The organism is Jeotgalicoccus halotolerans (assembly GCF_003387165.1).
Taxonomy (GTDB): Bacteria; Bacillota; Bacilli; order Staphylococcales; family Salinicoccaceae; genus Jeotgalicoccus; species Jeotgalicoccus halotolerans.
In genome coordinates this window covers 1-115,343 of sequence record NZ_QUMW01000014.1, presented here as the reverse complement: position 1 = coordinate 115,343, position 115,343 = coordinate 1, and the positions used below count along the sequence as shown (strand labels likewise).

The following is a 115,343-nucleotide window of genomic DNA, read 5'->3' as shown; positions in this document are numbered from 1 at the left end:
TTTTTTGGCTTCCTGGTTTTTAGGAGCTTTGTTTTTCGAATTTTTCTGGTTTTGCTTATTTCTTTGATTTTTATTGTTATTATTTTTCTGCTGGTTCTGTTTGCTGTTTTGTTTAGCAGCAGGTTTATTACCGGCCGGTTTTTGAGCTGCATCTTTGGCATTCTTATTAAACTCGGCATCGAGAACTTTCAGCACGTCATCTTCCAGTGAAGACATATGGCTTTTAACCTCGATATTTTTCGATTCCAGAAAATCGATAATTTCCTTGCTTGTTAAACCTTTTTCTTTGGCGTATTCATGAATTCTTATTTTACTCATTGAACCAATCCCTTCTATAGGAGCTCTTTTATCTTTCTGGCGAATCCCTTGTCGGCAATTGCCAGTACGACCCTGTTATATGTGCCGGTCGCCTGAGACAGCTCTTCGTTTGTGTACTTGTCAATGACAGTGACATCATAGCTTGCACATTTGTCTTTAATTCTCTTTGCAGTACTTTTACCCGCATTTGCAGCCAGCAACACAACTTTTGTTCTGCCGCTTTTTATAGCTTCAAGGGTTTTCTCTTCACCGGTAACAGTTTTGCCTGCGCCGGTGGCGAGGCCGATATAATTTAAAATTTTATCGTTCATCGTTTTGGAATATCCTCTCTGTAAATAAGACGGATAATTTCATCGTAGACCGGGTCCAGTGTTTCGGTCGTTTTACCGAGTACTTTTTCAAGCACTTTTTTACCGCGGGCGTTATTGACCTTGTCGAGATCTTTTACGACGTAGCTGCCGCGGCCGTTTTTCTTGCCGGTTGCGTCAGCAGCAACTTCGCCTTCCTTGTTTACAACGACGCGGATTAAATCTGCTTTCGGATGCATTTCATTCGTCAGGATGCATTTGCGCATCGGAATTTTCCGTGCCATATTTTCACCTCTAGTCGTTACTGATGCCCTCATTCAGAGCATCTGATTCGCTTTTAATATCGATCTTCCAGCCAGTGAGTTTTGCAGCAAGACGTGCATTTTGTCCTTTTTTACCAATTGCCAGAGAAAGCTGATGGTCGGGAACGACTACGACTGTAGACTTGTTCTCTTCATCGACGTTTACACTGACAACCTGTGACGGGCTGAGTGCGTTTTTGACGAATACTTTCGGATCTTCATCCCAGAGGACGATATCGATTTTTTCACCGTTCAGCTCATCGACGATGGCTTCCACACGTGCACCTCTTGCACCGACACATGAACCGACAGCATCGACATCTGTATTTTTAGCGTAGACGCTGATTTTAGAACGTTCGCCCGCTTCACGCGCTACGCTCATTACTTCAACTGTTCCGTCAAAAATTTCCGGCACTTCTTCTTCAAATAAACGTTTCAAGAGATTCGGGTGCGTTCTCGAGACGAAAATCTGCGGTCCTTTAGTCGTCTGTTCAACCTTGTTGACATATACTTTAATGCGCTCGTTCGGAATATAAGATTCATTCGGCATACGTTCCGATTCAGCAAGCACCGCGTCTGTTTTGCCGAGCTGGATATACACGAAACGGTGGTCGACACGGTCGATTAAACCTGTCAGCACTTCGTCTTCTTTGTTGATAAATTCATCGTATAAAATGCCGCGTTCAGCATCGCGGATACGTTGCATTACTGCTTGTTTTGCAGCCTGTGCACCGACGCGGTTAAAGTCCTGAGGTGTTACATCCTCATCAAACGGATCACCGATTTCATAGGCCGGATTATAGTTCTGCGCTGTTAAGAGATCGATTTCTGCAGTCGGATCTTCCACTTCTGCAACAACATCTTTACGCGAAATTACATGGTAGGCACCTGTCTCCATATTTAAATCGATTGAAACGTTTTTGTGGTCTGTATAGTTTTTCTTATATGCAGTAATCAGTGCTGCTTCAATTGCGTCGGTCAGCACTTCCATAGGAATATTTTTTTCTTTATGAATAAATTCAACTGCATTAATTAGTTCCTGATTCACTCAATTTTCCTCCATTCTAGAATAAGACGGCTTTTCTTATTGTTGCAATTTTGTCCCGTTCAATTGTAATTGTTTTTGTTCGTGTTTTTACTTTGTAATCAATCGTTACAGAGTTTTCATCGTAAGCGGTCAGTACACCTGTCCACTCTTTTTCACCGGCAATCTGCTGATACGTTTTAACGTAAATACCTTTGTTCAGCGTAAGCTCGAGATCTTCCTCATCTTTAATCGGACGTTCTGCTCCGGGAGATGACACATCTAAATAATACGCGCCCCCGATAATATCCCATTCGTCAAGCTGCGCACTGATTATTTCCGAGAACGCTGCACAATCATCGAGTGAAATACCGCCTTTTTTATCCAGGAAAATTCTAAGGAAAAAGTCAGGTCCTTCTTTAACGTAATTAACTTCAACCAGTTTTAAATCGTTGTCTTTTGCAATTGGCTCGACATGAGTAAATACTTTCTGTTCGGTTGCATTCATGTCAAAGTCCCCCTTTCAAAACTAAGAGAAGAACGGGGCGAACCCGCTCTTCTCCTGCAGACTGAGTATTTTTAATCACTAATATTATACCATAAGCAATTACACCGTGCAAGAAGACTAGATGTCAAAGATTGACAGCTGAGCTTTGTCCGGCAGATGATCAAGACTCCCGAGTTCGGTCAGGTAATCGATCAGTTTCTGTGAGACGCCGGCTTTTTTATTTAAATCTTCTTTAGAGATAAAACCCTCGTCCTCGCGTGTTTCCACTATTCTTCTTGCAACTGAAGCACCGAGGCCCGGCACCGCTATAAACGGCGGAATCAGCGTATCGCCTTCAATAATAAAGTCGAAGGCATCCGACTTGTCGACGCTGACAGGCTGCATTTTAAATCCGCGCTGCGCCATTTCATTGACCAGTTCCAGCACGACGAGTGTATCTTTTTCTTTCTTCGACAGCTCCTGGAAGTTCTGGTTCAGTTCATTGACACGGTGGCGGATAGTATCTTTATCTTTGACCATCGTCAGAAGATCAAAGTCCGTTGCCCGCACTGTAAAGTAGCTCGCATAGTAAAAGAGCGGGTGATGCACTTTAAAGTAGGCAATTCTGACCGAGTTCAGCACGTAGGCTGCGGCGTGAGCTTTAGGGAACATGTATTTAATTTTTTTGCACGATTCAATGTACCATTTCTCAACACCGTTATCTTTCATCGCCTGCTCGTGCTCTTCAGTCAGACCTTTCCCTTTACGCACTTTTTCCATAATGTTAAACGCAAGACTCGGTTCCAGCCCTTTGTACATCAGGGTTACCATAATGTCATCCCGGCAGCCGATAACGTTTGACAGGTCGCACGTCCCTTTCCGGATTAAATCCTGGGCGTTGCCAAGCCAGACATCCGTTCCGTGGGACAGTCCTGAAATCTGAACGAGTTCACTGAAGGTCGACGGTTTCGTATCTTCCAGCATCTGGCGGACAAAGCCCGTTCCGAATTCCGGAATGCCGAGCGTTCCCGTTTTACATAAAATCTGATCCGGTGTTACACCGAGAGATTCAGGGCCGCTGAACAATTTCATCGTTTCCTTGTCGTCGGTCGGCACTGTGGTCGGATCGATGCCGGATAAATCCTGCAGCATGCGGATCATCGTCGGGTCATCGTGTCCGAGTATATCGAGTTTTAATAAGTTGTTATCGATTGAGTGGAAGTCAAAGTGCGTCGTCTTCCATTCGGCTTCGACATCATCAGCCGGATACTGAATAGGAGTAAAGTCGTATATATCCATGTTGTCCGGCACAACGATAATACCGCCCGGGTGCTGGCCCGTCGTCCGTTTAACGCCGGAACAGCCGAGTACGAGGCGGTCGATCTCAGCCCCCCGCTTATGAAGTCCGTTATCATTGAGATAACCCTTAACGTAACCGAAGGCCGTTTTTTCTGCGACCGTGCCGATAGTCCCTGCGCGGTAAACATAGTCCTCCCCAAACAAATCTTTCGTATAGTTATGCGCTTTAGGCTGATAGACACCGCTGAAGTTTAAGTCGATATCAGGCACCTTATCCCCTTTAAATCCGAGGAAGGTTTCAAAGGGAATATCCTGGCCTTCTTTAATTAAATCAACATCGCACTTACTGCATTTTTTATCGGGCAGGTCATAACCGCTCGATACCGAACCGTCGGTAAAGAACTCTGACTCTTTACACTCGGGGCAGACATAATGCGGCGGCAGCGGATTGACTTCGGTAATTTCAGTCATCGTTGCGACTAAACTCGACCCGACGGAACCCCGTGAACCTACCAGATAGCCGTCATCAAGCGAGCGCTTAACGAGCTTGTGCGAAATCAGGTAAATAACCGCAAAACCGTTTCCGATAATACTCTCGAGCTCTTTTTCAAGGCGGTCCACTACAATTTGCGGCACCTCTTCGCCGTACAGTGCTCTTGCGTTGTCGTAGCTCATCTGTCTGATTTCTTCTTCCGCACCGTCAATTTTTGGCGGATACAGATCTTTCTTAATCACTTCAACTTTATCGATCATGTTCGCTATTTTCTGCGTATTCTCGACGACGATTTCAAAGGCAGTATCTTCATCGAGAAAATCAAACAGTTCGAGCATTTCTTCTGTGGAACGGAAATGCGCTTCCGGTAAATTACCGCGGGACAGCGGGTTACCCGGATTCGATTTCACTAAAATGTCCCGGGACAGTTTATCGGATTCTTCAAGGTAATGGACATTGCCGGTTGCAACGACCGGTTTACCCAGCTCCTTGCCGAGCTTAATAATATTTTCAATAATTTCTTCAAGGGTCGCCTCATCGCGTACCACTTCCCGGTCTAAAAGACGCTGGTAAAGGGGTTTTGGAAATACTTCGAGATAATCGTAAAAGTGCGCTTTATTTCTCGCTTCTTCATAGGATTTCTGCATCATGGCTGTGAAAACTTCACCGTTGTCGCAGGCGCTGCCGATTAAGAGTCCTTCGCGGTGTTCTTCCAGCACCTGGCGTTTAATCCGTGCAGACCGGTAAAAGTGATCGGTCAGCGACAGGCTGACAATTTTAAATAAGTTTTTTAAGCCCGTATTGTTCTGAACCAGTATAGAGACATGTGTCGGCATGGCCCTTTTATAAGAATCGCTGTTTGACAGACTCGAATTTATATCTTTGTGGTTCGTAATCCCGTAATCAGCTTTCAGCTGCGCCATCATTTTAATGAAAATATAAGCGGTGGCTTCCGCATCGTAAATCGCTCTGTGATGCTGAGTTAAATCAACGTTGTACTGCTTCGCCAAAATATTCAGGCCGTGTTTTTTCATATTGGTATTAATTGTGCGGGACAGCTCGAGCGTATCGATAACACCGTTCGTCGATTTGCCTAAACCTTCTTTTTCATATGCTTCATCGATAAAGCCCATGTCAAAGCTCGCATTGTGCGCAACGAATATAGCATCGCCGACCCACTCTTTAAAGTCTGTAATAACAGTACTGATATCCGGCGCGCCGACCAGCATATCATCGGTAATCCCGGTTAGTTCTTTAATCAGTTCCGACAGCTTTTCTCCGGGGTTGCTGAAACGTTCAAATTTATCGATGACTTCGCCGTTTTTCACTTTAACCCCGGCAAGCTCGATGATTGAATCATACTTCGATGACAGTCCCGTCGTCTCCACGTCAAAGACCACAAATTCGTGATCTTCAAGAGAGTAATCCTGGGGCTTGTAAGCAATTGGGGCGCCGTCGTCGACAAGCATGCCCTCCATGCCGAAAATCATCTTAAAGTCATCGTCGCCGCTCGTTGCGTTAAAGGCATCCGGAAAAGCCTGGACGTTGTTGTGGTCCGTTACCGCAAGGGCTGAATGACCGTACTGTTTCGCACGTTTAATATATTCTGTAATACTCGTCATGCCGTCCATCTGGCTCATCGTTGAGTGCAGGTGAAGCTCCACGCGTTTTTTATCGGCATTATCGCGCTTCGGCTTCTTATTAACCGCCGTTAAATTTCGGATATTTAAGACCATATCTTTCGTAAATTCATCGTATTCCACCCGGCCTTCGATAATGACCCAGTCGCCTTCTTCCAGCACTTCGAAAACTTCGTCATCATTTTTACCGTGACGGGAAAACATTTTCGCCATAATGGAATCCGTGTAGTCGGTTAATTTCAGCTGCAGGATTTTACGCCCGCTCCGGAGATCGCGTACTTCTTTTGAAAAAATATGCCCTTCAATTTTGACACTGTATTCTTCATCAAAAATATTTTCTAAAGGACGCACACCGTCAAAGGTTTGCGGTTTGCCGATTTGTTTTGGCACATTGCCTTTGCGCTCAGTCTCCTCCGCCTGTTTTTCCCTGTCGGAAATAAACTGGGTAATGAGTGCCTCCCGTTCATCGCTGATTCTATTTTCAAGCGCTTCTGACAGCGATGACTGCAGATCATCGTCAATTGTTACTTCAAGTCCTTTTAAATAAATGCCGAAATACTTATATGCATTCAGCAGGTTGCCGTTGATATGCCTGTTGAAATGCGACTGTTCAATTGAATTCTTAACCGCGATATAAAGCACACCGTTATCGAGTTTTTTAGCTGTTCTTTCCAGCTGGTGCTTTATATTGTCATTGATAGAAAGACTGTGTACTGCGAGCGGGAAGTAGTCTGTTACGAGCTGTTCATCGAACTCTGCAGCCGACATGATCAGTTCCGTTTTTGCAATGTCTTTAAATGCTTTATTTATGTTAGCACTCATCATTTGGTACAGCGCGCTCGGTATAATGCGCGATGTTGTCAGATGAAACTGCCAGATCCGTGCATCATCATCAACAACGACACGCGACAGCTCAGCGTCTTCCAAATAATTATTCTGAGTGATATTTGCCTGTTCAAGTAAAATCTTTAATTTATCATGGCTTTCCAATTAGAAAACACTCCCAGTTAAAAATTCCACATCCTGCGCCTGTCTTCCTAGAAAAACGCGTAAATCTAAGATTTACGCGTAGTCATTGTCTGCAAGATATGATGTTAAGTCTGTAATCCGCACTTCTGCAGATTCTTCGTCAAGACGACCTTTTACTTCGACTATGCCGTCTTTCGCGCCGCGTCCGACGACGATTCTTACAGGCAGGCCGATCAGTTCCGAATCAGCAAATTTAACGCCTGCGCGCTCGTTGCGGTCATCGTACAGCACGCGGTGGTTTTTAGATAAAATATCGTAAATTTCCGCAGCCGTGCCGGTAATCGTTTCATCCTTCGTATTCGCTGTAATAAGGTGAATATCAAAAGGTGTGACTGATTTCGGCCAGTAGATACCTTTGTCATCGTGATGGCTTTCGACGATTGCCGACAGCACACGTGAAATCCCGATACCGTAACAGCCCATTAAAACCGGTTTTGCACGGCCGTTCTGGTCGAGTACGTTGAAATCCATAGCTTCGGAATACTTAGTGCCGAGTTTAAATACCTGGCCGACTTCAATACCGCGCATGAATTTAGCAGGACCTGAACCATCAGCAACCGTTTCACCTTCGTTAATAAATCTGAAGTCCCCCGTACCGGCTGCTTCGAAGTCGCGTTCATGGTTCACATTTAATAAGTGATAACCCGTTTCATTGGCCCCGACCGGATAATTTCTCATCGCTTCGACCTGGTAATCAAGATAGACGGGAATTGGCGAACCGACAGGACCGAGAGAACCGGGTGCTGCATTCAATTCTGCTGTAATTTCTTCATCCGCTGCCATATCGATCATTTCAGTATCAAAGTAAGCTTTCACTTTAACATCATTCAGCTCCTGGTCACCGCGGATGACAATCATTTTCAGACCGTCATCCGTTTTAACAACCATCGTTTTAGTCGTTAAAGTCAAATCGGTATCGAGGAAATCAGCAAGTTCTTTTACCGTGCCGATGTCAGGTGTTGAGATTTTTTCGGTTTCAAGCATTTCTTCAGTACTGCGTTCTTTCGGCGGTGTACATTCTGCTTTTTCAATGTTTGCAGCATAGCTGCTTTCATCTGTGTACACGATAGTATCTTCACCAATATCTGCAAGCGCCATAAATTCATGTGTGTGGCTGCCTCCGATAGAGCCGCCGTCTGCCTCGACTGCTCTGTAGTTTAAGTCGAGACGCGTAAAGATGCGGCTGTAGGCATCGTACATATCTCTGTACGTTTTATCCAGCGAATCTTCATCGATATGGAAAGAGTATGCATCTTTCATTATAAATTCACGTCCGCGGAGCAGGCCGAATCTCGGTCTTAATTCATCTCGGAATTTCGTTTGGATCTGGAATAAGGTAAGCGGCAGCTTTTTATAGCTTTTCAGTTCATCGCGGACGAGCGAAGTAATTACTTCTTCGTGTGTCGGCCCGAGAGCAAACTCCCTGTCATGACGGTCGCGAATTCGCATCAGCTCTTTGCCGTATGCTTCCCATCTGCCTGATTCTTCCCATAATTCGCGCGGGTGCAGCACCGGCAGGTGCACTTCGGCACCGCCGATATTCATCATTTCCTCACGCACAATATCCTGAATATTGTTCAGCACCAGCTGCGTGATCGGCAAATATGCATATATACCGCGTGCGAGCTGTTTAATCATACCTGACTTCAGCATCAGGCGGTGGCTTAAACTTTCGGCTTCTGTAGGTGTTTCCCTAAGTGTAGGGATAAACATTTGTGATTGCCTCATATTATTTCACTCCTATAAGAAAAATGTTTTAATGTCGTTCCAGGTGACGAGCACCATAATGACTAAGACGAATAATACGCCGATTAACTGTATGTTCAATTCCACTTTGCGGTTCAGCGGACGTCTGAAAATTCCTTCGTAGAGCACGAATAAAATTCTTCCGCCGTCGAGTGCTGGAATCGGCAGTAAGTTCATTATACCTAAATTCACACTGAGCAGCGCAGTAAAGTTCATCAGCACTAAAATGCCCTGTGATGCGACTGTTTCCGTTACTTTATAAATGCCGACCGGGCCGTTCAGCATATCAAAACTGAAGGTGCCGGCAAAAATCGTGCCGATCATATTGACGACGAGTTCAAAGATGAGTGACATGCTGGACACAGTTTCTTCGATACCCCACCATACGGGAGCAATTACGCCGTCTTCAAAGTCTCTGCCGACACCGATGATAAGACGTTCCTGCACAGTGCCGTCAGGCAATTCCGTAGATTCAACCGTCGGTTCGAGCGTTGCCGTCCGCGATTCTTCTCCGGATTCAATCATCAGCTCCTGAGGATTGCCTTCGCCTTCCTGAATCAGCTGGGTCATATGACTCCAGCTGTCGACTTCTGTACCGTCGATGGAAAGGATGCGGTCGCCTTCTTCCAGATTAATTTCCGCTGCAGGCGTATCTTCCATAACCGTACCGACAATCGGTTCATCAACCGGTTTCCCCTGGATGTAAAACAGGATAGTAAATAAAACAAAAGCGAGCAGGAAATTAAAAAGCGGTCCGGCAAACAGCGTTAAGAAACGCTGCCAGACACTCTTCGTTTCAAATCTGCCGGACAAAGGTGCGATACGTTCGAGCTCCGAGTTTTCAACGAAGTAGCATTCATCGCTGAAATAATAAGTCGCTTCACTGTTGTCATTCAGTTTTAATCCAGTTACGTACATCCGTTCAGAGATGTCGCTGTCGACGACTTCAATCTCTTCGACATGCTGGAAATTGTGTTTATCATCTAGCAGGATGTGTGTAATTTCATCGTTCTGATTTAATTTAATATTGATGCGCATACCGGCATTCAGCGGATTAACTTCCATATCTTTTGAAGCCATCCTTACGTAGCCGCCGATTGGCAACAGACGCACCGTGTACTGCGTGTCGTTGTATTTATATGAAAAGATTTTCGGCCCCATACCGATGGCAAACTCCGGACACATAATTCCTGCACGTTTTGCAAAGAACATATGGCCGAATTCATGCACGGTAACAAGCACACCGAAAACGACTATAAATGCTAAAATTCCTGTCACTTACTTCACCTCATATTTGATTTATAGCGCGCGTCAAGGCTCAGTATCGTTTCAAGGTCGGGATTTTGAATATTCTCGTGCTGCAACATGCGGGCTTCAACGATTTCTTCAATTTCCAAAAACTTAATTCTGCCCTGTAAAAATTCTCCGACTGCGTATTCATTCGCAGCGTTCATTACCGTCGGCAGTGTACCGCCTGCTTCGAGCGCATCATAAGCGAATTTTAACATTTTAAAGCGGTCAAAATCCATTGGTTTGAAGTTAAGCTGTGACAATTCATTGAGAGACAGCGGATTATCTTTATAGAGCCGCTCCGGATGCGTAAAGGCGTATTGGATAGCCGTTCTCATATCGGAGTTGCCGAGCTGGGCCATAATACTGTTATCGATAAATTCCACCATCGAATGAATGATGCTTTCCTTATGCAGCAATGTTTTAATCTCTGAAACTTCGACGTCGAATAAATGTTTTGCTTCGATAACTTCAAAACCTTTATTCATCATGGTGGCAGAATCGATTGTAATCTTCTGTCCCATCGACCAGTTCGGGTGATTTAAGGCATCTTTTAAAGTGACGCTGCCGAGCTCATCGCGCGAAAGATCTCTGAAGGAACCGCCGCTTGCCGTAATAATCAAGCTGCTGATTTCCTTTTCATTTTCGCCTTTTAAGCATTGAAACAGAGCCGAATGCTCTGAATCGACAGGAATAATCTGCACGTTCTTTTCACGTGCACGTTCCATCACAAGATCGCCAGCTGCAACTAGGGTTTCCTTGTTTGCAAGAGCAATATCAGTTCCTGCATCGATAGCAGCAAGTGTCGGCCTTAAGCCCACACTTCCAAGTATTGCTGTTAAGAGCAGATCGCTGTTAAATTCAGCAACTGCAAGAAGACCTTCTTCTCCGGAAGTAAATTCTATATGCGGATATTTACTTTGCAGTTCTTTAAGAGTGTCTCTGTCCTGCACCGATACTAAAGGCGGCTGAAAGTCTGTTAAAATTTCGTTCAGCTTAGCTAAATTGCGTCCGGCAGAAATTGCACCGAGTTTAAAATGTTCCGGATTTTTTTTAATGATGTCCAGGCTTTGAGTCCCGATAGAACCTGTAACACCTAGTATAGAAATGGTTTTTATCATAGTATTCACCTGTTATTATGAAATAATCGGTAAGATGTTCATCAGGGGCAGTACGAAGATGAAACTGTCAAAGCGGTCTAGTATACCGCCGTGTCCCGGTAAAAATGTGCCAGAGTCTTTGACGTCAAAGTGACGTTTCAAAGCGGATTCCACGAGGTCTCCCATCTGCCCGAAGATGCTGAGAACAATAGTAAACGGAATTAAGAGCCACAGCGAACCTTCCATCAGGCCTGTGAAGACGAAAACTACCGGTATAAGCACCGATACGAGGGTGCCGCCGAGCGACCCTTCTATCGTCTTGTTCGGACTAATCTGCGGCCACAATTTTCTTCTGCCGAATGCTTTTCCGAACAGATAAGCTCCCGTATCCGTCAGCCAAACGATGAGAAGTGCATATAAAATATAAATCAGGCCGGATTCCCGCGTCTCAAAAAAGTACATGAAGCCGATGCCGATATAAGCAACTGCAAGGACACAGAAACCCATATCAACAAAAGTAAATCTGTTTTTTGACACTACTGTCGTCGACAGCATAATAAGTGCCAGCGCCACGATAATTTCCAGCTGGAAATCAGCGATTGCCGGTGAAAAGGATTCCTGCGGTATTAATACCATGCAGAGAGCAATTAAAGATAAAATACCCGGCAGTGAAACGATATGAATCCGGTTCATCTTTAAAATTTCGTAAAGCCCCGTAATTGCCATGAGGTAGACTAAGATTAACAGCGGCCATGAGCCGATTATTACAATCGGCAAAAATAACAGCAGTGCAATGACTGCAGTTATCGTTCTAGTCTTCATCTATTACATCCTCCTCATTTAAGCCTCCAAAACGCCGGTCTCTCTTTTGATACTGAAGTATCAGATCATCCATTTCTTCAGTTGAGAATTCCGGCCACAGCGTATGTGAAAAGAACAGTTCACTGTAGGAGGCCTGCCATAATAAGAAATTACTCAGCCGGTATTCGCCTGAAGTTCTAATAATCATTTCAGGGTCCGGCATATCTTTAGTCATTAAATAATCATCGAAAGTCTTACTGTCGAGCGCTTCAGCATCAAGTGTGCCTGCGAGAACATCACTCATCATTTCTTTTACTGCCCCGATCAGTTCGTCGCGTCCGCCGTAGTTCAGAGCAAAGACGAGTGTGAGTCCGGTGTTATCCGCTGTTTTATCAATTGCGGTCTGGACTGCTTTACGCGTGTGTTTCGGCAGTGCCTCGAAATCTCCAATTGTTTTCACAACCACATTTTTTTCAATCAGTTCCGGTAAAAACGTGCTGAGAAAATCGGTCGGAAGCTTTAGCAGATAGTTCACTTCGCTCTTTGGACGGGACCAGTTTTCTGTTGAAAACGCATAGAGCGTTAAATACTTAAGTTTTATATCTGCAGCATGTCTCACGATGCGTTTTACATTCTGCATTCCTTCGTAATGACCTTTTATACGGGGCATACTGCGCATTTTCGCGTATCTGCCGTTGCCATCCATAATAATCGCAATATGTTCCGGTAGTGGTCTCTCAGTCAGAGATTTATCTTTAGTCGCTTTAAACATGACGATCCTCCGTGCCAAATATGTATCTGTAATAAATTTTAATATACTTCTTCAATTATTTTATTTTAACATAGTTATATAATAAAAAAACAGGTAAGTCCCCTTACCTGTTTCTAAGATTAAACTTCGAGAATATCTTTTTCTTTAGCGTCGCACATTGCATCCACTTCTGCGATGTACTTATCTGTCAGTTTCTGAACGTCGTCCGTCATGTTTCTCAGTTCGTCTTCTGAAATATCTCCGGACTTTTCTGATGCTTTCAATTCGTCATTTGAATCACGGCGCACGTTACGGATTGCGACTTTAGCAGTTTCGCCTTCTTTGCGTGCATCTTTAACGAATTCCTTCCGGCGTTCTTCAGTCAGCTGAGGAACGGTAATACGAATCAGGGTACCGTCACTTGTCGGATTGACCCCGAGGTCCGCTTTTTGAATTGCTTTCAGAACATCGTCAACAGAGCTTTTATCGTAAGGCTGAACAACCAGCATACGCGCTTCAGGCACGCTGATGCTTGCCAGCTGATTCAGCGGTGTCGGTGCACCGTAATAGTCAACATGAACACGGTCCAGCATACTTGAGTTTGCAGCACCTGTCCGGATTGAAGCGAGTTCACGGCTCAGGCTGTCGATTGATTTCTTCATTTTGTCTTCAGTTGTTTTCAAAACGGATTCACTCATATTAATATCTTCTCCTATTGCTTTGTAATAGTCGTACCGATATTTTCTCCGGAAACGGCACGCTTAATATTACCTTCTTCTGTAATTGAAAATACCACAAGCGGGATGTCATTGTCCATACAGAACGATGATGCTGTAGCATCCATTACCTGCAGATTTTCCTGCAGCATTTCAATATAAGTCAGCTTTTCATACTTAACAGCTGACGAATCGTGTTTCGGATCTGCAGAATAAACACCGTCTACGTTATTTTTGCCCATCAGAATAACATCTGCTTCAATTTCTGCTGCGCGGAGTGCTGCTGTTGTATCTGTTGAGAAGTACGGGTTGCCGATACCTGCTGCAAAGATAACAATACGCCCTTTTTCAAGGTGGCGGATTGCACGTCTTCTTATATAAGGTTCAGCGACCTGTTTCATTTCAATAGATGTCAGCACTCTCGTTTCATGACCGAGCTGCTCTAAACTGTCCTGCAGTGCCAGTGAGTTCATAACTGTTGCAAGCATTCCCATGTAATCTGCAGTGCCGCGGTCCATCCCGAGGTCGCTGCCGATCTTGCCGCGCCAGATATTGCCGCCGCCGACGATAATCGCCATTTCAACGCCTAATTTTTGCGCTTCCGAAACTTGGGAAGCAATATTTTTAATGACAACCGGATTAATTCCGAAACCATCGTCGCCAGCAAGTGCTTCTCCGCTGAGCTTTAACACGATGCGTGTAAATTTAGAAGATTCAGCCATGTTTTTCAATCCTTTTCCTTCGAATTTATTACTTAGAAAAAAAGACACCGAAGTGTCTTTTTAAGCAATTTATTTTTTAACTTGTCCTAATACTTCGTCAGCAAAGTTTTCTTCGCGTTTTTCAATACCTTCACCAAGTTCGTAACGGACGAAAGTGCGGATTGATGCATTTTTAGACTCTAAGTACTGCTGTACTGTCTGATCAGAGTCTTTAACAAACGGCTGATCCACGATGCAGATTTCTTCTAAATACTTGCGGATTCTTCCTTCAACCATCTTGTCGACGATTTTTTCAGGCTTACCTTCATTTAATGCCTGCTGACGCAGAACATCGCGCTCGTGATCAAGTTCAGCCTGATCTACTTCGTCGCGTGAAACGTATTTAGGGTTTAATGCCGCAGCGTGCATAGCAACATCTTTCGCAACTGTTTCGTCAGTAGTACCTTCTACAACTGTTAATACGCCGATGCGTCCGCCCATGTGCATGTACTGGCCGAAAGCGTCATTGTCAGTTTTAGTTTCAACTGCAAAACGTCTGATGTTTAATTTCTCTCCGATAGTTGCAACTGCGTTGTTCATAATTGAAGTTACAGTTTCACCATCAAGTTCAGAGCTGTATAAAGCTTCTACATCTGCAGGTTTAGTTGCAAGGATGTGTGAAGCGATTCTTTTAACAAGTGTCTGGAATGCTTCGTTACGTGCAACGAAGTCTGTTTCAGAGTTGATTTCAACGATTACTGCTTCGTTTCCTTCAGAAGTGATGTAAACAGCACCTTCTGCAGCGATACGGTCAGCTTTTTTAGCTGCTTTTGCAATACCGTTTTCACGGAGGTAATCGACTGCTTTGTCGATGTCTCCATCAGTTTCGATAAGCGCTTTTTTACAGTCCATCATGCCTGCGCCTGTTTTTTCACGTAGTTCTTTAACTAATTTTGCTGAAATAGCCATTGTTCAGTCCTCCATATAATTGTTGTAAAAAAGGTGATAAGTATTACGCTTATCACCTGAATTCTCAATTAATTATTGCGCGTTTTCTTCTGTAGTTTCAGCTGAAGCATCTTCTTCTTTTAAGTCGATATTTTGTTCCGCTGCTACTTCTTCGTCTGAAATACCGCGCTGACCTTCTAAAACAGCATCCGCCATTTTGCTTGTCATCAGTCTGACTGCGCGGATAGCGTCGTCGTTAGCCGGAATTACGTAGTCGATTTCGTCAGGGTCACAGTTAGTGTCGACCATTGCTACGATAGGAATTCCTAATTTTTTAGCTTCTGCAATCGCGTTGCGCTCTTTACGAGGGTCAACGATGAAAATAGCGCTAGGCATTTTCTTCATGTCGCGGATACCGCCTAAGAATTTGTTTAAGCGTGCGTATTCTTTACGCAGTTCAACAACTTCTTTTTTAGGAAGAACGTCAAAAGTTCCGTCAGCTTCCATTTTTTCGATTTCAGAAATTCTCTTGATGCGTTTGTTAATAGTCTGGTAGTTAGTTAAGATACCGCCTAACCAGCGCTGGTTAACGTAAAGCTGTCCAGCACGTTCCGCTTCTTCTTTGATAGCGTCCTGAGCTTGTTTTTTAGTACCGACAAACAGAACCTGTCCGCCTTCTTCAGATATTGACTTAACGAAGTCGTAAGCCTCTGCAACTTTTTTAACTGTTTTTTGCAGGTCGATAATGTAGATGCCATTACGTTCCGTGAAGATGTATTTGCTCATCTTAGGGTTCCAGCGGCGTGTCTGGTGTCCGAAATGCACACCTGCTTCAAGCAATTGTTTCATAGTAATTACTGCCATGATTTGTTTCCTCCTAATTGGTTTATACCTCCAGCATCGTGCTGAATAACCACCTGTAAACAGGCACCGGTTAATCCCTTACTCTGCTGTGCGTATTTGGTCTTTTGACCGATTAATACTATATCATATATATTCTTTCTCCGCAAGCTTAGCTTTCTTTGCGGAGCTCTGGAAGGAAGTCTTCTTTTTTAACTTTGATAAACGTTCCTTTCATGCCGAGTGAACGGGATTCGATTACGCCTGCACTTTCAAGTTTACGGAGTGCGTTAACGATAACCGAACGCGTAATGCCGACACGGTCTGCAACTTTAGAAGCAACGAGCAGTCCTTCATCTGCATCAAGTTCATCAAAAATGTGTTCGATTGCTTCGCGCTCTGAATACGACAGAGAACGGATTGCCATGGCAATGCTCGCTTTATCGCGTGCTTTCTGTTCAACTTCTTCATTTTTCTCGCGGAGAATTTCCATGCCGACCACTGTACCAGCATATTCTGCAAGAACGAGATCGTCTTCTGAGAATTTATTTTCTCTTCGTCCAAGAACCAGTGTTCCTAAACGGTTGCCTCCGCCGTAAATCGGCACGATGCATGTTTCTGAATCCTGGTAAGGATCTTCAGCCGGGAAGATTGTTAAGTCATCTTCAAAAGCAATGTTTTCGCGGGTTTCTGTAATTCGCATAATCTGGTTAACGTAATAGTCCGGGAATTGTCTGTTATCCAGCATATCGACGATGCGTTCGTTTTCGATTGTCTGAACGACACCGATACCGAGCAGCTTACCTCTCTTTGATACGATAAAAGTATTACACTCCAGAATACGGCTTAATTTATCCGCAACTTCTTCGAAGTCTACTTTAATGTTTGAACTTCCTTGAATTAAATTGTTAATCTCACGTGTTTTCTGTAATAAACTTGGCATGGTTATTCACTCCTGTTAAATTATAAAATAAATTCGCTTAAATCTTTGTCTGTAGAAATATGGTCCAATTTTGAATCGACATACTGCTTCGTAATTTCAACGTGCGCGCCCTGCATATTGCTCGCTTCGAACAAGAGTTCCTCAAGCAGCGTTTCTAAAATCGTATGCAGTCTCCGCGCACCGATATCGTCTGTCTCGGAGTTTACTTTGTAGGCAATTTCAGCAAGCCCCTGGACCGCTTCATCCGTAAATGATACGGATACGTCTTCTGTCTTAAGCAGCGCTTCGTACTGTTCGAGCAGGGAGTTCTTCGGTTCTTTTAAAATACGTTCGAAATCGTCCGCCGTTAATTTGTTCAGCTCGACGCGGAGCGGGAAACGCCCCTGCAGCTCAGGTATTAAATCACTTGGTTTCGCCACGTGGAAGGCGCCCGCCCCGATGAATAAAATGTAGTCTGTTTTTATCGAACCGTATTTAGTCTGCACCGTTGACCCTTCGACAATTGGTAAAATATCGCGCTGCACGCCTTCTCTAGAAACATCTCCAGAGTTTTGGCTGCTCTTCGCTATCTTATCAATTTCGTCGATAAAAATAATACCTGTTGTTTCCGCGAGCTCTATCGCTTCGTCGTTTACATTATCGATATCGATCAGCTTTTCAGCTTCTTCATCAATTAAATACTGACGGGCTTTTTTAACGGTCATCGTCCGCTTGTGTTTTTTCTTCGGCATTAAGTTCTGCAGCATGTCGCCCATGCCGTTGTTATCCATACCCGGCATCATCATGCCAAGCTGATTTGAACTTTCCGCAACTTCAATCGTTACTTTCTCGTCCTCGAGTTTGCCCGTGAGCAGCTGGCTTTTAATATCGCGGCGTTTCAGGCGGACAGAGTCATCGACTTCTTCAATTTCTTCTTCCTCGCCCTGCTGGTTCATAAACATTTCAAACGGATTTGAGCCCGTCTGTTTCTGTTTTTTACGTCCCGGAGCGAGCAGGCCTGTCAGACGTTCGTTAGCCAGGTTTTCCGCATCTTCAGCAACTTCTTTTTTCTTCGCTTCTTTGACCATGCGGACGGCGCTGTCGACGAGATCCCGGACCATCGACTCAACGTCGCGGCCGACATAGCCGACTTCCGTGTACTTCGTCGCTTCGACTTTCGTATACGGACTGCCTGTAATTTTCGCTATGCGTCTCGCAATCTCTGTTTTACCGACACCAGTCGGCCCGATCATCAGAATATTTTTCGGAATAACTTCCTCTTTTAATTCATCGTCGAGCAGCATTCTTCTGTAACGGTTGCGCATAGCAATCGCAACTTTCCGCTTCGCTTCATTCTGTCCAATAATACTTTCGTCGAGACGTGCTGTAATTTCTCTTGGAGAAAGATTAGTGTTTGGCATTTATCTCACGCTTCCTTAATCGATTGTTTCTACTATTATATTGTCGTTTGTAAATACGCAAATTTCACTTGCCAGTTTAAGACTGTCATAAGCAATCGTTTCGGCACTTAAATCGGCACCGTATTTTTTCATGGCGCGTCCTGCTGCCAGGGCATAGTTGCCGCCGGAGCCGATTGCGAGAATGCCGTCATCCGGTTCGATGACTTCACCGGTGCCGGACACGAGCAGCAGATTACTTTTATCCATTACAATCAGCATGGCTTCCAGCTGCCGGAGCATTTTATCGCCCCGCCACTCTTTAGCCAGTTCAACTGCAGCACGCTGCAGATTGCCGTTGTACTCGTGCAGATTTGCTTCAAATTTCTCAAACAGCGTAAAAGCATCTGCCACACTGCCCGCAAAACCTGCTACAACCTGGTCGTTGAAGAGCCGGCGGACTTTTTTAGCTGTATGCTTCATCACAACCTGATTGCCGAGTGTTACCTGGCCGTCGCCTGCAATCGCCATTTTGTCATTGTGTCTGATCGCGAATATCGTCGTCATTCATGTCACCTCTTCTTATTACTGGGGTGTGCATTTAAATAAGTCTTTTTAAGCTGTTCTGTCGTCACATGCGTATACCGCTGTGTCGTCGATAAAGACTCGTGGCCGAGCAAATCCTGCACCGCCCGTAAATCTGCTCCGTTGTTCAGTAAATGCGTTGCAAATGTATGCCTGAAAGTATGCGGGTGAATGTCTAAATGAAGTGCGCTCCGCTTGACCGTCATATCGATAATATGCCGGAGTCCGCGGACTGTGAGCGGTCCCCCTCTATGGTTTACCCACATTGCATCATTCTTAAGTATATCTTCGCTGTATATTTCCGCATAGTTTCGAAGCGCCACCGCTGCGCGGTCATGAAACGGGACGACCCGCCATTTGCGTCCTTTGCCGAGTACCCGGACAATCTGCACAGTGAAATCAATATCCTGCAGCCGGAGGCCGATCATTTCGCCTGCCCGCATACCGGTAGCATACAGAAGTTCCAGTATTGCGAGATCCCGTTCGTACATTTTATGATTCTCATCCAGGCTGCCAAACAGCGCTTCGATTTCGTTCGGATACATGAAATCCGGAAGTACAGCTTCCTTCTTCGGAAAAGGCAGTGCCGTAAACGGATTTATATCGACGCATTCCCTGTCAGCCAAATAATTATAGTAGCTTCGGAGCGTCGATATTTTCCTCGATACGGTTGATTTTTTTAAATTGCGTTCATACAACATTGCCAGATAGTTTCTTGCATCCATATATTTAAACGATGGAACCGATAAACTTTCTCTCTTTAAAAAAGTTATGAATTCATGAATATCATGATCATAACTTTTTATAGAATGATCTGAAAAATTACGCTGATACTTGAGCATACGCAGGAAATCATTAACGTAAATTTCAACCACCTCATTCTTTGTCTGAATTTTATCATAATTTAAATTATTTATCCAAGCAATACAATAGTCACCTGTCCATAAATAAACAACATTAGCTATTTTAAACCATTTTTCAAGAAATTGCACTTAATTGTACAAATATTTATAATTCTGTCGAAATGGAAGACAATAAAGGCGCTTACATTAGCGCCAACAGCAAAAAACCGCCCACGCGGGCGGTTCATTCTTAGCTTGCGTCTTCTGTGTAATCGCAATGCGTACATTTAACCTGCGCTTTTTTGCCTTTCTTTGTTTCGACCAGATAGTGTTCGCATTTCGGACAGTCACGTCCAATTGGACGGTCCCATGAGACGAAGTCACATTCAGGGTAGCGTTCGCAGCCGTAGAAGATCCTGTTTCTCTTCGATTTGCGTTCGACAACTTCTCCCTCTTTACAAGTTGGGCATTTAACGCCGATTTCCTTAACGATTGCTTTTGTATTGCGGCAGTCGGGGAAATTCGAGCATGCCATGAATTTGCCGTAGCGCCCCATTTTATAAACCATCGGAGATCCGCATTTTTCACAGTCTTCTCCTACCGGTTCATCCTTAATTTCGATTTTTTCCATTTCTTCTTCCGCGCGTTCGACCTGCGGACTGAATCCTTTATAGAACTCGTCGATTACTTCGCGCCATTCTTTATCGCCATCAGCGACCGAGTCGAGACTTTCCTCCATATTGCGGGTAAACGCAATATCGATAATATCCGGGAAGTATTCCACGACCTGCTCGTTTACAATTTCACCGATTTCTGTCGGGATAAAACGCTTCTGGTCCATGCGGACATAGTTGCGTTTTTGAATCGTATCGATTGTCGGTGCGTATGTTGACGGACGTCCGATTCCCGATTCTTCAAGAGTTTTAACGAGACGCGCTTCGGTAAATCTCGGCGGCGGCTGCGTAAAATGCTGAGCTGGCTCAATTTTTTCAGATGTTACTGTCTCGCCTTCGTTCATTTCGGGAAGTTTGTTGTTTAAATCATCTTCTTCGTCATCCGAACCTTCAATATAAATTTGCATAAACCCTTTAAATTTAATCGTCTGGCCCGTGCTTCTAAAGAGCACGCCATTGTTGCTCAGATCAATTTTAACAGTATCCAGTATTGCCGGTGCCATCTGGCTCGCTATAAATCGATCCCAGATCAGTTTATACAGACGGTGCTGGTCGCGGCTTAAGTACTGTTTCATATTATCCGGTGTGCGGTTTGCCGATGTCGGGCGCACTGCTTCGTGTGCATCCTGGGCTGCCGCTTTGTTCGATGATTTCTGTGTCCCGGTAAATTCTTTGCCGTAAGCTGATTCAATTAAATCGTAAGCTTCATCTTTGGCAGTATTCGAAATACGTGTCGAGTCCGTTCTCATATAAGTAATCAGACCGACCGTACCTTCTTTTTTAATATCGATACCTTCATAGAGCTGCTGGGCAAGCATCATCGTTTTACGCGCTTTAAAATTCAGTTTGCGCGCCGCTTCCTGCTGGAGAGAAGATGTTGTAAACGGCTGTGCCGGATAGCGTTTCTTCTCTTTTTTCTCTACGGAATCGATATGGAAGTCGTTGCCTTTCAGCTGATTTAATACTTTATCGACATCGTCTTTAGTTTTTAGTTTGGTCTTCTGCTTGTCTTTCACAAGCTTATTGAATTTACCCGTAAATTTCGAACGCCCTGTTTTAAATGTTCCTTCGATAGACCAGTATTCTTCCGGAACGAATTTACGGATTTCATTTTCACGGTCGATAATCAGCTTCAGTGCCACTGACTGCACACGTCCCGCCGATAATCCTTTTTTCACTTTCTTCCATAGTACAGGCGAAATATTGTAACCTACCAGGCGGTCGAGTATGCGGCGGGCCTGCTGGGCATCTACCAGCTGCATATCGATTTCTGCTGGTGTTTTAAAACTTTCTTTAACCGCATCCTTTGTAATTTCATTGAAGACTACGCGGTAATAATCATTATCCGGTCCGAGCGCATGGCTTAAATGCCAGGCAATTGCTTCCCCTTCTCTGTCGGGGTCACTCGCGAGAAATACTTTCTTCGCTTTTTTTGCTTCTTTTTTCAATTCTTTCAATAATGGGCCTTTACCCCGTATCGTAATATATTTAGGTTCGTAATTATTTTCTGTATCAATTCCAATCTGACTGCGTGGAAGATCTCTCACGTGTCCCATGGAAGCAATTACTTTATAACGTTTACCGAGGTACTTTTCAATCGTCTTTGCTTTCGCAGGTGATTCTACGATAACTAAATTGTCTGCCACTCTGCTGCCTCCTAATTTGCTTTTAATCTATACAAGTCCAAATGATACACAGTTAAATTTTACTTTGTCAATAAAAATCCATTTATTATAATATTCAGCGTTCCGGAATTCAGACGAAATCACTCTGTATATCCTCTGCTTCCGTGACGATAGTTGCACCTTCTTTCAGGCGCAAGTTGGTGCCTTTAGACAGTGCTGAAGTAATGCTCCCTGGCAGGCAGTATGCGTTCCGGTTCTCATCGAGCGCCATTTCGAGCGTAATAAGACTGCCGCTTTTTTCTTCCGCTTCAGTCACCAGCACACCGCGGGCGCACCCGGCAATAATTCTGTTCCTGGCCACGAACTGCCATTTCTGAATTGGAGTATCCGGCGGATATTCGCTGATGGTCAGATGCTTTTTCTCCATTTCAGTGCGGATGTCCGCCGTCGTTTTCGGATAATGCGTATTATGACCGAAGGCGAGCACACCGATTGTCTTTATGTTATAGAGAAGTGCTGTCCGGTGAGCCGCTTCATCCGCTCCGTAGGCAAGTCCTGATATAATAGCAATGTTTTTTAAAGACGGCAAGAGGAGCTCGAGAGATTTTCTGGTATAGGCGGTCGCCTTTCTGCTCCCGACGACCCCTAGCATCTCTTCCTTTAAAAGAGCAGCGTTCCCCCGGTAATATAATATGTAGGGAAAATCATAAATTTCTTTCAGCAATGCCGGATAAAGCCCGTGTTCATGCGTAAGATAACCGATGTTATCCCTGTCGAGACTGGCTATAATTTTCTTCCTGTCGAGTGTCCCTGCGTAGTTAATTTTCTTTTTTAATTCAGGCGAAATCCAGCTCTTATTTAAGATCGCCAAATATTCTTTAGCAGTGACTCCTGCAAAACTCAGCAATAGTAAATCCATAAACATCCCCCTGTTATTCCGATACTTATATTATAGTTGGTTTCTCAGGAGTTTCAGATTTCATTTTGCCGACAAAAACTTCCAGAAAAAGACAAAAAAAGACGATAATCCATGCGGATTACCGTCTGATTCACTCACTTAGCTGAGTTATATTTCATTTATTTTACAGTCAGGCATTTTTCGTAAAGCCCGTCTTCTTTTTTGATGCGCTCGATAAGCGTTTCACCAATTTCAGAAGGCGTTGCAGCTGTTTCAATTCCGCATTCGTTCATAATACGGATTTTTTCATCAGCTGTCCCTTTACCGCCTGAAATAATCGCACCGGCATGGCCCATGCGTTTCCCTGGAGGTGCAGTCTGTCCGCCGATGAAGCCGACAACAGGTTTAGTCATGTTATCGCGAACCCACTCTGCCGCTTCTTCTTCAGCAGTACCGCCGATTTCCCCAATCATTACTACAGCGTAAGTTTCAGGATCTTCGTTGAATTCTTTTAATACATCGATAAAGTTCGTTCCGTTAACAGGGTCTCCGCCGATACCGACAGCAGATGTCTGGCCGACACCTTCCTGTGTTAACTGGTGAACTGCTTCATAAGTTAACGTACCTGAGCGTGATACAACACCAACGTGTCCTTTTTTGTGGATATAGCCGGGCATAATACCGATCTTAGTTTCATCGGCAGTAATAACACCCGGACAGTTCGGTCCGATAAGACGCGTGTTTTTATCTTCTAAATAACGTACAACTTTAACCATGTCGAGTACCGGGATGTGCTCGGTAATACAAATTACGAGGTCAAGCTCAGCATCTGCAGCTTCCATGATTGAATCCGCTGCGAATGGAGCCGGCACGTAAACTACCGATACAGTTGCGCCAGTTTCTTTTTTAGCTTCTTCTACAGTGTTGAATACAGGAACACCTTCAACATCTTGTCCGCCTTTACCAGGTGTCACACCAGCAACAATCTGAGTACCGTACTCAAGCATCTGCTTCGTGTGGAATAGTGCTGTTGAACCGGTAATACCCTGTACAATTACTTTAGTATTTTTATCTACAAATACAGCCACAATATATTCCTCCGTTATTATTTATTTTCGTTTACAGCAGCGATGATCTTCTGAGCACCTTCAGCCATTGTGCCTGCCGGTGTGATTGCAAGACCTGAATCTGCAAGAATTTGTTTACCTTCTTTAACGTTTGTACCTTCTAAACGCACTACAAGAGGTATTTCAAGACCGACATTATTGACAGCCTCAACGACACCTTCAGCGATAACGTCACACTTCATAATGCCGCCGAAAATGTTTACAAAGATTCCTTCTACTGCCTTATCGCTTAAAATAAGTTTGAACGCTTCAGTAACTTTCTCAGCAGTCGCGCCGCCCCCTACGTCGAGGAAGTTGGCAGGTTTTCCGCCGAAGTGGTTAATCGTATCCATCGTTGCCATAGCAAGTCCGGCACCGTTAACCATACAGCCGATGTTACCTTCTAAGGCGATGTATGCTAAATCGTGTTTTGAAGCTTCGATTTCTTTTTCATCTTCTTCATCGAAGTCGCGTAATTCAACGATATCTTTGTTTCTGTATAAAGCGTTCGCATCGAAATTAACTTTCGCATCAAGCGCAATAACTTCGCCGTCGCCTGTCGTAACAAGCGGGTTGATTTCCATAATTGCTGCATCTTTTTCGATAAACACATCGTATAAAGAGAGCATTAATTTAGCTGCTTTGTTTACTGATGCTGTTGGAATATTAATATTGAAAGCAAGTCTCTTAGCCTGGAAAGGCAGAAGACCTACTGCAGGGTCAATCACTTCTTTAAAAATCTTTTCAGGAGTTGCTTCTGCCACTTCTTCGATTTCAGTTCCGCCTTCTTCAGAACCCATTAATGTTACGCGGTTCGTCGCGCGGTCAATTACGAAACCTAAGTAGTATTCGCTGTCGATATCGCAGCCTTCTTCAATAAGAAGACGTTTGATTTCAGTCCCGTCCGGACCGTTCTGATGAGTAACTAAGACTTTGCCTAACAGTTCTTCGGCATATTCTTTAACTTCATCGACAGATTTTGCTATCTTAACGCCGCCTGCTTTACCACGGCCACCTGCGTGGATTTGAGCTTTGACAACGTAGACATCTGAATCAAGTGTTTTTGCAACTTCAACTGCTTCTTCTGGTGTAAGAGCAACGTCACCTTTAGGTACGTTTACACCCATTGAGCGAAAAATTTCTTTTCCTTGATACTCATGGATATTCATGATTTTCCTCCTAAGACTTTTTAATAAAGCTTACATATTCAATTATAGGAAACCCATCGTTGAATGTAAACGTGTAAGTGATAACTAATGAAACAAATTATTGTTATTTTAAGAAATTTTGAGAAATAAATCACAAGTTGCAGTAAATATGATTCGAAACCGCAAGAATATGGATTTTGCTGTTAAAAGTTTGTGAATTTTCATACTTAAATTTGTCCGCTGGTCATACTTTTTACCGGTTCAAAAGTTTTTCTGTGGATAGGTGTTGCCCCGTATTTATGCAAAGCTTCAAGATGCGCTTTTGTGCCGTAGCCCTTATGTTTCAAAAAGCCGTACTCCGGATATTCAGCCTCGTATTCTGCCATCATTAAGTCACGAGTTGTCTTCGCGATTATCGAAGCGGCTGCAATTGAATTGGAGACCGCATCACCTTTTATAAGCGCGGTCTGCGGAATATTATTGCCGAGCGTCATCGCATCGATCAGTAAATGATCAGGCGTCCGCGGAAGATTATCAATCGCGCGCTGCATGGCAATTTTCGTCGCCTCATAAATATTGTGCTTATCGATTTCCGCCGCTGTCGCAATGCCGATACCGTACTCAGCGTGCTCCATAATTTCTTCGCGCAGAGCAAGCCTCTTTGACTCAGGTACTTTTTTAGAGTCATCGAGGCCGATTATTTTATAGTCATCCGGCAGAATCACAGCCGCAGCTACCACGTCGCCCGCAAGCGGTCCGCGCCCTGCTTCATCGACACCCGCAAGACTGGCAGCCGGATGCTCGTTTTCATGGCGCATCATCGTGTCGTAATGCTCCAGGAGCGCCCTTTCTTTTTGGAGGAGGCGCGCCCTTCTGATAAGCGCGTTCTGTACACCTTTTCGTTCGTCTTCGTGAAAAGGCGAGGCAGTTAAATCTGCCAGGGTTTTTATCTTGTCAATTTCGAGTTTAATATCGCTTATCTTCATATAATTATTCCGCACCCTCTGCGAGGTCGAAGGTAAAACGCCCGATTTTAGCATCGCGTGTATCGTAGATAACTCTTTCTGTCACGCGCTCGTAGTCGATTTCATTGCCGCTCATTTTAAAGCCGCGCGACTGGCCGATTGCATCAAAAATTTCCACGATTTCGGTGTTTTCATCGATATTAATATTGTAAAACTGTTTGAGCGCATCAAGGTGATGCTCCTGCATGAATTTCAGGGCAAAGATTGCAATATCGTCGAGGTTCACGACGTTATCCTTAATTGCACCCGTCAGCGATAGTTTCTGTCCGATTGACTCATCTTCGAATTTCGGCCAAAGCACACCCGGAGTGTCGAGCAGTTCCATTTTAGTTCCTGCTTTAATCCACTGCTGCGCTTTCGTCACGCCTGGCGTGTTGCCGGTTTTCGCCACTTTTCGTTTCGCTATGTTATTAATAATCGTGGATTTGCCGACGTTTGGAATTCCGACAATCATTGCTCTAATCGCACGCGGATTAATGCCTTTACGCTCCATGCGTTCAAAAATTTCCTTCGTCGCCTCAACGACTGTGTTTTCAATTTTCTTCAGCACGTTCGGCTCCTTGCCGTTCAGCGCTATAGGATAAACCCCTTCAGCTTTCAGACGGTTAATCCAGCGATCCGTTTCCTTGTTATTTGCCATATCTTTCTTATTCAGTACAACCACTCTCGGCTTATCACCGATTACGTGATCGAGCATCGGATTTTTGGAAGCATACGGAATGCGCGCGTCCAGTATTTCTATAACGACGTCCACCTTCTTCAAACTCTCTTCAATCTGGCGGCGGGCCTTCGCCATATGCCCCGGGAACCAGTTAATTGACATCTTCGGTTGCCCCTTTCTGTATTGTTATTTTTAAAATTTGATTTTCTTGTGTTTTGTTTATTCCTCTTGTATTTTATCATGATTTTGGGCTGGGATGTGAGGAGGATTGGGTTTTGTCGGACACTGTCAAAGCCGCGGTGTCCGACAAATCCAATAAATATCTTATTAGTTAAGATAATCTTTATATTTACGGGTATTTTGTTCTTTTTTCATCGCTTCAGTAAAATCATAGTACTTAAATATATAATTACTTGATTTATATCTGCCTGCAGCATCACAGTACTTATTCAAAATCTTCTGGTGGGTGCGCACGTTAACAGCATTCCCCGTAAACTCCATCATCCACCGGCTGGTCATCTTCAAATTTCCAAATCAATATTTAAAGTCGCTGATAGCCCGAACTAGATGAGTTTCGTTACTTTCCCGGGAGCCGCATTAGTTAACATTAAAACTAAGCAAAAAAATACCCGGACCAAAACTGGTCCGGGTATGATAAAGTGCCTTATCGGATTTCTCTGATGCGGGCAGCTTTACCGCGCAGGTTGCGCAGGTAGTAAAGTTTAGCACGACGTACACGTCCACGGCGGACAACGTCGATTTTCTCGATTTTAGGCGTGTGTACAGGGAATGTACGCTCAACACCAACACCGTAAGAAATTTTACGTACAGTGAAAGTTTCTGAAATTCCGCCTCCGCGGCGTTTGATTACAACACCTTCGAAAAGCTGGATTCTTTCGCGGTCTCCCTCTACGATACGAACGTGAACTTTAACTGTATCTCCTGCTTTAAATTCAGGGATATCAGTTTTCAACTGGTCTTTAACGATAGAATTTAATAATTCCTGTGACATAATATATCTTCTCCTTCTTCCAATTATCTTGCCCGAATTGCTTTGGCAGCGGATGATTGTGATATTTACGTGTATTTACACTCGTATAATATTACCATACAAACTATGGTCATTCAATAAGTTTTAAAATAAAACTGAACTTTATCCGTCCAGGAGATCCGGACGGCGTTCCTTTGTGCGTTTCAGACTTTCTTCATGGCGCCATTCTTCAATCAGTTTATGATTTCCGGACAAGAGCACATCCGGCACTTTCATGCCGCGGTATTCTCTCGGGCGGGTGTAATGCGGATGTTCAAGCATACCCGTCGAGAATGAATCTTCCTGATGGCTTGCTTCATTGCTCAGCACATCCGGAATCAGACGGACAATTGCATCAGTCATTGTCATCGATGCGAGCTCGCCGCCTGTTAAAACATAATCACCGATGGATACTTCATCGGTAACGAGCGAACGTATCCGCTCATCGTAACCTTCATAGTGGCCGTTGATAAAGACAATGTTGTCTTCTTCAGCCAGCTCTTCAGCGAGTTTCTGGTCAAACGGCCTGCCCTGCGGGCACATTAAAATAACGCGCTTGTTATCGCCGATATCCAGACTGTCCATAGCGTTAAAGACAGGTTCCGGTTTTAAAACCATGCCTGCCCCGCCGCCATATGGATAATCATCGACTTTGTTATGTTTATCGTTTGAAAAATCACGGAAGTTAACCATATGATAATCAACGATGCCTTTGTCTTTGGCGCGTTTTAAAATAGATGCTCCGAGGACACCTTCGTACATGTCCGGAAACAATGTTAAATAATATATATTCATTAATCCAACAATCCTTCGAGTGGTGTAATTTCAACAAGCCCGCGGTCGAGATCGACCGTTTTAACGACCTGTTCGATGTACGGAATTAAATATTCGCGTTCGCCTTCTATGACCCAGACGTCGTTTGCTCCGGTGAACATCACTTCAGAAATTTTACCGAGCTCGGTATTATTATCGAGATTAATAACCGTCAGACCGACAATGTCACGAACGTGATACTCGTTCTCTTCAAGCTTGAGATCTTCTTCGTTTTCTTCGATAAAAACATCCTTGCCTTTTAAGTCGAGAATGTCGTTCATGTTCGACACCCCTTCAAACTTCAGCAGATGGAAGTTCTTATGCGTGCGGTAGCTTGCAATCGTCAGTACTTTACCGCCGATTTCCACCGTCTTGCCCGCTTGAAAACGTTCATCCAGAAAGTCGGAGTCGCTCAATATTTTAACTTCGCCGCGCACACCGTGGAAATTTACCAGTTTACCAATTTTAATTCGCAAGATGAACACCTCTTATAAAGAATAAAAAGACACACTGTTAAAGTGTGTCTTAATGCAAATCAACAAACACTTTCTTTGACGCGTCTCTGTCAGCGTTTGAAACAACGATGCGGAGCGCTTTAATAAAACGGCCGCCGCGGCCGATTATTCGCCCGACATCTGATTCGTGCACGCTTATTTTATACGAAACTTTATGCGGCGTCTCGTCACGGTTAATAACGAGTTCTTCCGGATAATCCAGCATCGGTTCAAGAATTGTTTGAAGTAATTTGTCCATCGGAATTATTTCCCGAATTTAGCATTGTGGAACTGTTCCATGATACCTTTGTCACTGAAGATGTTACGTACAGTGTCGCTTGGTTTAGCACCATTCTGCAACCACTCTAACGCTTTTTCGCTGTCTAGGACAACGTTATCTTCAGATTTAGAAACCGGGTTATATGAACCGATTTGTTCGATGATTCTACCATCTCTCGGGCTGCGTGCATCTGCAACTACGATACGGTAGTAAGGATTTCTTTTAGAACCCATACGAGTTAATCTAATTTTTACTGCCATGTGTGAAAACTCCTCTCTCTACTTCTTTTCGACTTACTTATCATAACAAACAAGAATACACATGTAAAGAGTTTTTTCTTTACATGTGTATTTTACTTTTAAAATGGCAGACCCATGCCGCCGAACGGGTTCCGGCCTTTCTTTTTGCCGCTCGTCATCTGTTTCATCATTTTCTTCATGTCGTTAAACTGTTTTAAGAGACGGTTGATTTCCTGCAGTGAACGGCCGGAACCTTTAGCGATACGCTTTTTGCGGCTGGCGTTCAGTTTTTCAGGGTTTTCGCGCTCATCGAGTGTCATCGAACGGATAATCGCCTGGACATGGTCGATTTCCTTGCCTGAGAACTGCATTTTATCGAGTCCTTTAATTTTGTTTGCACCTGGCATCATTTTTAAGAGATCATCCAGCGGTCCCAAAGTTTTCACCTGGTCCATCTGGCTCAAAAAGTCGTCGAGTGTAAAACTCGAATTCTTCAGTTTTTTCTCAAGCGCCTTCTGCTCATCTTCATTAACGTTGTCCTGTGCTTTTTCAATAATGGACAATACATCGCCCATGCCGAGTATGCGGGAGGCCATACGTTCCGGGTGGAAGGCTTCGAGTCCATCCATTTTCTCGGACACCCCGACAAACTTAATCGGTTTCTCAGTAACAGAGCGGATAGACAGTGCTGCCCCGCCGCGCGTATCGCCGTCGAGCTTCGTCAGCGTCACGCCTGTAATATCGAGCAGCTCGTTAAAACTTTCTGCGACGTTTACCGCGTCCTGCCCGGTCATCGCATCGACGACGAGCATAATTTCATCCGGCTTCGACAATTCTTTAACATTTTTCAGCTCGTTCATCAGTGCTTCATCGATGTGCAGACGGCCTGCCGTATCGATAATCACCGTGTCGAGATGTTCTTCTTTCGCGTGCTGCAGCGCTTTTTCTGTAATTTCCTCAGGTTTTACCTGATCGCCGAGAGAGAAGACCGGAATATCGATTTGTTTTCCGACCGTCTCCAGCTGATCAATCGCAGCCGGACGATAAATATCTCCCGCTACTAAGAGCGGACGCTTATTATGTTTTTTACGCAGGTGCAAAGCAAGCTTCCCTGCTGTTGTCGTTTTACCTGCACCCTGCAGGCCGACCATCATAATAACTGTCGGCGGTTTCTGCGCGAGATTAATCTTCTGATTTTCTCCGCCCATGAGCGATGTTAATTCTTCCTGAACGATTTTAATGACCTGCTGGCCGGGTGTTAAGCTCTGCATAACAGCCGAGCCGAGCGCGCGTTCTTTAACATCGTTCACGAACTGCTTCACGACTTTAAAGTTAACGTCCGCTTCAAGCAGTGCAAGGCGCACTTCGCGCATCATTAATTTAACGTCGGATTCCGTTACTTTACCTTTCCCTTTAATGCGGTCCATCGTGGACTGCAGACGTTCTCCAAGACCTTCAAAAGCCATAGTGCCGTCCTCCTTAATCCAATTTCTCTAATCTTTCGATTATCTTTTTGGCGTCCTCGCTGATATTATCGCCGAGCTTATTTTTCAGCTCCGCATACAGTTCGAGACGTTTATTAAAATTTTTATACATACCGAGTGTGTCCTCGTATTGTTCCAGCATATCGCGTGAGCGCTTAAGGTTATCATAGACAGCCTGCCGTGTCACGTTCATCTCTTCTGCGATTTCACTGAACTGAAAATCTTCCAGATAATACAGTTCAATGTATTTCTGCTGTTTGTCAGTTAACAGAGACTGATAAAAATCATACAGATAATTCATCCGCATCGTGCGTTCTAAATCATTCGTCATCTTTATCTTCCTCTAATTTTTCTTCGAGCGTTTCCGACTCCTGAATCATATCAGCAAATAAGCCGTACACATAGTTTTCCGCATCGAACGGCTGCAGATCATCGAGCTGCTCGCCGAGTCCGACAAATTTGACCGGGATGCCGAGTTCGTTTTTAATAGCCAGCACAATACCGCCTTTAGCAGTACCGTCCAGTTTGGATAAAATAATGCCTGATACATCAGTGACTTCTTTAAACGCTTTCGCCTGGCTGAGTGCGTTCTGCCCGGTTGTTGCGTCGAGCACGAGCAGCACTTCATGAGGCGCTTCAGGCACGACCTTCTGAATGACTTTTTTAATTTTAGACAGTTCATTCATCAGGTTGCCTTTATTTTGCAGACGGCCTGCTGTATCACAGAATAAAATATCCGCCCCGCGTTTTTTTGCTGCGCTGACTGCATCGAACATTACTGCAGCAGGATCCGAACCTTCCGCTTGTTTAATGACATCGGCCCCGACGCGGTCGCCCCAGACCTGGAGCTGGTTAATTGCACCGGCGCGGAAAGTATCTCCCGCAGCGAGCATAACCTTTTTGCCTTCCTGCGTATACTTGTGTGCGAGCTTGCCGATTGATGTCGTTTTGCCGACACCATTAACACCGACCATTAAGACGACAGTCAGCCCGTCTTCATTAATATTCATTTCATCTGAAGCATCGCCGTTCTGCTCGTAAATTTCAACCATTTTTTCAACGATGGTTTCCCTGAGTTCAGATGTCTCCGTAATATTCTTAAGCTGGGCTTCGCGGCGCAGCTCTTCAGTTAATTCCATTACTGTATTAAAGCCGACATCGGCTGAAATCAGCACTTCTTCCAGTGCTTCGAAGAAATCTTCATCTACCGTACGGTAGCGTGCCATCAGCGCGTTGATATCCTGCTGGAATTTGTCGCGGCTCTTTTTAAGACCGACTTCAAATTTATAGCTGAGCTGTTCCTGCTCCCATTCTTCAAACTCATCGAGCGAGATCAGGCCGTCATCGAGCTTATCTGTTTGTACTTCAAGCGATGCTGGTTCTTGTTCCTGTTTTTTCTTCTTGCGTTTAAAACGGTCAAAAATCCCCATTAAATTCCTTCCTTTCCTGCCGGTTCTGGTTCTTCATAATTTTTTAAATCCACGCTGATCAATTTCGTGACACCTTGTTCCTGCATAGTGACACCGAACAGCCGGTCCGCTTCTTCCATCGTACCCTTACGGTGAGTAATAACGATAAACTGCGTATCAGCTGACAGCTTTTTCAAATATTTTGCATATCTCGTGACATTCGCTTCGTCGAGTGCTGCTTCAACTTCATCGAGAATAATAAACGGACTCACTTTTACCCGGAGTACACTGAACAGAAGACTGATTGCTGTCAGGGCACGTTCGCCGCCTGACAGAAGCGACAGCGATGACAGTTTTTTACCCGGCGGTTCGGCAAATATTTCTATGCCGGAATCCAAATAATTACCTTCTTCAAGAAGGCGCAGTTCCGCCCGGCCTCCGCCGAACATATCGGTAAATACTTCCTGGAAGTAATCGTTCACCTGATAGAATGTTTCTTTGAAACGCGCTGCGACTGCTTCATCCATTTCACTGATGACGTCGAGGAGGGTCTGGCGTGCTTCGATTAAGTCGTCTTCCTGTTCTTTTAAGAACGTATAACGTTCATTAACAACACCGAACTCTTCAATGGCACCGATATTAACGGGGCCGAGTTCTTCAATACTCTTCTTATTCAGTGTAATTTTCTTACGTTTCGCTTCAATGTTTTCAAAACTCTCAAATTGCCCGAGAGCAAGTTCATAAGTCATTTTATAATTGTCGCTTAAGTATGTCATTTTATTTTCAATTTGTGTATCTAAACCTTCGCGGGCAGCGGAATCAGTTCTCAGCTGTTCCTGGCTGCTGTCTGCGGACTTCCGCAGTTCACTTTCGGTTACGGTTTTCTTCTCGTGCTCTTCTTTAATTGCCCCGAGTTTGCCGGTAATCGTCCCGAACCTCGTGTTCAGTTCATCGAGGGCAGCTGATAACTGCACTTTGCTGTCTTTCAGTTCAGCAATGTTCATCGTCGAAAGATCATCGTTGATCATCTCCGCTTCGCTTTTCGTGTTATCAATATTATGCTTTAAGTTATCGATATTATCGCGGAGACGTTCAAGTGCCGCCTCGGTAAAACGGATTTCGCCATCTATTGATATTTTATCATTATTCAGCTGCTGCAGTTCACTTTGAAGCTGTGAAATTTGAGTTTCTTTCTCGCTCTTCGACCGGCTCATCATATCGATGCGCGTATTAATATCACCCATCTGCTGAGTATAAATTTCAATTTTCTCATCGTAGTCGCCTGTCCCGTTGCCCGGAGAGAGGCTGGCTACTTCACTCTTAAGTTCAGCCGCAGCAGCAGTTTTATTCGAGAGCTTAAAATCAAGCTGTGTGACTTCAGACTGGAGCGCGTCGTGGCTTTCACTGAGTTTCGTGCCCGCTTCCTCGAGCTGCTTCAGTTCTACAGTCGCCGCGGCAATCTGATCTGCCGTCTTGTCGACTGCCTCTTTCAGCACTGCTGTCTGTTTTGTATACTCTTCAATTTTTTCTGTTATTCCTGCAATTTCCTTCTTCGTTTCCATAATGGAGCCTTTGCGGTTTTTTGAACCGCCGCTCATTGCCCCGCCCGGCATAATCGTTTCACCGTCCATCGTAATGATGCGGACACGCTGGCCGGTTGCTCTTGCCATGGCAGAAGCATCGCTCAAATCCTTAACAACAACTGTCGTATTTAAGAGGTGCAGGAGCACTTTCCGGTATTCGCGTTTAATATCTGCAACTTCTGATAAAACCTGGTAGTCGATATTTGACGCTTCAAGCGATTTTTCAACGTCGACTGAAAGATAACGTTCGCGGATCGTATCCAGCGGCAGGAAGGTCGCAAAACCAAAGTTTTTCTGCTTTAAAAAGGCAATTGCAGTACGCGCGTTATGTTCGACATCCATAACGATATTCTGACTGGCCTGGCCAAGCGCCGTATCGAGAGCCGTCATATATTCAGACGGTGCCGATATCAGTTCGCCGACGGCGCCGATAACACCGGGAATGCTGTCTTTATTTTTGAGTACAGCCCGGACGCCGGGATAATATCCCTGATAGTTCTCCGACATATTTTTCAGCATATCGAGTTTCGACTGCTGGTTCTGAATAAAATTTTCAGCCCGGCTGTAATCACTTTTAGCCTTGTCGTACTGATCGTTCAGATCATTCAGTCTGAGACGGGTATCTTTATAATCCGTGCGCGCAGCGGTTAACTCACGCTCCGCTTCAGCCAGCATCTGTTTTTTATCATCAAGAATACTTTTTAATTCCTCAACTTCAGCATCTAGCGCTTCCAGGCGTTCATTTTTATACTGGATACTGTCAGCTATTTTTGACTGTTCATCGCGGCTCCGGCGTTTATCGTTTTCGAGGGTGGTTTTTTTAACCATCAGCTCGTAATATTCATCTTTCAGCTTTTCAATATCGCTGTCACCTGTCGACTCTACTACAGCGAGCTCGCGTTTTTTGTCTTTGGCAGCTTTTATCAATTCAGTCTGCCTGGACCTTAACTCAGCCTGCTTCTTTTCTTCTTGTAACAGCTCTTTAGTTAAACCATTTAAATCTTCTTCATAATTTTTAAGACGGGTGTTCAAATCCTGCTTCAGCGTTTCTTTGTTCGTTTCCCGTTCTGCATAGAGTGCGATGCGCCCTTCGATTTTTTCGAGTTCCCGCGTCGTCTGAAGAAGTTCCTGATTTAAGCTGCGCTCTTCCTGCTGCAGTCTTTCCCGCTCTTCTTCAAGAGAATTAAGCTCGGTGAGCACTTCTTTCAGCGTAGTGCGGGCATGCTCTAAGCGCGACTCCTCTTTTTGAATCTTTGCGGTAATTTCATCGAGTTCTGTAAGAAGCAGTTTCGTATCGTAGACATTGACCTCGATGTCGCTTTGTGTCATTTCTTCTTTCAGCGCAAGGTACTCTTCTGCGATGGCACTTTCTTTTTCCAGACGGTGTACCCGGGAACTGATTTCTTCGATAATATCGTGAACACGCGACAGGTTCTGCTTCGTGTCGTCGAGACGTTTTTCCGACTCATGCTTGCGGTTTTTATACTTCATTACACCCGCAGCTTCCTCGATAATCTTCCGGCGTTCAAGCGGTTTCGCCTTTAAAATTTCATCGACCTGCCCCTGGCTGATAATATTATATGCATTCTTTCCGAGACCGGAGTCTAAAAACAGCTCTGTAATATCTTTCAGTTTAGCTTTTTCACTATTGATAAAATATTCGCTGTCCCCGCTTCGGTACAGTTTTCTTGAAATAACTACTTCATTGCTTGAACCGAGTACATGGTCGTCATTGTTTAAAATCAGACTGACCGAGGCGCTGTTCATCGGTGTCCGGCTGTCCGTGCCGTCAAAAATAATATCTTCCATTTTCGAACCGCGCATCACGCGGGCCGACTGTTCACCGAGTACCCATCTGATTGCATCGGTAATATTGCTTTTGCCGCTCCCGTTCGGGCCGACGACAGCAGTGACCCCGCTGTCAAACTTTATATTGACCTTATCTGCAAATGATTTAAAACCATGTGCATCGATTTGCCTTAAAAATACCATATGTCCCTACACCTCTTGGCCAAGTGCCCTAAGTGCACTTTTAGCTGCTTGTTGTTCTGATTCTTTTTTCGATAAACCGGCACCCGTGCCGTGCACTTCGCCGCCAATTGATACTTCTGTTTCAAAACGGCGGTGGTGACTCGGGCCTGTCGAGCTCACGAGTTCATAAGTGACACTCAGTGAGAATGCCTGATGCGAATATTCCTGCAGCATCGTTTTATAGTCGATAATTGCATTGTAATCTTCAGACGAAATATGCGGAAAAACGAAGTCGCTTAAAAATTTCCATACTCCCCCTTGTCCCTGATCTAAATACAGGGCGCCGAGAAAGGCTTCAAAAGCATCACTGACGATTGAGGGCCGGCTTCTGCCGCCGGTTTTTTCCTCGCCGCGTCCGAGCAGAATTAAGTCCGGCATATCGAGTTTCGAGGCAAATACTACAAGTGAAGGTTCACACACGATATTCGCACGAAGTTTTGTCAGCCTGCCTTCAGGCAGCTCTTCGTATTTGTTAAAAATATGATCTGATACCATCAATTCTAGTACTGCATCGCCGAGAAATTCGAGCCGCTCATTGTTATATCTTTTATCAAGCCCGAGATCGTTAATATACGAACTGTGCATGAAGGCCTGCTGATAAAGACCCGGTCTGTCCGCTTTAATATTAATTTTCTCCGCGAATTTCTTAAACATTACATTAAATTTATCCAGTTTATTTTGTGCTGATGAGTCCGTTTTAACTTTGTCCAGCACGATTTCGAAATCCATATATCCACCTCTTTTATTTTACTATTTCCTGTATTTATTCACAAAGAAAAATCCACTTCATCATAAGTGGATTTTTCAAGTGTTTTATTGTTCTTTTTCTATTTTATCAATGAAATCCAGTGCGTCGCCTACTGTGTTGATTTTTTCAGCTTCCTCATCCGGAATTTCCATATCAAACTCATCTTCAAGTTCCATCACCAATTCAGCGATATCAAGTGAGTCTGCACCAAGGTCATCTTTAAAAGATGCTTCTCTTGTTACTTTTTCTTCATCGATGCCGAGTTTGTCAACGATGATGTCTTTAATTTTGTCAATATTAGCCATTGTTTCTTCACCTCCCTTAAATAATAGCACAGCTTTTAACCCATGTACATACCGCCATTGACGTGTATAATCTGGCCTGTAATATACGATGCTTTATCACTTGCAAGAAAACTGACTGCGTTTGCAATATCCTTCGTTTCTCCGAAGTGCTTCAGCGGAATCTGCTGCAGCATGCCCTCTTTAATATCATCTCCGAGCACATCTGTCATGTCGCTCTTAATGAATCCCGGAGCGACACCATTGACAGTAATATTCTTCGAGGCCAGTTCGCGTGCCACTGATTTTGTCATACCGTCGATTGCTGCTTTCGTTGCCACATAGTTCGTCTGTCCGGCATTGCCGAGCGAGCCGACGATGCTTGAAATATTAATGATGCGTCCTGACTTCTGGCGAATCATCGGCCGCGATACGCTCTTAATAACGTTAAAGGCGCCTTTAATATTCACGTCGACAACATCGTCAAACTCACTCTCCTTCATGCGCATTAACAGATTGTCGCGTGTAATCCCCGCGTTATTAACAACGATATCGATGGAGCCGTACGTATCCGTAATATGCTTAATCATTGCTTTCACGTCATCGGCATTCTGCACGTGGCACTGATAGCTCTCAGCAGTACCGCCGTTTGACTTAATCTCTTCGACGACCGCATCCGCTTTATCTTTTGAACCTGAATAGTTCACGATAACCGTGTGTCCTTCCGCTCCGAGTGTCAGGGCAATTTCGCGGCCGATACCGCGCGAAGCGCCTGTGACTAATGCTGTTTTACTCATTTAAAAACACCTCTGCCTGTTCGAATGTATCGATATTTGAAGTAGCTATTTCTTTCGTAATTTTGCGTACCAGTCCCGACTGGACTTTCTTCGGCCCAACTTCAACTGCTTCAGTCACACCGAGTTCTGCTGCTGTTTCCACGCATTCCACAAATCGCACCGGGTGCGTAATCTGTTCAACGAACTGATGTTTAATCACGCCGGCTTCAGTTTCAGCCTTGGCACTGACATTTTGGATGACCGGAATTTTGGCATCTTGAAAAGTAATCTGCTCAGTAAATTCTCTAAACTGAAGACGCGCAGGCTCCATTAAGTGAGAGTGGAAAGCACCCGATACTTTTAATGGAATGATCCGGCGTGCGCCGCGTTCTTTCGCCAGTTCCTTAAAGCGGTCAACCGCTTCTTTATCTCCTGACACAACCACCTGATCCGGTGCGTTAATGTTGGCAGGCACAACTTTTGTCTTGCCGTCTGATGCGCTGATGCATGCTTCTTCAAGATCTTTAAAGCCCATGCCGATTACAGCCGCCATTGCGCCTGAGTCCGCGCGGCTCATTAATTCACCGCGCGTTACAACAAGTCTCACACCGTCTTTTAAAGTTACAACTCCTGCATGAACAAGCGCCGGCAGTTCGCCGAGCGAGTGGCCGAGCAGATAGTCGCCTTTTAATCCAGTCGCAGCAAGTACTGCCAGACTGTGGGCAAATAAGGCAGGCTGCGTGTATTTAGTATCATTTAGTCTTGCGTCATCTTCAGAGAACATTATTTCTTTTAAGTCAAAATCAACATATGAAAAAATTTCGTCGAGTACAGCGCAGGCTTTATCGTTTTGTTCATATAAATCTTTTGCCATCCCGCCGTACTGGGCACCCTGCCCAGGAAAAATAATTAATCTACTCATCATTTTCACCTATTAATTCTTTTATTTTGTCAATCGTACCTGAGTCTGCCATGATTTTCGCCTGTTTTACCGCATTGACGATGGCAGTCGCATCTGAAGAACCGTGAGCTTTAATTACATTGCCCTGCAGCCCCATGAGCGGTGCACCGCCGAATTGTCTGTAATCGAGCATGTTTTTAAGTTCCTGGAAATCATTTTTCAAAGCGAGAGCCGCAAGTTTGTTCACCGGATTTTTCAACATGATTTTCTTCACTTCGCCGAGCAGGCTTGAAGATGTGCCTTCAATTGTCTTTAAGACAACATTGCCGGTAAAACCGTCGGTTACCGCGATATCTATATCGCCTGATAAAATATCGCGTGTTTCAAAGAAGCCTGTAAAATTCAGCCCGCTGTTTTTTAAAAGCTGATAGGTTTCTTTTGTCAGTTCAGTCCCTTTAATCTCTTCGCTGCCGTTGTTAATCAAACCGATTGAAGGATTTTTGCGGCCTTCAATATTTTCCATATACACGCTTGCCATTTGTGCAAACTGCAGCAGGTGGTTCGGTTTGTTTTCCGAATTAGCGCCCATATCCAGCATCAGCATGCCTTTGTCAGAAGTTGTCGGCAGCATCGTTGTAATCGCAGGACGTTCAATCCCTTTAATACGCTTCACGCCGAACAGACCGGCACTCATAATTGCACCTGTGTTGCCAGCTGACACAACCGCATCCGCTTCACCGTCGGCTACAGCTTTCACTGCTCTTACCAGGGAACTGTCTTTTTTTCTTCTGACAGATTTTACCGGGTCATCTTCCGACTCGATTTTTTCTGTTACTTCAATGAAAGTTACCCGCGGGTGGTTCCCGCTGTAGCTGCCCGGCATGCCAAACGCCAGAATCTCTACATCATCAAAAGTATCTGCTGCCTGCAGAACACCTTCTTCTATCACTTTCGGGGCATTGTCTCCACCCATTAAATCTACAGCAATTCTAGCCATCGTCTATTCACCTTCATTTTTATAATACATCTCAAATTTTCCTGTAAAAATCACTTTGCCATCGACTTTTGATTCCACTTCGATGTGCGCTTTATTATTGTCCATAGTCGTTACTTTCGCTTTTGCGACAACTTTATCGTTTAATTTCGCCGGACGCTTAAAATCCACCGCCGCATGCTGTGTCAGCGCGAGCGGCTCATCGATTAAAGCAACGCAGAGCGAATTCGCCTGTGCGAACAGAAAATGCCCCCGTGCAATTTGATTCTTTTCAAACACGTGACTTTCCTCAACGATAAAAAGCGACAGCGCGCTCTTATTCAGTTCAATATCGATAATTTCCCCGACTACTTCCTGAATTGACAGTGAGCGGATTTTATCAACACCCTCACGCGCCACATTTTTAATGCGTGCACGCAGCTCAGGAATGTTCAGTTCCAGTCGGTCCAGACGTATCGTTTGAATCGATACACCGAAAATATTCGCCAGCTGCTCATCCGTCAAAAACGGATCATCGGAAATATGAGACTCCAAACTCGATTGACGCTCCTGTTTTTTTAGCTTCACCATTCTGATTCCTCTTTTAGTAGTTGGTATTAATATCTATATATAACACTAGACTCAGTATATAAAACCTGTCTCATGATTTCAATTATTTTAAAGAATTTTTTAAATTTGGAGAGCATGTCTGGTGATTGTCAGACACTGTGCCTCCTTTTCATACAAAAAAACATCCGAATCCATACGATAAAGGACTCAGATGCTGTTAAGTTTACATAACTCCCATCAAAAATCAAAACAATCCGCGTAATTCTCATCATTCAACCAATTCAGCCTTAACAATCAGCCGCTTATCAAACAGCAGTGTTTCCGGGTTATACTCTTCGCATGTGATGAGGGTGAGTTCCTGTACCGCACCTTCAGTCTGGTCGAGGACGCCGACTTCCGACGGTGCGACTTCGAACATCTCGGTGATTTTATAGACGCGCGTTTCATCGCGCGTGATGAAGTTTATCGTATCGCCGACTGAAGCACGGTCGATATAGTTGAAACGGATACCTGCACCTTCGACACGGTGGCCGGCAATCGGGATGTTCTGCATATCCAGGTGATCGCTTTCTTCCAGAAAGCTCACGCCGTTCCGCAATTTCTCTTCTGTCAGCGGCCCTTTGTAGACGGGTTCGAGAATATCTGCACTCTCAATTTCAAGCACCCCTGCCATATCATCACCGATATTAATACCTGCAGCTTCCTGTTCTGCACCGGTGACGAACGTTTCAAGCGGGTTCAGTTTTACATCATCGTCACCGTCCTGATACGCGGTAATCAGCCGGTCGTTGACCTGGTCTGTAAAATATTCACGGATATCCTGCCAGAAAAACAGCATAACAGCTGCGATAATCATTAAAATACCGACAGTTCTGATGAATATTCTCAAAAAATCCCCTCCACTCGCCGCAATTTTTTATAAATTATTGTTTTCATACACCTGAACCGCTTCGTCTCTCGCCACTTCAAGGATTCTGTAATCTTCTGTAATATCCGCAATTTTAAATTGCGGCAAACCGCTCTGACGGACACCGAAGTAATCCCCGGGCCCGCGCATTTCAAGGTCGCGCTCACTTAAAACAAAGCCGTCAGAAGTGCTCGTCATAATATCCATGCGCTGCTTGGCGTTTTCCGTTGCCGGGTCGCTCACTAAAACGCAGTAGCTCTTCTTGCTGCTTCTGCCGACCCGGCCGCGCAGCTGGTGCAGCGTGGACAGACCGAATCGCTCGGCGTTAAAAATAACAATTGCTGTCGCGTTCGGCACGTTGATGCCGACTTCGATAACCGTCGTCGATACGAGCAGCGGTTTCTCCAGCGTTTCAAACGAGCGCATCGCTGCATTTTTCTCTTCAGCTTTCATTCTGCCGTGTACCAGCACCACATCATCCGGGCTGAAATACTCTTCAAAAATCTCATATATTTCATAGACGTTTTTTAAATCGAGTGTTTCCGATTCTTCGATTAAAGGTGCCACGATATAGGCGCTGTGCCCTTTATCGATTTCCGATTTCACGAAACTGAGCACGTAATCGATCTCCTTGAAGCGGCGCCATTCCGTTTCAATTGGAATGCGGCCTTTTGGCATTTCGCGTATAACTGACACGTCCATATCGCCGTAGGATGTAATCGATAAAGTTCTCGGAATCGGTGTCGCCGTCATATAAAGCACGTTTTTGCGGTAAGCCTTATTGTTCAGCTTTTCGCGCTGGTTCACACCGAAGCGGTGCTGTTCATCGATAATGATAAACGACAGGCGGCTGAAGATTACATCATCTTCAATCAGCGAATGCGTGCCGACGAGAAGATCGATTTCACCTGTTGCGAGCCGGGCGAGTATATCGCGTTTCTCGACCGGTTTTGTCGTACCTGTTAATTTAGCAATCGTCAGTTCCTCGCCGTAAGTGTCTTTAAAACTCTCGTAATGCTGATTCGCCAGCACTTCCGTCGGCACCATAACAGCGCTTTGTTCACCGATGGTCTTAACCGCGTAAACGCAAATCCCTGCCACAATCGTTTTACCGCTACCCACATCTCCCTGCAGGAGGCGGTGCATTGAAATATTCTGCTTAAAGTCGCGGCATATATCATTGACGCTTTTCTTCTGGTCACCTGTCAATTCAAAAGGCAGCGTATCGATAAAAGTTTTAAGTTCATCAATCTTATAATCGACGACAAAACGGTCGCTCCTGACGCGTTCTTTCTGACGTCGTTCCATAATTTTAAGCTGGTAATGGTACAGCTCATAAAATTTTATCGTGCGTCTTGCAGCAGCAACCGTTTCATGACTGTCAGGAAAGTGGAGCGCATACAGCGCATCTCGAACCGGCATCAGTTTGTACTTAGCTCTCAGCGCTTCCGGCAGGTCGACGTTAAAGTTTGTCATATCAAAGGCGGAGCGGACGATTTTCTGGAATGTTTTCGACTGCATTACACCGCCGAGCGGATATTTTACCTGGTAGCCGCCGCCTGCTTCAAAGATTAGTTTCGTTCCGTTAATTTCAAGCTTGTTGCGGTTGAACTTGCCGTAGAGCCGGGCGAATTCACCGTTGATAATCTTACTTTTTAAATAAGGCTGATTAAAAAATGTGATTTTTACATAAATGCCGTCGACATCCATAAAAAATGTCAGACGGCTCTTGCCCCTGCGGAAAAAGGCGACCTGGGGTTCTGTTTTTACAGTGCCTTCAATCGTAATATTCGCCCCGTCCGGCGCTTCATTCAAATTGACGACGCTGTGGTCTATGTAGCCCGCCGGCAGGTGAAAAAGCACATCATTCATGCCTGTAATGCCAAGTCCGAACAATTTCTCTGCCACCTTGTCGCCAACGCCTTTTAATTCTTTAATATTTCTGTCCGGGCTCTGTACGACATGAATGCCGCTCATTATTTCGCACCGAAAAGTTCAGCTTTTAAGCGTTCTCCTGTCGGAGTCGCAGCCAGTCCGCCGCGTCCTGTTTCACGCAGTGCCGACGGCATGGTTAAGCCGATCTTGTACATCGCTTCGATAACTTCGTCTGCCGGAATGCGCGATTCAATTCCTGCAAGCGCCATATCCGTTGCTGTCAGCGCATTCGTTGCGCCTGCTGCATTCCGTTTAACGCACGGCACTTCAACAAGGCCGGCAACAGGGTCGCACACTAAACCGAGCATATTTTTCATGGCGATCGCAAATGCGTGTGCGCTCATGTCCGGCGTACCGCCTGCGAGTTCAACGAGGGCGGCTGCTGCCATAGCGCTCGCACTGCCGACTTCCGCCTGGCAGCCGCCGGCAGCACCTGAAATACTTGCGTTATTTGCAACCACAAAACCGAAAGCGCCCGAAGTAAACAGAAAACGGATTTTCTGTTCTTCTGTAATCGACGGATCTTTTTTAACCATGGCAAATAAAACACCTGGCACGACACCTGCTGATCCTGCTGTCGGTGTCGCACAGATTTTGCCCATCGCTGCATTCACTTCATTGGTGCTGACTGCATTCGCAATCGCAAGCAGATTAAGTTCACCGCTTAAGCCCTTGCCGGAATCGATATATTTCTGCATCTTCACAGCGTCCATACCCGTCAGGCCGGTTGTTGAATGAACACCTTCAAGGCCTTCAGCTACAGCACCTTCCATCGTCGTTAAATTAGTTTTCATTAAATTATATATATCGAGGTAGCTGTGCCCTGTCGCTTCCATTTCCTGCCTGATCATAACTTCGGACAAGGAAATTTCTTCTGACAGCGCACGTTCCACAAGCTGATTTATACTGTTAAACATAAGTTAGCCTCCCGTCATTTCAATTACGCGGTCAACGCCTTTAACCGCTCTTATTTCTTCTAAAGCTTCGGGTGAAATTGAATCGTCAAGTTCGACAGTCATTAAAGCGACCTGCCCCTTTTCTTTTCGGGAGACACTCATCTGAGAAATATTCAGCTGTTCATCGCCGAGTTTCGTCGTGACACGTGCAATCGTCCCGAATTCATCTTTATGGAAGACCAGCAGCGCATGATAGTTGCCTGAAATATTAATATTATAGCCGTTAATACTTACGAGCTCTATCTTGCCGCCGCCGATCGACACTCCTTCGATTACGAGTTCTTCTTCGTCTTTATAAAGCTGCAGCACCGCTGTGTTCGGGTGAGAGCGTTCTTCCTGCATTTCGATAAAATTATACGTTAAGTTGTTGTTTTCAGCTTCTTGTTTAGCATTGATAATTCTTTCATCGTCGGTATCATAGCCGAGAATGCCCCCGAGCAGCGCAACATCTGTTGCATGGCCCTGGTAAGTATCTCGGAAGGAGCCGTACAAGTAGATATCCACCTTATCCGGCTGGCCGCCGAATAAGTTTCTTGCGAGCAGCCCGATGCGCGCAGCACCTGCTGTATGCGATGATGACGGCCCGACCATCACAGGTCCGATTATATCAAAAACGCTTTTAAACTTCATAGTTTCCCCTCCTAAAGTGCAAAAAGCCACATCGGAATAACCGATGCGGCTGATATTGTTATTCCACAGATATTAAATAGCTGTAGACTGGCTGTGCACCATTATGAATTTCAAATTCAACATCTTCATGCGTGCCTTCAATATCTTCAATTACTGCTTCCACTTCTTCTTCAGTACCGCCTTCGCCAATCAGTATCGTAATGATTTCTGTATCTTCATCAATCATCTTCTTGATAAGCGTGTTAAGCGTATCTACTCTAGAATCGCTGGCAGTAATAATCTTACCTTCGGCAATACCCATATGCTGATCTTTCTTAATGTCCACACCATCTATTTTAGTGTCGCGGACCGAGTAAGTCACCTGTCCTGTCTGGACATGTTCGAGCGATTCGCTCATCGCTTTCTTGTTATCTTCAAGCGATGCTTCCGGATTAAAGCTGAGCATGCTCGCAAGGCCCTCCGGAATTGACGTGGAAGCAACTACGGCTGCCGGAATCTCAAGTACTTCCGCCGCCTGTTCAGCTGCCATGATAATATTTTTATTGTTCGGAAGAATAATGACCTGTTTGACATCTTCGCCTTTAATTACGTTAACTATATCCTCAGTTGCCGGATTCATCGTCTGGCCGCCGTTAATGACGTGCGTCACGCCGATGCTCTTGAACAGTTCGTTAATTCCTTCACCTGAAGAAACCGTAATAATTGCTGTGTCGTAAGCCTGCTTTTCAGCAGCATGATTAGTATCTCCGTGAACAGTTCTGAATTGTTCACGCATGTTTTCAACTTTCATCTTAATGAGCTCGCCGTAAGTCGCAGCATAAGTGAATGCTTCGCCCGGTGTTTCCGTGTGGACGTGTACTTTAACGATTTCATCATCGTTTATAACGAGAAGCGAGTCGCCGAATCCGCTCATTTCATTACGGAATTCATCTTCCTTAAACTCGCGTTTTCCGTCTTCAAAACGCACCATGAATTCAGTACAGTAGCCGAATTCAATATCGTCGACGCTCATAAAGTCGTTAAAGTCGTTTTCGTGGTCATGGTCATCGATTACAGGTGAATCGGTTTCGGCAGCATCTTCGGCAATTTCTTCGCCCGTCAGTGCACTTAAGAACCCTTCATAAACATAAACGAGACCCTGGCCGCCTGAATCGACAACGCCGACTTCTTTCAGTACAGGAAGAAGGTCCGGTGTGCGTTTAAGCGAAGCTTTTGCTTCTTCAAGCGTTGCGGTCATGACATCAATTACCGACGCATTGCTTTCATTAAATTCTTCCGCTTTTTTCCCTGCATCTTTTGCCACAGTTAAAATTGTACCTTCTACAGGTTTCATTACTGCTTTATAAGCAGTATTCACACCCTGTTTTAAGGCTTCGATAAATTCATCTGCACTGATTTCATCTTTTGTTTCAATCGCTTTAGAGAATCCTCTAAATAATTGCGAGAGAATAACGCCCGAGTTTCCGCGTGCCCCCATCAGGAGCCCTTTGGAGAAATGTTTCCCCACGTTTCCGATATGCATGTCATCAAGCGGTTCAACTTCAGCTGCGCCTGAAGACATCGAAAGATTCATATTTGTGCCCGTATCACCGTCAGGAACGGGGAAAACGTTTAATGAATCCACATAATCAGCATTTTTCTTCAGATTACGCGCCCCGCTCAAAATCATCCGGCGGAACATCAAGCCATCTATCTTATCCATTGTATTGTAAATCCTCCCCGACTATTCGTCTCCGCCGATAATGCGTACACCTTGTACGTGTATATTTACAGCTTCAATACTTAATCCTAATGTTTTTTCAAGTTTATATTTTACAGTTGTCTGTACGTTAGCTGCCACTTCTGAAATTTTCACGCCGTAGCCGACAATAATATACAGTTCAATCGCCAGTCTGTCTTCGTTATGTTCGACAATTACACCGCGTGAATAATTTTCTTTACCGAGCAGTTCCGCAAATCCGTCACGGACCTGATTTTTAGAAGCCATACCGACTACGCCATATGATTCGACAACGGTACTGCCGGCAATATTTGCTATTACGTCTGTAGAAATTTCAATTTTACCTAAGTCATTTTCAATTTCCAGAGCCATTTATTTCGCCTCCCAATACATCATTTAATTATAAGCAAATTCCCTTGGGAAATACAAGTGTTATTATAGTATTTTCCAGGTCTCAATATTTACTTTTCCGAATGTTTGTTATCGATAATATTATATCATACCGCATTTTCTATAAACACATATATGTGGATACTGAAAAAAATATCCGCACAGAAGCTTTTTTCGAAGCCCCGGTACGGATATATCTTTATCATCTGTGCTATTCTTCTTCTGCTTCTTCAGGCTGCGCCTGAGGGAGATCAATCATGACACCTTCGCCGCCGATAGAAATCGGCTGGGCACCGCTCCATTTTTCAATCATCTGCTGCATCAGTACTTCTTCGCTCAGCGATTCCTGAACGATTCTGTTAGCCTCCGCTTCCCCTTCAGCTTCAATGCGCTTCCGTTCAGCTTCTTCTGTCGCAATCAGTTTATCCGTCTTTTTACGCTCAAGTTCCTGGGTTGCTTTAACGCGGTCATCTATCGCTTTTTGAGTTTCAGCATCAGGCTGGGGCGCGCTGAGCATAATATCCTCAATAATAATTCCGTCTTTTTCAAGATCTTCTTTAGCAATTTCAATCGTCTCGAGTTTAATATCACCGATACGCTCACCGAACGCTTCGATTACCGTATATTCAGACACCGTCTGACGGAGAGCATCGTTAATCCGTGTTTTAATATAGCCTTCTTCCAGATCTTCAATTGTAATATTGCCGAATTTCTTATACACTGCTGATGCTTTTTCGCTGTCGACGTGGTAATTCAGTGCCACCGGCATGTTGATGGTCTTGCCGTCAATGGTTGCGACTGCAAGCGATTCGTAGTTTTTATTCTGAGTACGAACCGGATATTCAATCACGCGTTCTGTCGGATAAACGAGATGCCATCCCTGACCAAGTACTTCATCCTGCACTCCGCCGTTAATGCTGTATATAACCCCAACGTGCCCATTTTCAACTTTCGAAACCATTAAAATCAGTCCGACAATCAGACCCGCAAGGACTATTGCCCCTACTCCTATCGCTGCATAAATTTTTTTCATTTTCTGTGCTCCATTTCCGTAATAAGATTTTCAAGTTCTTTAATTTCTACTTCAAGCATTTTTACTTCCACTGTATAGCCGTACTTTTTCAGATGCGCGTCGTATGTAATATTTTTTCGTTTAATTTCATGCTTCAGCTTTTTTATCTCATCATATTCATCGTACTTATGTCCGAGCGTTCTGAGCTCATGCCGGAATATATAAGCCAGCGCAATAATTAAAATAGCGAGCATTATTCCTGCAAACAGCAGTAATTTAAACATGTACTCTTCCTCCTCCCGGCATTTTCACTTGAAAAATGAATTTATCTTCTGCATCTTAATTTCCCGTGTTGTTATCGTACCACGTACAACCCGTGCGTAAATGTTTTTTTGAAATTATTATTGAAAAATTTCCTGATATATAAAGCAGTGAGAGGATTTTGATGCTCTTGCAAAATTCATTTTTAAACATTCAAAAACAATCGATTTTGTGCGAAATATATAGACAATAAACGTGAATTAATGTATCATATTGGAGTATGCATAAAGAAGAGATGAACATGATTATGTAAATTAAATTAAAGGAGTGGGATAAATGGTGAAAGAATGTTATGTAACAGGACGCAGATCAAGATCTGGTAACAACCGTTCTCACGCGCTTAACTCAAGCAAAAGAACTTTCGGTGCTAACTTGCAAAAAGTTAGAATCATGGTTGACGGCAGACCTAAAAAAGTTTGGGTTTCTGCTCGCGCGCTAAAATCAGGTAAAGTTGAACGTGTCTAATACTTCAATTTAAAAACTGGTATCACTTTATTTAAGTGGTACCAGTTTTTTTATCTTTTTGCGGAAGGGTTGGTATGATGGCAGCTCATATGTATCTGCAGACGCTTGGGTTGGCATGAGCGGGTTTCATATATATCCCAGCTCAACAGGGTTGATATGACAGACAATCATATTTATCCCAGCATCAGAGTGTTGATGTCCTCTCCTCTACACACAGCAAACCCCTCCTGAAATTTTAATTTCAGGAGGGGTTTATTTTAAAAGAAAGACAGCAGCCAGACGATAAACATACCGATGAATATCGCAGGTATCATGTTGCCGACACGCATGTGCGTGACGTTAAGCATGTTCAGTCCGATAGCTAGGAGGATGACTCCGCCTGTCGCACTGACCTGGTCAACCATGGTATCGAGTACGTCTGCCGGTATAAAGTTCGCAATCTGCCGGGCACTGATAATTATCGCAGCGATGTAAAAGAAGGTCGGAATACTGGACAAGATAACACCTCGTCCGTAAGCCGTTGTCATCACGAGCGCGATAAAGAAATCCATTGTCGCTTTCGTGTACAGTACGTCGTTGCTGCCCTGGAGGCCGGCATCGAGACCGCCGACAATACCCATCGCTCCGACGATAAAGATCAGCATTCCGGAAATCAAACCTTGAGAAATGTTACCCCCGTGCTTATCGCCGAGCCGGACTTCCATTAAGTGGCCGAAACGGTTGAGCAGTTCTTCGAGTTTGACTACTTCCCCGATAACCACCCCGATGATGAGTGATATAAGCGTCGTCAAAATATCAGTGGCCCCGACGACCATCTGTATTCCCATCGTAATAATAAATAATCCCTGTATTTTCATAATCGCATCTTTGATATGTTCGGGAATAAAAGTAAATATCATTCCGAGCGCGCCGCCGATAATAATCGCCAGCGAGTTGGCGAGAGCCCCTGCAAATATCATTCAATCACCTCTAGTCTGCTGATTTAATCATTAATATATCTTTATCCGTCTTAACAGTTACAGTCTTTTCTTTAAATTCATTGCTGACAGTTAAAGTTCTGCCGATACTTACGTATGTATCCTGAATATCATATTTGAAACCTTCGAGAGTAAGCAGCGTCTTATCGTAGAGCGGAATAAGAGAAACGTATCTTTTATCATTATCAGCCTCAATTGTGTGAACGCCCTGAGGCAGCAGACGGATATCGTTCGTCTCATTAAGAAGACGGATATCGAGTTTCCGGAGATCCTCGTGCGCAAGCAGCTGAATGTTCATGAGCTCGTGATCTTTTCTGCCGCCGAGCGCACCGTATACATCTATCGCTGTATAACCGAGCTCTGCAAGAGACAAGAGCGCAAGCTCACTGTCCGTAAAATTTTTAGCACTCGGCACAATATCGAGTTCAAGACTCTCTTTAAATAAGTTTAAATCTTCGGCTGTGACACTGTCGAAGTCGCCGTATGCCCGGTCTATTTTAATTCCCGCTTCAAAGAGCCCTTTCACACCGGCATCGACACCCGCCCAAGGTGCATCGCGTTCGGCGGTAAAGGGAATATTGCGGAGCAGCACGTTAATGCGTTTCATAGCATCATTCCTTTAAGGCACTGATTGCGGCAGCTTTATCGTCTGCTTTAAATAAATAAGAACCGCTGACGAGTAAATTCGCACCGTGCACCTTAACAATTTCGGCAGTTTCGCCGTTAATGCCGCCGTCGACTTCTATATCAAATTTATTAGTTAAAGTTTCACGGATGGAAACAAGCTCATCCAGTTTTTCAACACACGAATCGATAAAGCCCTGGCCGCCGAAGCCCGGATTCACCGTCATAATTAAAACAAAATCAACGTCCGAAAGCAGATGGCGCACCGCTTCGACAGAAGTTTGAGGATTGAGTGCGATGCCTGCTTTCATGCCTTTACTTTTAATCAGCTGGACCGCGCGGTGAGCATGCGGTGTCGCTTCAATATGAAATGACAGCATGTCGACCCCCATATTTTTAAAGTCATCGACAAACTGTGTCGGATCGTATGTCATTAAATGGACATCAAGAGGAATCGATGCTTCTTTCGCAATCGCTTCGCATACAGGAATACCATAGGAAATGTTCGGTACAAACTGGCCGTCCATTATATCAAGATGAAAAATATCTGCCCCTGCCGCTTCCATTTCTTTAATATCCACACCGAGTTTTAAAAAATCGCCTGCGAGTAATGACGGTAATACTTTAACCATGTCTAATACCTCTCTTTTCTGTGATCAATTTCATTATAAATTTTTACATAGCTGTCGTATCGCGACTGCGCGAGCTCTCCCGATTCAACAGCCGCTTTAACGCCGCACTTCGGCTCCTTAATATGCAGACACTCTCTGAATTTGCAGCTGTACTGATTAAAATCGATAAAACAGAATTTAATATTGTATTTATCGATATTTAAAAAGTCTATCGTTGCAAAGCCGGGAGTATCCGCTATAAAACCGCCGTCGATACTGATCAGTTCAACGTGGCGCGTCGTATGTTTACCGCGGTTTAACGCATTTGAGATTTCGTCTGTTTTTAAATCAAGATGCGGCAGCAGCGTATTTAGCAAGGTCGATTTTCCTGCGCCCGACTGGCCTGCGAGTACGCTCAGCTTCCCATCAAAAACATCTTTTAAATCGTCGTTAATGTGGTCTTTATCGGTAAAATATACTTCGTACATCGGTGTATACACACTTTTTATTTCTTCGATGAGTATATCATTGTCGTTCAGGTCATTTTTCGTCACGATCAGCACCGGATTTATATCATTCGCTTCGCTGTGGGCAATAAAACGATCGAGCAGGTAAAAACTGAAATCCGGAGATTTTAAGCTCGCCGTTAAAAGCAGCTGGTCAATATTTGCGACCGGCGGTCTGTTAAGCGAGTTTTTGCGAGGCAGAATCGCTGTAATATAACCTTCGTCAACATTTTCTATTTGGAATTCAACATAGTCTCCGACAAGCGGGCTTTCCGCTGTTTTTCTGAAACGGCCGCGTGCACGTGTCTCGTACACCTTATTATTCGACTCTACGTAATAAAAGCCGCTCAGCGCTTTAATAATTTTTCCTGTCTGCATATAACACCTCGGAATTATTTAAATACAATTTTATTATAACAACAAATTAACTGTGATAATATTGAATTTGTTAAATAGAACTGGGAGGATATAAAAATGGATATAAATATTTCACAAATCGATACCGTTCAGCGAGATGACAACAGTGTCATTATCGATGTCAGGGAAACTGATGAACTTGAATTATCAGGATTTTTACCTGGTGCAGTGCACTATCCGATGAGCACATTTGATGTCGATGAAACTTCGCTCGATAAAGATAAAAGCTACTACATCGTCTGTAAATCAGGCGGACGCTCGAAACGCGTACAGGATTATATGACATCCCGAGGCTACGACGCGCACAACGTCGAAGGTGGCATGAGCGAGTATACAGGACCGCGAAACTATATGCACTAATTAACAATAAACGCGCAGCTCATAGTTTGTGAACTGCTCCCCCTAAAGCAGTTTACTTTTTTAAGTGTCTACTTTAGGGGAGCATATCATTTTGAGCTGCGCGTTCTTTATATACTTTTTTATTTTCTGTCTACTACTTCGTGAACGTTCTTGATGATAAATCCGCTCTTAATGTATCCCGGGATACTGTTAAGATCGACTGTCAGATCCTGTTCAGGTACATCGTAAGTCACTTTTTCAGCGAAGTATTTCATCGTTTCTTCCATAATGATTACCGTGATCCACTCACCGGCACAACGGTGGTTAGTCCAGTAGTCTCCGCCGCCCTGAGGAATAAGGTCGAACGGCGAGCCGTCCCAGTCTTCAAATCTTTCCGGACGGAATTCATTCGGGTCATCCCATAATGTTTCATCATGCATGGTACCGTAGACGTCTAGTGCGAGACCATGGCCTGCAGGAATTGTTACCCCCTGGAAGTCGATATCTACTTTAGCTTTACCAGGCAGGAATGGTACAAACGGGTAGTAGCGGCGGACTTCCTGAGAAAACTTGTATGCATAGTCCGGTTCGCTCTTAATTTTTTCACGCGTAATCGGATTTTCATGCATAGCAAGCAGACCGAAAGATACAAATCTGTTGATTGCGATTAATGGACGGAATGTATTCATTAAATCGATTGCACAATTTCGTGAGTCCATCGGGTTGCCGAGGTAATCCTCCCAGTGTGCGAATTCGTAAAGCGCCGTGCCTTCCGGCGGATGAATGTTGCCTTTACGCGTTTCGATAATCTGCTCTTCAAGCCAGTCTTCTACGCGTCGTCGAGCGTTTTTAGATTCTTTATATCCTTTAAATACGCCTCCGAGACCTTTGAATGAATCGATCATGATATCCATATCTGTTGCGATTCTTTCGATTTCTTCCGGCGGTGCCTGCACTCCGGCCCAGCGTGTACCAACTTTAGTCAGAAGAACGATAGATTCGCGGTAAATATTTACCTCGTCCATACTTTCCATACGCTGAGTGTTTGCACGCCATAAAGTACGTGTTAATTCACGCACGTAGTTCAGGTTGCCTTCAGTCATTAAACTCATAAATAATGCTTTTCTGTCGATATGTTTTTTACCATCAATCGTATGGATTGCACCTTTACCGAAAAGCGTATTAACGATACGTTTTGGCAGCATACCCTCACGCTGCACGATATCGTTGTTGTAGAACATTTCCGCGCCTTCTTTACCTGTAACGGCAACGAACGGTTTTCCGCCTAATGCTTTCGTTTCAAATACTGTAGTATTTAAGCGATTTCGCTGATTTGTTGTGTAAAGATATCCCTGTTTCATTACTTTCAAAGTATTATCCAGGCCTTTATCCCTCTTAAGTGATGCCATAATTTTATTCCTCCAATTCGAATGTACTTCACCATTATATATAAACAATAAAGCCAATGCCAATATTTACTGTTTATCCACAGTTTCGCTTATAACTTCTTCTCCGTCAACCTCAACACGGTACTGTCCGGATTCTCCTTCGGTCAGAATCAGCGAAATTGTATGGTTGGTATCCTCGGTAATTTCAAGAGTTTCCGAGACTTCCTTAATATCGCTGTCTTTATCACCGATAAAGATTTCCACTTCGACGGGCTCCATTTCAGAATCTTCTTTATCTTCGTCTTCGTCGCTGTCACTGTTTTTTTCTTCCGATTCAGGATAAGGGATGTTCAGCGAAATCTGATAAGTCGTTTCATCGGGAGGCTCTTCTCCGAGCGAGACAATAACGTTAATCTGAGAGCCCGGAAGGAAATCCCCGTAACTCGGATCCTGCGAGACTATCGCCCCTTCCGGCACTTCGCTGCTGTACACTTCTGTCGTCACGTTAACGATAAAGCCCCGGCTTTCCAGCTCTTCTCTTGCAGCTTCAAGGGAAGTCCCGACGTAGTTCGTAATCGGCACCGGTTCGATCCCGTCCGATACTGTAAATCTGACCGGTGTGCCGTCAGGATAAAGTTCTTCGCCTTCAGGCACCGACTGATCGAGAATTGTACCCGGCGGTTCATCGCTGTACTCGTTCTCCGCACCGACGTTAGTAAAGCCCGCCGCTTCAAGTTCTTCTGACGCGTCTTCATACATTTCGCCGACATAGTTTTCCATCGTATACGGCTCTTCTCCGAGCGAGACAAGCATATCAACCGTCCCGCCGCGTTCGACTTCCGTTCCGGATACCGGCGTCGTTTCAATGATCATGCCTTCTTCAAAATTATCATCGTACGTTTCTGAAATATTGCCTGCCTCAAGATCTTCTGACATCAGGTACTCCTCTGCCTCTTCAACTGTCCTATTCTGAAGATTTTCGAGGCTGACTGTCGGCGACTGTCTCGGCCACAGCAAGTAGATGACTGCTGCAGCTGCAGCGAGCAGAAATAACAGGATAAACAGAACCCACGGCCATTTACGGCGCTTTTTCGGAGGCTCTTTGTCAGCTTCCTGCTCTCCTTTAGACTCATGCACAGGGATCGGAGCCGCCTGGTTTTTTTCTTCGGGCACCGGTGTTTTCTCCACGGGCGCCGCTGTAATCATCGTTTTCTCCTGTTCTTCCTTCTTAACCGGAGTGTAAGGATCCGTAATATCTTTATAGTAGACGAGTGCCGACAGTACATCATCTGCATGCCTGTATCTGTTAACCGGTTCTTTTTCGGTACACTTCATAATGATGTTTTTTAAGCCGACCGGAATATCCCGGTAGTCGGAAATGTCCGGAAAAGGTTCCGAGATATGTTTTAAAGCTACTGATACGGCAGTTTCAGCTTCGTAAGGCAGACGCCCGGTCAAGAGTTCAAACAGCATAACACCAAATGAATATATATCGGTCCGTTCGTCTGTATTTTGTCCCTTTGCCTGTTCGGGAGAAATATACTGGACAGAACCGATGACCTGATTTGTTTCAGTCATGCGTGTTTCGCTCAGTGCTTTTGCAATACCGAAATCGGTAATTTTTACTCTGCCGTCTTTATCCAGCAAAATATTCTGAGGTTTGATATCCCGGTGAATAATTCCCCGGTCATGAGCATGTTCGATGCCGCGGAGCGTCATCATGGCAATGCTGATAACCTCGTCTATTTCAAGCGGGCTGTTTTTTAAAATATATTCTTTTAAGTCGGGTCCGTGAACAACTTCAGTGACGAGTATGTGATACTCATCTGTTTCATCCACATCGAGGACGCTGACAATGTTCGGATGTGACAGCTGGATTGTACTTTCGACTTCCCGCTGGAAGCGGCGCACCGATTTTTCTTTATCCAGCGGATCTGCCTTAATCATCTTCACGACTACTTCACGGTTTAAAATAATGTCTGTCGCCAGATAGACGGAACTCATGCCGCCGCCTAAGTATTTCGCAATCTTGTAACGTTCGGATACAACTTTACCGATCACTCTTCCCCACCTGCTTTCAGGTCGGCTAAAACAACACTGATATTATCCCGCGACTTATTATGTTCTGCAGTTTTTGTCAGCTGATCCGCTTTTTGCTGAAGTGTCATTTTCCTGCTGTACATCATATGATGAATTTCGTCCGGTCGTACAGTATCTGTGAGACCGTCCGTAGCCAGCACGACATAGTCATACTGCCTGCTTCGGAGACGAAACACATCAGCCTGGATAATTTTTTCAGTACCCATCGCTTTCGTTATTAAATTCCGGCGCGGGTGTGTCAGCGCTTCTTCTTCGGTAATTTCCCCGCTCGACACAAGCACGTTTACAAAAGTATGATCTTCAGTGACCTGTTCAATTTTACGGTTATTCATGACATAAGCACGGGAATCACCGACATTTAATACGAGAATCGAGGACTCGATAACTGCTACGAGCACGAGCGTTGTACCCATGCCTCTGTATTCGGCATGCTCTTCCTGATAATCGTATAATTCATGATTCGTTCTCATGACAAGATCACGCAGAAAGCGTTCTGCTTCATCTATATTAAACAGGTTATTATTTTCCCAGGCGGTTTTTACTTTATCGTAAACGAACCTGCTTGCCACTTCACCGTATTGGTGACCGCCCATGCCGTCAGCGATAAGGAGCAGCGGCTGGCGCGTGCGGTTATAAAAATGCCCTGTTAAGTCTTCATTGGTTTCTCTGTAATTACCGCAAATACTTTTCTCTGTTACTTTCAAGATTAAGCCTCCTATCCGTCACTTGCTGTCAGATTTTTTAAATCTTGCAATGAAAAAGCCGTCGGTTTGATGTTCATACGGAAGGATCTGTCTGTATGGTCCCGTAAAGTTAAAGGCCGGAATATTAAAATCGTCGAATTCAATATCTTCATGACGCTTTTTAAATGTATATGCAACATTTTCATTTTCCAGCTGATGAATCGTGCAGGTCGAGTAAATTAAGACGCCGCCCGGTTTTAAAAATTTTTTAACATTATCTAAAATCTCAAGCTGTAATTCAACTAATCCGCTGATGCTTTCTTCATTTCGTTCGTATTTAATTTCAGGTTTTCTTTTCACTACCCCGAGGCCCGAACACGGGGCGTCGACGATAATACGGTCAAACTGCTGTCCGTAGTCATGGCGCGCTGCATCTGCAACAAAGGCCTCGTAATTCGCATGCTTTAAGCGTGATGCTTCATTATCAATCAGTGTAATTTTATGTTCATGTACGTCACCGAGCGAGACAAAACCGTCTTCCATTGATTCAAGCGCATGCAGTCCCTTGCCGCCCGGCGCACTGCAGGCATCGAGAATATTATCATCATCATCCGGTTCCAGCGCCAGATTGACAAACATCGATGAAACGTCCTGAATTGCAAAAAAACCGTCCTTATAACTGCGGCTGTGTGTAATATTCTGTCCGTTAAATTCAATCGCATCCGGATGCAGGCCTGATTCTCTGACATCGTATCCTTCTGTCTTCAGCATTTCTATTAAGTTATCTCTGTCGACGAGTTTTTTATTGACTCTGAGATACATCTGGGGCTTTTCATTAAGCGATGAAAGAATACGCTCTGTTTCTTCAAGGCTGTAATGTTTAAACCAGTGTTTAACCAGCCATTTCGGCATACTGTATTTTAAAGACAGACGCGCTGCATCATTTTGAATATCATTGATAACAGGTTTTTCACCGCGGAGATATCCGCGGAGGATACCGTTAATCTGTTTGCCCGCCTGCAGTCCGCCGCGTTCTTTGGCAATTTCCACCGCTTCATTAATGACCGCAAAGTCCGGCACGCGGTCGAGATATTCCAGCTGATAAACAGACAGGAGCAGCAGATACCGCTGCCAGCGGCGCAGTTTCGTTTTAATAAATGGTCTGATGTAGTACTCCAAGGTCAGTTTGTGCTGCAGTGTCCCGTAGAGAATTTCTGTCAGCAGTCCCTTATCTTCGGGCTTCAGTTCTTCAAATCTTAAGGCATCGTTCAGCACGATATTGCTGTATGCTTTGTTGTCGATGACTTCTTCATATAATTCAAGTGCCAGTGCTCTTACTGTCATATATCTTCACCCAGTTTCCTGCCGATTAAATCACTGTTATTGTTAATAAAATCAAGCGCCTTGTTTTTCTTCTTGCCGGCGAGCTGAACTTCTGTAATATTCACGAGTTCATCGGCGGCTGCAACCAGAAAACCTGAGTCGCTCTTACCGGTAATCGTGCCCGGTTCTTTGTCCGTCCGCTGATCCGTCAGCTCCGCTGAAAATAATTTGAGGCGTTTGTCACCGAGCATCGTATGTCCTACCGGCCACGGGGCTAGACCGCGGATATGATTAAAGACTTCGCGTGCGGGTCTATTAAAGCTGATAACTTCATCGCTTTTTAAAATATTCGGGCTGAAGGTCGCATCAAGGTCATTTTGAGGTGTACGCTCGTTCGTTTCATCGAGAACTGCAGGCAATGTATCCATGAGGAGCGAAGCGCCGACTCTGCTCAGTTTGTCGAACATAGTTCCCGTATTGTCGGAGTCCTCGATTTTAATGCTCCTCGAGGCGATAATATCCCCTGCATCAAGTTTTTCCGCCATATACATAAGCGTCACACCTGTTTCAGTATCCCCGTTAATGACCGCACGGTGAATTGGTGCGCCGCCGCGGTGTTTCGGCAGCAGTGAGGCGTGAACGTTCAGCGCACCGAGCACCGGTATATTTAAAATATTTTCAGGCAGCAGCTGGCCGAAAGCCGCTGTAATAATCAGATCGGGCTTAAGATCTGAAACAATTTTGAATGCTGCTTCGCTCTTCATCGTTTCGGGCTGATAAAGTTCGATGCCGAGCAGTTTTGCTGCAAGTGCCACCGGCGGGTCCGTCATGACTTTTTTTCGTCCGACGGGTCTTGACGGCTGTGAAATTACCAGGTCGACACCGAATTCTTTATGAAGTTCTTTTAGTATTGGTACAGAAAAATCCGGAGTACCCATAAAGATAATTTTAGTCATATTAAATCTCCTACATAATATATTGTGGATCGACATCAATTTTTAAAGATAAACCTGTCTTTTTGTAAATCTGTGTATATTTCTCATCAAGTGCATCGAGTACTGCCTTAAGCTCCGGTTCACGTTTATATTTCAGCAGAATCTGGAATCTGTTTTTATTTTTAATTCTTTCAATAGGACTCGGTGACGGACCGATAATAATACAGCTTTCACTGACATTTTCAACCAGTATTTTGTGAATATCCGTCGTCGCCTGAAGGCAATCCTGAATGCGTTCTGCTGAAATGGTAAACAGAATGTGGAAATAGTAAGGCGAATAACGAGCAAATTTTCGAAATTGCATTTCTTTTTCATAAAAGCCGCGGTAGTCATTATCCTTGGCGAGTGTAATCGCGTAATGCTCCGGATTATAAGTCTGAAATATCACTTCGCCCGGCAGTTCGTGCCGGCCGGTACGTCCCGCCACCTGGGTCAGGAGCTGAAAGGTCCGTTCATTTGCCCGGAAGTCAGGGAGATTTAACATGGTATCAGCGTTCAGCACACCGACCAGGGTCACGTTCGGATAGTCGAGACCTTTGGCAATCATCTGCGTTCCGAGAAGTATCGGCACCTTGTCCGCTTCAAAACGGTTAAGCAGCTGTTCATGGGCACCTTTACGCTGAGTCGTATCAACATCCATCCTGATAATATCAACGTTAAAGGTATCCCGTAAAATTTCTTCAACTTTTTGAGTGCCTGTCCCTCTGAAAGTGACATCATTGGAACCGCAGTCTGCACACTTACGCGTAACCTGCTCTTCATAACTGCAGTAATGGCAGAGCAGACTGCTGTTGTTTTTATGATATGTGAGTGAAATATCACAGTTCGGACAATTCGGCACATGGCCGCAGTTCTGGCAGATCTGAAAGTTTGCAAACCCTCTCCGGTTTAACAGCAGCACGGTCTGCTCGCCTTTTTCTATCCTGTCCTGTATAGCCGCTTCAAGCTTCCTCGATAAAATTCCCGAGTTGCCGTCTTTGTGTTCATCGCTCATATCGACAATCTGTGCTCTCGGCATAGGCTGCATACCCGGCCGGTGCGTCAGTTCAAAGCGTTTGTACACTCCCTTTGAACTCCGTGCGTAGGATTCAAGTGACGGGGTGGCAGAACCGAGGACGACGGGGCAATTATGAAATGCCGCACGCAGTTTCGCCACTTCCGATGCATGATACATCGGCCGTTCCGACTGCTTGTACGTCGTTTCATGTTCTTCATCGATAATAATGATGCCGATATTTTTAAAGGGTGCAAATACAGATGAACGTGCTCCGACTGAGACGCGGGCACGGCCGCTTTGAATTTTACGCCATTCATCGTATTTTTCACCGTGCGACAAAGCCGAGTGAAGCACGGCAACATCATTGCCGAAACGCGCTTTAAATCTGTTGACCATTTGCGGGGTCAGCGCGATTTCCGGCACCAGCATAACAGCATCCCGGTGGTTATCAAGCGCCGTCTGAATAAGCTGCAGATACACTTCTGTTTTTCCGCTGCCTGTAATGCCGTGGAGCAGAAAGGTCTCATTATTCTCATTGTTAAGGGCCTCATTAATACTGTTAAAGGCAGCTGCCTGTTCGCTGGTCAATTCCTTTTCATAATCAGCTTCAAATACCGCTGATTCATACGGATCCCGTTCGACAACCATATCGAGTTTTTCAACATAACCTTTTTTCTCGAGTTCGCGGACGACTGCCTCTGAGTAGCCCTGCGCCTTCAGCTCTCTAAGCAGGACCGGTTCCTTGTAATCCTCAATAATCTGCAGTGCTTCTAGCTGTTTTGGTGCACGTTCAAGCGGTGCTTTATTTAAAAATAAGGAGCGCACTCCTTTTTGAACTTTTTTCTTCGTATGCTGTTTAATCTGAATATCTTCGTAAATTTCACCTGTTTCAATATAAGGCATGAGTTCTGCAAGATCCCTTGCCGGCAGACTCTTCGTTTCGAGTTCGCCGTTCACCGCATAGCTGTCATAAATAAATTTCGCTTCACCTGAAGCTGTATCATCAATCAGCAGCACTTTTTTTGATTTTGTTTTCAAAGCGACCGGCAGGATGGTTTCGATAACAGAAATATACGGTTCGATATAATAATTTGCCAGCTGTTTTGAAAGTTCGATCAGTTCATCTGTCAAAACAGGCTCGAGGTCCATGACCTTAACGATTTCTTTAACTTTGTCCGCCGGCACATCGCTGTCCTCGTGAATGCTCATCACGTAAGCCTGCACATGTCTCGGGCCGAACGGAACGAATACACGGTGTCCCGGCTTAATTACATCCGTGAGGCGGTCCGGTATTTTATAGTCGAAGAGCCGGTTGACATCCTTCGAGTTTACTCCGACGATTACTGCTGCAAACATCAGTGCATCACCTTGTCAAGAACGGCATCTGTTATCTTTTCGGCAAGTGCGGTTTTGGCCATTTTAGCGAGCGGCACTTTGCTGCCGTCTTTAAAAATAATAGTTACTTCGTTGTCATCGCTGTTCATGCCTATTGACGTATCCGACACATCATTCATAATAATCGCATCCGCATTTTTTGTTTTGAGCTTCGATTCTGCATAAGCTTCGACATTTTCCGTCTCCGCTGCAAAGCCGACAATATACATACCTTCACTGTTATGACCAGCATATTTTAAAATGTCCTGTGTTTCCGTCAATTCTATAACCGGCGCTTTGTCCGCTTGTTTTTTAATTTTCTGGCTGCTTTTATCTTTAACTGTAAAGTCCGAAACCGCTGCAGTAAAGATCCCGATATCTGCAGTCAAATGTGCTTTAACCGCTTCAAACATTTCTGCCGTCGATTCCACATCGATGCGTGTTACACCCGCTGGAGCCGGCAGATTTGTCGGTCCGCTGACAAGGATTACTTCAGCGCCGCGGCGTTTAAAGCTGTCCGCTATACTGTAGCCCATTTTCCCGCTTGAAAAATTGGACAGGTAACGGATCGGGTCAAGACGCTCCCTCGTCGGCCCCGCTGTAACGAGCACGCGTTTACCTTCCAGCTCGCGGTTTTCGTTCAGCATGTCATTAATTTTCTCCATAATATCCGGCACTGATGCAAGGCGTCCTTTTGCATTGTAGCCGCAGGCGAGAAAACCAGTTTCCGAGTCGATAAACTCTATACCCTGGCTTCGGAGCCTGTCGATGTTTTCCTGGACAGACGGCTGGTGCAGCATATGAACATTCATGGCAGGCGCCATTAAGACTGGTTTCGTATTGGCTGCGAGAATATTTAACAGCATATTATCGTAGATGCCGTTCGCAAATTTGCCGATGGTATTGGCTGTGACCGGCACCACTGCGATAAGGTCTGCCCACTCCCCGATATTAATATGTGCAATATGACTTGGGTTTTCTTCTAAAAAAGTATTAGTATAAACGTGATTTCTGCTGATAGCCTGAAAAGCAAGCGGCGTCACGAACTCGAGTGTGTTATCTGTCAAAACAACGCGGACTTCGTGGCACGACTGAATGAGTTTGCTCGTTAAATCAATTGCTTTATAACTTGCAATGCCTCCTGTAACTCCGAGGACAATATTTGCCAAATTAATCACCTCTTTAAAAAAAGCTGACAATTTCTTGTCAGCATCATTATATCTCTTTTATTTTTGTACAGTAACTTTGCCGGCTGCAATCTCTTCAAGAGAATAACCGACATTTTTTTTTGATTTGTATGAATCAAGGAGTGCCTCTTCCGGATGTTCCTGTAATTGTCTTGCGCGTTTTGCCGCCATCGTAACTACCAGATACTTTGAATCGACATGTTTTTTAAGTTCATGACCAGCTGGGTATAACATTAATTATTTGCCTCCAGTAAAAGTTTTCTTAACTTGTTTTCTACGCGGGAACGCTCGAGATGACTCGCTTCAACGATGCACTGTATTTTCTGGCGCGCCGTATCGACATCATCATTGATTACAACATAGTCGTATAAGTTCATCAAGCTGAGTTCGCGTCTCGCTTCTTTAATACGGTGATCAATCACTTCTTGTGAATCCGTACCGCGGCCAATTAGACGCTCTTCCAGCTGTGCCAGTGTCGGCGGAGCCAGAAAGATAAATAAAGCATCCGGGAATTTTTCCCTGACTTGTTTCGCACCTTCGACTTCAATTTCGAGAAAGACATCGTGTCCATCTGCAATTGTATCTTTAACGTAATCTACCGGCGTGCCATAGTAATTTCCTACGTATTCAGCGTACTCGATGAATTTATCCTGTTCAATCAGCGTTTTAAATTCTTCGTGCGACTTGAAAAAGTAATCTATGCCATCACGTTCGCCTTCTCGTTTCTGTCTTGTTGTCATAGAAATTGAATATTTAAAATTCGTCTCTGGGTGATCGAAAACAGCTTTGCGAACAGTGCCTTTTCCGACTCCCGAAGGTCCAGAGAGAACGATGAGCAATCCTTTATCAGATACCATAGAATGTAACCTTTCTAATTTTGATTACTTCTTAATGTATCATAGATTGCACAAAATTTCATCATTATAGCGGACATTAAATCCGCATTCATGATAAAATAATATGTAATCATTTTGAGGAGGATACGCCATGGCTTTTGACGGAAATTTTACACACGCCCTCACAGAAGAGCTGCAATTTTTAGTACGCGGTAAAATAAATAAAATTCAGCAGATGGATAATTCATCTCTCCTGTTTAAAATGCGCGCAGAGGGGAAAAATCATCAGCTGCTCATAAGCAGCCATCCGATGTACGCCCGCTTTCATCTGACGGAGCAGAAATATGAATTCCCTTTTGATCCGCCGATGTTTTCCCGTATTTTAAGAAAACATATCGAAGGCGGTTTTATTACGGAAATCAAGCAGCTCGGCAACGACCGCCAGGTGCATATTCATATACGTGCCATTAACGATATCGGTGATGATATTGAACGGATACTGATACTCGAAATTATGGGCCGGCATTCAAATATTATTTTAACAGATGAAAACTATAAAATTATCGACGGCATTAAGCATCTGACGCCGAATAACAACGTAAGGACGATTATGCCGGGCTTCACCTATGAAGGGCCGCCGACAGGCAGAAAATTAAATCCGAGAACTGAAGAGCTGAACGATCTGCCGAAGTTTATCGATTTTAATGCAGGCAAGCTGAAGCGGCAGATTTTAACAAATATTGAAGGTTTCAGCCCGGTCTTTATCGATGAAGTGGAATCCCGCGTTAAATATTTCAAGCCCGATAATATCGTCCCGGCAATTAAAGAGACACTGGTGAAGGCTCGTAATATTCAGCCGGTATATTACGATTTGAAGAAGCCGGTCTTTTACTTTACACCGCTCGAACATCTGGGTGAGCCGGATAAGGTCTACGGCACTCTCAGTGAACTGCTCGATGAATATTATCACCGTCGGTACCAGATTAGTGCCATCCGTCAGAAATCGTCGGATTATTTACAGGTCATTGAACGGGAACACGATAAGACCGTACGGAAGATTGCCAATCTTGAAGCGGATTTACAGGAAGCGGCCGAAAAAGATAAGTATCAGAAATACGGCGAACTGATTACTGCGTATATGCACAGCATAAAGAATTACCAGGAGTCGGCTGTCGTGATGGATTACTATACAAATGAAGAAATAGAAATTCCGCTCGATAAACAGCTCTCAGCCGCTGAGAACGCCCAGCGTTACTACAATATGTACAACAAATTGAAAAACCGTGAAAAAGTTGCGGAAGAACAGCTGCGTCTTGCTCATATGGACGTGGAATACTTCAGCAACCTGCTGCATCAGATGGAAAATATTACGACAGAAGATGAAGTCGAAGAAGTGCGGCAGGAATTAATTGAAGAGAAAATTATTAAAGAGCGGAAACGCGGCAAGAAGAAAAAGAAAGTAAATAAAATTCAGCTGCACGAGTTTGAAACATCGAACGGTCTGCCGATTTTTGTCGGCAAGAACAACAAGCAGAATGATTATTTAACCAACCGGAAAGCACAGAATAACCATCTGTGGTTCCACACGAAAGACATCCCGGGATCCCACGTGGTCATTGCGCACAATGCTTCCGATATATCCGAAGACGATATTTTAGAAGCGGCCATGCTGGCAGCTTTTCATTCGAAAGCCGGCCAGTCAGCAGGCGTGCCCGTCGACTATACTGAAATCAGACACGTTAAAAATATACCGGGAACCAAGCCCGGTTTTGTTACGTACAGTGAACAGTCGACAGTGCTGGTTGATCCGGATGCAGAGAAAGTTAAAGAAATGAAGAAAGATTAAAAAGGAAGCGCCGATGATTCGGCGCTTTTTTGTTGTTAAAATATTTTGTAACCGCATGAGACAATCCACACAAATAAAAAAACCGCCAAATCTGTCGATTTGCCGGTTCTGTTATATTACAATCCATCTCTGAAGCTGCGCACGTCGCCTGCACCTTTTGTATCCAGCACATTACGTTCCTGAGCCGCCTCAAGCAGTATATCAAGATCACACAATACCGAGTATGCACATTCTGCATTCTCAAATTTCTCCTGTGCACCTTTAATGCCGTATGAGAATATCGCAGCGACACCGAGTACTTCAGCACCGTCGTCACGCAGCGCCTCGACAGCGTTCAAACTTGAACCGCCTGTTGAAATTAAGTCTTCGATTACTACAACACGTTTGCCATTAACTGACGCGCCTTCTATCTGACGTGCTGTACCGTGTCCTTTTTTTGATCCTCTGACATACGCTGAAGGCTTGTTCAGACGGTCTGCGATTAATGTTGCATGAGGAATACCTGCAGTTGCTGTACCGACAATGACGTCCGTTTCTTCAAATTGGGCAAGCTGTTCTATCAGCAGCTCTATTACTTTGCGGTGGGCTTCAACATTTCCTAAGATCTGTCTGTTATCGCAGTAGATTGGAGATTTTATCCCGCTCGCCCATGTGAACGGATCTTTCGGCGACAGTTTTACCGCATCTATATCGAGTAACGTGTGTGCAACTGATGGATACATATTACTTGCCCTCCCATAATTGTTTGATTTCTTTGTAAGCTTTCGCCGGATTATCACTTTGTGTAATCGGACGGCCTACGACTATATAATCAGAACCGAGTTGTTTCGCTTTGTTCGGTGTAACAACACGCACCTGGTCGTCGTTATTATTTTCCGATAAACGGATTCCCGGTGTTACTGTTAAAAAATGTTCCGAGATTTCGTTATGAATCATTCTGCTTTCAAGCGGTGATGATACAACACCGTCGAGTCCTGCTTTATACGCAAGTTTTGCATAATGCAGTACGCTATCTGTTAATGACAGCGGTGTCTGCTGTTCACGCTGCATCGTATGTTCATCCATACTTGTCAGCTGCGTCACCGCAATAATTTTACCGTCTGCATTTTCTTTTCTGAAAGCCGATGCGGCACGTTTCATCATTTCATAACCGCCGGATGCATGAACGTTAACCATATCCACATTAAGTTTCCCGAGCACCGACATTGTGCGTTCGACTGTTGTCGGTATATCGTGTAATTTTAAGTCCAGAAAAACATCGTGGCCGTATGCTTTAATCACATCTATAATTGCCGGCCCGCTCTGCATATATAACTCCATGCCGATTTTAACATACAGTTTTTCATCGAAGCCCGTGAGAAATGACTTCGCCTCTTCGTATGTACTGAAATCTAATGCAATAATTGGTTTCGCTGTCATCTTAAAATTCCTCCTAATGTGTTAAAGAAAAGCCCGTTCTTTTATATCATGTATATGATTCAGATTCATTTCTTCTGTCTTTTTCTTAAGTTCATCAATCAGTTCTTTGCATATATAAGGATTCGTAAAATTCATCGTTCCGATTGCCACTGCATCAGCACCTACACTGATAAAGTCTAGTACATCATCGACTGTTGCAATACCACCCATACCGATTATAGGAATGTCGGGAAGTGCTTGTCTTACCTGATACACCATGTTTAAAGCGACGGGTTTAATTGCGGGTCCGCTTAAACCGCCCGTCGTATTTGCAAGTATCGGTCTGCCGTTATTATCAAGCCGCATTCCGACCAGTGTATTAATCATCGTAATGCCATCTGCTGCTTGTGCGACACTCTTCGCCATATCCACTATATTAGTGACGTTCGGCGACAGTTTAACATAGACCGGTTTTGCACTCACTTCTTTAACCGCCGCTGTCAAGCGTTTGGCTGTTCCAGGATCAGTGCCAAATTGAATACCGCCCTCTTTAACATTCGGACATGAAATATTTAATTCGAGTGCACTGACGTTCGGTGCTTTGGATATTTTTTTCGCCACTTCAACATAATCCTCAATTTTAGTTCCAGCAACATTGGCAATAACCGGCACATCAAACTGCTCAAGATACTTTAATTCATGTTCAATAATATAATCGACACCGGGGTTCTGCAGGCCGATAGCATTCAGCATGCCGCTCGATGTTTCAGCGACTCTCGGTGTTTTATTACCCATTCGGAGCTCTTCGGTCGCAGCTTTAATCATAATTGCTCCGAGTTCTGACAAATCATAGAGCTGTGAAAATTCTCTGCCGAAACTGAAACATCCCGATGCCGGCATGACCGGATTTTTTAAATCCAGACCGGGCAGGGAAATGTGTAATTTATCTATCACAGTACAATCGCTCCTTTTTCAAATACAGGGCCGTCTGTACATATTTTAAGCTGCTCGCCCGTCCTTGTTTCGCACACACATGCGTAACATACACCGAAACCGCAGCCCATTCTTTCTTCCAGAGAAATAAATCCATCCATCGCCATCGTGTTATCAAGCACTTTTAACATTACCTTCGGGCCGCATGCATAAAACTTATCGAAATCAGTACCAATATTTTGAATGACGTCTGTCACAAATCCGTGCACACCGTATGTGCCGTCAGCCGTTGCGACATGTGTCTCGCCGAAGATGTTGAAGTTTTCTTCATAGAAGACATCTTTTTTACTGTTAAAGCCGAGTACATGTGTTGTTTTGACACCCCGCTCATTCAGCTGTTTTGCGAGTTCATATAAAGGCGGCACACCGATACCCCCGCCGATAATTAGCACATGATCACCAGCTTCTGCCGTGTTAATATCGTAGCCGTTGCCTAGCGGCATCAGCACATCGACAGCTGCTCCTGTATTAATTTCAGCAAGCTTTTTAGTGCCGGGACCTTCTGCACGGAATGTAATTGTAATTTCACTTTTTTCCGCATCAATATTTGAAATTGATATCGGACGCCTTAAGACGTGTTCAGTCGATTTTGATACTCTGATGTGAACGAACTGTCCCGGACGGAGCGTATATTTATGAAGCTCCGTTTTCAATACCAGTTCAAAAATAGTATCGGCAATTTCTGATTTTTTTATTGCGGTTGCAAGTTGCAGCATGTCAGCACCCCTGTTTACTTATTGTTGTACACAATTTTTCCGTCAGCAATTGTCATAACGATATCGCTTGTCAGCCTTTCACCGTGAAACGGTGTATTCTTTGCTTTCGATAAAAAGTCATTCTTATCGAGCGTATATTCACGGCTTAAATCAATCAGTGTCAAATCAGCCGCACAGCCTGCTGCTATTTTTCCGCTCTCCAGTTTAAATACTTCACTCGGCTTAATCGTCATCCAGTCGATCACCTGCTGCAGCGTGAACACACCTGTTTTAACCAGTTTGGTATAAACCAGCTGGAAGGCATTTTCAATGCCGACTATGCCGAACGGCGCAGTTTCTATACCAACAGCTTTTTCATCTTCATGATGCGGAGCATGGTCTGTCGCGATAAAGTCGAGAGTCCCGTCAAGAAGTCCTTCAATGAGCGCTGCCCTGTCATCCGAGCCGCGGAGCGGCGGATTCATTTTAAAGTTCGGGTCTTTCTCGGTTATATCATTTTCATCCAGCACTAAGTGATGCGGTGTCACTTCTGCTGTTACTTTAATTCCCGCGCGTTTCGCGTCCCGGATTACTCTGACGCTTTCTTTCGTCGAGACGTGGCAGACATGGTAATGACAGCCCGCCGCTTCAGCGAGCAGCACGTCACGTGCGATCTGCGTCGATTCCGTAATCGCAGGAATTCCTTTAATACCGAGCAATTCACTCGTCATGCCTTCGTGAATTGCTCCGCCGTATATCAGCGTATTTTCTTCTGTGTGAGCAACGATTGCCATATCCAGCTTTGATGCTGCCTGCATGGCGCGGTACATCATGTCCGCGCTCTGTACACCGACACCATCGTCTGTAAAAGCGAAGGCACCCTCAGCTTGTAAGCTCTTAAAGTCCACGAGCTCCTCGCCTTTCAATCCTGTCGTAATCGACACGTAGGGCAGCACTTTTATGACCGCATCTTCTTTAATTTTCCGCTTTAAATCGCGGAGTATTTCAGGTGCATCAATAATCGGATTTGTATTCGGCATTGGACAGATTGTTGTGAATCCGCCGCGGGCGGCAGCACTCGTTCCTGATTTGATTGTCTCTTTATGTTCAAAGCCCGGTTCTCTTAAGTGGACATGAACATCGACAAGCCCAGGTGTTAATAACAGGCCAGTGCAGTCGATCATGTGCGTATCTGCATTAAGATTCTGTCCGATTTCAGCAATTTTACCATCTTTAATTAAGACATCTGATTTTTCTTCTTTATTATTGAGTAACAGCGTAGCGTTTTTCAAAAGCATTGTTGTTGCTCCCTTCCCCATCAAGTACTGATTCTAATATACTCATGCGCATAAACACTCCGTTTGTCATCTGTTCAAATATGACACTCTTCTCACCTTCAACGACTTCATCTGTAATTTCAACATTGCGGTTAATCGGTGCCGGATGCATAATCAGTGCGTGAGGCTTCATATTATCCATGCGTTCTTTGTTCATACCGTAGAGTGCGTTGTATTCTGACTTAGGCATCTGCGCATAGGATTCGTGACGTTCATGCTGAACGCGGAGCAGCATTATTACATCCGAGAGTTCCACCGCTTCATCAATCCCGATATATGGTATATTCAGCGTGTTATCCTGTAATTCAACAGGTCCTGAGAAGTAGACTTCCGCACCCATTTTAGTCAGTGCTTCTGCATTCGATTTTGCAACACGTGAGTGTTTAATGTCGCCGACAATCGCTATTTTAAGTCCGCATATCTGTCCTAAGTTTTCATAAATTGTCATCATATCGAGTAGTGACTGCGTTGGATGTGAGCCGCTGCCGTCACCGCCGTTAATAATCGGAATGTTGAGGTGTTCAAGTTCTTCATAATACTTATTATCCGGATGTCTCACTACAAGTGCATCTGCACCAATCGCTTCAAGTGTTTTGCATGTGTCGTAAAGCGATTCCCCTTTAGATACCGAGCTTGTTGATACATCGAAAGGCAGTCGTTCAACGTTTAGTTTTTTCTCGGCCATTTCAAAACTGAGTTTTGTACGTGTCGAGTTTTCGTAAAACAGATTGACGACTGTTTTATCGTTTAACTTCATCACCGGTCTGCCGTGTTTAATATCGATTGCTCTCGTTATTAATGCTTCGATTTCTTTCGGAGTGACATGTTCCATAGATAATAAGTTTTTCATTTAGTTCGTCTCCTTCTTAGGTAAAATTAGATTTAGAATAATTCCTGCTACTGCAGCTAGTGCCATTCCTTCAAGATTAAATGGAATATTGCCTATCGTGAAGTCTAAATGTGCTTTACCGATTCCGATGACTAAAATCACAGATGCTATAACCAGATTGCGTTTGTTATCAAAATCAATTTTTGCGTCGACCAGCATCCGGAGGCCGCTTGCTGCGATAATTCCAAACAGCAGAATCGACACGCCGCCCATAACCGGCGACGGGATACTCTGAACGACAGCCGTAAATTTACCGACAAAGCCGAGTATGACTGCAAGTATTGCCGCTCCGCCGATGACCCAGACGCTGAAAATTCTCGTAATCGCAAGAACACCGATATTTTCACCATAAGTCGTTGTCGGCGGCCCGCCGATTGTGCTTGCAAACATCGTTGCTACACCGTCACCGATAATCGAGCGGTGAAGTCCCGGTTTTTTAAAGAAGTTGCGGCCGACAATTTTGTTAATGACCATCTGGTGGCCGATATGCTCGGAAATTGTTACGAAAACGATCGGCAGCATGACCATGAAGAGACCGATATTCATTGCCGGCGTGTAATCCTTATATGGGATATACAAGTCCGGCAGAACAAACCAGCCCGTGCTCTTAATCAGCTCGAGATCTACAATACCGAACATTAAGGCTGAAATGTATCCTCCGATAATTCCGATTAAGATAGGAATCAACCCGAGGACACCTTTTAAGAAGATTGAAGCAAGTATCGTTATCACGAGTGTAATCAGCGCAACTGTAATGTAGATCATACTGTAGCCTTCCTGGTTGCCGGAGTCTGTATACATGGCCATATCCACTGCCACTGGTGCGAGGCCAAGGCCGATAACCATAATGACCGGCCCGACGACTATCGGCGGGAGGAGTGCGATAATCCATCCTGTGCCGGCAAGCCGGATGGCAAGACCGATTATAACGTACAGCACCCCGCTGAAGAACAGCGCTGTCAAAACTTCCCCAAGCGAATTCGCACCGAGGGCGATAGTAATCGGGAGTATGAAAGCAAAGCTTGAACCGAGGTAAGCCGGAATCTGGCCCTTCGTAATCAGGATGTACAGCAAGGTTCCGATACCGCTTGCAATCAAGGCTGCACTTACCGGCAGCCCTGTCAGAAAGGGCACCAGCACAGTCGCACCGAACATTGCAAACAAATGCTGCGAGCTTAAGAGCAGTCCTTGGAAAAATTTCGGTCTTTCATGTACATCGAGCTCAGGTTTTACACTGCGCTGAAAAATTTCATCTTCAAACTTTGCCATCTGTCAATCCCCTTTTTATTTAAAATATAGTAACGCTTGTTTCTCCATCAATCTCTTCTACTTTCACCGATACTTTTTCTGTTTTCGATGTCGGAATATTTTTCCCGATATAATCTGGCCTGATTGGCAGTTCCCGGTGACCTCTGTCGACGAGTATTGCGAGTGATATAGTCGTCGGCCTCGCCGTGTTGAGTATTGCGTCGATGGCTGCTCTGATAGTCCGTCCTGTCTGCAGAACATCATCGACGATGACTATGCTCTTGTCTTTATAGTCTGCATCGACTTCCACTGAGTTATCTGCCTGCACATCTTCTGGACGGTCGTCTCTGAAAGCGCTGATATCAATTGTGCCTGTCGGCAGCTTCACACCTTCTATTTTTTCGATGCGTTCCTGGATGCGGCGTGCCAGATGTTCACCGCGTGTTTTAATACCCAGCAGCACGATGTTGTCACTGCCTTTATGTTTTTCAAGTATTTCGTGCGACATGCGCGTCACTGCTCTGTTTATCTGCACACTGTCCATAATTGTTTTTGCTGTCATTGTTAATTCCTCCATTTTTTGCATAAAAAAATACTCATGCCAGAAGACATGAGTATATAGTTATTCTATATTTGCGCACAGCTTGCTACATAAGCCGCCCATTCCGGCCCGGCTTATTTTTTCATATGCACAATTCACGTCTTCTCAGCCTCACTGGACTAAAATTTAAAGACTTCGTATTTAATTGATTGAAATCATCATACCAGCCGCTTTATTTTAAGTCAAGCAGTTATTTATTTTTCTGATAGACGTATTTCATCGAGTACATCGGTGAAATATTTTGGTAGTTCTTTTTTAAACTCCATCCGTTCCCCTGTTTTCGGGTGAGTAAACCCGAGTACACCTGCATGCAGCAGCTGCCCGCCGACATCCAGAGTTTTCCTAGGTCCATATTTCGGATCCCCAGCAAGCGGGTAGCCGATATATTTCATGTGAACTCTAATCTGGTGTGTCCGGCCTGTTTCGAGAATGCATTCGACCAGCGTAAAATTATCGAAACGCTCAAGCACGTTAAAGTGTGTAACCGCATCTTTACCTTCATCGACAACAGCCATATCCTGGCGTTCTTTCGGATTGCGCCCGATAGGCGCCTCGATTGTGCCGAGGTTATGCGGAATGACACCATGCACAAGCGCCGTGTATTTTCTAGTTACTGATTTTTCAACAAGCTGTTCGACTAAATGGCGGTGCGCCACATCGTTTTTCGCGACCATCAAAAGGCCTGAAGTATCTTTATCGATACGGTGCACGATGCCCGGACGCAGCTCTCCGTTAATACCGGACAGGTTATCAAGCTGGTCCATCAGGCCGTTAACGAGTGTGCCTGACGCATGCCCAGCTGCGGGATGTACAACCATGCCGCGGTCCTTGTTGACAACAGCAACATCGTCATCTTCATAGACGATATCGAGATTTAAGTTTTCAGGCACAATGTCCGCTTCAACATTTTCACGTTCAAGCAGTTCGATTCTGTCGTCCTTTTTTACTTTATAATTCGGTTTTACCGTTTTGCCGTTCACTGTAATATGCCCCGACTTTACGCGATTTTGTATATCTGTACGGGATGTGTTTTCGACAACGCCTGCAAGGACCGTATCCAGTCTTTCGCCTGCATGTTCTTCAGTTATAATTAAATTCATTTTTCTTCTTTACCTCTTCCCGTTATAAATACTTCGATTAACAATAGAATCACGCCGATTGTAAGGGCACTGTCCGCCACATTAAAAATAGGGAAATCATAAGTGATAAGCAGTACATCAAAAAAATCCACAACTTCCTGAAATAACAGACGGTCGATAAAGTTGCCAAGCGCGCCAGCCATCAAGAGTGTTATTCCAACTTGCATCAAGAGATTATTCTTCGCTTCCGTTTTGTAAAAGTAGAATAAAAATACAAGGACTACAAGGGTAATGATGTAGAAGAACGCCATGCGTCCTTCAAACATTCCCCAGGCAGCGCCGCTGTTGCGGTGGGATGTAATTTTAAAATACTCCCCGAGCACGGGAATGGATTCTCCGAGCTCCATCCGTGACGCCACCAGAAACTTGGTCAGCTGATCGATTGCCAGAATAATTATGCCGACGAGTGCCATTGGTAATATTCTGTATTGTTTCATCGCTTACTGTGCATCCACAACTTCGCGGCAGCGCGGGCAAATATCGTCTTCCCCGTTTACCAGCGCGTCAGCTGTTGAATAGTTCCAGCAGCGCTCGCAGCGTTCGCCGTCAGCGTGTTCAACTTTTACTGTAACAACATCGTATTCTGTACCGTCAGCAATTTCATCAGCCACTTCAACCTGCGACACGATAAAGAACTGCTCAAGATTGCCGCGGATATCATCCAGATTAAAGTCTGCAGGCTGTGTCAGTGTCACTTTTGCATCGAGTGATTTACCGATGACTTTTTCATTGCGGGCAGTTTCAAGCGCTTTGTAAACGTCATCCCGGACCATCATGAATTTCTGCCATTTCTGAATGAGTTCACCATCTGTTTCTTCTCTTTCAGGATAATGCTCAAGGTGAACACTTTCCTTATCAGTGTGCGGTGTATGCTCATAAATTTCTTCAGCAGTGTGAACTAAAACAGGCGCAAGAATCAGATTTAATTCTTTCAGAATTTTATAAAGTACTGTTTGCAGACTCCGTCTGATCGGTGCATCTTCTTTTTCGATATAAAGTATATCCTTGCCGTAATCGAGATAGAAGTTCGACAGGTCAACGTTGATAAAGTTCTGTACAGTCTGGTACATCGTTACATAATCGTAGCGTTCGTATGCATCCAGCATAAAGGTTTTCAGTTCGTTAAAACGGTTGTACATATATTTATCGACTTCATATAAGTTTTCGTATGCTACGTTATTTTCGGCCGGGTTAAAGTCGTTGACGTTACCGAGCAGGAATCTGAATGTGTTGCGGATCTTGCGGTACACTTCGGAAACTTGTTTTAAGATATCGTCAGATACACGAACATCCTCCTCGAAGTCAGATGACATTACCCAAAGACGGATAATATCAGCACCCATCTGCTGCATTACTTTCGTCGGCAGAATAACATTGCCGAGAGATTTCGACATCTTCTTGCCCTGGCCGTCCATTACAAATCCGTGTGACAGCAGTTCTTTATACGGCGAGTGGCCTTTTGTTGCGACACTTGTAATCAGTGATGAGTTGAACCATCCGCGGTACTGGTCGGAACCTTCAAAGTAAAGATCTGCAGGGTAAGTCAGATAATCTCTGTAATCCAACACTCCCCGGTGTGTTGAACCTGAGTCGAACCAGACGTCCATAATATCTGTCTCTTTTGTAAACTCTCCGTTAGGTGCACTTTCATGAGTGTAACCTTCCGGTAATAAGTCTTTCGCATCCCACTCAAACCAAATGTTTGAACCGTGTTTTTCAAACAGTGACGCTACATGTTCAAGTACATCAGCGTCGATAATTTCTTCGCCGTTTTCTCCGTAGAAGAATGGTAATGGCACACCCCATACGCGCTGGCGTGAAATAACCCAGTCTCCGCGGTTTTTAATCATGTTGTACATGCGTTTACGGTTCCATTCAACCTGGAATTTTGTATCCATCAGGGCGTTTAGAATATCTTCGCGGACACCTTCAATTGAAGCAAACCACTGTGGTGTTGCACGGAAGATTACAGGTTTCTTCGTCCGCCAGTCATGCGGATACGAGTGAGTGTAGAATGACAGTTTTAATAATGCACCCGCTTCTTTCAGATCTTCAGAGATCACTTTGTTTGCATCATCGTAAAACAGGCCGGCATATTTGCCTGCTTCTTCAGTGAAGACACCTTTATCATCGACAGGGCTTAGTACATCCAAACCATACTGCTGACCAACTTTAAAGTCATCGTCCCCGTGACCCGGAGCTGTATGAACAACACCGGTACCCGCTTCAGTTGTAACGTGGTCGCCTAAGACGACTAAACTTTCACGGTCGAATAACGGATGCTCAGCTGTAATATATTCAAGTTCCGAACCTTTAAATTCTTTCGTACGGGTAAGTTTATCTTTGTCGAATTCCATTTCGTCAGCGAAGGTATCGAGCAGGTCTTCCGCTACGATAAATTCTTCGCCTTCATAGCTGAACTGAACGTAATTTAAATTTTTATGAACAGCGAGTGCCAGATTCGACGGAATTGTCCACGGTGTTGTTGTCCAGATGACAAATTTAACACCTGAATCTACAACATCTTTGCCGTCTTGTACTTTAAATGACACGTAAATGGATGGAGACTTTTTATCCTGGTATTCCAGTTCCGCTTCAGCAAGTGAAGATTCACTCGTCGGAGACCAGTAAATCGGCTTTTTACCTTTGTAGATTAATCCTTTTGCGACCATGTCTTTTAAGACGCGCACCTGTGATGCCTCAAATTCAGGCTTGTAAGTTAAATAAGGATTATCCCATTCACCATCGATACCCATGCGTTTAAAGCCGTCGCGCTGAATGTCAATCTGCGAGTTGGCAAATTCGATACATTTATTTCTGAATTCTTCAATAGACATTGATTTGCGGTCGACACCTTTATTGGTCAGCGCCTGCTCAATAGGGAGACCGTGAGTATCCCAGCCGGGAACGTAAGGCGTGTAATAGCCCTGCATCTGCTTGTTGCGGTTAATAATATCTTTAATGATTTTATTCAGCGCGTGTCCCATGTGCAGATTGCCGTTGGCATACGGAGGTCCATCGTGGAGTACATAAGGTGTGTTGCCTTTGTTTAATTCCAGTTTTTTCTTGTAAAGATCGATATCTTCCCAGTGCTGCTGCATTTTTGGTTCTTTGTTAACTAAGCCGCCGCGCATTTTAAATGCTGTTTTCGGCATTAACAGAGTGTCTTTATAGTCCATAATGATTCTCCTTTTTAATAATAAAAAAGACCCTAAGCATGTTAAGGGGCGAATGACCGCGGTACCACCCTTCTTGACTGCTTAGAGTCCACTTCGTTTACTTATATTTTATAAATCATTAGTGATTTCAAATCGTCCATTCCCGCCGGGGCTCGCACCATCCCCCGGTCGCTGCATTCAAATGAACGTTTGCATGTCTAATAATACATCTTAATTATGCTAAATATCTTACAATCCGTCAATGTAAATTTGCTATTTTTCGGATTCTCCGCCGTCAAACTCCAGCAATCTTTCCCAGTCTTCTGTCTCCAGAAGATCCAGCTGCGCCTGCACCAGCATTTTATAGCGCGCTCTGAAAATTTTTGCCTGGCGTTTTAAATCTTCATTATGCTGCAGCATATGATTTTCACGTTCTCTCGCCCGGCTCACAATCTGCTCGCCTTCTGTTTCAGCTTTCTGGATAATGCTGTCGCTGTAATTTTGTGCGCGCTGTTTAATATCATCGCCTGCTTTCGCAGCACTTAGAATAGCTTCCTGTATAGAAGACTCTACACTTTTGAAGCTGTTTAAGTTTTCCTCGCGTTCGTTAAGCATTTCTTCCAGCTGGGCAATACGCGCATCTTTTTTATCCAGTTCGTCTGCAACTTCTGTTAAATGCTGTCTGACTGCCTGTTCATCAAGTCCGCGGTAGACTGTCGAAAACTTTTTCTTAGTTATTTCTTCTCTTTTCAATCCGTTCACCTCAATTATCAGTTACTATCATGACTTCGAGCCGGTACTTTCCTTTTTTCGTTTGTGCGATTTGCTCCGTTACGGTAAAACGGCCAAATCCCCGAACTGAGATAATATCTCCAGTTTCTATTATAAACGAAGGTTCATCGACTATCGAATGATTCACTTTAACCTTTTCTTTTTCAACTCGTTCTTTAGACTTTGCTCTTCCCTCTTTTAAGACGAGCGAAACGATAGAATCGAGCCGGTATGAGGAACTGAGGACGGTTACAGGCTTCATGGTTACAGCAGCATCGATAAATTCACTGTGAGGTATTTCAGTTAATTTAAGCGGTGCATTTTTAATTTTTGTGAGTTCTGTTTTAAAGAGCTCTTTAAAAGGGCAAGCTACTGCGAATTGTATTTTTTCACCGTTCACTATATCGCCGATAACCGAACGACCGACGCCGATGCTCATAATCGCGCCCAGCAGATTGCGGTGGGACAAGGTCACAAATTTATCGGGATAGGATACTTCAAACACAGTAATTTCAAAATCATCAGGAGAGTAGTCGAAGTATTCCGGCAGCAGTATGGCCCGTAAACGTTCGCGTTCAGCATTGTTACCGCCCCCGTAGTAATGAACTGTAATATCAGGATACTGCCCGCTTAAACTTTCAATCATTTTTTGTTCCCGCGGATTTAAGAAATCGGTCAGCACAGCGTAAAAATTATTTGAAGCCTGCTCAAATTTACTATTCAACAATGTCAGCATCTCCCGTTCTTCGGGTCTGAAATGCTGGTAAACACCTTTCATGAAAATCACACCTTAATAAATAATGGAGATATTGGCTGAACCAATATCTCCCTTTATGCAGCCCATGTTATAAGGACTCTGAATATTTCGTGCATACCTCTGCCGAATAAATTTAATATAATAATTAAAATTATCGGTGATAAATCCAATACTCCGCCAAGCGGAGGAATCATACGTCTGAAAGGTTCCAGCAGCGGCTCGTAAACTCTTCCTAAAAAGTTTCCGAAAGATGACTCACGCAGTGCCGGGAACCATGAAGATAGTATATAAATAATTAATCCCCATGTAAAAATCGGCCAGACGAAGTTAAAAAACTGCCAGATATACAGTAATATTGTGACAAGTAATGAATTATCCAAACTAACTCTCCTTACATTTCATCGAAAAACTCTTCTTTATCGGAGATTTCACCTTCAACACCAAAACTGTTTGGCGTGCAGAGAAAAATATCCGCACCGACTTTTTGTATATCGCCTTCTAAAGCATAAACTGTTCCGCTTAAAAAGTCCACGATGCGCTTTTTTGGAACCGAATCAATTTTAGTCAGATTGACAAGTGCTGCACGGTTGCTTTTCAGCTCATCGGCAATATCCTGTGTTTCTGCAAATACTCTCGGTTCAAATAAACATACTTTTGTATTCTGATCGTTTACAGGCATTGTACGATTCTCCCTGCTTTGTGGTTGGTTAACTTTCTTTTGTTCCTGCTGTTTGTTCTGCACTTTTGTTTTTGCCGCGGGTTTTTGTCCCCCTTGTTTCGAACCGATCAGTTTCTTGCTGCTCTGTGCTGTTTTTTTAGGTGCCGCCTCTTTTTGACGGCTATTCGGTTGTTTACTCGTATTAAGATTTGTGACTTTCGCCGGTGTTTTCGCCTGTTCTGCCTTCTTATCATTCACAGGGACTTCTTCTTCAACGACAAATAAATCTTTTATAAACTTAGTAATAGCCATTTTTTCACCTAGCTCCCCATAATTTTACTCCCGATTCTTATGTATGTTGCACCATTTCTGACTGCAATCGGATAATCATTGCTCATACCCATGCTGAGTTCTTTTACTTCAGGATAATTTTCTGCGATATTTTCACGCAGCTTCTTTAATCCTTTAAATGTGTTTTCAATAATTGAAATATCTTCAGTGTTCGGCGCCATAGTCATTAAACCGATGACTTTAACATATTTGTAAGCTTTAAGTTTCTCAATAAAACCTTCAACTTCTTCCGGTTTCAAACCATGTTTTGAAGTTTCATCAGAAATATTTACCTGTATAAAACAGTTTACAACATGCAGGCCTGCCTGTTCAATTTTTTTCGCTACGCTTTCGCGTTCCAGCGAATGAAGATAATGAAGATCACCGATGATTTCTTTAACTTTTCTCGACTGCATTGTGCCGATAAAATGCACTTCAGCATCTGCCGGCAGCGCTGTACGCTTTTCGATAAACCCTTCAATACGGTTTTCACCGAAATGTCTGACACCAGCTTCATATGCTTTAAGTGTGTCTTCAACAGTATGATATTTAGTGACGGCGATAATGGTAACATCTTCGCCGGCTTCGTTTTTTATCTGTTCGTAGTTTCCCTTAATCATTATTACGCCTCCCGATAAAAGCCAGTGCCCGGCCGGTTTGGCCTTCTTCCAGCCGGAAGGAGAAGAATTCATCCGCTTCAGTTCCGAGACCGGTCACGCTTATATTTTCTTCATCAATTCCGGCAGCTCTTGCCTGATGTTTATTGGCATCTTTTAAATTGAGCTGCCAGCCGGATTTAGTCTGTTCATAAGAACTTTCCGGCAATGGTTTCAACGCATCGATTACCTTATCGTCCACTTCGTAGTACTTCTGGTTAATGCCGACACCGATAATTACCCTCAGGTCTTTTTTACTGCCTCTGTAGCAGTCAATCAGCTTCGCCGTAATTTTTTTTGCAGTGCCTCTCCAGCCTGCATGCGCAAGTCCCAAAAAGCTATCAGATACGCTGTAAACGTATACAGGAATACAGTCGGCATAATTCATTGTTAAAAGTACACCGGTGTCATAAGTATATAAACCGTCTACATCATAGAGACTGTCACCGAGTTCCTCAGCATTTGTACCTCTATCTCTTTTCGTCACTTCTTTAATATTGCCGCCGTGTTTTTGTATCGGCAGTACCCATGAACTTACAGGAAAATCTATTTCTTCAGCAAGTTTCTTCTGATGACTATGGACATTTTTGACTTTGTCACCGATATAGAGCGCCATATTAAAGCTGTTTTTCGGATAAGAACTCTGTCCGCCGTGCCTCATCGTGTAGCCGAAAGTCAGCTCATCTGAATTATCTCCGACGAAATATTTATGCGTTTTAAAGCAATTATTATTCAAATTATCTCCCGCCTATAAAATAAAGGAGATATTGGGTCGCCAATATCTCCGATATACAATGCACAAATTTTATCTTCTGCGTCTTTCTCTTCTCGAACTGTTTCCTTTAAGGAAAGTCGGAACATCAGGCTCTTCCTGTGGACGGGCATCAAATCTGTCCGGCTCACGGGAGAACCCTTCATCTTCGGCAATATCTCTTGAGTTATATGCCGGCGGCTGATTAAAATTGCTGGCTCCGCCGCGTGAATTATTCTGTTCAGGCTGCTCAGAAGGTCTGTCAGCAGAACGCTGAAGTGTTTTCTCATTGAATCCTGTAGCAATTACAGTAATTACAATTTCATCTTCAAGTTCAGGATTGATAACAGTACCGAAAATCATATTAACATCTTCGTCCGCTGCATCCTGAACGATGTCTGCTGCTTCCTGCGCTTCAAAGAGCGACAGCGATTCTCCGCCTGTAATATTCATCAGAACACCCTGTGCTCCAACGATTGACGTTTCCAGGAGCGGGCTTGAAATTGCTTTTTTAGCTGCTTCAACTGCGCGGTTTTCACCAGCTGAAATACCGATACCCATTAAGGCAGAACCCTGGTTCTGCATAATAGTCTTCACGTCTGCGAAGTCAAGGTTTACTTCACCGCTTACAGCGATAAGGTCAGAGATACCCTGAACACCTTGGCGCAGAACGTTATCAGCTTCTTTAAATGCTTCCATCATCGGTGTAGATTTATCTACGATATCTAATAAGCGATCATTTGGGATAATAATCAGAGTATCGACAGCTGCCTTCATCTGTTCAACACCAGCAGCAGCTTGTGTTTGTCTCTTTCTTCCTTCAAAACCGAACGGGCGCGTTACAACACCTACAGTGAGTGCTCCCATTTCTTTAGCGATTTTGGCAACGACCGGTGCTGCGCCAGTACCTGTTCCGCCGCCCATACCCGCTGTAACGAACACCATGTCCGCACCCTGGATAGCGTCTTCGATTTGTTCGCGTGATTCTTCGGCAGCTTTTTTACCGATATCGGGATTTGCCCCTGCACCTAAACCGCGTGTTAATTTTTCACCAATTTGGATTCTTGACTCGGCTTTTGATAAATTTAAAGCCTGCCCATCAGTGTTAATAGCAATGAATTCAACGTTGGACATGCCGTCCTCAATCATACGGTTAACAGCATTATTACCGCCGCCGCCAACACCGATAACTTTTAACGTCGCCATGTGATTGAAACCTTGTTCAAATTCTAACATTAATCTTTCCTCCCAAATGTACTTCTACTCAAATAAATTTTTAAATACTTTTTTAATTTTACTGCCTAAATCGCCTTGCTCTTTCGGTTCTTTATCGGAACGTTCAGAACGGTTATCGGCGTTATCATAAGTGTAATCTTCGTATTCTTCATCGGCAGCATCATCTTCAGCCTGTGATTCTTCACCGCCGTCTTCATCAGGATAGTTATAATCATCTTCGTCTGAAACTTCATCATGATCCTCATCCCGATTGACCTGAAGCTCATTCTCTTCTTTACGTTTTGCAAACAGTCCCGTAAAGAAGTTTGCAGGCTGTGCTTCCTGTTCATCGTTCACTGTATTGTGTGAGTATGTTTCTGGATAGTCATCATAATTATCAATTGTAACATATTCCAGTAACTCATCAAACATTATTCCGCTTGATAACACGGAGATTGCACTTGTGAATTCAGGTTTTCTTGCACCCATCTGATTCGGTATATGAACTCTGACTTTTTCTGCAACCAGATCCTGCATCAATTCTTTAACACCGCGGATATTTGCAGTTCCGCCGGTCAGCACAAAGCCGCCCTGCACATTATTTACACCGTTTGCTGCAAGGTCTTCAAAAACGCCCATAAAGGCATCTTCAACCACAAGCTCAATAACATCTGCGAGGTCTTTTGAAGTTACTTCAGCAGGTTCTCTCGAATCATTCTGCTGCAGCATCATTTTCTCATCATCGCTTGCGAGATCGAAAAATGCATGGCCGTACTGTTCTTTCGCCTGATCCGCTTCATCGTAAGTCGTATTAAATTCATCGACTAAATCTAGGGTAATATCGCGGCCGGCAAGCCCTATGCTGTTCGCATATTTTAAAGAACCGCGTTCATAGTAAGCGAACTGCGTTAAGTCGAGGCCAATATCGATAACAACGGCGCCGAGTTCAACTTCAGCGTCTGTCAGCACATGCTGATAGTTTACAGCATCTGAATACACATCTAAAATAGTTAAGCCTGCTGCTTCAACACATTTAACAATATTAACAAGCAGTGTACGATTTGCAGATACGACACCTGCTTTAACTGCCAGACTTTCTTCTGCGATCATTTCTTTTGGATCATTTACTTCATGCAGACCGTCCACTATAAAAGATACCGGATAAACGCTGACTACTTCCTGCTGGGTTGCAGGAACATTCATACGCACATTTTCCAGCAGCTCTTCAATATGTCCACCGGTAATTTCTGTCGCTTCCCCGCCGAAACGGATAATATCTTCTGTAAAGTGAATATGAGTATCCGCGATTGGAATTTTCACAAATACTTCTTCAATATCTACACCTGAAGCAATTTTTGCTTTTTTAATTGTATCTGTAATTGCATTTTTAGCCTGATCAAAATCGTTGATCATCCCTTTAGAAACCCCATCAGTGAAGGTTTGACCGGTACCAATAACATTCACACCGTTGTGAAATTTTTCTCCGACCACTACTTTGACACTAGACGAGCCGATATCAAGGGCAACATAATAATGTTCCTTCACCTTATTGCCTCCTACACAGCCATTTTCATAATACTATTTCTAGTTTACATTATACTCAGATTAATGTGAACTATTTCAAAAAATTTGTTTAACTTTATCTCTCTTTATTCTTCGGCAGCATTGCCGATTTCGCCAAGTGCCGACCTTACACCATCCAGAGCTTCATTGATATCTTCAATATAACCCACCTGGGATGGTTCATTATAAATATTATCTTTAATTTCACGTGCATCTGCGCTGTCGTACGGAAGGTAGCTGGTGCCGACTTCCATATCAATTATCCCGCCGGTTTCGTCACCGATTTCCTGACGGATACCGATGTAATAATTCATTTTTTCACTGAAAGTTTCATAATCAGCAACTATTTCCTGGCCGTCATTCATAAAGACGTGAATGCGGCGCATCGAATTATCTGTCGGGCGGAAATAGATTTCCGATATACTTTCCAGTATATCCACTTCAATTTCATTCAGCGCTGCAACAAGCGCATCGAATTCCTCGCCTTCAAAATTGTAGATAATCGGTGCATTGCGAGGAGCCGACGGATAACCGCGCTGGATTCTGCTGTTTTCAAGTACGGGAAAATAAAGATCTTCACTATTAATGTAAGCAATAGCTTTATATTCATTAACATTAACTGTAACATTATTCGGCCAGTCCCGCTCTACAGATACTTCCTCAATTACCGGGAGCAATTCAACATTGTCCTCAGCTTTGCCGGCAGAAATACTGAACATCTTATCCCCTGTACTAAAACCGATACGCTCTTCAAGTTCCGTTTCAGTAACCAGACTGTTTCCTTCAAAGTTAATTTCCTTGACGTCACTCGCACTGGAAAAGACATACCACAGCAGAACGCCGAGCAGCAGCACTAAAAAGATAACGATGCCGATATACAGATGAACCCGTTTAAATTTAAATTTCTCTCTAGGTTTTTTCGTCTTTTGGCCTTTACTCTTTTTCTTTTTGGTACTGCTGTCTGCTGATTTTTTACCGCCGCTTTTTTTATTTCCGGCAGATTTAACGTTTTGTTTTCTGTTCTTTCCGGGCGTTTTTTTATTTTTAACAGCGGTGCTTTTTTCTTCAAAATCTTTATAGTGTTCTATTTTTAAAGATAGTTCATCATATTCAGTCTCTGCTTTTTTCGAAACTTTTTTACTTGCCGGCGGCTTTTCAAGATTGCCTTCAGTTTTCTCTTTCTCAGGTTTTTTTGCAGTATAGCCGACATAGTCAGTATTCTGACGCTTTTTTTTCAATTTTTCTTTAATGTTATTGATATTATTATCATCTTCTTTACTCATCGGCTATACCTCCTGTTCTTTTTAGCTGAGTTTTGCGAATCCTTCTTTAAAATGGTCTCCGCGCCGCTCGTAATCTTTATATTGATCCCAGCTCGCGCACGCTGGAGAAAATAACACTGTATCGCCGGGTTCTGCATAATGCCGGGTAATCTCTATGCCTGTGTACGGATTTTCAGTCAGCTCTGCAGGAATATTCAACTTCTCTGCAAGTGCTTCAAATTTTGGCGCTGTCTCTCCAAAAGTAACAATCCGCTTAACATGTCCTGCATACTGCATCAGTTCATCAAGCGACTGTCCCCGGTCGAGGCCGCCTGCAAGCCAGATAACCGGCGTATCAAAACTTTTCAGGGCAAATGATGTTGCCAGATTATTCGTCGCTTTTGAATCGTTGTAATATATCACATCATCGATTGCCCCGAGACGTTCGAGTCTGTGGGAAATACCGCTGAATGTAGCAAGCGTCTTCTTAATTGCATCCTTATTTACACCGTGCGCGGCTGCGGCAAGGAGTGTCGCAAGTATATTCTCGATGTTATGCTCACCTTTAAGCACGGCATCCTGAACTTGCATTACCACTTCACCATGTACGATTAAATTCCCATCTGCTGCATAGGCATCAGCTTCTGACTCCGTATCAAAGTACTGAACGCGGCATTTAATATCCCGGTTTTCCAGCAGATGCGCCTGTTTTTTATTAAAGATTAATAAATCATCAGCCGTCATATTTTTAAATATTTCCAGTTTGGCATGAACATATTCTTCAACTGTACCGTGATAATCCAAATGCGCTTCGTAAATATTTGTAATGACTGCAATATCCGGTCTAAATTCCTCAATGCCCATCAGCTGGAATGAAGATAATTCCATCAGCAAGGTGTCATCTCTTGTTGCTTCCATTGCAGCAGCTGAAGCAGGATAGCCGATATTACCGCATAAGATAGGGCTGCTGCCGCCATGTTCCAGCATTTCCCCGAGCAGATGCGTACATGTTGTTTTGCCGTTCGTGCCGGTCAGTGCATATATCGGCGCTTCACTCAGATGATGCGCAATCTCAACGTCTGTAACAATCGGTATTTTCCTTTCTGCTGCTTCTTTTAAAAAAGTAATGCTGTACGGAATCCCCGGATTCTTAACGATTAAATCTGCATCGTTTAAAAGATTAACCGGATGGTGTCCGTCGACAATCTCAACACCCCATGCTTTGTATTTCTGTTCCGCTTCTTCATCTGAAAAAACTTCATTAGTCGTCAGTGTCACATTCGCACCTAAACTGACCAGTGCATTTACAGCACTTTTTCCGCTTCTTCCATATCCGAGTACGATGATATTTTTATTTTCGTAGCCGCTGAATGGTTTCATCCTACATCACTCCCAATAGTACACCGGCTATACCTGCCAGCAGTCCAACCGACCAGAAGACAATAACAATTTTCCATTCATTCCATCCTGACAGTTCAAAATGATGATGAATCGGCGTCATTTTAAAGATTCTTGTGCCAGTCGTTTTATACGATGCAACCTGCATCATAACACTTGCTGTTTCAATAACGAAGACAATTCCAATAATGAGCAGCAGGAGACTGCTGTTTAAGAGCAGTGACACTGTCGCAATAATACCGCCGAGTGCAAGTGATCCTGTATCGCCCATAAACAGTTTGGCAGGGTATTTATTAAATATTAAAAATCCAATCAGCGAACCGATTAAAATAAACAGGAACAGTGCAACTTCCATTTCTCCTGTTAACAGGCTGATTACAAGAAATGAACCAAATGCGATAATTGACGTTCCTGTCGACAAGCCGTCAAGGCCGTCCGTTAAATTCACTGCGTTAGAAAATCCGACGAGCCAAAAAACAATCCAGACGACAAAAAATATGCCGAGCGGGATGAACAAATCGGTTCCCGGAATCTGGATGCCGGCATCTATATCCGGAATCCAGTTCCTCATTATAATAAAGATAATGACCGCAACTAAAATTTGTGCAAGAAACTTCTGTTTTGATGACAAGCCTGCGTTATCCTTTTTAACGACGATAATATAATCATCGATAAATCCGATTAATGCAAAACCGAGTGTGACAATAATCAGCACCAGCAGCTTATAAATATCATCGGCAAAAAACAGACCGATAATCGACAATACAATCGTTACAGAAATAAAAGACAAACCGCCCATCGTCGGGGTTCCTGTTTTAATTAAATGGCTTTCAGGACCTTCCTGCCTGATAGTCTGCCCAAATTTCATGCGCTTCAGTAAAGGTATTAAAATTGGTACCAGTATTGCAGTCAGCACAAGTGCGGCTGCGAAAAATATATAGTTCATAGCTCCTCCTAGTCGTTCGGGTCATTTGACGATAAAGTGATTTCGACAGCAGTATCTTCTGTTACTGCCGTGCCCGCATTCTGTGACTGGCCATTTACGTAGCCTTCGCCTTCGACTGTTATATTAATACCTATAAAGTCAGCGAGCATCAGTGCTTCCCGTTTCGAAAGACCTTTGAAGTCCGGCAGGGTCGGTTCGCCGTCTGTTTTCACAAACAGTGAATCGTAAGGCAGCAAAGTCTCATCCTGAGGGAAATGATCGGTAATCTCTGTACCGTTCCCGACTATTTTTACATCAATTGTATCATTTAATTCATCAGTTAAAGCATCTATTTCCTGTCCTCTGTAATCTCCGATTTCTATGACATCGTGATCGCCGGATACATCCGCTTCAGAAACTTCAAGATATTTCAGCGTACGTTCCATCAGGGGATTAAAGCCCCTGGCAACACCGTTATCCCATGTTTCACTTTTGTTTTCACTGGCAAGTTTTATACCGTAATAGACAATCACTTCCGGGTCGTCTTTTGGAGCATAGCCTAAAAACGAAGTGAAAAACTGATATTCTCCGTCCATGTAGCCGCCCGTCTCCGGATTGTAGATTTGAGCAGTACCCGATTTGCCGGTAACTTCATATTCATCGGATTTATATTGCGGATTATGGTCCAGCGAACCGTCGATCAGCGTATTCATTTCTGCTACAGTTTTTTCTGCCGACTCCGGAGAAATAACCTGTCTGACAGTTTCTTCCTTGCCGTCGTAGACAACTTCGCCGGCATCATCCGTAATCTCATCAACGACGTAAGGTTTCTTCATCTCCCCTTCGTTCAATAGCGCAGTCATTCCCTGAATCAGCTGAATCGGCGTTACTGTAGACGTTTGCCCGAAAGAGGTGGTTTTCTGCTGAAGTTCATCACCCCAGGCAATCTGCCCGGTTGTTTCTGTTGGAAATTCAGAACCGGTCGACTGGCCGAATCCGAATTTTTCATAGTAGTCGAGCATCTTGTCGGACCCGACTTTATCCTGCAGGATCATCATCAGAACGTTTGATGAATACTGCATTCCTTCGTTATAGGTAATGTCTCCCCAGCCTTCGGTTTCCCAGTCGTAAATTGTTGAATCCATTACATCCATCGATCCCGAAGTATAAACTGCATCCGGATCGTAAACTCCTTCTTCGATAGCGGCTGCCAGTCCAAACACTTTAAATGTGGAACCCGGTTCAAATGAATATTCATAAAGCATGTTCAGCCAGCTGTTGCCGAAACCTTCCCGCGTTTCAGGATTGAAGGACGGGCGCTGGCCGCTCGCGAGAATCTCTCCTGTATTTGCATCTGCAACGACCGCAATTAATTCTTCCGGTTCAAAATGGTCTTCCATATCGTTTAAAGTATCTTCCAGATAGAGCTGAATATTCGAATCGATAGTCAGCTTCACATCATGACCGTCTACCGGAGGTTTGACATTATCTGAATTCGGCACGATATAGCCCCATACATCCTGAGAATAATCAACGCTGCCCGGCTCCCCTTTAAGGAGATCGTTATAAATACGTTCAAAACCAAGCTGGCCGTCCAGGGCGCCGATGTCATCATTTAATTCCGCAAAACCGATTAAATGAGAGGCAAACTGGCCATTCGGATAAAAGCGTCTCGTTTCCGGCACAAAAGAGATACCTGTCGCTTCGGATTCCTCTAGGAATTTCTTATCATTATAGGAAATATTCCGGCCGGCCTGTCCTAGCTCCATCTGAAACTGGCCTTTTTTAATATTCTCTTCGATTTCTTTTTGTATGTCCTCTTTCTTCATGTCGACAACTTCAGCGAGCAGAGCAGCTGTTTCTTCCGGATTGCTCACGTGATTCGGATAATTCTCATCGGTAATTATCGCAATCCGGTATGCCTCCATATCTGCTGCAAGTATGTTGCCTTCACGGTCGACGATTTCACCGCGTTCTGGTTCATTTACCGCACTGACAGCATATTTATCCTGCCCTCTCGCGATTAAATCTTCGTCGTCTATCGTTTGAAATACCATCAATTTAATAAATTGACCGATAATCAAAAGAAAAAGCACTCCTATACCGAAATATATCAGGAGTGCGCCGATTGTTAGCTTGCTATTTTTAAGACTGATCTTCCGTCTAATCTTCCCCATACTTTTCTACAACCTTTACATTGCTATTATTCAGATCCAGGCCCAGTTCCTGAGCTTTTTCATATATGCGATCGTAAGAAGCAAGGTAAGTGACCTCAGTATTCAACTCACTGATTTCACCGTTTTTAACTGCGATTGTCTGTTCAATTGATGACTTCTCATTCTGGTAATTATAGGCTTCCATTTTTAAAGATAATACATATATGGAAACTGCAGCAATCAGAACAGCAAGTGTTATGTAAATAGCCATTTCCGTACGTTTAATCCCGACAATCTTTCCTTTTTTGCGGGTTTTCGGCTGACTGTCAGGTTTTCTGTATACTTTTTTTGCAGGATTTACCTCAGTATATCTTTCTACTACCATGTCAACACTTCCTATACTTGTTTCTCAGCAATTCGAAGTTTCGCACTGCGCGCACGCGGATTGGCTTCAAGATCGTCACCTTCAGCGATAATCGGTTTACGGTTAACTCTTTTTAAGACAGGTTCATATCCCTCGGGAATAATAGGCATGTTTTTTGGCAGCTCCGGTCCTTTTTCGTACTCTACAAACATTTGTTTGCAGATTCTGTCTTCTAAAGAATGGAAAGTAATTACCGATACACGCCCGTCTTTGTTCAAAAGATCAATCGCCTGTTCCAGTGAACGTTCGAAGACACCGAGTTCATTGTTGACTGCAATGCGCAGCGCCTGGAAAATACGCTTTGCAGGATGCCCGCCTGTTCTTCTGAACTTCTGAGGTATTTGTGATTTAATAATTTCCGCGAGTTCCGTCGTCGTTTCAATTGGTTCTAAATCTCTTAAACGCTCGATTTCTCTGGCAATTTTTTTCGAGAACTTTTCTTCTCCGTACCTAAAAAAAATACTGACCAGAGCTTCGTATGGATATTCATTAACAATCTCATAAGCATCAAGCAGCTGTGTCTGGTCCATTCTCATGTCGAGTCTCGCTGTTTTAGAGTGACTGAATCCCCGCTCTGTTACATCGAGCTGCGGGCTTGAAACACCGAGGTCGTAAAGAATACCGTCGACACCCGTCACACCCTGTTCATTAAGTGCTTCTGTTATATTTTCAAAATTTGTATGAATTAAGGTTATATTGCTGCTGTCTTTAAATTTTTCCCGGGCATTATTTATCGCTGTCATATCCTGATCAAAAGCGTATACATGTCCCGAGTCAAGCTGTGACAATAAATATGAAGTATGTCCGCCGCCGCCGAGTGTTGCATCGACGTATATGCCGTCCGGTTTAATATTTAAGCCGTCGACTGTTTCTTTTAGTAAAACTGAAGTGTGGTTGAACAATTTGTCACATCCTAAAGGTCAAAATCAATTAAATCTTCCGCTATATCTTCAAAGTTATCTTCAGATTCAGTATAAAAATCTTCCCATGCTGCCGAATCCCAGATTTCGATTCTGCTCGAGACACCAATGACTGTACAATCTTTTGTCAATCCGGCATATTCACGCAGATTTTGCGGAATATTGATACGTCCCTGCTTATCGATTTCCACGGCCGCAGCGCCCGAGAAAAATAATCTCGTAAATTTACGCGCATCTTTTTTCGTCAGCGGCAGCGTTTTGAGTTTTTCTTCGATGCGGCTCCATTCTTCCTCTGTATACGCAAATAAACAGCGGTCGAGCCCGCGGGTAATAACGAATTGTCCATCGAGTAATTCTCTGAATTTACTCGGCATAATAATACGGCCTTTCGTATCCAAATTATGTTTATACTCACCCATGAACATATTCTCACCCCGCATATATTTAATTTACCACATCTCCCCACTTTCCTCCACAAATTATAAAAAAGATTGACGATTATTTTATCAAATAAAAAAAACGATTTCTTCAAATGAAGAAATCGCATGGTATAAAGCCTGGTTAACTTTTTATAATCGTCAATTTATCTGTGTAGCTGAGTGGGGAATAATCCCAATTACAGGCCCGATACTGCCACGGATGATACAGTCTTTCCTGCAGCGCCCCATTCGGCATCAGTTTTTCGCTCAATTCATCCAGATTATTCAGCTCTGTTCTTAAACTGCGTTTGACATCGACTGAATAACGCTTCTTTAAATATTCGAGTTCATTCAGATGGCGCGTTTTGTTGCCGTCGATTATCCCGCTTGTAAAATATTCATCAGCGTATTCGTAAAGCGGTTTAAATGACTCTTCGAGAGAAGATTTAACACGTTCGATTTCGTCAAGCACCTGATCGTTGGTATGCTTTTTAATAAGCGTTTCTTTACGCGTCTGAATCTGATCTGTAATGCTGCTGTCCAGTGTTAGTTCATACCTTTCGAGCAGCTTACTGATTCTGTCATCGACATGCATGAACTCCATCCGCTTCAGCACTATCGGCATATCAGTTTCCATCACACTGAATACTTTATGAAGCTCTCCCCAGTAAGCTACTTCAGCACCGCCGCCTAGGAATACTGCTGTATTAAACAGCATTTCCTGCATCAGGGGTCTCGTCACAACATTATTGGAAAACTCTATTGGGGATTGTTCTATACGTTTCAGTATTTCATCTTTGCTTAGCTTCTCATCTCCGAGCACATAGGCGTTTTCTTCTTCAGTTTCAGTAATCAGCGTTCTTGTTGATGCTGCATTAGCAAACAAATGCACATTCGTTTCAGTCTGAATAACCGGTGCTTTATTTAAAGTGCGTATAAATTCTTCCTGTCCTTCTTTAAATGCTGCATCGATTGCTTTATGCTGCTTAAACATGTTTTGCATTATCGGTACTTCTAGTTCTCGTACGGCTTCAAGATGAGAATTGAAAATTACAAGACCATCGTCTTTAAATGTTTCGTGGACCAGGCTGTGGAACAGCTCCGTCCACGACGTACATCGTTCTATCGATGCTGTCACTTGTTTTTTTAATGCTGCTGCATAGCTGGAGTCACCAATGTATCGAAGGATTTTATCCAGTGCTTCAGCCATCGCTTTTTTATCGTAATTATAAAAACCAATGCTCATAGGCACAGTCAAATTCGGCTTGTAATTTACTTTAACCCGCCTGCGGTGATATTTGTCATACAGATGCGTGTGGTTCACTTCCTCGTAATCGTGATCCTCACCCGCAACCCAAAAAACGGGAACTGCATCATAACCGTGCTTCTCTTTCAGTTCTTTTACTACGACTAAAATTGATACTATTTTATGAATGATATACGAAGGACTCATAAAAAGTCCCGCCTGCTGGCCGGCAATAACGACCTTATGCCCTTTTTTAAGCAGTTCAATATTGCGCTGCTGCGCCTTTGACAGCCCGTACTGCGACATATCGGTTTCGATAATGCTGCCGAGTTCTGCAGTATGGCTGTGCATCGGGCGCTGAAGCACTTCTTTGATACTTTTTTCATCATAGGACAAACCGCCGTAAAATTGCTTGTTGTCAGTTATATTATGTAGGTTTTCAGAAAAATCAATAGTCTCAAAATGCATAAATCGTTCTCCTCAATTAATCGTTATTCAAAGTATAAAAGTTATTTATCTATAAAACAATTGAACGGCTTCGCAATTATGAATATACTGTATTAAAAGGAGCGTTGCCAAATGTCAAAAGTAAAAAACTTAGCGATTAACTACAAAACAGCAGAGGAATTTAAAAAATTCCGCGAATACGGTTCTCAGGAACTTCACATGATTGATGAACTCGAAGCCAATGTAATCGATGCGAATATCGATTCACCTTTCTACGGTATTTACCAGGGCGATGATCTGGCTGCACGCATGTGCCTGTATCGCCGCGAAGATGCAGATCATCCGATTGACAACGAAACCGCTGATTATTTAGTTATCTGGAAACTTGAAGTGCTCGAAAGATATCAGGGGAGAGGGTTCGGCAGTGAGCTGATTGAATACGCTAAATCATTTAACCTTCCGATTAAAGCCATCAGCCGTTTCCAGAACTCCCGCGACTTTTTTGAAAAACACGGATTTGGCGCACACGAATACGATATTGAACGTGATCTGGCGGATGAATCACTGATGTGGTATCCAAAATAAGATTTAAGTTATGAGCCGGGACAGATTTTGTTCCGGCTTTTTACTTATCTTGTGTCAGAGGATTCCCGGAAGTTCTAAAACCCTTAAAATCCCGTATCAAGTATTTAAAAGTATACTTTACATGCACAAAAAAGCCTGAAGATCTTAGAAAATAAGATTTTCAGGCTTTTTCTTTAATAAGACGATTAGTTAGCTACGACTTCTTCGCCTTTGTAGCTTCCGCATTCTTTACATACACGGTGAGCTAATTTAGTTTCACCGCAGTTAGAGCATTCTACCATTCCTGGTAGTGAAAGTCTCATGTGTGAACGACGTTTATTTTTGCGTGTTTTTGATGTTCTTCTTTTAGGTACTGCCATTATTTTTCCTCCTCATCGCTTAGCTTTAAAGCTTCTAGTTTTTGTAATCTCGGATCCACAGCCGGTTTCTGGCTGCTGGCTTCCGATTCATCCATTACTGTCCAACCACTTGCTCCTGATGACCCGGGTAGTTCGTCACTCTCTGTATAAACTGTCGGTAAGTTGACGATTAACAGCTCTCTGACTACCGGCTCCAAATTCAGCGTATAAATCAGCGGATGCAGGTTGTCATCATCTATTTCTTCGTCTTCTTCAAGTGTTTCATCAAACACTTCGACAGATTGTATTTCGAGAGGCAGACTAACAGTATCACCGCTTCGGCTGTCGATCATCTTAACAACCGCCGATATATGCAAGTCAACATCTACTCGATGATGTCCGAAAATCATATCACCGTAGACTCTGGTATCTTCTACAGCGAGTATATCCGCACGATCATACAATGTGTCTAACTGAACAGTTTCATTAAAAGTGAATTTCTCGCTGGCAGACTTTCTTAGTTGTGAAAGCGACCATTTCATATAATTCCACCTCTTATGAGCACAACAGATATTGTACAGTTATAAAGAAAAAGTGTCAAGTTTTTTTCTTAACAAATAACTTCAATCTGTCTAATATTTTGATACACTTAGTATAACATTTATCGGGGGTTTATGTATGAAAATTTTAGCATTAATTACGGAGTACAACCCATTTCATAACGGGCATATTTATCATATTAAGAAAGCAAAAGAGCTCACGGAGCCCGATGTAACTGTTGCAATTATGTCAGGAAACTTTACCCAGCGCGGCGAAATCGCAATTACAGATAAGTTTACGCGGACTGAGGCCGCGCTTGAATATGTCGATCTCGTCGCTGAACTGCCGCTGTTAAACGCGGTGAGCTCTGCCGATGATTTTGCCCGGGGCGGCGTGCACGTTGCTGAGAAGCTCGGCGCGACCGACCTCGTCTTTGGCAGCGAGTCGGGCACCATCGATTCATTAATCAGCGCTGCCCGTGAATCCAAACTGCTCGAAGATTCACCCGAGTTCCACAAACTGCTGAAACAGGGGTACAGCTACCCGCGCGCAGTAAGCGCACTTGCTCATAATACCTTTCTTTCATCACCGAACGATACGCTCGGCATCGCTTATATTAACGCACTTAACGATTTAAAGTCGTCTATAAGACCCGACACGATAAAACGAGTCGGGAACAAATACAGCGACGCAGCCTTATCCAGCACCGAATTTTCCAGCGCAACGAGTCTTCGTGCCGCACTTTTCAGCCGCAATCATGAAGAGGCCGGGAAATTTATGCCTGAAAGTCTTATCGACAAAATGGCAGAAGGTCATCTCGCTTCTAATGAAGACTTTTTCCCGACCTTAAAAACGCTTATTTTAACCCGTTCACCGGAAGATCTTAAAAAGATATATATGATGAGCGAGGGGCTCGAATACCGGCTGAAGGATAAAATAAAGAAAGCCGACAGCTATGCTGAATTTTTATCAGCCGTTAAAACAAAACGCTACACATGGACAAGACTCAGCAGACTGATGATTTCCATCCTCTTGAATATTACTGATGAAGTGATGAAGCAGTACAAGCTGACCGATAGCGTCCGCATCCTCGGCATGACTAAAAATGGACAGCAGTATTTAAGATCGCTCGGTCCTTTAGATATTATTACGAACGTCAACAAAAAAAACCGCAGCCTCGTGTCACATGAAGTAACAGCTACGGAAGTGTATAACACATTTACCGGATGCCGGAAAAATGATTTCAATACACCGGTAATTATTGTACCTTAAATTTTTCTTTTAAAGCATCTTCAATGAGCGGCGGGACGATATCTTCAATCTTGCCGCCGTATTTCGCAACTTCTTTAACGATTGATGATGAAATAAATGAATAGTTGTTGTTAGTCATTATATACATCGTTTCAATCTGGCTGTCGAGCTTTCTGTTCATACTCGTCAGCTGCATTTCGTATTCGAAGTCGCTGACCGCACGCAAGCCCCTGATAATAGCATCCGCTTCGACCTGCTGGCAGAAATCAATCAGCAGTCCGTCAAACTGCACTACTTCAACATTGTCCAGATGCTTCGTCACTCCTGAAATCAGCTCGATGCGTTCTTCAGGTGAAAATAACCCCTTTTTTGAAGAATTTCTTAAAACAGAAACGTATACCTTGTCAAAGATTTTACAGGCACGCTCTATAATATCCAGATGCCCGTAGGTAATCGGGTCAAAACTTCCCGGTACTACTGCTATTTTATTCTCAGTCAAAATGCTCCCCTACTTTCTCTCTTTGCTAAGCAGCCATATTTTAATCGAACCGTAGTCATTTTCTTTAGTGATTTCAAATCCCGGATGGGCAAAATTTTCATTTTTGCCCGCCTCCGCGACAATTCTGCCGCCTTCTTTCAAAAGCTTATATTCTAATATCAGTTCTAGACTTTTATCGATCAGTTTCTTATTATAAGGCGGATCTAGAAAGATCAGATCAAATGACTTGTCCCGTTTCGCCATCGCTTTTAAGGCCCTCCGGTAATCATTGCGGAAGATTTCTACCGGCTCATCCAGGTCACGCGTATTCTCTTTAATAATTTTAATAGCATCTCCTGCACCGTCGATAATCATCGCTTTGTCAGCTCCCCGGCTCAGCGCTTCAATTGCGAGCCCGCCTGTGCCGCCAAAAAGGTCCAGTACGCTCCCCTCTATATCTCCAAGCATACTGAAGACACTTTCGCGCACTTTGTCGCTTGTAGGCCGTGTATCATTTGATTTTAAAGTATGCAGTTTCTTTGCTTTATATTTCCCGCTGATAATTCTCATAAGTATTGCCCTTTCATTTGGTTCTCTGGTCATATATTATATTGATAGGAGCTGATTATATGCAAAAATTCATCACGATGGGTGAAGGTTATCACGAAATATTTGAACTGCAGGCATTGATCGACTATAATCACGAACGTGTTCAGCATGCAATATTTCTAAACAATGATAAAACACCTGCGACATTTCTCTTGGTTATGAAACCAGTTGAACAAAACCTGCAGGCGATATACACTATCTACAATGGCATCGTCTATAATAACGGCCAGGGTAAAAAGTATCAGCTGATAAAGTCATGGTGTGAGGAGAAAAACTTGAGCATCGTCGAGTTTTCAACAAAATCACCGGAAGAGTTTTATGAACGCGAACAGTTCTACCAGTATTTAACCGGAATTTTAAGATTAAATCATCTGATTCTGCCCATGACTTAATTAAATAAGACGGTAATCTTCTTTTTCTTTATCTTCAGTATGATATTCGCGTTTGATATTCGGATATTCACTCAAAACGATATCGGTAACAAATTTCAGTTTCCCGAGGTCTCTGAGCGTCTTATCCAAATCGGATTCATCGATATACAAAAGGACATACTTCTTAGATTTATTCACATAAATTAAATGTCCGTGCCGTTTCAATTGTCGAATGAATTTATTTTGTTTAAAATAAACATATATACCAAGTCGGTTAACTAACATTGACTGACCACCTATCTAAATCTTTAGAATCATAATAACATATATCTTATATGTTTTTTAAATGAATATCTCATGGAGGTTTCCAACATGGCAAATTGTTTTAAAAGAATGGTAACAGCAGTCGGTGTTGCTGCCGGGCTGACACTCGGTCTATGGACAGGTACAAAGTTAGTGAAAGAAACGAAAGTGCGCGATATCAAACCATACTTCAAACAGCGTTCACCGTACATTTTCGCACACCGCGGCGGTATGGGACTTGCACCTGAACACACACGCATCGCGTTTGACAAAGCATCGGAATTCGATGTGGAAGGATTTGAAATTGATATCCGTCTGACAAAAGATGAAGAAATTGTCGTTTTTCACGATGCCTATGTAGACAGAACATCAAACGGTGCAGGGAAAGTCAGCAATTTAACACTCGATGACTTAAAAGACCTTGATTTCGGTTATCACTTTACCGATGTTGAAGGCAATCACCCATACCGCGGACACGACAAAGCAAAAATTGTTACTCTGCGCGAATTGATTGAAGAATATCCGGGCAAACTAATCAATATCGATATTAAAGATGACCCCGACACATATTCAGGCAGTCTTATTCCTAGCCTGCTCTACCGTTTGATTACCGAACTCGGCGCTCAGGACCGCGTACTCGTAACAAGTTTCCACGATTCACAAATTAAGCAGTTTAATCTGTATGCAGAAGATACTGTTGCCCTCGGCTCGGGTGTCGATCAGGTCAGCCGTGCGTACTTCCTGCACCGTGCAGGATTCGGTCATATGTATGAACCGGCGGCGGATACTTTCCAGATTCCGACAGAATACAACGGTATTCGTTTAGATACAAGACGTTTTATCGAGTACTTAACGAGTCTGAACATTGCAGTAGGATACTGGAACATCAACAAGATGGATAAAATGGATGAACTCATCCAAAAAGGTGCGCATACTATCGTGACCGACTATCCGGACATCAGCTATCACTTGTTAAAAAACAGATACTAAGACAAAAGACCTGCAGAAATGCGGGTCTTTTTTTGTGGGCGGGTGGAGGTGCTGGGACTGGGGTTGGCATGACAAAGTATCATGTGTATCCGCAGCAGCTGGGATTGTCATGAGCGCAACTCATGCCGACCCCAAGCGCGCAATCCTACTCTCTCCAATAAAAAACACAGTTCCGAAGAGGAACTGTGTTTTGAATTTAAATTTATATTAGCCTGCGCAGCCGCAGCTTCCGCCTGTTGCACAGCCGCTGTTTGAACTGTTTGAGAAAAATGGATTACTGCTGACGATATTTGCATGGGGACTGACTGACTGCCCTATAATAAAGAGTATTTCATCCAGCAGCGACTGCAGCTGAAATTCCGCTCTCCGGTACTCCATTATAATCGGATGCATGTCCAAGGCTTTTTTATACTGGTTAATCTCTTTTCGTTTCGTGCTGAAATCAGGGTGATATTTACCAAAACGTTCAACGTCGATAAAGTTCTCTTTTAAACGCGCAAAGTGTTTAATCATGCCTCTGACTTCATCATCTGTATCCAAGAGTGCTTTATAATTACAGTAGTTTTTATATTCTGCTGTCTCAGTAACCATATCGTTTAGAGAGTCTAGTGAATCCAAAATTTCAAAATCCATAATTGCTATCATATAATCACCTCTCCTTAACGATTTTATCATATAGACACATTTGTTACTATATGATAAATACCATTTGCAACCTGTATTGTAATAGATTAAAATTAGGGTAATGGATAAATGATAGGGGGCAAAATGATGGTTTTTGAAAACTCAGGTATTGAAAATGTAGTCATTCCACAAGGCTCACTGCAGGAAATTATGAACCACAATGGTTGTGTTCTTGGCGGCAGTTGGGATTACGAGCGTATGACTTTCGATTATAAATACGAAATTCCTGAAGGTATTTATTACTTACGTTTTCCTGGATATGCAGTAGACGGTGATGTCGGTGCAAATAATGCAACATTACAGTTAATGGATCCTTATATGGGGAAACATTACTACCCGACTGGTATCGAATACGGCAGCGATGAAGTATTCCCTGAACGCATCGTTGAACATGCGATCAGCAAAATCAGAACAATCAGCAAGGAACTGACTTCAGTTGCGGGCATTTAATTTCCAGCAGCTGCTACATAATAATACCTCTTACAGTAATCTGTAAGAGGTTTTTATTAATTCTAATGGAATATTGCATCCCACAGACCGGTCGTTTCTCCGCCCGGATATAAAATATAAAGTATGATATAGACCATGATACCTGTCACTGCAGTGAAGAACCAGATTGTCGCTGTTGTCATACCGAACTTTCTGTGCTGGCGCAGTTTGTTTTTCTTGCCGGTGAACACTTGGATTCCTCCGAAAATTCCTCCCGTAGTAGCCAGTATAATATGACTGACAAGGAAAATTACATAGTAAATTTCAAGCGATTCAGGTCCGCCAAATTGAGTGTTTCCAAGGAATACAGTTTTCGATATATAAATAACGAAAAATGTTAACGCCGACCATGCAGCGAGTGTCATGAATTTCTCATGTGTCAGCACGTGCCCTTTTTTAATATGATAAACACCAATACCCATAAATATCGCACTCAATACGATAAATGATGTACTGAGTGTGGGCAGGATAAAATATATGTCCAAGATTTTTCCTCCTATGCTCTAAACCGGTTATTCATTTCTTTTTGTGCCTGTGCTTTTGCCAGGGCACGTTCTGTAATCTGATTTTCATCTCTGCGTTCTTCATTGAACCATTTAAAGAATATGTGAGCGAGCATTACTCCGAAGAATACTTCCTGCAGTACTTTCATTATAATACCGCCTGTCTGCTGGTCATTCAAAGGCGTTGAGTTTGTAAAGTATTCCGGTCCGGAAATCATCCCTGCTCCGGAAATACTGTCAAGAATACCTGAAGGTACGCATAACTCCATCGCACTTAACCACGCTTCACCTTCTGTAAAAGTAGCATAAATCGGTGTGCTTGAGAAAATAATCAGTGCACATGCCGGAGTAACAAAAGCTCCGATTCCAAAAATATAAAGAAGTTTAAACAATCCGCCCATATGCTCTTCTTCAGGTTCAACTTTGTTGAACATCGGGTAAAACGCCATTAAGGCTGTCAGGAACATTACTGCGAGTACTAAAGTATGAAGAGTTGCACTCATTTTCAGGTTGTCCATAACAACAGGTAAATGGTAGATTGAAAAAGCAGCGATAAGCAGCATCAGTGAGATTAAAGGTTTTTTCGCACCTAATCTCAGCACCGGACCGATTACCGGCAATGAAACGATATATTTCTGCAGATAAGCCGGCACGCTAAAATACATCAGCGGTGCAATTAAGAATAATACAAAAGCCATCTGCACCATGTGGAATGTAAATAATATATGACTTAATAAGTCGACTGGAGAGCCGTACATTGCATACAGTAAAATCATATTGACTGCAAAGAGGCTACCCTCTTTTTTCGTCAGAGGACGTCCCCCTTCAAATTCTTTATACCATCTCGTTGTGACAAGGAAGAATACTGCCGTAACAAGAATAATGAAAGCCATAAAAAACGGACTCCAGTTTGCCATAAAACCGAAAATTTTAATTGAAGTTATATTTCCCATACCTACCACCTTAAATTTAACCTTATTATCTCTAGTATAAATTTATTATTATTATAACTCAAGACGATAAAAACACACAAAGTGACAAACTGTTGACCAAAAAAAGATGACCTTCTAAGAAGGCCATCTTTTTTTGCATTAGATCGGTTCGCCAATCCATACGATATATATGAATGTTACGCAGAAAGCAATTGCGAAATACAATCCTAAAACCATAAACAGTTTCGCAAAATCATGCCCTTTATCTTTCATGTGCATGAAGTAGTAAAACTGCAGTGCAACCTGGATGAAGGCAAAGAGTATTACAATCCCCATGATGAAGGTTGGATCAAACTCCAACGCAACCATACAGAATGCCATAAATGTTAAGAAAATCATAAATGAAAATCCTGTAAGCTGCAAGCGCATCTCTTTTGTTCTCTGACGTCTAAGATTTCTCAGCTGAGTTTCTGTCATTGGTTTCTCTTGTAAATCACCCATTTATATCACTCCTAACAAGTAAACGATTGTGAAGATAAATACCCACACAACGTCAATGAAGTGCCAGTACAGCGCTGCTGTGTTCACTTTAGCTGCTGTGTATACTGATAAGCCGCGCGTCGCGTTACGGATAATCAGACCCGTAATCCAGATCAGACCGATAATTACGTGGAAACCGTGAGTACCGATCAGAATGTAGAATGCACTACCGAAGGCGCTGGATCTGAAAGTATGTCCAAGGTGAACATATTCATAGAACTCGTAAATTTCAAGTGCTAAAAATCCTGCACCAAGAAGTACTGTAATAGCTAGCCATAACTGCATTTTACTGAAGTTATTATTACGCATGTGATACACCGCGTATACACTCGTCAGTGACGATGTAAGTAATAACATCGTCATAACAAATGCAAGTTCAAGGTGGAACAAGTCAGCTGCAAGCATATGATCCGAGCTCGGTACACTGTCTTTTAATGCCATGTACGTCGCGAATAATGAAGCGAATAATACTGTCTCTCCGCCTAAGAAGGTCCAGAAACCAACGAATTTATTTTTACCTTCCAGTGTTGCTGTCTCCGGGTGCTCAGGCCACTGTTCATTAGGGACATTATATTTCATTTCAGCCATTATTTAGCACCCCTTTCCTGTTCTTCAAGATCTCTCAATACTTCTTCTTTCGTTACATAGTAGCCAAGATCATCTTTAAATGAACGTGTAATCATTGAGATAAATGTAATTGCAAGTCCGATTACAAGTACCCAGAATGCCCAAGGTCTTACTGGTAAATCTGCTACTGCATCGATTGCCCATTCTTTGCCTGAAGCAAAGTACAGTGCACCGAAGGAAGCGATAAACAGACCAAGTGACATAACAAATGGAATGATTGAATTGTTTGGCATATGGAAATCATCAAGCGATTCAGCCGGAAGCATTTCGCCATTGCCTTCTTTTTTCTCAATCCAGAATGCATCAAGTCCGCGTACTAAAGGCAGCTGTGCAAAGTTGTAATATGGTACCGGTAGCGGTAATGACCACTCAAGCGTACGTCCATCGCCCCAAGGATCGCGGCCGACTCTTTGATTTTTAGCAACAGTAATAATGATGTTAATAACAAGTGTAATTACTGCCGCGGCCATCAAGAGGGCACCGATGGTTGAAATTAAGTTTGCTGCGTTGTAGCCCTGTCCGTCGAGATAAGTAAATACTCGGCGCGGCATTCCCCACAGTCCTAAGAAGTGCTGGATCAGGAATGTCATATGGAAACCTACAAAGAACAGCCAGAATTCTACTTTACCAAGTTTCTCACTCAGCATCGTAGCGAACATTAACGGCCAGTAGTAGTGAAGTCCTGCAAGTAAGGCGAACACTACCCCTCCGACGATTACATAGTGGAAGTGAGCTACGATAAAGTATGAGTCATGATACTGGTAGTCAGCTGGAGCTACTGCCTGCATAACTCCTGTTACCCCACCCATAACGAATGAAGGAATAAATGCAAGTGCGTACATCATAGGTGTTGTAAATTCTATGCTTCCGCCCCAGATAGTAAAGATCCAGTTAAATATTTTAATACCTGTCGGTACTGCGATTGCCATTGTTGCTAAAGCGAAAATTGCGTTAGCTGTCGGTCCAAGACCAACTGTAAACATGTGGTGTGCCCATACCATGAATCCGAAGAAACCGATAAGCACAGTTGCGAATACCATCGCTGAGTAACCGAATAGACGTTTACGAGCGAATGTTGCGAATATTTCAGAGAATATCCCGAACGCTGGAAGAATCAAAATATATACTTCCGGGTGACCGAAAATCCAGAATAAGTGTTCCCAGATAATCGTGTTACCTCCAGCCTCTACAAGGAAGAAGCTGGAACCGAACATACGGTCAAATATTAACAGGAAAAGTCCTGCTGTTAACGGCGGGAATGCAAAGACAATCAGGACACCTGCAACAAGTGACGTCCATGTCATAAGCGGCATTCTCATATATGTCATACCAGGTGCTCTCATCGTAATAATAGTTGTTACGAAGTTAATACCTGATATTAAAGTACCCGCACCTGAAACTTGTAACCCAAGTGCATAGAAGTCAATTCCGTGTCCAGGTGATGCAATTGACAGTGATGCGTAGCTTGTCCAGCCCGCATCCGGTGCTCCGCCTAAGAACCAAGAAAGGTTAAGGAAAATACCACCGAAGATAAATAGCCATACACCAAGTGAATTCAAGAATGGGAATGCTACGTCACGCGCACCAATCTGGAGCGGTACTGTAGCGTTCATAAACGCGAATAACAGAGGCATCGCGGCTAAGAATATCATCGTTGTACCATGCATCGTAATGACTTCGTTAAATAGTCCCGCTGAAAGGAAATCGTTATTCGGCACTGCCAGCTGAAGACGAATCAGCATTGCTTCAATACCGCCGAGTGCGAAGAAGAATCCACCGGCAATCAAGTACAATATTGCAATTTTCTTATGGTCAACGGTAGTCATGTATTCCCAAATCGTCGAACCAATTCCCCGTTTTTTAGCTGTTGCTTCGGACATTGCTAGTTACCCCCCTCTTCTGACTCTTCATCAGCAGCAGGCTCTCTTAATTGAGATACATCTCCGGAACCTTCTTCAACTTTAAGTTCCATTAAGTAAGATGCTACTGCTTCAATTTCTTCGTCAGTTAATTCGTAAGTGCCTGCCATTTTGTTATCCGGTTTAAATGACTCAGGATCTTTAATCCATGCTTCAAGATTTTCCTGATCATGTTCTAAATAACCTGCGATTAACTCACGGTCACCGAAGTTCGTTAAGTTAGGACCCATAGCTCCCGGACTTGTCGGTGTAGCTGCATGACAGCCCATACATGAGTTATTGAAAATTTCCTCTCCGCGCTGTGCATCTTCAGATGAAGCCTGTACAGGTTCTTCAACTGCTTTCATATCTGCAAGCCACTGATCGTACTCTTCTTCAGGCAAGGCTTTTACTTTAAAGTCCATTAAGGCGTGCGATGGTCCGCAGAGCTCAGCACATTTACCGTAGAATAAACGGTCTGCGTCCTGGGCTTTATCGTCGTCAAAGACTAAATAGAAACTGTTGATACCATCGATGTTGGTATCCATTTTACCTCCGGCTGCCGGCACCCAGAATGAGTGTTTAACATCTGCACCCTGCAGGTTGAAGTAAACTTTTTTGTCTGTAGGAACTACAAGTTCCTGTGCTGTAACAACTTCTTCGTTTGGATATTCAAATTCCCACCAGTACTGGTACGCTCTGACATTAATAACTGTTTCTTCGGCGTTTACATTGCCGTCAGCATCTGTCATAGCTTCAGTATCTGCCTGTTTAAATACGAAATAAACTGTTGGAATTGCTAATACAATAAGCAGAAGAATCGGAATTGATGTCCAGATAACTTCAAGCGTGTGGTTACCCGCCTTGTCAACCGGTTCGAAATCCTCAGCTTTTTTACTTCTGCGGCTCTTCGTTACTGCGATTGTGAACAAGACAACAACTACTGCGATAACAAGCAGCATAATGATGATTGATAAAATCATTAAATTGAACTGTTCGCGTCCGACTTCTCCTGCAGGTCTTAAGGTACTTAATTCATTCGTACCGCAACCGGCAAGGAAAAGAGTAAGAGCAGAAACCAATAATAATGCCTTACCTTTAAGAAAACTTAAATTCATTGTTAGACCCCTCTTTCATTCATTTACTTTTTAAATATTCACAAGTAAGCCGGCTACGATAATCATGACGAAAAATATCACGACGTAGTTGAGTGAAAAGACAAATATTCGCCCGGCATAGCGATTATAGTCCGTAATCCGTTTGAACTGATTAACACTTAAATAAAACCAGACCACATTAAGTGCGGCTGTCAATGCAACAAACCAAATACCAAGTTCAAACATCATAAGTGGTGTGAACAAAAGAAGTGACACCCAAAAAATAATCGAGTTTCTAGTGCGAACATTCCCTTTCACAGAAGGCAGCATTGGAATACCCGCCTCTTTGTATTCATCGCTCCGTCTTATAGCCAATGCATAGAAGTGAGGCATTTGCCATAAGAACATTACGAGGAACATCGACCACGCTAATATATGTAGATTGGGTTCAAAAACAGCCCAGCCAATTAGCGGAGGCATTGCTCCGGGGATTGCACCTATAATTGTGTTTGAGACAAGATGTCGTTTGGCAAAAATCGAATATACAACTGCGTAACCGAAGGCTGCGGTTAACCCTAGAACACCGACAGTCGTATTGATTAAAAACAGCATTGCGAGGCCAAATCCAAGCATCGTAAATCCGATTGCAAGAATTTCTTTGCCTGAAAATGTTCCATCAATACTCGGTCTTGCCTGTTTCGATTTCATCAGCCGGTCAATATCTCTGTCATAGAAATTGTTAAGGGCACAAACGCCTCCGATGACTAGTGTAGTACCTAGGAGCATCAACAGCATGACAGGAATCGCTTCGAAAAACGAAATGCTATAATACATAACAGCAAGAAAGCCCGCTGCAAACGCAGGTATTAAGTTCGCTTTAATTATGCCATCCTTGATGAGTGTTTTAACTGCTTTCAGTTTTTTACTGCGTGCCGTTTGATGTACCTCTCGCTGGTATACATCACTGTGCATCTATACGCCCCCTTTCATAAACAAACACATTTATCTTTAATAATAGATTATCCCGGCCACATTTTCTATACATATTTGAAATAAAAATGTTACTTTTTGCATTGTTCATGAATTATTCATCAATATGCCTCATTATGATACGGAATCTGTTTTATACTCAGATGAGTATGGTATGAATCTCTACACTAGTTAATTTTACCATAGTTTTATAAATTGTTAAGAGCTATTCAAAACTTTGCACATTGCAAAGAACGGTATTCTAATATATATTTATTATTTGTATAGCGAACAGAAACGCGATTATTAGAGGTGTTCTATTTGTACAGAAATTTAAAAATTGTAGCGATTATTACGACACTGATTATGGTCTTTGTCCAAATCGGCGGCGCACTTGTTACAAAAACCGGTTCCGAAGACGGCTGCGGAGAGACCTGGCCGCTTTGTCACGGGGAGCTCATTCCAAAAGACTGGCCGCTCGATACAATTATCGAGCTCGCACACCGCGGAGTTTCAGGTGTTGCTATTATCTTCCTATTAGTATTGGGATATATGGCCTGGAAACAGATTGGACATGTCCGGGAAGCTAAATTCCTTATTTACCTGTCACTGAGCTTTATACTGATCCAGTCACTGATCGGTGCAGCAGCTGTAATCGGCATCTGGGAAGGCGATTTCGTCCTCGCAGCTCATTTTGGTATTTCATTAATTTGTTTCGCTGCAGTCTTCCTTTTGACTCTGCTTATTTTTGAAGTCTCACACGGACAGCATGAACGTAAAATTTATGTCAGTCCATTTTTAAGATATAACACGATACTGATAACAATTTACATATATATTGTTATTTACAGCGGAGCATTAGTCAGACACACTGACTCTTCGCTTGCATGTACTGAATGGCCGCACTGTATGCCGGGCGAAATAATGCCTGAGAACTTTTATCAGTCGGTCCAGATGGGACACAGATTTTTAGTCGGCATACTCGCAATATGGATGCTGCTTATACTCATCCATGTACTGCGTAAATACAGTGATTCTCCGCTTATTAAAAAATGCTGGATTACTGCATTTGTATTGCTGATTCTGCAGGTAATTACAGGCATGCTGTCTGTATTTACAATGGTAAATATTTTCATTGCACTGTTCCACGCACTGTTTATTACTCTCCTGTTCGGAGTGCTCTGCTACTTTATTATGCTGTTATCGAGAAATAAAGATTAAATTAGCAAGCAGATTTAAATCCCGCCAGCCATTACGGCTGTCGGGATTTTTTTATCCTGTGACATATACACGCTGCATTTCGGGTATTCAAATTATTAATACTTATATTTGATGAAAGGAGAGGATGTGCATTGAAAGATATATTTGCATTACTTAAACAAGGCAGTATGGCCTCGCTTACTGCAGCTGTTGTAAACTTTATTCTGGCAGGACTGAAAGGTCTTGCGTTTCTATTCACGGCAAATGTTGCCATGTTCGCCGAAATGATGCATTCTTTCGGAGACGGCGTAAACCAGCTTTTTGTTTTTACCGGTTCGAGCCTTTCAAAAAAAGCACCGACTAAAAGGTTTCCATTCGGCTTTGGCAGACTGGTGAACCTCGTCTGTCTGTTTGCGATAATTATCGTAGCGATACTCTCTTACGAAACTGTAAAGGAAGGCATACATCATATAATCGAACCTCTTCCTGCACAGACCGAAACCACTCTGCTGCTAGTAAATATTGGCGTTCTTGCAATCTCGATGATGCTGGAAGGAAGTGTCCTTTATAAAGCGGGCAAGGAATTGCTGCAGCAGGCGGGTCAGCCTTTTGACGGTCTTAAACCGCTGACTTTAAGCTACAAGCATATCGACAGTGCAAAACCTGCAACTAAACTTGTATTTTTAGAAGACACTGTAGCGACTGCCGGAGCCTTCTTAGCAATTATCGCTATACTGATCGGACGGTTTACAGGACTTCTGCAGGCCGAAGGAATTGCATCTGTCTTAATCGGTCTCATGATGTTCTACATCGTCTACAGAGTATTTATGGAAAATGCAGCAGGTGTGCTCGGAGAAAGCGACCCTCATATGGAACAGCGCATTTCAAAAATCGTTCTGAAAAACGATGAAATAAAAGATATTCAAAAACTCATCGTGCTGAAAGAAGGAGATGCTCTGCACGTGGAAGTCATCGCTGAGATCGCTCCCGATCTGACCGTTGCCTACACGAATGAACTCCGCGATGATATTGAAGCGCTGATACTGAAGCAAAGTCATGTTACCGACGTGAATATGGAATTCGAAGTCGACGACGGGAAGAGATCCTGGCCGGTGACTCAAAATCAGCTGGACAGGAAATCACAAAAGAAATAAGAGTATAAATTAACAAACCCTCCGGATTTAAGACCGGAGGGTTTACTGTCAGTATTTATTTTTTCAGTTCAATTTCTTTCTGTTTAACGTGTTTTGCTGCAATGGTGAGCAGTCCAACCGCAATCGATACACTGAGGAAGGATGACCCCCCATAGCTTAGGAACGGCAGCGGCACCCCCGTCAGAGGAATAATTTTTGAGATTCCGCCAACATTTATAAATACCTGGACCGTGATATACATGGCCACCCCGATACATATAATCCTGTAAAACGTGTCGGTCGACCGGTGGGCGTACATCAATGCTTTGATGATAATAATCAAATACAATATTACGACAAGCAGTACACCCACAAGTCCGAGTTCTTCAGCGATAACTGCCATGATAAAGTCTGTATGCGGTTCAGGCAGATAGCCGAGTTTAATTATACCGTTGCCGATACCTGTACCAAACAGCCCGCCGTGTGAAATCGCAATAAGTGAGTTCGTCAGCTGGTAACCTGTTCCCATCGGATCATTAAACGGATGGAAAAATGTTTCAATACGGTGCATCTGATACGGCGACAGCACTGAGCCGTTAACGAGATAAAGTATCCCGGCGATGGCACCGAGTGTCGCCGTGCCGAGTGCCATTGCCCAGCCTATGACTTTAAGCGGGATGCGGATATATAAAAACATACTGAGAATAATCGCAGCTGTAACCATCCAGGTACCGAAGTCATTAATCATGACCATACCGGAGATAACCAGTATAAATACAAGCGGAATAATACTTGTCAGTTCGTCGCTGTCGATACGTTTTTCACGTTTCGAATATATGTAAGCCAGATACAAAATTGCTGTGACTTTAAAAAACTCGGAAGATTGCAGACCGAATCCGCCGATTCTGATCCAGTTACGCTGCCCGTTGATTTCCGTACCGAAAAACATTGTAATTAAAAGCAGCAGTACAATTCCCGCCAGCATAATGAGCTGGACACCCTTCATTTTAAAAAAGTTTCCGCTCATAAAATACGTCATAAAAAAGACGATGCTAAAACCAAGCAAAATAAACATCAGGTGTCTAATGTAATAGTATTCAGAGTTGCCCTCGTTCATCTGCGCGGGCACCATACTCGCACTGTAAACCATAACAAGTCCAATGAGTGACAGTGCAACATATGCGATTAGTATTAAAAAATCCACGTATTTGGAATACGACTTAACATAGTTGAAGAAATTTCTTATAAATTGCACGGCTGTTCCCTCATTTAAAAAAGTCTAAAGAAATATTCTTTAGACTTGATTCTTTTCTTTTTCCATATATGCTTCGTGTACTTTGGATACTTCAACTTCAAGGTGATCCAGAATATCACGGCCGTCTTGTGCATCAACTAAACCAAGTCTTACTGCAAAATTTATTTCTTTCGATAAGCCGAACATTTGTGTATCCAGCACTTCTTCAAACACAGGGCACTGGGGCATCGTTAAATTTTCCATTTGAACTTCGATTAGCTGGAGAATTCTGTCAGCGTCTTTATCCAATTGATTATAAGCAAGTTTGCTCAGTTGTTTTTCAGCAGACACGCGGTTCCCCCCTCATTTACTCTTCATAAAATTTTATCCTAACAATCGTAAAAAAGCAAGCAACATCCGAAGATGCAATAGTAAATGTTTACTACTCCATTGTATAATTTTATCGTAAACTTTGCTATAATTTCTAAGCAAAGGGAGCGATATTAATGATAATTCAACTTACTGGAAATGTACGGTACCAGATTACTCTTGATCCTTCGACCTGGATATTCGATGACCGTAAAATCAAATTAGAAGATTTACTGGCACAAAAGGAAGACGGAGAAGAGATTACATTCAATGACGAAACCGAATGGAACCGTCAAATTATTGAAGGAGAAACAAAGCCGCCCACGCTTAAATCTGAAAAGAAACATAAAAAAAGAGAACTGCTTGAAAGTTCCTTTGTTATCGGTTTAGCACCTTTTCTAGAATATGCAGAAGCTTATGAAGATGAAGATGCGAAGATTGTGTTTGTACATAACGACGGTGAAACAGAACTTCAATACAAAGACCGCGAAACATTTTATGCCCATTTTTCTAATAATGGCAAACGCCTGCACGAAGATGGTTTATTTGATTTGCTGGTTGTCGGCGCCGACGGCGTTGAACAGGATCGTCTCGTTTATGTTACCAAAATAGAATTTAAATAAAAAAATCCGCGAACTTTAAGTTCGCGGATTTTTTTATTTAACCGGCGGGCCTTTCGGCTGTGCAATGTTGCCTTCTTTTCTTTCCTTATGCAGTCTGTATCTGTAACCTGCGAGTATGATTGCAATAACAATTAAACATTCAGCCACGGGATAAAACGCACCGAAAAAGGTCAGAAATATTACACCGAAAAACATCAGTATATAAATAACAACTGTTTGCCACAGCTTAACTTTGCGGGCAAATCCTAATTGATATACGATAGCACACAAGACAAAAATTGTAATGAATAAATACCACATACCGGTTTCAGGATTGGAATCCAGACCATATAGTCTCCCGAAAAAAGTGAGCCGTTCCGTCAGACCTGCACCACTTTCGGCGTTCAGGAGAATGAGAGGATTTAACAACTGCCTCACTCCACTTCGCTTTTATTACTTACTTTTTTTATACGCTTTTTCACGTGCATTTTTCTCTAAAATTTTCTTACGCATGCGAACTGTTTCAGGAGTAATCTCCACAAGTTCGTCTTCGTTAATATACTCAAGTGCTTCTTCCAGAGTCAGTGATCTCGGTTTTTTCATTGTAGTTGTCTGCTCTTTAGTTGCTGAACGAATATTGTTGGCAGCTTTCACTTTAGTAATATTAACGGCAAGGTCATTTTCGCGTGAGTTCTCTCCGACAATCATACCCTCGTATACTTCAGTACCAGGTTCCATAAAGTTCGTTCCGCGTCCTTCAAGTGCAAGAATTGAGTACGTGCTCGCAGCACCTTTATCAATTGAAACAAGAACTCCGTTTCTTCTGCCTCCGATGCGTCCTTTAACCAGTGGGCGGTACTCTTCAAAAGTATGGTTAATAATACCGTAGCCGCGTGTCATCGACATGAATTCTGTACGGTAGCCGATAAGTCCGCGCGCAGGAATCAGGAATGTCAGACGGGTCTGTCCATTACCTGTTGTGACCATATCGAGCATCTCACCTTTACGTGTACCCATTGATTCGATAATACTGCCAGTATTTTCTTCGTGTACGTCAATTTGCACACGTTCGAACGGTTCACATTGAACACCATCAATTTCACGGATGATAACTTCCGGTTTTGATACCTGAAGTTCAAATCCTTCGCGTCTTAAGTTTTCAATAAGAATCGATAAGTGAAGCTCACCGCGTCCTGAAACTCTCCAGGCATCCGGCTGGTCTGTCGGGTCTACACGCAGTGATACATCTGTTTCTAATTGAAGATTCAAACGCTCTTCAATTTTTCTTGCTGTAACGTGCTTGCCTTCGCGTCCCGCAAACGGCGAGTTGTTAACAGCAAACGTCATCTGCAATGTCGGTTCGTCAATATGAAGAACCGGCAGTGCTTCCTGAGCATCTGTAGGCGTAATCGTTTCACCGACGTTAATATCCTCCATACCGCTGATTGCGATAAGGTCTCCCGCTTTCGCACTTTCAATTTCCACCCGGTTAAGACCGAGGAAACCAAAAATTTTCGATACTCTGAAGTTTTTAATTGTGCCGTCGATTTTAATTAATGAAACTGTTTCACCAACGTTAATCGTTCCGCGGAAAACGCGTCCGATTCCGATACGACCAACGTAATCGTTGTAATCCAGTAATGATACCTGGAATTGAAGCGGCTCGTCGCTGTTGTCTACCGGTGCAGGAACATAGTCTACGATAGTTTCGTAAATGGATTGCATGTTTTCCTCCTGCTCACCTGGTTCGCGGCTTGCTGTACCGTTCATTGCAGATGCATAGACAACAGGGAATTCAAGCTGTTCGTCGTTGGCATCAAGTTCGATAAAGAGTTCAAGCACATCGTCCACTACTTCTTCAGGGCGCGCACTCGGTTTATCAATTTTATTAACTACTACTACCGGTTTTAAGTTTTGCTCCAAAGCTTTTTTAAGAACAAAACGCGTCTGAGGCATCGTACCTTCATATGCATCGACAACGAGGATTACCCCGTCAACCATTTTCATAATACGTTCTACTTCTCCGCCGAAGTCAGCGTGGCCCGGTGTATCTAAAATATTTATACGCGTATCTTTGTAATCAATCGCTGTATTTTTCGCCAGTATTGTAATTCCGCGTTCGCGTTCAATATCATTCGAGTCCATGGCACGTTCTTCAACGTGTTCATTTTCACGGAAAATACCAGACTGTTTTAAAAGCTGGTCTACTAATGTCGTTTTACCATGGTCTACGTGTGCAATAATTGCTATGTTTCTAATGTTTTCTCTCAGGTTCATCAAGAGGATTTTCCCTTCGTATATAGAATATCTTTATAACCGTAACAGTATACCACATTTTTTACCAATCTGAACATTCAAGGATATTATTTTTATGATATAATTCGAAATAAGACAAATGACTTTTAGGGGAATAATTATGGAAAAGAAAAAATCAAAGGCTGTATTTTTAATACTTGCTGTCTTGGCAGTTTCAATGATGATTGCATTTTCGATTTTCATTGCCGAAGAAATGATCATACTTGCAGTATTGTCGGTTATAGTGTTTATCGCCATTTTCGGCACTGGTTTCACATTGAAGAAAAAGTATCGTGAAAATGGCTGGCTCTAACTTCAGTTTTGCTTTAACTGCTTATTTATTATAACAGATTTCCTTATTTGTATTGGAATAATTGGGAAATCTGTTGTATTTTTTTGCATTTTTTAAATTATCGTTTTTTGACGGCAAATTAAGACCGGGCAATAATGAATTTATCATTCATTAAAGGAGCTTTGCTGTGAGACAAAAAAATGAAAAGTTAAAAGTTTATGAGTTTCTGTATAACCGGTTGCCTTTTAGCGATGACGAAACTGAAGAATACGAAGCAATGCAGCGGATGGATCTTTTGGAAGAACATTTTGATTTATATTTGCGTCAAATCAATACAGTAAATATGGAGCTGTTCTGGCACTGCGAAATAACAGTAGGCACTGACCATGAACTGATTAATGTGCTGATTGCAACGGAATATTGCTATTACCTTTTCATTCTGCACAACTACGCCGGTGAACATTTTATTAATCCATTTAATATTTTAATCGACAGCAATTACGAAGCTGTCTACGATTTAAACCGTACTGCGAAAGTTTACGAAAAGTTTAAGGAAACACTTGTTGATGAAGGCCATTTCCAGCGCCCGATTATTATTAAACACGTCGTAATGAACGAAACTTTCAAACTCGCTAAACGGCCGTCCGATCAATTTCTATCCCTTAAAAATCTGCCTTACTATTTAAAAGCGATTGAACACAGTGCTGTTATCAGAAAAAAGCAGCCGCGCCCGGAATTGAAAAGTTAATAGCCCGTACGGCAGTTTCGAGCGCAGCTGCAAATGATTTCTCGTACGGATTCAAGTGCACCGGCTGCCTGGAGTTCAGCCTTGAACTCCTCAGCAGCAAATTAATAATGTGTGAATCCTGCCATGCTATTCATAATATCGAAAATATGTTTACCGATTATTTTGATATGCTGAACCTGCTTAATATTTCACAGCCGTATACTAAAAAACAGATTAAGCAACATATCAATGTCCCGCTCAGCAATTACGCTTTGTTAAAATATGTCGGTAAAATTTTCACGAAAACATCAAAGCATTCCCAACTGTACTATTACGAATCATGAATCTTTTCATGATACTCATAAAGTCTTTTATCGCCGGTAAAGTATTCAAGAATTTCTGAATGGATTTTGGGATTGCCGCTGATTACACTCGATGAGCTTAAGAGCGGCAGCTCTCTTCCATACAAATCTGACGTTTTAAACCCCAGTTCTTCAGTAATAATTACTCCGGCAGTATAATCCCACGGATACAGCTTTAAAAACAGCAGGGCAGAAATCTGTCCTTTTGCAAGCATCGCAAATTCCAAAGCAGCAGACCCGTACGATCTTACGCTGCGTGACTCAGCCATAATTTTAAAAAACGGACTGCGGGTTTCTTCGCCGAGTACTCTTTTCGGATTGATGGCAATGAGAGATTGATTTAAAGATATATTCTCTGCCGGCAGTAGCGCGTGTTCGTTTAAATATGCACCATTTTTATATTTAGCGTGGTACAAATCCCGTTTCATACAGTCGTAGATTAAGCCGCAATACGGTTCTCCGTCGATAAACACCCCGATAGATATTGCAAAATTTTCTCCCTGGTGCACAAAATTTAAAGTCCCGTCAATCGGATCGACAATCCAGATGACGCCTTTTGTATCTTGTATATTTTGTCCATGTCCTTCTTCACCGATAATAAGATGGTCCGGAAAACGTTCCAGAATTTTAGTATATAAAAACTGTTCTGTCTCTCTGTCGACATCTGTTACGAGATCATTTGGATTCGATTTACTGTCGATCTGAAATTCCCTGGTCATGCGCATTTCGATAAATTTACCAGCTTCAACGATTAATTCTTTGCCAAAGTTATATATGTCCATGAATCCACCTCAATCATTTGATTGCTAACCCACTTTATTTTATCATAAGAGAGACCTTTTGAAAGGAGCTCAACCTTAATGAAGTATACATTTACACAAACAGACTTTGATGTTTTCAATATTGACGGCCTCGAAAACAGAATGGCAGCCCTGATTGAAAATACACGGCCGAAACTCGAACATCTCGGAGAACACTTCAGTGCCTACTTAACTGAAATGACCGGAGACGAGACATACGCTCATGTAGCAAAACACGCACGCCGGACGACGAACCCTCCTGATGATACATGGGTGGCCTTCAGTACGAACCCCCGCGGCTACAAAATGATGCCCCACTTCCAGATTGGTTTATATAACAGCCATGCTTTTTGCATGTACGGTATTATATATGAATCAAAAGATAAAAAGCGGCTGGCAGAGAACTGGCTGAATAATATAGAGAGATTTGATAATCTGCCGGAAGACTATCAAATTTCACTCGACCATATGAAACCTGCGAAAACTCCACTTAAGGAGCTGTCTGATGATGAACTTGAAAAAGGTCTCATCAGACTGCGTGATGTTAAAAAAGGTGAATTTTTAGTCGGCAAGGTTTATAAGCCAGGCGATAAAGAACTCAGTTCTGATGAAGCTTTTATTAAAGACCTTGAACAGGTTATGGAAAACCTCGCTCAGTTCTATCATCAGTACTAACCTTTTGATAAATTAACGCAAAACCCAGATGGGTTTTGCGTTTTTTTGTTTGGTTTTTAACGAGTCCTCATCACGGTGGCGCGCACCCCTCTCTTTTGTGCCGCCGTGAAACTGATATGCTTACTCATGCGCCCAAAAATATAAAGAACATCAAAATAACCCGGCCGTCAAATGAACTGCTCCCTGTCAAGTAGACAGGTAAAAAAACAAAATAGTATTTTGGTCGCACACGACGATTGTCGTGTGCGTTTTTTTATGCGGGTATCT

120 protein-coding genes and 1 pseudogene (1 of these 121 running past the window's edge) are annotated in these 115,343 nt (G+C 43.4%); 14 read left to right on the top strand and 107 right to left on the bottom strand.

Translation table 11 applies throughout. The features are described 5' to 3' along the window. The 49 genes from infB to DFR63_RS09730 form a co-directional block, all read right to left on the bottom strand. Positions 1–318, bottom strand: the start of a protein-coding gene (gene infB / locus DFR63_RS09970) for a translation initiation factor IF-2 (protein ID WP_115885798.1). Its footprint begins 1,779 nt before the window's first position; the window shows 318 of its 2,097 coding nt (coding positions 1–318); its start codon is at positions 316–318; the stop codon falls past the left edge of the window. A 14-nt stretch (positions 319–332) separates the two neighbouring features. Next, positions 333–629 (bottom strand): L7Ae/L30e/S12e/Gadd45 family ribosomal protein, encoded by a 297-nt coding sequence (locus tag DFR63_RS09965; RefSeq protein WP_115885797.1) that lies wholly within the window; start codon positions 627–629, stop codon positions 333–335. Then, positions 626–910, bottom strand: a complete 285-nt coding sequence (rnpM, locus tag DFR63_RS09960; RefSeq protein WP_115885796.1) for an RNase P modulator RnpM — start codon at positions 908–910, stop codon at positions 626–628. Before rnpM ends, DFR63_RS09965 begins: the two co-directional genes overlap by 4 nt. A gap of 10 nt (positions 911–920) precedes the next feature. Further along, positions 921–1,976, bottom strand: coding sequence for a transcription termination factor NusA (gene nusA, locus DFR63_RS09955; protein ID WP_115885795.1), 1,056 nt, complete (start codon positions 1,974–1,976; stop codon positions 921–923). A 16-nt stretch (positions 1,977–1,992) separates the two neighbouring features. After that, on the bottom strand, positions 1,993–2,460 hold the full coding sequence (rimP, locus tag DFR63_RS09950) for a ribosome maturation factor RimP (protein ID WP_115885794.1): 468 nt from the start codon (positions 2,458–2,460) through the stop codon (positions 1,993–1,995). A gap of 117 nt (positions 2,461–2,577) precedes the next feature. Next, positions 2,578–6,861: a PolC-type DNA polymerase III gene (locus DFR63_RS09945; protein WP_115885793.1), complete on the bottom strand. Its 4,284-nt coding sequence runs from the start codon at positions 6,859–6,861 to the stop codon at positions 2,578–2,580. Between the two features lie 72 nt (positions 6,862–6,933). Further along, positions 6,934–8,628 carry a proline--tRNA ligase gene (locus DFR63_RS09940; protein ID WP_115885792.1) on the bottom strand — a complete coding sequence of 565 codons (1,695 nt, stop codon included), beginning with the start codon at positions 8,626–8,628 and terminating at the stop codon, positions 6,934–6,936. 12 nt (positions 8,629–8,640) lie between these two features. Then, positions 8,641–9,924, bottom strand: a complete 1,284-nt coding sequence (rseP, locus tag DFR63_RS09935) for an RIP metalloprotease RseP (RefSeq protein WP_115885791.1) — start codon at positions 9,922–9,924, stop codon at positions 8,641–8,643. 5 nt (positions 9,925–9,929) lie between these two features. Further along, positions 9,930–11,054 (bottom strand): 1-deoxy-D-xylulose-5-phosphate reductoisomerase, encoded by a 1,125-nt coding sequence (gene dxr / locus DFR63_RS09930; RefSeq protein WP_115885824.1) that lies wholly within the window; start codon positions 11,052–11,054, stop codon positions 9,930–9,932. Between the two features lie 18 nt (positions 11,055–11,072). Beyond that, positions 11,073–11,858, bottom strand: a complete 786-nt coding sequence (locus DFR63_RS09925) for a phosphatidate cytidylyltransferase (RefSeq protein ID WP_115885790.1) — start codon at positions 11,856–11,858, stop codon at positions 11,073–11,075. Continuing rightward, positions 11,848–12,609 carry an undecaprenyl pyrophosphate synthase gene (locus DFR63_RS09920; RefSeq protein ID WP_115885789.1) on the bottom strand — a complete coding sequence of 254 codons (762 nt, stop codon included), beginning with the start codon at positions 12,607–12,609 and terminating at the stop codon, positions 11,848–11,850. Before DFR63_RS09920 ends, DFR63_RS09925 begins: the two co-directional genes overlap by 11 nt. Before the next feature lie 119 nt (positions 12,610–12,728). Further along, positions 12,729–13,286 carry a ribosome recycling factor gene (gene frr, locus DFR63_RS09915; RefSeq protein ID WP_115885788.1) on the bottom strand — a complete coding sequence of 186 codons (558 nt, stop codon included), beginning with the start codon at positions 13,284–13,286 and terminating at the stop codon, positions 12,729–12,731. Between the two features lie 14 nt (positions 13,287–13,300). Beyond that, positions 13,301–14,026: a UMP kinase gene (pyrH, locus tag DFR63_RS09910; RefSeq protein WP_115885787.1), complete on the bottom strand. Its 726-nt coding sequence runs from the start codon at positions 14,024–14,026 to the stop codon at positions 13,301–13,303. A gap of 69 nt (positions 14,027–14,095) precedes the next feature. After that, a complete protein-coding gene (gene tsf / locus DFR63_RS09905; protein WP_115885786.1) occupies positions 14,096–14,974 on the bottom strand; it encodes a translation elongation factor Ts in 879 nt (292 codons plus the stop codon). 72 nt (positions 14,975–15,046) lie between these two features. Next, a complete protein-coding gene (rpsB, locus tag DFR63_RS09900; RefSeq protein ID WP_115885785.1) occupies positions 15,047–15,817 on the bottom strand; it encodes a 30S ribosomal protein S2 in 771 nt (256 codons plus the stop codon). Positions 15,818–15,965: 148 nt separating this feature from the next. Further along, positions 15,966–16,736 carry a GTP-sensing pleiotropic transcriptional regulator CodY gene (gene codY / locus DFR63_RS09895; RefSeq protein ID WP_115885784.1) on the bottom strand — a complete coding sequence of 257 codons (771 nt, stop codon included), beginning with the start codon at positions 16,734–16,736 and terminating at the stop codon, positions 15,966–15,968. Positions 16,737–16,756: 20 nt separating this feature from the next. Further along, entirely contained in the window at positions 16,757–18,136 is a 1,380-nt protein-coding gene (gene hslU / locus DFR63_RS09890) for an ATP-dependent protease ATPase subunit HslU (protein ID WP_115885783.1), read from the bottom strand. Between the two features lie 15 nt (positions 18,137–18,151). Further along, positions 18,152–18,679 (bottom strand): HslVU peptidase proteolytic subunit, encoded by a 528-nt coding sequence (gene hslV / locus DFR63_RS09885; RefSeq protein WP_115885782.1) that lies wholly within the window; start codon positions 18,677–18,679, stop codon positions 18,152–18,154. A gap of 5 nt (positions 18,680–18,684) precedes the next feature. Further along, entirely contained in the window at positions 18,685–19,563 is an 879-nt protein-coding gene (gene xerA, locus DFR63_RS09880; protein ID WP_281271288.1) for a site-specific tyrosine recombinase/integron integrase, read from the bottom strand. Positions 19,564–19,789: 226 nt separating this feature from the next. Next, complete coding sequence (topA, locus tag DFR63_RS09875; protein WP_115885780.1) at positions 19,790–21,859, bottom strand: type I DNA topoisomerase; 2,070 nt, start codon at positions 21,857–21,859, stop codon at positions 19,790–19,792. 109 nt (positions 21,860–21,968) lie between these two features. Continuing rightward, complete coding sequence (dprA, locus tag DFR63_RS09870) at positions 21,969–22,757, bottom strand: DNA-processing protein DprA (protein WP_115885779.1); 789 nt, start codon at positions 22,755–22,757, stop codon at positions 21,969–21,971. A gap of 158 nt (positions 22,758–22,915) precedes the next feature. Continuing rightward, positions 22,916–23,824 carry a succinate--CoA ligase subunit alpha gene (gene sucD / locus DFR63_RS09865; protein ID WP_115885778.1) on the bottom strand — a complete coding sequence of 303 codons (909 nt, stop codon included), beginning with the start codon at positions 23,822–23,824 and terminating at the stop codon, positions 22,916–22,918. A gap of 17 nt (positions 23,825–23,841) precedes the next feature. Then, positions 23,842–25,011, bottom strand: a complete 1,170-nt coding sequence (sucC, locus tag DFR63_RS09860) for an ADP-forming succinate--CoA ligase subunit beta (protein WP_115885777.1) — start codon at positions 25,009–25,011, stop codon at positions 23,842–23,844. A 206-nt stretch (positions 25,012–25,217) separates the two neighbouring features. Continuing rightward, a complete protein-coding gene (locus DFR63_RS09855; protein WP_115885776.1) occupies positions 25,218–25,976 on the bottom strand; it encodes a ribonuclease HII in 759 nt (252 codons plus the stop codon). Positions 25,977–25,980: 4 nt separating this feature from the next. Next, entirely contained in the window at positions 25,981–26,838 is an 858-nt protein-coding gene (ylqF, locus tag DFR63_RS09850) for a ribosome biogenesis GTPase YlqF (RefSeq protein WP_115885775.1), read from the bottom strand. Between the two features lie 165 nt (positions 26,839–27,003). Then, a complete protein-coding gene (locus DFR63_RS09845) occupies positions 27,004–27,195 on the bottom strand; it encodes a hypothetical protein (protein ID WP_115885774.1) in 192 nt (63 codons plus the stop codon). A gap of 145 nt (positions 27,196–27,340) precedes the next feature. Beyond that, positions 27,341–27,688, bottom strand: coding sequence for a 50S ribosomal protein L19 (gene rplS / locus DFR63_RS09840; RefSeq protein ID WP_115885773.1), 348 nt, complete (start codon positions 27,686–27,688; stop codon positions 27,341–27,343). Positions 27,689–27,829: 141 nt separating this feature from the next. Next, entirely contained in the window at positions 27,830–28,501 is a 672-nt protein-coding gene (gene trmD, locus DFR63_RS09835; protein ID WP_115885772.1) for a tRNA (guanosine(37)-N1)-methyltransferase TrmD, read from the bottom strand. Then, positions 28,501–28,995 (bottom strand): ribosome maturation factor RimM, encoded by a 495-nt coding sequence (gene rimM, locus DFR63_RS09830; RefSeq protein WP_115885771.1) that lies wholly within the window; start codon positions 28,993–28,995, stop codon positions 28,501–28,503. Before rimM ends, trmD begins: the two co-directional genes overlap by 1 nt. 49 nt (positions 28,996–29,044) lie before the next feature. After that, positions 29,045–29,272 (bottom strand): KH domain-containing protein, encoded by a 228-nt coding sequence (locus DFR63_RS09825; protein ID WP_115885770.1) that lies wholly within the window; start codon positions 29,270–29,272, stop codon positions 29,045–29,047. A gap of 5 nt (positions 29,273–29,277) precedes the next feature. Continuing rightward, a complete protein-coding gene (gene rpsP, locus DFR63_RS09820; protein WP_115885769.1) occupies positions 29,278–29,553 on the bottom strand; it encodes a 30S ribosomal protein S16 in 276 nt (91 codons plus the stop codon). Between the two features lie 98 nt (positions 29,554–29,651). Then, positions 29,652–30,998, bottom strand: a complete 1,347-nt coding sequence (ffh, locus tag DFR63_RS09815) for a signal recognition particle protein (protein WP_115885768.1) — start codon at positions 30,996–30,998, stop codon at positions 29,652–29,654. Between the two features lie 13 nt (positions 30,999–31,011). Further along, entirely contained in the window at positions 31,012–31,347 is a 336-nt protein-coding gene (locus DFR63_RS09810; protein WP_115885767.1) for a putative DNA-binding protein, read from the bottom strand. After that, on the bottom strand, positions 31,337–32,446 hold the full coding sequence (gene ftsY / locus DFR63_RS09805) for a signal recognition particle-docking protein FtsY (protein WP_115885766.1): 1,110 nt from the start codon (positions 32,444–32,446) through the stop codon (positions 31,337–31,339). Before ftsY ends, DFR63_RS09810 begins: the two co-directional genes overlap by 11 nt. Next, positions 32,446–36,000 carry a chromosome segregation protein SMC gene (gene smc / locus DFR63_RS09800; protein WP_115885765.1) on the bottom strand — a complete coding sequence of 1,185 codons (3,555 nt, stop codon included), beginning with the start codon at positions 35,998–36,000 and terminating at the stop codon, positions 32,446–32,448. Before smc ends, ftsY begins: the two co-directional genes overlap by 1 nt. 6 nt (positions 36,001–36,006) lie before the next feature. Continuing rightward, entirely contained in the window at positions 36,007–36,768 is a 762-nt protein-coding gene (rnc, locus tag DFR63_RS09795) for a ribonuclease III (protein ID WP_342767910.1), read from the bottom strand. An 84-nt stretch (positions 36,769–36,852) separates the two neighbouring features. Beyond that, complete coding sequence (locus DFR63_RS09790; RefSeq protein ID WP_026867576.1) at positions 36,853–37,092, bottom strand: acyl carrier protein; 240 nt, start codon at positions 37,090–37,092, stop codon at positions 36,853–36,855. A gap of 35 nt (positions 37,093–37,127) precedes the next feature. Next, positions 37,128–37,865: a 3-oxoacyl-[acyl-carrier-protein] reductase gene (gene fabG, locus DFR63_RS09785; RefSeq protein ID WP_115885764.1), complete on the bottom strand. Its 738-nt coding sequence runs from the start codon at positions 37,863–37,865 to the stop codon at positions 37,128–37,130. Next, positions 37,858–38,766, bottom strand: coding sequence for an ACP S-malonyltransferase (gene fabD / locus DFR63_RS09780; RefSeq protein ID WP_115885763.1), 909 nt, complete (start codon positions 38,764–38,766; stop codon positions 37,858–37,860). The genes fabG and fabD overlap by 8 nt, the downstream gene beginning before the upstream one ends. Beyond that, the gene (gene plsX, locus DFR63_RS09775) at positions 38,759–39,742 is read right to left on the bottom strand and encodes a phosphate acyltransferase PlsX (protein ID WP_115885762.1); all 984 of its coding nucleotides are present in this window, start codon (positions 39,740–39,742) and stop codon (positions 38,759–38,761) included. The genes fabD and plsX overlap by 8 nt, the downstream gene beginning before the upstream one ends. A gap of 3 nt (positions 39,743–39,745) precedes the next feature. Then, positions 39,746–40,309 (bottom strand): transcription factor FapR, encoded by a 564-nt coding sequence (gene fapR / locus DFR63_RS09770; protein ID WP_115885761.1) that lies wholly within the window; start codon positions 40,307–40,309, stop codon positions 39,746–39,748. Positions 40,310–40,556: 247 nt separating this feature from the next. Continuing rightward, complete coding sequence (locus DFR63_RS09765) at positions 40,557–41,177, bottom strand: sortase (RefSeq protein ID WP_115885760.1); 621 nt, start codon at positions 41,175–41,177, stop codon at positions 40,557–40,559. 27 nt (positions 41,178–41,204) lie between these two features. Continuing rightward, the gene (gene recG, locus DFR63_RS09760) at positions 41,205–43,172 is read right to left on the bottom strand and encodes an ATP-dependent DNA helicase RecG (protein ID WP_115885759.1); all 1,968 of its coding nucleotides are present in this window, start codon (positions 43,170–43,172) and stop codon (positions 41,205–41,207) included. Next, a complete protein-coding gene (sdaAA, locus tag DFR63_RS09755; protein WP_115885758.1) occupies positions 43,172–44,047 on the bottom strand; it encodes an L-serine ammonia-lyase, iron-sulfur-dependent, subunit alpha in 876 nt (291 codons plus the stop codon). The genes recG and sdaAA overlap by 1 nt, the downstream gene beginning before the upstream one ends. A gap of 3 nt (positions 44,048–44,050) precedes the next feature. Continuing rightward, the gene (gene sdaAB / locus DFR63_RS09750) at positions 44,051–44,716 is read right to left on the bottom strand and encodes an L-serine ammonia-lyase, iron-sulfur-dependent subunit beta (protein ID WP_115885757.1); all 666 of its coding nucleotides are present in this window, start codon (positions 44,714–44,716) and stop codon (positions 44,051–44,053) included. 58 nt (positions 44,717–44,774) lie between these two features. Beyond that, positions 44,775–46,418 (bottom strand): DAK2 domain-containing protein, encoded by a 1,644-nt coding sequence (locus DFR63_RS09745; RefSeq protein ID WP_115885756.1) that lies wholly within the window; start codon positions 46,416–46,418, stop codon positions 44,775–44,777. A 21-nt stretch (positions 46,419–46,439) separates the two neighbouring features. Beyond that, positions 46,440–46,808, bottom strand: coding sequence for an Asp23/Gls24 family envelope stress response protein (locus DFR63_RS09740; protein ID WP_115885755.1), 369 nt, complete (start codon positions 46,806–46,808; stop codon positions 46,440–46,442). A 229-nt stretch (positions 46,809–47,037) separates the two neighbouring features. After that, on the bottom strand, positions 47,038–47,859 hold the full coding sequence (locus tag DFR63_RS09735) for a prohibitin family protein (protein WP_115885754.1): 822 nt from the start codon (positions 47,857–47,859) through the stop codon (positions 47,038–47,040). After that, positions 47,856–48,122: a hypothetical protein gene (locus DFR63_RS09730; RefSeq protein WP_115885753.1), complete on the bottom strand. Its 267-nt coding sequence runs from the start codon at positions 48,120–48,122 to the stop codon at positions 47,856–47,858. Before DFR63_RS09730 ends, DFR63_RS09735 begins: the two co-directional genes overlap by 4 nt. 313 nt (positions 48,123–48,435) lie before the next feature. On the opposite strand from DFR63_RS09730, the gene rpmB reads away from it, so the two are divergent. After that, a complete protein-coding gene (rpmB, locus tag DFR63_RS09725; protein ID WP_115885752.1) occupies positions 48,436–48,624 on the top strand; it encodes a 50S ribosomal protein L28 in 189 nt (62 codons plus the stop codon). A 257-nt stretch (positions 48,625–48,881) separates the two neighbouring features. Here the strand turns inward: rpmB and DFR63_RS09720 are convergent, their stop codons facing one another. Genes DFR63_RS09720 through rsgA form a run of 4 tightly spaced genes read right to left on the bottom strand, consistent with a single transcriptional unit; the run spans position 48,882 to position 51,720 of the window. After that, on the bottom strand, positions 48,882–49,583 hold the full coding sequence (locus DFR63_RS09720) for a DUF554 domain-containing protein (protein ID WP_115885751.1): 702 nt from the start codon (positions 49,581–49,583) through the stop codon (positions 48,882–48,884). 10 nt (positions 49,584–49,593) lie between these two features. Then, positions 49,594–50,208, bottom strand: coding sequence for a thiamine diphosphokinase (locus tag DFR63_RS09715; protein WP_115885750.1), 615 nt, complete (start codon positions 50,206–50,208; stop codon positions 49,594–49,596). Positions 50,209–50,212: 4 nt separating this feature from the next. Beyond that, positions 50,213–50,857: a ribulose-phosphate 3-epimerase gene (gene rpe, locus DFR63_RS09710; RefSeq protein WP_115885749.1), complete on the bottom strand. Its 645-nt coding sequence runs from the start codon at positions 50,855–50,857 to the stop codon at positions 50,213–50,215. Positions 50,858–50,859: 2 nt separating this feature from the next. Then, the gene (gene rsgA / locus DFR63_RS09705; RefSeq protein ID WP_115885748.1) at positions 50,860–51,720 is read right to left on the bottom strand and encodes a ribosome small subunit-dependent GTPase A; all 861 of its coding nucleotides are present in this window, start codon (positions 51,718–51,720) and stop codon (positions 50,860–50,862) included. 96 nt (positions 51,721–51,816) lie between these two features. Here rsgA and DFR63_RS09700 point away from each other — a divergent pair, with 96 nt between their 5' ends. Beyond that, a complete protein-coding gene (locus DFR63_RS09700) occupies positions 51,817–52,119 on the top strand; it encodes a rhodanese-like domain-containing protein (RefSeq protein WP_135095707.1) in 303 nt (100 codons plus the stop codon). A 119-nt stretch (positions 52,120–52,238) separates the two neighbouring features. On the opposite strand, the gene DFR63_RS09695 is transcribed toward DFR63_RS09700, so the two are convergent. The 9 genes from DFR63_RS09695 to gmk all read right to left on the bottom strand — a co-directional run bounded on the left by DFR63_RS09695 (position 52,239) and on the right by gmk (position 63,002). Beyond that, positions 52,239–53,507, bottom strand: a complete 1,269-nt coding sequence (locus DFR63_RS09695; protein WP_211313796.1) for a cytochrome P450 — start codon at positions 53,505–53,507, stop codon at positions 52,239–52,241. A gap of 66 nt (positions 53,508–53,573) precedes the next feature. Next, the gene (pknB, locus tag DFR63_RS09690; RefSeq protein WP_245954175.1) at positions 53,574–55,547 is read right to left on the bottom strand and encodes a Stk1 family PASTA domain-containing Ser/Thr kinase; all 1,974 of its coding nucleotides are present in this window, start codon (positions 55,545–55,547) and stop codon (positions 53,574–53,576) included. Continuing rightward, complete coding sequence (locus tag DFR63_RS09685) at positions 55,544–56,290, bottom strand: Stp1/IreP family PP2C-type Ser/Thr phosphatase (protein ID WP_115885746.1); 747 nt, start codon at positions 56,288–56,290, stop codon at positions 55,544–55,546. The genes pknB and DFR63_RS09685 overlap by 4 nt, the downstream gene beginning before the upstream one ends. Before the next feature lie 18 nt (positions 56,291–56,308). Next, entirely contained in the window at positions 56,309–57,613 is a 1,305-nt protein-coding gene (rsmB, locus tag DFR63_RS09680; RefSeq protein WP_115885745.1) for a 16S rRNA (cytosine(967)-C(5))-methyltransferase RsmB, read from the bottom strand. After that, the gene (fmt, locus tag DFR63_RS09675) at positions 57,610–58,548 is read right to left on the bottom strand and encodes a methionyl-tRNA formyltransferase (protein ID WP_115885744.1); all 939 of its coding nucleotides are present in this window, start codon (positions 58,546–58,548) and stop codon (positions 57,610–57,612) included. The genes rsmB and fmt overlap by 4 nt, the downstream gene beginning before the upstream one ends. Positions 58,549–58,558: 10 nt before the next feature. After that, positions 58,559–60,940, bottom strand: a complete 2,382-nt coding sequence (gene priA, locus DFR63_RS09670) for a primosomal protein N' (protein WP_115885743.1) — start codon at positions 60,938–60,940, stop codon at positions 58,559–58,561. Continuing rightward, positions 60,940–62,127 (bottom strand): bifunctional phosphopantothenoylcysteine decarboxylase/phosphopantothenate--cysteine ligase CoaBC, encoded by a 1,188-nt coding sequence (gene coaBC, locus DFR63_RS09665; RefSeq protein WP_115885742.1) that lies wholly within the window; start codon positions 62,125–62,127, stop codon positions 60,940–60,942. The genes priA and coaBC overlap by 1 nt, the downstream gene beginning before the upstream one ends. A 57-nt stretch (positions 62,128–62,184) precedes the next feature. Further along, positions 62,185–62,379: a DNA-directed RNA polymerase subunit omega gene (gene rpoZ / locus DFR63_RS09660; RefSeq protein WP_115885741.1), complete on the bottom strand. Its 195-nt coding sequence runs from the start codon at positions 62,377–62,379 to the stop codon at positions 62,185–62,187. Next, entirely contained in the window at positions 62,379–63,002 is a 624-nt protein-coding gene (gene gmk / locus DFR63_RS09655) for a guanylate kinase (protein WP_115885740.1), read from the bottom strand. Before gmk ends, rpoZ begins: the two co-directional genes overlap by 1 nt. A gap of 130 nt (positions 63,003–63,132) precedes the next feature. Between gmk and DFR63_RS09650 the strand changes: the two genes are divergently transcribed. Continuing rightward, entirely contained in the window at positions 63,133–64,827 is a 1,695-nt protein-coding gene (locus tag DFR63_RS09650) for an Rqc2 family fibronectin-binding protein (protein WP_115885739.1), read from the top strand. Between the two features lie 116 nt (positions 64,828–64,943). Here DFR63_RS09650 and pyrE read toward each other — a convergent pair whose 3' ends face one another. From pyrE to bshC, 27 genes and pseudogenes are all read right to left on the bottom strand, one after another. Beyond that, positions 64,944–65,549 (bottom strand): orotate phosphoribosyltransferase, encoded by a 606-nt coding sequence (pyrE, locus tag DFR63_RS09645; RefSeq protein WP_115885738.1) that lies wholly within the window; start codon positions 65,547–65,549, stop codon positions 64,944–64,946. A 1-nt stretch (position 65,550) separates the two neighbouring features. After that, positions 65,551–66,246 (bottom strand): orotidine-5'-phosphate decarboxylase, encoded by a 696-nt coding sequence (pyrF, locus tag DFR63_RS09640; RefSeq protein ID WP_115885737.1) that lies wholly within the window; start codon positions 66,244–66,246, stop codon positions 65,551–65,553. A 21-nt stretch (positions 66,247–66,267) separates the two neighbouring features. After that, positions 66,268–67,176, bottom strand: coding sequence for a dihydroorotate dehydrogenase (locus DFR63_RS09635; RefSeq protein ID WP_115885820.1), 909 nt, complete (start codon positions 67,174–67,176; stop codon positions 66,268–66,270). Continuing rightward, on the bottom strand, positions 67,176–67,934 hold the full coding sequence (locus DFR63_RS09630) for a dihydroorotate dehydrogenase electron transfer subunit (protein ID WP_115885736.1): 759 nt from the start codon (positions 67,932–67,934) through the stop codon (positions 67,176–67,178). The genes DFR63_RS09635 and DFR63_RS09630 overlap by 1 nt, the downstream gene beginning before the upstream one ends. Before the next feature lie 14 nt (positions 67,935–67,948). Next, the gene (locus tag DFR63_RS09625; protein WP_115885735.1) at positions 67,949–69,211 is read right to left on the bottom strand and encodes a dihydroorotase; all 1,263 of its coding nucleotides are present in this window, start codon (positions 69,209–69,211) and stop codon (positions 67,949–67,951) included. Further along, positions 69,177–70,100 (bottom strand): aspartate carbamoyltransferase catalytic subunit, encoded by a 924-nt coding sequence (locus DFR63_RS09620; RefSeq protein ID WP_115885734.1) that lies wholly within the window; start codon positions 70,098–70,100, stop codon positions 69,177–69,179. The genes DFR63_RS09625 and DFR63_RS09620 overlap by 35 nt, the downstream gene beginning before the upstream one ends. Further along, positions 70,101–71,408 (bottom strand): solute carrier family 23 protein, encoded by a 1,308-nt coding sequence (locus DFR63_RS09615; RefSeq protein WP_115885733.1) that lies wholly within the window; start codon positions 71,406–71,408, stop codon positions 70,101–70,103. 19 nt (positions 71,409–71,427) lie between these two features. Then, complete coding sequence (gene pyrR / locus DFR63_RS09610; protein ID WP_115885732.1) at positions 71,428–71,949, bottom strand: bifunctional pyr operon transcriptional regulator/uracil phosphoribosyltransferase PyrR; 522 nt, start codon at positions 71,947–71,949, stop codon at positions 71,428–71,430. A 233-nt stretch (positions 71,950–72,182) separates the two neighbouring features. Further along, positions 72,183–73,088, bottom strand: coding sequence for an RluA family pseudouridine synthase (locus DFR63_RS09605; protein ID WP_115885731.1), 906 nt, complete (start codon positions 73,086–73,088; stop codon positions 72,183–72,185). After that, the gene (lspA, locus tag DFR63_RS09600) at positions 73,085–73,564 is read right to left on the bottom strand and encodes a signal peptidase II (protein WP_115885730.1); all 480 of its coding nucleotides are present in this window, start codon (positions 73,562–73,564) and stop codon (positions 73,085–73,087) included. Before lspA ends, DFR63_RS09605 begins: the two co-directional genes overlap by 4 nt. A 3-nt stretch (positions 73,565–73,567) precedes the next feature. After that, complete coding sequence (gene ileS / locus DFR63_RS09595; RefSeq protein WP_115885729.1) at positions 73,568–76,306, bottom strand: isoleucine--tRNA ligase; 2,739 nt, start codon at positions 76,304–76,306, stop codon at positions 73,568–73,570. A 252-nt stretch (positions 76,307–76,558) separates the two neighbouring features. Beyond that, positions 76,559–77,038, bottom strand: a complete 480-nt coding sequence (locus tag DFR63_RS09590; RefSeq protein ID WP_115885728.1) for a DivIVA domain-containing protein — start codon at positions 77,036–77,038, stop codon at positions 76,559–76,561. Between the two features lie 10 nt (positions 77,039–77,048). After that, positions 77,049–77,834 (bottom strand): YlmH family RNA-binding protein, encoded by a 786-nt coding sequence (locus DFR63_RS09585; RefSeq protein WP_115885727.1) that lies wholly within the window; start codon positions 77,832–77,834, stop codon positions 77,049–77,051. Between the two features lie 53 nt (positions 77,835–77,887). Then, on the bottom strand, positions 77,888–78,193 hold the full coding sequence (locus DFR63_RS09580; RefSeq protein ID WP_115885726.1) for a YggT family protein: 306 nt from the start codon (positions 78,191–78,193) through the stop codon (positions 77,888–77,890). 11 nt (positions 78,194–78,204) lie between these two features. Then, positions 78,205–78,783 carry a cell division protein SepF gene (locus DFR63_RS12015; protein WP_115885725.1) on the bottom strand — a complete coding sequence of 193 codons (579 nt, stop codon included), beginning with the start codon at positions 78,781–78,783 and terminating at the stop codon, positions 78,205–78,207. An 8-nt stretch (positions 78,784–78,791) separates the two neighbouring features. Next, positions 78,792–79,421, bottom strand: a complete 630-nt coding sequence (locus tag DFR63_RS09570) for a YggS family pyridoxal phosphate-dependent enzyme (RefSeq protein WP_211313795.1) — start codon at positions 79,419–79,421, stop codon at positions 78,792–78,794. Beyond that, the gene (locus DFR63_RS09565; RefSeq protein ID WP_245954174.1) at positions 79,414–80,193 is read right to left on the bottom strand and encodes a purine nucleoside phosphorylase YfiH/LACC1 family protein; all 780 of its coding nucleotides are present in this window, start codon (positions 80,191–80,193) and stop codon (positions 79,414–79,416) included. Before DFR63_RS09565 ends, DFR63_RS09570 begins: the two co-directional genes overlap by 8 nt. 303 nt (positions 80,194–80,496) lie before the next feature. Further along, positions 80,497–81,444, bottom strand: a pseudogene (gene ftsZ / locus DFR63_RS09560) (cell division protein FtsZ); the annotation flags it as partial. A 24-nt stretch (positions 81,445–81,468) separates the two neighbouring features. Then, on the bottom strand, positions 81,469–82,968 hold the full coding sequence (gene ftsA / locus DFR63_RS09555) for a cell division protein FtsA (protein ID WP_115885723.1): 1,500 nt from the start codon (positions 82,966–82,968) through the stop codon (positions 81,469–81,471). 104 nt (positions 82,969–83,072) lie between these two features. Next, the gene (locus DFR63_RS09550; RefSeq protein ID WP_115885722.1) at positions 83,073–84,269 is read right to left on the bottom strand and encodes a cell division protein FtsQ/DivIB; all 1,197 of its coding nucleotides are present in this window, start codon (positions 84,267–84,269) and stop codon (positions 83,073–83,075) included. Positions 84,270–84,290: 21 nt separating this feature from the next. Continuing rightward, positions 84,291–85,628 carry a UDP-N-acetylmuramoyl-L-alanine--D-glutamate ligase gene (gene murD, locus DFR63_RS09545; protein WP_115885721.1) on the bottom strand — a complete coding sequence of 446 codons (1,338 nt, stop codon included), beginning with the start codon at positions 85,626–85,628 and terminating at the stop codon, positions 84,291–84,293. Between the two features lies 1 nt (position 85,629). Further along, positions 85,630–86,592: a phospho-N-acetylmuramoyl-pentapeptide-transferase gene (gene mraY / locus DFR63_RS09540; protein WP_115885720.1), complete on the bottom strand. Its 963-nt coding sequence runs from the start codon at positions 86,590–86,592 to the stop codon at positions 85,630–85,632. Between the two features lie 8 nt (positions 86,593–86,600). Next, positions 86,601–88,748, bottom strand: coding sequence for a penicillin-binding transpeptidase domain-containing protein (locus tag DFR63_RS09535; protein ID WP_115885719.1), 2,148 nt, complete (start codon positions 88,746–88,748; stop codon positions 86,601–86,603). Further along, a complete protein-coding gene (gene ftsL, locus DFR63_RS09530) occupies positions 88,735–89,112 on the bottom strand; it encodes a cell division protein FtsL (protein WP_115885718.1) in 378 nt (125 codons plus the stop codon). Before ftsL ends, DFR63_RS09535 begins: the two co-directional genes overlap by 14 nt. Before the next feature lie 11 nt (positions 89,113–89,123). Further along, positions 89,124–90,053 carry a 16S rRNA (cytosine(1402)-N(4))-methyltransferase RsmH gene (gene rsmH, locus DFR63_RS09525; protein ID WP_115885717.1) on the bottom strand — a complete coding sequence of 310 codons (930 nt, stop codon included), beginning with the start codon at positions 90,051–90,053 and terminating at the stop codon, positions 89,124–89,126. 11 nt (positions 90,054–90,064) lie between these two features. Beyond that, positions 90,065–90,496, bottom strand: a complete 432-nt coding sequence (gene mraZ / locus DFR63_RS09520; RefSeq protein WP_115885817.1) for a division/cell wall cluster transcriptional repressor MraZ — start codon at positions 90,494–90,496, stop codon at positions 90,065–90,067. Positions 90,497–90,632: 136 nt separating this feature from the next. Beyond that, entirely contained in the window at positions 90,633–92,204 is a 1,572-nt protein-coding gene (gene bshC / locus DFR63_RS09515) for a bacillithiol biosynthesis cysteine-adding enzyme BshC (protein WP_115885716.1), read from the bottom strand. A 111-nt stretch (positions 92,205–92,315) separates the two neighbouring features. Here bshC and DFR63_RS09510 point away from each other — a divergent pair, with 111 nt between their 5' ends. Beyond that, positions 92,316–92,768 carry an N-acetyltransferase gene (locus DFR63_RS09510; protein WP_115885715.1) on the top strand — a complete coding sequence of 151 codons (453 nt, stop codon included), beginning with the start codon at positions 92,316–92,318 and terminating at the stop codon, positions 92,766–92,768. A 185-nt stretch (positions 92,769–92,953) separates the two neighbouring features. Here DFR63_RS09510 and rpmF read toward each other — a convergent pair whose 3' ends face one another. Both rpmF and DFR63_RS09500 read right to left on the bottom strand, forming a co-directional pair. Then, positions 92,954–93,127, bottom strand: a complete 174-nt coding sequence (rpmF, locus tag DFR63_RS09505) for a 50S ribosomal protein L32 (protein ID WP_035807975.1) — start codon at positions 93,125–93,127, stop codon at positions 92,954–92,956. Then, a complete protein-coding gene (locus DFR63_RS09500; protein ID WP_115885714.1) occupies positions 93,127–93,648 on the bottom strand; it encodes a YceD family protein in 522 nt (173 codons plus the stop codon). Before DFR63_RS09500 ends, rpmF begins: the two co-directional genes overlap by 1 nt. 136 nt (positions 93,649–93,784) lie before the next feature. Between DFR63_RS09500 and DFR63_RS09495 the strand changes: the two genes are divergently transcribed. Then, positions 93,785–94,918 carry a nucleotidyltransferase gene (locus DFR63_RS09495; RefSeq protein ID WP_115885713.1) on the top strand — a complete coding sequence of 378 codons (1,134 nt, stop codon included), beginning with the start codon at positions 93,785–93,787 and terminating at the stop codon, positions 94,916–94,918. Here DFR63_RS09495 and coaD read toward each other — a convergent pair. Together coaD and rsmD are read right to left on the bottom strand one after the other, a co-directional pair. Then, positions 94,905–95,396, bottom strand: a complete 492-nt coding sequence (gene coaD / locus DFR63_RS09490; protein ID WP_115885712.1) for a pantetheine-phosphate adenylyltransferase — start codon at positions 95,394–95,396, stop codon at positions 94,905–94,907. The two genes, DFR63_RS09495 and coaD, sit on opposite strands and share 14 nt — an antisense overlap. A 9-nt stretch (positions 95,397–95,405) precedes the next feature. Continuing rightward, positions 95,406–95,978, bottom strand: a complete 573-nt coding sequence (rsmD, locus tag DFR63_RS09485; protein ID WP_115885711.1) for a 16S rRNA (guanine(966)-N(2))-methyltransferase RsmD — start codon at positions 95,976–95,978, stop codon at positions 95,406–95,408. A gap of 26 nt (positions 95,979–96,004) precedes the next feature. On the opposite strand from rsmD, the gene DFR63_RS09480 reads away from it, so the two are divergent. After that, positions 96,005–96,376 carry a DUF7147 family protein gene (locus DFR63_RS09480; protein ID WP_115885710.1) on the top strand — a complete coding sequence of 124 codons (372 nt, stop codon included), beginning with the start codon at positions 96,005–96,007 and terminating at the stop codon, positions 96,374–96,376. On the opposite strand, the gene DFR63_RS09475 is transcribed toward DFR63_RS09480, so the two are convergent. Next, a complete protein-coding gene (locus DFR63_RS09475; RefSeq protein WP_115885709.1) occupies positions 96,377–96,640 on the bottom strand; it encodes a DUF2129 domain-containing protein in 264 nt (87 codons plus the stop codon). It abuts the gene before it with no gap. 87 nt (positions 96,641–96,727) lie between these two features. On the opposite strand from DFR63_RS09475, the gene DFR63_RS09470 reads away from it, so the two are divergent. Then, positions 96,728–97,648, top strand: coding sequence for a glycerophosphodiester phosphodiesterase family protein (locus tag DFR63_RS09470; RefSeq protein WP_115885708.1), 921 nt, complete (start codon positions 96,728–96,730; stop codon positions 97,646–97,648). Positions 97,649–97,855: 207 nt separating this feature from the next. On the opposite strand, the gene DFR63_RS09465 is transcribed toward DFR63_RS09470, so the two are convergent. Further along, positions 97,856–98,293 carry a YlbF/YmcA family competence regulator gene (locus DFR63_RS09465; protein ID WP_115885707.1) on the bottom strand — a complete coding sequence of 146 codons (438 nt, stop codon included), beginning with the start codon at positions 98,291–98,293 and terminating at the stop codon, positions 97,856–97,858. Positions 98,294–98,419: 126 nt separating this feature from the next. On the opposite strand from DFR63_RS09465, the gene DFR63_RS09460 reads away from it, so the two are divergent. Beyond that, positions 98,420–98,782, top strand: coding sequence for a YugN family protein (locus tag DFR63_RS09460; protein WP_115885706.1), 363 nt, complete (start codon positions 98,420–98,422; stop codon positions 98,780–98,782). 62 nt (positions 98,783–98,844) lie between these two features. Here DFR63_RS09460 and DFR63_RS09455 read toward each other — a convergent pair whose 3' ends face one another. From DFR63_RS09455 to cyoE, 7 genes are all read right to left on the bottom strand, one after another. Next, entirely contained in the window at positions 98,845–99,306 is a 462-nt protein-coding gene (locus DFR63_RS09455) for a DUF420 domain-containing protein (protein ID WP_115885705.1), read from the bottom strand. Positions 99,307–99,317: 11 nt separating this feature from the next. Beyond that, entirely contained in the window at positions 99,318–100,277 is a 960-nt protein-coding gene (ctaG, locus tag DFR63_RS09450; RefSeq protein WP_115885704.1) for a cytochrome c oxidase assembly factor CtaG, read from the bottom strand. A gap of 138 nt (positions 100,278–100,415) precedes the next feature. Then, positions 100,416–100,757, bottom strand: a complete 342-nt coding sequence (locus DFR63_RS09445) for a cytochrome C oxidase subunit IV family protein (protein ID WP_115885703.1) — start codon at positions 100,755–100,757, stop codon at positions 100,416–100,418. After that, positions 100,758–101,384 (bottom strand): cytochrome (ubi)quinol oxidase subunit III, encoded by a 627-nt coding sequence (locus DFR63_RS09440; RefSeq protein ID WP_147302216.1) that lies wholly within the window; start codon positions 101,382–101,384, stop codon positions 100,758–100,760. Then, positions 101,384–103,303: a cytochrome c oxidase subunit I gene (locus DFR63_RS09435; protein ID WP_115885701.1), complete on the bottom strand. Its 1,920-nt coding sequence runs from the start codon at positions 103,301–103,303 to the stop codon at positions 101,384–101,386. Before DFR63_RS09435 ends, DFR63_RS09440 begins: the two co-directional genes overlap by 1 nt. Positions 103,304–103,305: 2 nt before the next feature. Continuing rightward, entirely contained in the window at positions 103,306–104,439 is a 1,134-nt protein-coding gene (gene coxB, locus DFR63_RS09430; protein ID WP_115885700.1) for a cytochrome c oxidase subunit II, read from the bottom strand. Positions 104,440–104,469: 30 nt separating this feature from the next. Continuing rightward, on the bottom strand, positions 104,470–105,390 hold the full coding sequence (gene cyoE, locus DFR63_RS09425; RefSeq protein WP_115885699.1) for a heme o synthase: 921 nt from the start codon (positions 105,388–105,390) through the stop codon (positions 104,470–104,472). Positions 105,391–105,708: 318 nt separating this feature from the next. Here cyoE and DFR63_RS09420 point away from each other — a divergent pair, with 318 nt between their 5' ends. After that, the gene (locus DFR63_RS09420; RefSeq protein WP_342767909.1) at positions 105,709–106,608 is read left to right on the top strand and encodes a COX15/CtaA family protein; all 900 of its coding nucleotides are present in this window, start codon (positions 105,709–105,711) and stop codon (positions 106,606–106,608) included. 131 nt (positions 106,609–106,739) lie between these two features. Further along, on the top strand, positions 106,740–107,741 hold the full coding sequence (locus tag DFR63_RS09415; RefSeq protein WP_115885698.1) for a cation diffusion facilitator family transporter: 1,002 nt from the start codon (positions 106,740–106,742) through the stop codon (positions 107,739–107,741). 55 nt (positions 107,742–107,796) lie between these two features. Here DFR63_RS09415 and DFR63_RS09410 read toward each other — a convergent pair whose 3' ends face one another. After that, positions 107,797–108,975: an FtsW/RodA/SpoVE family cell cycle protein gene (locus tag DFR63_RS09410; RefSeq protein ID WP_115885697.1), complete on the bottom strand. Its 1,179-nt coding sequence runs from the start codon at positions 108,973–108,975 to the stop codon at positions 107,797–107,799. 39 nt (positions 108,976–109,014) lie between these two features. After that, the gene (locus tag DFR63_RS09405) at positions 109,015–109,305 is read right to left on the bottom strand and encodes an Fpa/YlaN family protein (RefSeq protein ID WP_115885696.1); all 291 of its coding nucleotides are present in this window, start codon (positions 109,303–109,305) and stop codon (positions 109,015–109,017) included. Positions 109,306–109,460: 155 nt separating this feature from the next. Between DFR63_RS09405 and DFR63_RS09400 the strand changes: the two genes are divergently transcribed. Next, on the top strand, positions 109,461–109,946 hold the full coding sequence (locus tag DFR63_RS09400) for a hypothetical protein (protein WP_115885695.1): 486 nt from the start codon (positions 109,461–109,463) through the stop codon (positions 109,944–109,946). A 33-nt stretch (positions 109,947–109,979) separates the two neighbouring features. Here DFR63_RS09400 and DFR63_RS09395 read toward each other — a convergent pair whose 3' ends face one another. Further along, the gene (locus DFR63_RS09395) at positions 109,980–110,354 is read right to left on the bottom strand and encodes a YlaH-like family protein (RefSeq protein WP_245954171.1); all 375 of its coding nucleotides are present in this window, start codon (positions 110,352–110,354) and stop codon (positions 109,980–109,982) included. A gap of 24 nt (positions 110,355–110,378) precedes the next feature. Next, positions 110,379–112,205 carry a translational GTPase TypA gene (typA, locus tag DFR63_RS09390; protein WP_115885694.1) on the bottom strand — a complete coding sequence of 609 codons (1,827 nt, stop codon included), beginning with the start codon at positions 112,203–112,205 and terminating at the stop codon, positions 110,379–110,381. Positions 112,206–112,341: 136 nt separating this feature from the next. Here typA and DFR63_RS09385 point away from each other — a divergent pair, with 136 nt between their 5' ends. Both DFR63_RS09385 and DFR63_RS09380 read left to right on the top strand, forming a co-directional pair. After that, positions 112,342–112,533, top strand: coding sequence for a DUF5325 family protein (locus DFR63_RS09385; protein ID WP_115885693.1), 192 nt, complete (start codon positions 112,342–112,344; stop codon positions 112,531–112,533). 166 nt (positions 112,534–112,699) lie between these two features. Beyond that, on the top strand, positions 112,700–113,260 hold the full coding sequence (locus DFR63_RS09380; RefSeq protein WP_115885692.1) for a hypothetical protein: 561 nt from the start codon (positions 112,700–112,702) through the stop codon (positions 113,258–113,260). A gap of 310 nt (positions 113,261–113,570) precedes the next feature. On the opposite strand, the gene DFR63_RS09370 is transcribed toward DFR63_RS09380, so the two are convergent. Then, positions 113,571–114,383, bottom strand: a complete 813-nt coding sequence (locus DFR63_RS09370; RefSeq protein ID WP_115885690.1) for an inositol monophosphatase family protein — start codon at positions 114,381–114,383, stop codon at positions 113,571–113,573. Positions 114,384–114,461: 78 nt separating this feature from the next. On the opposite strand from DFR63_RS09370, the gene DFR63_RS09365 reads away from it, so the two are divergent. After that, a complete protein-coding gene (locus tag DFR63_RS09365; protein ID WP_115885689.1) occupies positions 114,462–115,076 on the top strand; it encodes a YktB family protein in 615 nt (204 codons plus the stop codon). Positions 115,077–115,343: the final 267 nt, after the last annotated feature.

Bases quoted from the DNA above. Each gene is read 5' to 3' on its own strand.
- DFR63_RS09470 (WP_115885708.1), top strand. From the start codon at position 96,728: ATGGCAAATTGTTTTAAAAGAATGGTAACAGCAGTCGGTGTTGCTGCC.
- DFR63_RS09630 (WP_115885736.1), bottom strand. From the start codon at position 67,934: ATGCTGCAACTTGCAACCGCAATAAAAAAATCAGAAATTGCCGATACT.
- DFR63_RS09500 (WP_115885714.1), bottom strand. From the start codon at position 93,648: ATGAAATGGTCGCTTTCACAACTAAGAAAGTCTGCCAGCGAGAAATTC.
- rpsB (WP_115885785.1), bottom strand. From the start codon at position 15,817: ATGGCAGTAATTACTATGAAACAATTGCTTGAAGCAGGTGTGCATTTC.
- rpmF (WP_035807975.1), bottom strand. From the start codon at position 93,127: ATGGCAGTACCTAAAAGAAGAACATCAAAAACACGCAAAAATAAACGT.
- DFR63_RS09940 (WP_115885792.1), bottom strand. From the start codon at position 8,628: ATGAGGCAATCACAAATGTTTATCCCTACACTTAGGGAAACACCTACA.
- DFR63_RS09825 (WP_115885770.1), bottom strand. From the start codon at position 29,272: ATGGACAAATTACTTCAAACAATTCTTGAACCGATGCTGGATTATCCG.
- DFR63_RS09615 (WP_115885733.1), bottom strand. From the start codon at position 71,408: ATGGCAAAGTTTGAAGATGAAATTTTTCAGCGCAGTGTAAAACCTGAG.
- rpe (WP_115885749.1), bottom strand. From the start codon at position 50,857: ATGGTTAAAGTATTACCGTCATTACTCGCAGGCGATTTTTTAAAACTC.
- ffh (WP_115885768.1), bottom strand. From the start codon at position 30,998: ATGGCTTTTGAAGGTCTTGGAGAACGTCTGCAGTCCACGATGGACCGC.
- DFR63_RS09510 (WP_115885715.1), top strand. From the start codon at position 92,316: ATGTCAAAAGTAAAAAACTTAGCGATTAACTACAAAACAGCAGAGGAA.
- DFR63_RS09385 (WP_115885693.1), top strand. From the start codon at position 112,342: ATGGAAAAGAAAAAATCAAAGGCTGTATTTTTAATACTTGCTGTCTTG.
- hslV (WP_115885782.1), bottom strand. From the start codon at position 18,679: ATGACGACGATATTCGCGATCAGACACAATGACAAAATGGCGATTGCA.
- fabD (WP_115885763.1), bottom strand. From the start codon at position 38,766: ATGAGTAGATTAATTATTTTTCCTGGGCAGGGTGCCCAGTACGGCGGG.
- rimP (WP_115885794.1), bottom strand. From the start codon at position 2,460: ATGAATGCAACCGAACAGAAAGTATTTACTCATGTCGAGCCAATTGCA.
- rsgA (WP_115885748.1), bottom strand. From the start codon at position 51,720: ATGCAGACAGGAAAAATTATTAAAGCGCTGAGCGGCTTTTATTACGTA.
- ileS (WP_115885729.1), bottom strand. From the start codon at position 76,306: ATGGACTATAAAGACACTCTGTTAATGCCGAAAACAGCATTTAAAATG.
- DFR63_RS09495 (WP_115885713.1), top strand. From the start codon at position 93,785: ATGAAAATTTTAGCATTAATTACGGAGTACAACCCATTTCATAACGGG.
- smc (WP_115885765.1), bottom strand. From the start codon at position 36,000: ATGGTATTTTTAAGGCAAATCGATGCACATGGTTTTAAATCATTTGCA.
- DFR63_RS09440 (WP_147302216.1), bottom strand. From the start codon at position 101,384: ATGGCTGAAATGAAATATAATGTCCCTAATGAACAGTGGCCTGAGCAC.
- rnc (WP_342767910.1), bottom strand. From the start codon at position 36,768: ATGGATTTCGAAATCGTGCTGGACAAAGTTAAAACGGACTCATCAGCA.
- gmk (WP_115885740.1), bottom strand. From the start codon at position 63,002: ATGGTATCTGATAAAGGATTGCTCATCGTTCTCTCTGGACCTTCGGGA.
- frr (WP_115885788.1), bottom strand. From the start codon at position 13,286: ATGAGTGAATCCGTTTTGAAAACAACTGAAGACAAAATGAAGAAATCA.
- DFR63_RS09460 (WP_115885706.1), top strand. From the start codon at position 98,420: ATGGTTTTTGAAAACTCAGGTATTGAAAATGTAGTCATTCCACAAGGC.
- recG (WP_115885759.1), bottom strand. From the start codon at position 43,172: ATGAGCGGCATTCATGTCGTACAGAGCCCGGACAGAAATATTAAAGAA.
- rnpM (WP_115885796.1), bottom strand. From the start codon at position 910: ATGGCACGGAAAATTCCGATGCGCAAATGCATCCTGACGAATGAAATG.
- rplS (WP_115885773.1), bottom strand. From the start codon at position 27,688: ATGTCACAGGAATTATTAAATTCTATCGTTAAAGACCAGTTGAAAACT.
- priA (WP_115885743.1), bottom strand. From the start codon at position 60,940: ATGTTTGCAGCAGTAATCGTCGGAGTAAACTCGAAGGATGTCAACCGG.
- ftsL (WP_115885718.1), bottom strand. From the start codon at position 89,112: ATGGTAGTAGAAAGATATACTGAGGTAAATCCTGCAAAAAAAGTATAC.
- rpoZ (WP_115885741.1), bottom strand. From the start codon at position 62,379: ATGTTATACCCAGCTGGTCATGAACTTAAAAAACATGTCGATTCAAAG.
- ftsY (WP_115885766.1), bottom strand. From the start codon at position 32,446: ATGGGGATTTTTGACCGTTTTAAACGCAAGAAGAAAAAACAGGAACAA.
- mraZ (WP_115885817.1), bottom strand. From the start codon at position 90,496: ATGTTCATGGGTGAGTATAAACATAATTTGGATACGAAAGGCCGTATT.
- sdaAA (WP_115885758.1), bottom strand. From the start codon at position 44,047: ATGTTTAACAGTATAAATCAGCTTGTGGAACGTGCGCTGTCAGAAGAA.
- sdaAB (WP_115885757.1), bottom strand. From the start codon at position 44,716: ATGAAGTTTAAAAGCGTTTTTGATATAATCGGACCTGTGATGGTCGGG.
- DFR63_RS09620 (WP_115885734.1), bottom strand. From the start codon at position 70,100: ATGAAAAACTTATTATCTATGGAACATGTCACTCCGAAAGAAATCGAA.
- DFR63_RS09435 (WP_115885701.1), bottom strand. From the start codon at position 103,303: ATGTCCGAAGCAACAGCTAAAAAACGGGGAATTGGTTCGACGATTTGG.
- DFR63_RS09695 (WP_211313796.1), bottom strand. From the start codon at position 53,507: ATGGCATCACTTAAGAGGGATAAAGGCCTGGATAATACTTTGAAAGTA.
- DFR63_RS09625 (WP_115885735.1), bottom strand. From the start codon at position 69,211: ATGCTTTTGAAAAACGCTACGCTGTTACTCAATAATAAAGAAGAAAAA.
- pyrR (WP_115885732.1), bottom strand. From the start codon at position 71,949: ATGACAGCAAAAACAATTATGGACAGTGTGCAGATAAACAGAGCAGTG.
- DFR63_RS09650 (WP_115885739.1), top strand. From the start codon at position 63,133: ATGGCTTTTGACGGAAATTTTACACACGCCCTCACAGAAGAGCTGCAA.
- DFR63_RS09550 (WP_115885722.1), bottom strand. From the start codon at position 84,269: ATGAGTAAAGAAGATGATAATAATATCAATAACATTAAAGAAAAATTG.
- tsf (WP_115885786.1), bottom strand. From the start codon at position 14,974: ATGGCTATTTCAGCAAAATTAGTTAAAGAACTACGTGAAAAAACAGGC.
- rpsP (WP_115885769.1), bottom strand. From the start codon at position 29,553: ATGGCAGTAAAAATTAGATTAACTCGTATGGGTTCTAAAAGAAATCCT.
- DFR63_RS09370 (WP_115885690.1), bottom strand. From the start codon at position 114,383: ATGGACATATATAACTTTGGCAAAGAATTAATCGTTGAAGCTGGTAAA.
- DFR63_RS09535 (WP_115885719.1), bottom strand. From the start codon at position 88,748: ATGGGGAAGATTAGACGGAAGATCAGTCTTAAAAATAGCAAGCTAACA.
- rsmB (WP_115885745.1), bottom strand. From the start codon at position 57,613: ATGACAGTAAGAGCACTGGCACTTGAATTATATGAAGAAGTCATCGAC.
- pyrH (WP_115885787.1), bottom strand. From the start codon at position 14,026: ATGGCTGAATCTTCTAAATTTACACGCATCGTGTTAAAGCTCAGCGGA.
- DFR63_RS09480 (WP_115885710.1), top strand. From the start codon at position 96,005: ATGCAAAAATTCATCACGATGGGTGAAGGTTATCACGAAATATTTGAA.
- DFR63_RS09715 (WP_115885750.1), bottom strand. From the start codon at position 50,208: ATGAAACGCATTAACGTGCTGCTCCGCAATATTCCCTTTACCGCCGAA.
- bshC (WP_115885716.1), bottom strand. From the start codon at position 92,204: ATGCATTTTGAGACTATTGATTTTTCTGAAAACCTACATAATATAACT.
- coxB (WP_115885700.1), bottom strand. From the start codon at position 104,439: ATGAATTTAAGTTTTCTTAAAGGTAAGGCATTATTATTGGTTTCTGCT.
- fabG (WP_115885764.1), bottom strand. From the start codon at position 37,865: ATGAGTAAAACAGCATTAGTCACAGGCGCTTCGCGCGGTATCGGCCGC.
- lspA (WP_115885730.1), bottom strand. From the start codon at position 73,564: ATGAAACAATACAGAATATTACCAATGGCACTCGTCGGCATAATTATT.
- DFR63_RS09720 (WP_115885751.1), bottom strand. From the start codon at position 49,583: ATGATATTTGCAGGGGCTCTCGCCAACTCGCTGGCGATTATTATCGGC.
- sucC (WP_115885777.1), bottom strand. From the start codon at position 25,011: ATGAATATCCATGAGTATCAAGGAAAAGAAATTTTTCGCTCAATGGGT.
- DFR63_RS09445 (WP_115885703.1), bottom strand. From the start codon at position 100,757: ATGGGTGATTTACAAGAGAAACCAATGACAGAAACTCAGCTGAGAAAT.
- DFR63_RS09475 (WP_115885709.1), bottom strand. From the start codon at position 96,640: ATGTTAGTTAACCGACTTGGTATATATGTTTATTTTAAACAAAATAAA.
- murD (WP_115885721.1), bottom strand. From the start codon at position 85,628: ATGAAACCATTCAGCGGCTACGAAAATAAAAATATCATCGTACTCGGA.
- trmD (WP_115885772.1), bottom strand. From the start codon at position 28,501: ATGAATATATATTATTTAACATTGTTTCCGGACATGTACGAAGGTGTC.
- DFR63_RS09925 (WP_115885790.1), bottom strand. From the start codon at position 11,858: ATGAAGACTAGAACGATAACTGCAGTCATTGCACTGCTGTTATTTTTG.
- fmt (WP_115885744.1), bottom strand. From the start codon at position 58,548: ATGACTAAAATTATCTTTATGGGTACTCCGGATTTTTCTGTACCAATA.
- codY (WP_115885784.1), bottom strand. From the start codon at position 16,736: ATGCCAAGTTTATTACAGAAAACACGTGAGATTAACAATTTAATTCAA.
- DFR63_RS09855 (WP_115885776.1), bottom strand. From the start codon at position 25,976: ATGAAGATAAGCGATATTAAACTCGAAATTGACAAGATAAAAACCCTG.
- DFR63_RS09730 (WP_115885753.1), bottom strand. From the start codon at position 48,122: ATGTTTAAATTACTGCTGTTTGCAGGAATAATGCTCGCTATTTTAATT.
- DFR63_RS12015 (WP_115885725.1), bottom strand. From the start codon at position 78,783: ATGGCTATTACTAAGTTTATAAAAGATTTATTTGTCGTTGAAGAAGAA.
- dprA (WP_115885779.1), bottom strand. From the start codon at position 22,757: ATGGATTTACTATTGCTGAGTTTTGCAGGAGTCACTGCTAAAGAATAT.
- mraY (WP_115885720.1), bottom strand. From the start codon at position 86,592: ATGAACTATATATTTTTCGCAGCCGCACTTGTGCTGACTGCAATACTG.
- plsX (WP_115885762.1), bottom strand. From the start codon at position 39,742: ATGGCTAGAATTGCTGTAGATTTAATGGGTGGAGACAATGCCCCGAAA.
- fapR (WP_115885761.1), bottom strand. From the start codon at position 40,309: ATGGTGAAGCTAAAAAAACAGGAGCGTCAATCGAGTTTGGAGTCTCAT.
- pyrE (WP_115885738.1), bottom strand. From the start codon at position 65,549: ATGTATCCATCAGTTGCACACACGTTACTCGATATAGATGCGGTAAAA.
- DFR63_RS09745 (WP_115885756.1), bottom strand. From the start codon at position 46,418: ATGGATAAGATAGATGGCTTGATGTTCCGCCGGATGATTTTGAGCGGG.
- DFR63_RS09920 (WP_115885789.1), bottom strand. From the start codon at position 12,609: ATGTTTAAAGCGACTAAAGATAAATCTCTGACTGAGAGACCACTACCG.
- DFR63_RS09465 (WP_115885707.1), bottom strand. From the start codon at position 98,293: ATGATAGCAATTATGGATTTTGAAATTTTGGATTCACTAGACTCTCTA.
- cyoE (WP_115885699.1), bottom strand. From the start codon at position 105,390: ATGCACAGTGATGTATACCAGCGAGAGGTACATCAAACGGCACGCAGT.
- DFR63_RS09845 (WP_115885774.1), bottom strand. From the start codon at position 27,195: ATGACCAGCCGGTGGATGATGGAGTTTACGGGGAATGCTGTTAACGTG.
- DFR63_RS09400 (WP_115885695.1), top strand. From the start codon at position 109,461: ATGATAATTCAACTTACTGGAAATGTACGGTACCAGATTACTCTTGAT.
- ctaG (WP_115885704.1), bottom strand. From the start codon at position 100,277: ATGGGAAATATAACTTCAATTAAAATTTTCGGTTTTATGGCAAACTGG.
- DFR63_RS09700 (WP_135095707.1), top strand. From the start codon at position 51,817: ATGGATATAAATATTTCACAAATCGATACCGTTCAGCGAGATGACAAC.
- DFR63_RS09735 (WP_115885754.1), bottom strand. From the start codon at position 47,859: ATGAAAAAAATTTATGCAGCGATAGGAGTAGGGGCAATAGTCCTTGCG.
- rpmB (WP_115885752.1), top strand. From the start codon at position 48,436: ATGGTGAAAGAATGTTATGTAACAGGACGCAGATCAAGATCTGGTAAC.
- DFR63_RS09365 (WP_115885689.1), top strand. From the start codon at position 114,462: ATGAAGTATACATTTACACAAACAGACTTTGATGTTTTCAATATTGAC.
- DFR63_RS09605 (WP_115885731.1), bottom strand. From the start codon at position 73,088: ATGAATTTAATTATAACTGAAGAACATGCAGGCGAAAGACTGGATACG.
- DFR63_RS09570 (WP_211313795.1), bottom strand. From the start codon at position 79,421: ATGATTAAGGGAAACTACGAACAGATAAAAAACGAAGCCGGCGAAGAT.
- DFR63_RS09810 (WP_115885767.1), bottom strand. From the start codon at position 31,347: ATGACGAATGATTTAGAACGCACGATGCGGATGAATTATCTGTATGAT.
- pyrF (WP_115885737.1), bottom strand. From the start codon at position 66,246: ATGACAGCGAAACCAATTATTGCATTAGATTTCAGTACATACGAAGAG.
- DFR63_RS09965 (WP_115885797.1), bottom strand. From the start codon at position 629: ATGAACGATAAAATTTTAAATTATATCGGCCTCGCCACCGGCGCAGGC.
- DFR63_RS09585 (WP_115885727.1), bottom strand. From the start codon at position 77,834: ATGAAAGGTGTTTACCAGCATTTCAGACCCGAAGAACGGGAGATGCTG.
- rsmD (WP_115885711.1), bottom strand. From the start codon at position 95,978: ATGACCAGAGAACCAAATGAAAGGGCAATACTTATGAGAATTATCAGC.
- DFR63_RS09790 (WP_026867576.1), bottom strand. From the start codon at position 37,092: ATGGCTAATATTGACAAAATTAAAGACATCATCGTTGACAAACTCGGC.
- DFR63_RS09740 (WP_115885755.1), bottom strand. From the start codon at position 46,808: ATGGCTCTGGAAATTGAAAATGACTTAGGTAAAATTGAAATTTCTACA.
- hslU (WP_115885783.1), bottom strand. From the start codon at position 18,136: ATGCCAAACACTAATCTTTCTCCAAGAGAAATTACAGCACGTCTCGAC.
- ylqF (WP_115885775.1), bottom strand. From the start codon at position 26,838: ATGTCAATTAACTGGTTCCCGGGGCATATGGCGAAGGCCCGCCGCCAG.